The following is a 115091-nucleotide window of genomic DNA, read 5'->3' as shown; positions in this document are numbered from 1 at the left end:
AGTTAGTTACTAGACATTAATATGTGTAACTTAAAAATAATGTATTTATCTTAACAAAATAGATTGTAATTATTGTTTATAATCATTTTTACTGCGGAGTCGCTCATATTTTTGAGCGGCTTTTTTATTGTTGTTTAGGAAATTATACACTACAAATAATGTGGATAACTCTGAAACAGTATTGCTTTTATTGGCCTGAATTTGTAATTTGGACTGGAATGGAGTGAATAGCTGCATCTGAGTCTGGTAAGAAATGTTGAACCCGATCTTTGGCGCGATAGATTAGAAAAATAATGTATTGAAAACAGCTTTGCTCTCATACAGATTGGTTGTTTTTTTGAATAATTGTTAAAATAAAGCGAATAATCAATGAGATATTATGGTAACTATATCTTGTGAAAGCACGTCTAAGGGTAATGAGATAAGTGAAATGCACACTATGAATTCTAATAGGGCGAAAAATATGATAAAAAAGCTAACTCTAGTGCTCGTGCATCGGCTTTGCTAATATTCCCTGCGCTCTCTGCTCTGAGTTTTGTCGTTAATGAAGGAGAAATAGTGACCAGCGGTAAGCTGCTGAACAATCGGGTGTTGATTCCGTTGCGTGTCGTATCTCAGCATTTAGGAGCAAGTGTGGGATGGTTCCAGAATGATAAATTGGTGTCAATGGATCATGGTGATTCCAGGATATTTCTCGCTGCTAATTTCAAACGAGCGCTACTATTTCCTCTTCCCATTGATCAGAATACTGTTAAACACATTGAAATGGATGCTCCAGTTCAGGTGATTTAAGGAACGACCTATGTTCTGTTGAAATTTGTGAGTCAATCATTGGGTGCAGCAGTCGCATGAAATCAGCAGTCCAAGCAAGCAACGATTGCAGTGGATGGGAAGAGGATTGTGGTGAATATGGAGCCGTCGTCTATATCAGTTCCTTCGTCACAGCAAATCACGGACGCACGTCTGACACTATTGTCTCAAAAATTGAACGATGTAGTAATTCTATATTCCATTAAGAATTTAACAGCCCTCTTTAAACCTTATTTTACGGAATATTTAATTAGGTCGATAAGCCAAAATAATCTAGAGCACTCAACTAAGTATGAAGCACCTATTACTTCGTTAGAATATACGAGTAGAACGAAAGCGACGTTATCGCAATCTATCATTATAGGCAACGGTTTGGCTGCAGAAGACCAATATATTGAAGATCGGATAGCACAATTGGTATATACCGGTGGAGTTTGGAAAGTTGATCGTGTAGACTACGCTATAAGAGTTCTTCCTGCAGGGTTTGGAGTATATAATCCTGCTTAACTGAATCGCTGAGTTACAAACTATAGACATCAATAAACAAAGAAGCTCTGAACGAAAAGGGCTTCTTTGTTTTCTTTGTTTAGTTAAATGGTTTGAGTTAATATATTTAAAGTTGACATAAAACCGTCCAGACGGTATAGTAATATTCGAGGTGAGAAGTGTGAATAGTAATTCAAAACGTAAAAGTATTTTATTAGCAGCTTCCTTAGTTGTTAAGAATAACGGAGTCGAGAAGCTCACACTAGAGGCGGTAGCCAGAGAAGCAGGAGTTAGCAAAGGGGGGCTACTACACCATTTCCCTAACAAGGAAGCTTTAATTAAGAGCATGGTGGAAGAACTGACGAATGATTTTTTTATCAATGTTGAAGAAAAGGTAACGAGCGCATCGGTTGAAGCAGGGAAGTTTAGCCGTGCTTATATTGCATGCGTGGATAACGATACTAAGGGAGGAAAAGAGATGAGCACAGCACTTAATGCAGCCCTTTTTACAAATCCAACTATACTTAAGAAATTTCAAGAGGATTTTTCAGTATGGCAAAAAAACATAGAAAACGATGGAATAGATCCTGTACGTTCAACGATTATAAGATTGGCAGCGGATGGATTATGGTTTTCTGAAATGTACGGTCTAGGGGTATTAGATGATGAATTACGTACTAAAGTTATTCAGGAAATGATAAATATGACGAAGTAAGGGGGTTGCTATCTTTGGATTTTTCTTTTGTTCTGCTGGGTATAGCGATCATCAGTGAAGTATTTGGTAGTTCTATGCTTAAATTATCAAACGGGTTCAAAAGGGTATTCCCTTCAATTGGCGTAATTATTGGAATGGGTGTGGCTTTTTACAGTCTATCTTTAGCTCTTCGAACAATTCCACTAGGTACGGCGTATGCAATTTGGTCAGGGGTAGGTACAGCGTTGACAGCATTACTTGGTGTGGTTATTTATAAAGAGAATTTTAATTTCAAAAAATTCCTAGGTCTATTATTGATTATTGGTGGCGTAGTGATTATGAAACTCTCTGGTGGGTCTCACTAGGATTTGGGGATGATATTATGAAAGCTCATAAAGGATTTATTGCATTAGGTATAGCGATTTCTAGCGAGGTCGTGGGTACTACCATGTTAAAATTGTCGGAAGGGTTCACTAATGTATTCCCTTCTATAGGTTTTATTATCGGTTTTGGAATTGCATTTTATTACTTATCTTTAAGTCTCAAAGAACTACCCTTAAGTCTAGCTTATGCTATTTGGTCAGGTGTAGGTACAGTGTTAACAGCATTTATTGGTATAATAATATGGGGAGATCCATTTGGTATATTCACACCCGTTGGTATACTATTAATAGTAGGAGGGATAGTTCTATTGAACTCTCCGAATAAAGATGTAGATAAAGAAATAGAACTAACAAGCTAACGAAATAGTTATTATGACCAGGGGCCTGAGGAATCAGGCTTTTTTTGTTGTTTGGGAGGCTGGACCCGGTACCTCAATTTATAGTGGTCGAGTGCTCGTATGAGTTGGGGGACGGAAAATTCCCAGAGTTTTTCTGTCCAGCTGTTAATGGAACCTTGGTGAGAAAAGAAGAGCAGCAGACAAAGGACTGCTGGCTGGGCGCAAGTTCAAAATTCCCATGATTTTTTTGGAACGCATCAGCCAAGGCTGCCGCCCCGTCTATTGCCAGAGGTCCACCCATGCCAGCAGCTGGAGAGGCGCAATATCCAGCATCACCGACTAGCGCTACCCTGCCTTTTGTCCACGATGGCATTTTCATTTGGCACAGCTTGTCAAAGTAAAAAGTTGTCGAGTTCTTCACTTCTTCCAGCAATTCCGGCGTTCGCTAGCCTAGCTCAGAAAATTGATTCAAAATTATATTCCTCCGCTGTCCTTCGTTTCGGTAGTCGTCATAGGTTCGTTCCCCCAATGCTCGACAATATTTTTGTTAACATTGAACAGCATAAGATAGCTTTATAAACTGAATATAAATAGCTCGTGCAGAGCCGGAGCGGCTGTTGTTAAAAAGATAATAAAGTATTTATTCAAAAAGTTAATTCTATGCTTTAAAGCGACATAGTTTAAAAAACTAAAAATTCTCTAGTGATTAGTATAGATCTATTATGGATTAGACTAACGGGCAGTTTTGCATCAATACTAATTTTTCATTAATATATAAATATACCGATTTTTGTTCATATTTTCTAAAACTTCGGAAGGAGAGTTCGAATGATGAAAAGTGAGAGTGCATAAATATCATTAATCACTGGAGGCCATACCCATATGAAGATTAGATCAGTTTCCTTAGGGATCATTAGAAGAGAAGAGGACATTTTAGTTCAAGTAATTAATTATCCTGGGATAAGTACAACTTTCTACCGACCTATCGGTGGGACTATTGAGTTTGGTGAAAATAGCAAACAAGCATTGATAAGAGAAATTAGGGAAGAACTGAATCAAGAAATTGAAGAGCCTATATTAATTTCTGTCATAGAAAACATATTTGGTACTGAGGATGATAGGGGACATGAAGTGAATTTCATTTATGAAGCGAAATTGAAAGAAAAGACTTTATATGAACTTGATGAGATAGAGGGTATAGAAGGAGATATTAAATATAAAGCTCAATGGAAACCTTTGAACTTTTTCAAAACAGATTCAGAAGATATAAAGTTGGTTCCAGATGGACTATTGGATGTACTTTTAAAACAAGATAACCCAAATATAAGCATCATTAAGCATGTAAGAGCCAACTAAAATTAATATGAAATGAGATAGGAGAACAGAATTGAGTAGAGGGTTAAGAAATTTAATGGATATCTTCCTAATTGAAATTAAGAAATTAAATAAGAATAGTATGGTGAGATTCTTAATCCAATATCTCTTATGCATTTCGCCCACCATTATAGTGATATCATTATTAATTCATTTCTATCCAAATACAGGTTTAGGGAGGATTGTGGCATTACCAACGATTTATGTCATCAATACATCCATAATAGTAGTTGGAATGATCCTTCAAAAGAAATTTAAACCGTTTTTAAATTTTATGATATGGATCATGTTGATAGTGATAACGATATCAATAGCTTTAAATGTTTATCCTCAAGAATCAGGACCGCCGGTAATTGAATTGATTTTCAAAAAGTGAGTTAAAAACTTGAATAGAGTGGGGGAACTCATGAACGATAGTCAAATAGCTAGTTTAATTATCACTCTTCTAATAGGACTAATCACTTGTGTAACCGGACTCATTGTGAAGAAAAAACCTCCGAAAACGATAAATTCACTATATGGATACAGAACCAGGAGATCGATGAAAAGTCAGTTATTATGGGATGAAGCCAATAGATACAGTGCAGAATTAATGATCAGATATGGGCTGGCGTATGCATTAATTGGCTTAATATTAAGCCTTCTATTCGAAGGTACATATCTTTCACTTGTTGTTACTGGACTGATCTTTGTACCATTCACACTCTTGATTATAAAAACTGAAAAGCGATTACAAGAGCTTGATGATGAGCTAAGCAAGAAAGATTGATTTAGGCAGTAACCACTTAAAAGCGAACATCACAAGGAGGAACAGCATGAAAAACTATATAAATAACAATGAATATCAAATTAGTTTGCCGTACTTAGGGGCTAAATACGCAGCATTTTTTAGTATGATGGGTATTTTTTCAATATTAATTCATCAGATTTGGGATCTAGAGCAATGGAAAGAAATTTACATAGTAATATTAATAGCATTGATATGTGTCGCTGGAGTATCGATGATAAAAGAGATTAGGAAAAAACGCAGCATTGTTATAACAGATAGCAACGTGATAATTGATGGTGTGTCTCTTGAAGCTAATGAAATAAAATATACCAATATCAATAAATATTTCATAGAATTTGAAACCAGTAAGAAAAGCTGGTCTCAGCGTGTGATCAGGTTTGATTTTAAGGGCATAGAAAAAGAAACTCATAGAAATGACTTGAAGGCATGGCTAAGGCGGCAAAACATAACAATTAAATGAGAATTCTAGGCGAGCCAGCTTTGAAAGGAATTGCCGGATGCGGATTCAGCAAAGATAGGTTAGAAGATGACCTATATATTTTCGAGAAGAGGGTATAAGAATATGAGTTATCGAGCCTCTAATACCGGTAGTACAGCAATCCTTTTCGATTCAGGTAAGGTGTTAAATGGTCCTGTTACAGGGCATTGGTTTATTAGCCCCAACTTTTTAAACTTTATCGATGAGAAGATATTCCGATCAATAGACAAGCAGAGTAGAAATAAGGCATTCCATAAAGCAAATACATATATATCAAAGCAGAACTTGATTAGAAATGAAGATGAAGAATTCCATCATTTCATTGAGTTCTATAGAATTTTCGCAGCTGAATTGCCTCAGTTAGGATTAGATGAGGAACTGATCAAAGCTATCGCGTCTGATTTAGTTTTTAATTATGATAAGTACAAGTTCTATAGTGATGCCTTAGAATTAATACCAGAGTTGAGCAAAACTTATAAGCTGGCTGTTGTTTCGGATGCTTGGCCATCTTTGGATAATGTATTTACACAAGCCGGATTAAGGGATTACTTTTCATCCTTTATTATTTCCTCAATAAAAGGGGTCAGCAAACCACATGAGTTAATGTACAAGGCTGCTCTTGAAGAGCTGGAAGTCTCTCCATCTGAGGCTATATTTGTTGATGATAACATTAGAAACTGTGATGGAGCTGAGAAGCTTGGTGTTCACTCTATGGTATTGAGCCGGGAAATAAAGCAGTATTTATATAATAGGATTACTAGCCCCAGACATTCAATAGTACGAAACTTAAATGACGTGATGAACAAATTAAAGTAATCTCGATAGAGACAACAAACGACCCGGCTTAAGATAAGAGTTATCTGAGGCTGGGTTGTTTTGTGGAGATGAGGTGGCTAAATTATGAAGTCCCAAGAAAAGAAAATCTCAAAATAAAAATTGAGAAAGGTGAGAGGATTATTGTAATGACGACGAAAATAAAAATTCTAATAATCATAGTAGGCATTCTAGTAACCGCATTAGTAATAACACCTGTTGCTTACGTTCAGGTAAACAAAATCGTATATGCAAATAGAGTAACGAACTATCTGATAGAAGAAAAGAAATACAGTAGAGAAGAAATAGCGTCCGTAAAAGGAGTATGGGGAATAAAATTACCGCCATTTTATGCGGTAGTCATTTTTAAAGATGAACCAGATGTTGAATATGTATATTTTGCACATAATGAAGTTTTGCAGTTTAGTCATAGATTGACACAAGAAGGCAGAGGAAATGGTATTACTGAATCGGAATTGAAACATTATGTTCCATTAGAATAAACAGGGGTGGGTTTCATGAATGAAAAAATTAAAATTAGAGAATTCACTAAAGAGGATAGTCAAAAAATCTCAACCATTATTCGAGACAATCTAGCACACGTTAACAGTAAAGATTATCCCGAGAAGATCATTACTAATATGTATAGTATTTTTACGCCGGAGTATCTCGTCAGTTTATCAGAGCGTAGGAAAGTGTTTGTGGCTGTTATGAATAATACGATTATCGGAACTATTAGTTTGGATAGGGATACTATCTATACGCTTTTTGTTGATAAAGACCATCATCATTTAGGCATTGGACGGATACTTATTAATTTCATTGAAGGAATTGCCCGTAATACTGGAATCACATCGCTTAAACTACCTAGTAGTATAACGGCACAAAGTTTCTATGAGAAGCTTGGGTATCATAAAATCGATGTAGTTGAATCTGAAGAATACGGCAGAGATATTATTATGATGAAGAATATAAGTGAGTGAGTGAGCGGGAGGATGATATTTACGGATAAGCGACTTACATTTAATGAGGATGTGGAGAACTACGATAAGTGGAGACCCACCTATTGTGATAAGTTATTCCAAGATATTATGGCCTACGCTCAAATTGAACAAGATAACAAAGCAATTGAGATTGGTATTGGCACAGGTCAGGCTACAAGACCTTTCTTGGAAACAGGCTGTGAATTAACAGCAATTGAATTAGGAACAGGCCTCGCAGAATATTCAAGATTAAAGTTCCGAGAGTTTGAAAATTTTACGGTATGCAATACTACATTTGAAGAGTTTGAATGCCCCGATAACAGCATAGATTTAATTTATTCAGCTACTGCATTTCATTGGATTCCAGAAGAAGTGAGCTATCCTAAAGTCGCGAAGTTATTAAAGAACGATGGGACACTAGCATTATTTTGGAACCGGCCCTTTGTAGCACGAGAAAATGATGAATTACATCAGAATATTCAAGCCATCTATCAAAAATATAGACCCTCTAATACCAAGATTATAGAACATGACACTGCAAGATATAACAACATATCCAAAACTATTCAAGCTTATGGATTTAGAGATGTTGTGTTTAAGCTATATCATTTAACTAGAAGCTTTTCTTCGACTGACTACATCGCATTATTGAATACATACTCAGACCATAGAACTATGCCATCCATTACAAAAGAAAGGTTTGAAGATGAGATTAAAGAAGCCATTATAAAATTTGGTGATGTGTTAAATGTTTATGATACGATCGACTTGTATTTAGCCAGGAAATGATTTGTTCTCGTTAAACTATCCAGAGATTACGGACGAAAGTAACTTTACTTATATTGCAAGCATTGAGGTGATCGATCTTAAACCAGTCCCTTCCGGAATGATCCAAAGAACAATACTAAGCTCAAAGTATGCCGTTTTCACGCATAAGGGTTCACTAAATAATCTAAAACATACATACAACTATATATATGGAGTTTGGTTGCCGGACTGTGGTTATGAATTGGATGAACTTGATACGATGGAGTATTATGATTTGACTTATCCAGTTATGTAGCATATGATGAATACATCAAAAAAAATTGATGTATTGGATGGTGAGAATAACCATGGAGCATTCGCTACTGTTTGCTAACTATGAACGAAAGTTCAAAGCGTTGGCAGATCAGAAGCGCTTGTCGATTTTATATGAGATCAATAAGCGTTCTGAGGTATGTGTGTGTGATTTGGAAGCGATCGTGGATCTGCCGCAATCTAAGCTATCTTATCATCTCAAATTGTTGCTCGATGCAGATTTGTTGAAATGCCGCAAAGAGGGCCGCTGGAATTACTACAGAATTAATGAAGAGGCCATGCAGTATTTATTGTCTGACGACGTTTGTTGTATTTTTTACCCGCCGAAAGGATAAGCGGGTAAAATTTTTAAATAATACATCAAAAAAAATTGATGAATTGGAGGTCTTTTTTAAATGATCAAAATAGAAGTGTTCGAATCCGGTGGCTGCTGCTCAACAGGTGTCACTAACCCGGAAGAAAAACGGGCATCGATTCGCTTTGCGGTAGCCGTTAGCCAGTTATCTCAAGCAGGGTTCGATGTTAGTGGATATAACCTTCTGAGTGATACAACGAAGTTTGAAGAGAATGAGGCGGTTAAGGAAGCACTAGCAAGTGATCCCAGCAGCTTGCCTGTTACTTTGCTCAATGGCGTTGTTGTGAAGACACGTTCATTACCTACTAATGAGGAACTATCTGAGTGGACGACAATGTCCCTTGAACGACTTGAAGGCAAAGGAGAATCGATATGATAGCTTCATTTGATGTGAGCCAAATCCAAGTTACACCTTATTTATTTTTCACAGGAAAAGGGGGCGTAGGAAAAACTTCAACGGCATGTGCGACAGCAGTAGCCTTAGCGGATCAGGGAAAAAGAGTACTGTTAGTCAGCACCGATCCAGCCTCTAATTTACAGGATGTTTTTCAGACGGATTTGGATATGAACTATAAGTCGATCCCGGAAGTTCCTAATTTGTTCGTCACTAACCTGGACCCGGAGGAGGCTGCGTCCCGTTATCGTGAGGATGTTGTGGGACCCTATCGCGGTAAGCTACCTGAGGTAGTGATTAATCAGATGGAAGAACAGCTATCCGGATCTTGTACAGTTGAGATTGCTTCTTTTAATGAATTTTCTCATTTGCTAACCGATCAGGCGTTAACGGAATCGTTTGATCATATTATTTTTGATACAGCGCCAACAGGACATACCTTGCGTCTTCTGCAACTCCCCAATGCCTGGAATGAATTTCTGCACAACAGTAAGGAAGGTACAACTCAGGGGGGCTTGCTAGCCGGATTGGATAAGCGTAAAGAAGTGTATAAGCAAACAGTTGATGTGCTCAGCGATCCACGGCAAACGTCTCTTGTGCTTGTAACACGGCCGGATCACGCACCGCTGAAAGAAGCTGCACGTGCGTCCCAGGAATTGGCGGAGACAGGAATCAAGAATCAAATACTTATTGTCAACGGGCTATTAATGAAGCCACTAGCTGGTGATAACACAGCGGCAGCTTATACGAAGCGGCAACAAGACGCACTAGCTCAACAATCTACTTTACTGCAATCTCTGCCAACCTATGCCGTACCATTGGTGTCGTTTAATGTGGCCGGGGTCGCCAATGTTCGTCGTTTATTCGCTGATGAGCAAAATGTTCCTAATCCTGAAATGAATATGGCAGAATTAAAGGTTTCAGGGCTAGCCGCAATTTTAGACGACATTGAAGCTAAGGGTCAACGTGTTATTTTTACAATGGGAAAAGGTGGCGTCGGGAAAACCACGATTGCGAACGCTATCGCTGTTGGTTTGGCAGCACGCGGTCTAAAGGTACATCTTACGACGACAGATCCTGCAACACAGCTAGACCAAATCATGCACGACAACATTAAAGGCCTACTCAGCATGAGCAAAATTGATCAAAAAGTTGAAGTGGAGAAGTATCGTCAAGAAGTCCTGGATAAAGCGCGAGAAACTATGGACGAACACAGCATTGCTTATGCCGAGGAAGAATTAAATTCTCCGTGTACAGAAGAAATTGCAGTGTTTCGTGCGTTTGCTGATCTGGTGGATAGAGCAGATAACGAAATCGTAGTGATTGATACGGCGCCCTCCGGTCATACGCTGTTACTGCTCGATGCGACAGAATCGTATCATAAGGAAATTGCGAACGCTTCCGGGGAAGTACCGCCATCTGTGAAACAATTATTGCCACGCTTGAGAAACGAAGAGGAGACGGCAGTCATCATCGTCACCCATGCAGAAGTTACGCCGGTGTTCGAAGCGGAAAGACTCACGGCTGATCTAAGACGAGCGGGGATTTATCCCAAGTGGTGGTTGATTAACCAAAGCATGGCCCTTACCGGAACCAAAGATGCCATTCTACAGCAACGCGCAGCAAGTGAGCGAACTTGGATCCAGCGAGTGGAAGAAATCTCGGGTAGCCACTATGTTGTATTGCCTTGGCAATCCAACGAGGAGCACGGTGGTGAGCAGCAACATAAGATGAATAAAGACGGATTCTCGATACTGCCGGGATCACGCATCAATGAGGGCTGCTGTGGACCTAAGACTAGCTGTTGCTAACATTTTATTGAGGATTAGAGTTAAACAACATAACTTCTACTAGAGAGCTTTCTCTGGTAGGAGTTTTTTTAATACGATTTGAAGAGTGAAAAGAATAGAAAACAATCCCATCTTGACATTCTACCTTCTAGTAGGTAATATAAACGTGTACTTCGGTGATCCGCACATTGCTCGACATTGGGAATACGAAGTAGAGATAAGAATTAAGAAGTAAGAAAATGAATCAAAGACAAGGTCATTATATTCATTAACTACCTATTAGTAGGTAAAAAGGAGTGATGTCAACAAAATGAGTACGAACCGACAGCTCATTAACGGGATTGATGTAGATGCGCTCAAGCAATTTGCAGGAAGCGTTGCAGATGATCCGAGCAATGGCATGACACAATTTCAAGTAACCACCGATTGGTTGAAAGGAACCCAGTCCAGTTCTTCCATTAAGCAGCTTAAGCTTGGGGAACAAACGCTGGAGAGGGACTTTCAGATTTTAATTGACGAACCTGCTGAACTGCTGGGTGAGAATTTGGCAGCTAATCCGCAAGAGTATCTCATGGCTGCGCTAAATGCTTGTATGGTTGTTGGTTATGTGGCCGCAGCGTCGCTGGAGAATGTCCAACTGGAGCAATTGCGAATTCAAACAGAAGGCACGCTGGATCTTCGCGGCTTTCTAGGTCTGGATGAGAGTATTAAGCCCGGATATGAAGAATTGCAGTATAAAGTGACTGTGGCTGGGAATGGAACGCCTGAGCAATGGCAACGAATTCATGAGAACGTGACGCGCACATCGCCCAACCGTTGGAATGTAGCCAATGCGATTCGGCTGAACAGTGAATTGATCATTGAAGAATAGATGAAACACTAATTAACTAATCAACTTGAGGAGTGAATCCAATGAAATTTGAAAATAAAACAGTTATCGTTACAGGTGGAGGAACAGGCATCGGTAAGACTACAGCTAAGCGTTTTTTTGAAGAAGGAGCAAATGTTGTCATTAACGGCCGCCGCGAAGATGTTTTGAAGCAAACGGCCCTTGAAATCGATCCATCTGGTAAAAGAGTGCTGGCGGTATCCGGCGACATTAGCCTTCCTGAAACCTCAGCCAATCTTGTGAAAGCAGCCGTTGAAAACTTCGGCGGTATTGATGTGCTGGTCAACAACACCGGCAAATTTAATCCAACTCCATTCTTGGACCATACGCCAGACGATCTGCAATCTTATCTGGATACGATTGTTAAAGGAACGTTCTATCCTTCGCAAGCCGTAGTGCCTGAATTGAAGAAAAGAGGCGGCGGTGCCATCGTGAACACTGGCTCGATGTGGGCGATTCAAGCTGTAGAAGCTACGCCGTCTTCAGCGTACTCTGCTGCAATGGCAGGACGTCACGCTCTGACACGCAACCTGGCAATTGAATTGGCAGGGGATCAAATTCGGGTGAACGCGGTAGCACCAGCTGTGGTGGAAACTCCGATCTATAACACCTTTATGAGTGAAGAAGAGGTGGCAAAAGTACTGCCAAGCTTCAACGCGTTCCATCCGATCGGACGCAACGGAAGTCCGCTGGATGTAGCGGAAGCTATTTTGTTCTTGGCCAGTGATTCAGCGGCCTGGATTACGGGTGTCGTCATGCCACTCGACGGAGGGGTTACGGCTCGTCTGAGATAAATGTTATGTCAGGGTCAATCGCCATCGTGATTGGCCCTTCTTTTTTGGAGAGAAGAGGAAGGAAGTTGACAGCATACTTACTGAATGGTAGATTTTTTGTATGAATACGAAAAAAAACACACTGCAAAGTATTATGGATATTGGTCTGCAGCTGGTGCAGGAGCGCGGATATAACGGCTTCAGCTATGCGGATATTGCCGAGGCTGTTGGCATTCGCAAAGCGAGCATTCACTACCATTTTCCTTCTAAACAGGACTTAGTACAGGCTGTGCTACTCCAGTATCGCAAGGATTTTATGGACCGGCTACAGGCGGTAAAGGAGCAAGACCTTGATTCTCAAGGCAAGATTACCGGCTTTTTTGGATTGTACCGGGAGACACTGGAGGATAACGCCAAGTTATGTCTGTGTTCGATGATGGCTGCGGAGCTTCATTCTTTTCCTGAGGAGATACGTGCTGAGCTCAATCTTTTTTTCCGTGCGAATGAAAGCTGGGTTGAGGATGTGCTGGCACAAGGGCAAGAAGAGGGAGTCTTTAATTTCTCGACCAGTACTGAAGAGCAGGCGAAGATTTTGGTTGCCTTTGTGCAGGGGGCTCAATTAATGACCCGCTCGTTAGGCGATATTCATTATTTTGATACGCTGGTAGCGAGTTGTATGTCGAGTCTGAAATAAAGATCGTGTGCCTGTTAGCCAGGTGTCAGAAAGAGAGTCCATCTGAGGATGGGCTCTTTTCTATGTATATATTTGTATCGAAAAAAGATTACCCCTTGACGAAAAGTTTTCTTTTGTCTATAATTCAATTATTCAATTGAATATATTATATTCATATACACAAGGAGGCTATTCCTATGGGAGCAACTGCACTGACTAAACAATCTTTTCAAAACGAAATTCAATCTGGTGTTACTTTGGTTGATTTTTGGGCCCCTTGGTGTGGGCCATGTAAAATCCAGCTTCCAATCGTTGAAGAGCTGGCAGGCGAAATGTCCGGTCAAGCAACTCTTGCCACAGTGAATGTGGACAATGAACCAGAATTGGCTTCTCAATTCGGCGTGAGAAGTATTCCGACACTGTTGTTGTTCAAGGATGGACAACTGGTCGACACAATGGTCGGCGTCAATCCGAAGAATGTTTTGAAGGATAAAATCTTGAACCTGGTGTAATTGTCAGGGTTTAAAAATCCCGGCGGTGCTTAGTACAAGCGCTGTCGGGATTTTTGTACTATAGGGAAACTCTGTAGTAGTAATGAAAAGAACGCTCCACTTCTCAACATAGTTAACCGGAAATATGCAGCACAGGACGGAAGCGGGCTTCCGCGTTCATCACCCGGTCAAAGGCTTCGCCGGCACGTTCCAGAGGGAACGTCTCAATCATTGGCCTAACATCGGTCAGTACACTGAATTTAATGGCTTGTTCTACCTCTGGAGCATGTCCGGTAAATGAGCCGCGAACGATATGAGGGCCTTTCAAAAAGTCCATTGCTGACCATTCCAGTGGCTGTCCGGAGCCGGCTACAATAATGAGCTCACTGTCAGAAGACAGTCCGCCCAGAAGCGCGGAAATGGCCTTGGCGTTCGGTGCTGTGGCTAGAATGACTTTGGCTCCGCCTAATGCCTGTAGTGCTTGAGCGGGATTTTCTGTGTCCGAATCAATGTAGTGGTGTGCTCCAAGCCCACGCACTAAGGCCTCCTTATCGGTTCCGCGAGAGATAGCCACTGTGTTGAAGCCTGCTTTGTGAGCGTATTGAACAGCCAGGTGCCCCAGACCGCCGATCCCGAGTATTGCTACGAGATCGCCAGGTCTGGCTTTGCTATTTCTTAGAGCAGTGAATGTAGTTTCTCCTGCGCACATCAGCGGTGCCGCTTCTAACGCAGTTAACCCGTCTGGAATGCTGGATAAGCCGTCTTCGTAAGCAACCATATACTCAGCGTAGCCACCGTCCATGGTCAACCCTGTGACCTGTGCATGTCCGCCATGCCACCCGATGCCGACTCTTTGCCCAATTTTCCACTTCGCGACATCGGTACCAAGTGCCTCAACGATTCCGATCACCTCATGTCCGGGAATACGCGGATATTGTGAGGCAGCGCCTCTAATAGCTAATGCGTCACCGTTGCATACACCGCAGGCTTCGACACGTAGCAGCACTTGATCTGCTTCAGGTTGAGGGACCGGTACTTCGACACATTGCATCTTGTCACCTTTGGCCGGAATTTGCATGGCTTTCATCGTCTTCATGTATTTTCCTCCTTAGGGGTAATAATAAGTATGCATATCCGTGTTCATTAGGAACACTTGAAGTATAAATGAAAAAAAGTTATAATTCAATTATTCAATTGAATTAGGAAAGAAGGAATTTGTATGAATTCCATCAACAGTGATACATCTATCAAAGAGAGGGTCTATCAGCAATATGCTCGCATCGGTAAATGTTTATCCAGTGATAAAAGACTTGAGATTATGGATCTTCTCTCCAATGGGTCCAAAACCGTCGAGTGCTTGGCTGAGCAGACTGGCATGAGTGTGGCGAATGTATCGCGTCATCTGCAAATTTTATTGGAAGCAAGATTGGTGAAGTTCAGTAAAAAAGGGACCTATGCCATCTATTCGTTGGGCGATCCTGCAGTTATAGATTTTCTAATGTCTTTGTGGAACGTCTCTGAGAACCGGCTTTCTGATTTGCCGCGGATCAAAGAGGATCTGCTGAAGCAATATGAAGGGGTACAGACGATTTCAAAGCAGGAGCTGCTGCAAAAGATGGAGACGAATGCAGTAATTGTGCTGGATATTCGCCCAAGGGATGAATACGAAGCCGAGCATATTCAAGGGGCTCTATCTGTTCCTTTGGAGGAACTGGATGAGTATTTGCATACGGTACCATGTCATATTGAGCTGGCTGCTTATTGCAGAGGGCCTTATTGCTCTTATACAACACAGGCTGTAGAGCATATGCAGAATAGAGGCTTCACAGCCTATCGCATAGATGAAGGCGTACACGAATGGAATAGAGACTGATGAATTCCAGAGATGTGAGGTAGACAGCATTTATTGACCCTGTTGATTTATTATTGGAGGTTTATGAGGGTGAGAGTAGAGATAGAAGAGAAAAGTAATGATCCAGTGGTCATTGTCGGAGCAGGCTTAAGCGGACTGCGTGCGGCGTCTTTGCTTTTTTCACAAGGAATTCCTTGCGTGGTTCTGGAATCACGAGAGCGGTTCGGCGGTAGAGTCTTAAGCCAAGAAGCCCCGGATAAGCCTGAACTCGGCAAGTTTGACCTTGGACCAACATGGTTCTGGCCGCAATATGAGCCGATGATCGCTAGTCTGGTTCAAGAGCTAGATTTAGAAGTCTTTGCTCAGCATACCGAAGGAGCCATGTTATCCGAGCGATACAAGAATGAACCCGCGCAGCGTTTTATGCTGGCAGAAGGTGCAGTGGAACGTTCTATGCGCCTCACCGGAGGGGTGCGGTGTCTTATTGATGCTGTAGCAGCTACGCTTCCACCAGGTACGATTCAACTGAGCACGCGTGTAACCTCTATACGTGCTGACGAAGATCAGACCATTACCCTTGGAGCGGACTTTCCTGATGGTACACAGAAAAGCATAGCCGCAAGTGCAGTGATCCTGGCGTTACCACCTCGACTCGTGGCTCGTCATATTACATTTTCGCCGGCTCTTTCATCTGAACTTATGGCCAGTCTGATGGACAAACCGACTTGGATGTCGGGACAGGCCAAGGTGGTTGCAGTCTATGACACCCCCTTTTGGCGGCAAGATGGTCTTTCCGGTCTTGTTTCCAGTTGGGTTGGACCGCTGCAGGAGATTCATGATGCCTCACCAGCTACAGGCTCCGGTGCGCTCTTTGGCTTCTTCGGGATGAGGGCTGAGATGAGGCGGGAACTTGGGGAGGACAAAGTCCTGAGCCTCGTGGTTGAGCAACTGTCTCGCCTCTTTGGTCCATCTGCTGAAGCGATGAGCGGGCTCCTTTACAAAGATTGGTCGATGGACCCGGAGACAGCTGTGGAGGAGGATTCCACACCACTCGCCGACTTCCCTAATTATGGGCGTCTGAGCGGAGCGGGGGCTTGGAGCAAGAAAATCTTTTTTGCCGGAACCGAAACCTCGCTTGAACACGGCGGGCATCTGGAGGGTGCGCTTCAGTCAGCCGAACAGGCGGTTTCCGAAGTCATTCAGTTGTACCAAACACATGTATGAGTCTGTACGCTTATAGAGTTGTTTCGGGGCACGGCCGCTTAAGGCTGTGCTTTTGTTGTTGGTAAATGACGATTGAGAAGCCTATGAAGCTAAGAGGAAGCACTTTAATTTGTAATAGTAACTTGTGGCTTGACGAAGGAACCTATCAGGATTATAATTCAATTATTCAATTGAATAGTTATTTTCGAATTGTAAGTGATTATCAAATTTAAAATGAAATGTACCAGCATGATGATAAACATGGAGGGGTGCAAAATGTATAAATCCGTAATCGTAGGTACAGGTCCTGCCGGGCTGACCGCAGCGATCTATCTGGCTCGTGCCAATATGAATCCACTGGTGATTGAAGGACCCGAACCAGGAGGTCAGTTAACCACTACAACTGAAATCGAGAACTTTCCCGGTTTCCCAGAAGGCATTCTGGGGCCCGAGCTAATGGACAATATGCGTAAACAAGCGGAGCGCTTCGGCGCTGAATTTTTTACAGGCTGGGTGAACCAAGCAGATTTATCCGAACGTCCATTTAAGCTGCAAGTGGAGGGCAAAGGTGAGATTGTAACGGAAACATTGATTATCTCTACTGGGGCAAGCGCCAAGTATCTGGGCATTCCGGGCGAACAAGAAAATGTCGGACGTGGCGTAAGTACATGTGCCACCTGTGACGGATTCTTTTTCCGTGGCAAAGAGCTGATCGTAGTCGGCGGGGGAGATACTGCGCTGGAGGAAGCCAACTTCCTGACCCGTTTTGCTTCCAAAGTCACATTGGTTCACCGTCGTGAGGAATTGCGGGCTTCTAAAATTATGCAGGACCGTGCCCGCGCTAACGAAAAGATACAATGGGCGCTGAATAAAACACCTATAGAAGTCGCTGCTGGTGAGCGGGGAGTCTCGGGACTGAGAGTCATCAACAATACTACTGGGGAAGAAGAAGTGATACATGCGGACGGTGTATTCGTGGCTATTGGGCACAGACCTAACACAGGTTTCCTGAATGGACAGATCACAACGGATGATAACGGATATATTATAACGGTGCCAGGTACATCTGAGACGAATATTCCCGGGGTTTTCGCTTGTGGCGATGTGCAGGACAGCCGCTACCGGCAAGCGATTACTGCAGCAGGCAGTGGCAGTATGGCGGCCATTGACAGTGAGAAGTTTGTCGATGCGTTGGGACATTAAGCGATAGCCAAAGACATGATTGTTATATATACAACCCTCATTATTGCTCTAGTATGGATGGTGCTTCAGCTTTGGCCGGTTCCATCGTTATCGTGCTTGCGAATGAATTTACAGGACAGTTTGATGGTTGCGCCATCCTCTATTAAAGTACTCGATGTCAGGGATGCCGTTTTATACGACAAGGAACACATCCCTGACACGATTAACATATCGCTGGGCCGCTTGCCCTTTGTGTGGAATCAGAGTTTATCTTCCGGGGATGCAGTGATGATCCTGGCGGATAATTATTGTAAAAGCAAGAAGGCCGCTCGGATTCTGCACAGAAGGGGATTTCGCCGATTATATGCTGTTCGCGGCCCGGTTCTCAAACACTTGAGCAGTGTTCATGAACCTTTGAATGGAGATTCCGTATGAAAGAAATTACAGAAATAACTTCAATTGAAATGGCTCATGAGTTCCTTGAAAAGAATGAGCTGAGCTTTCTGTACGTGTCCAGACCGGAGTGCAGTGTATGCCATGCGATCCTGCCCAAGCTAAGAGAACTGCTGGATGCATACCCGCAAATTCACCTCGGACATATTGATGCTAATGTAGTGGAAGAGGTGGCGTCACAATTTTTGATTTTCACAGTGCCTGTGATGCTGCTAATGGCAGGTCAGAGGGAGTACATCAGAGCCGACCGGTTTGTAGTCTTCGACCGGCTTCAGGAGCAATTAGAGCAGATCTATACGTTACATCAGGAAAGGTATCTATAGATAACGGGCAGATGCAACCAGTAAGTTTATTGAAGGGCATCGGCTTGGATTGGTGATTGTTGCAAAGGTCTAGCATTCTATAATTGAATTATTTTCCTGTACTTGGTATTCTCTTTGAAAGAATCTCAATTTATTGAGTTGGGGGAGAGAGTCTATGTACATTAAGCAGACGATAGAGCAGCTAGCGCCTTATGTGCCGGGGATTCAGCCGCAGATGGACGGGCCAGTGATCAAGATTAACGCCAATGAGAATCCATATCCGCCGTCGCCACGGGTGAAGGAGATACTGAGTGAGTTCGATTATGGACAGCTTCGTTATTATCCGGACGCGACCAGCCAAAGATTAAGGACGTTAATCGGGACACATTTCAATCTTAGTTCCGGGCATGTGTTCTGCGGCAATGGTTCTGACGAGATTATTGCGTATCTGTTTCAAATCTGTCTGGAAGAAGGAGATTCTATCGCCACTCCTTATCCTACATACACCCTGTACAAGACGATCGCGGACATTCATCGAGTGCATACCGAATATGTGCCGACACGTGATGATTTCTCCATTGATATAGAAGCTCTCATTAATACAGGGGCTAAAGGCATCTTTATCGCTAACCCTAATGCACAGACGGGACTGCTGTTACCGTTTGCCGAGATTGAACGTCTGCTTCAGAGCTATGAGGGGCTAGTAGTTATCGACGAGGCATATATCGACTTTGCGCCAGCAACCACATCAGCTTATGAGTTAGTTGCACGTTATCCGAATCTCGTGGTGCTGCGGACCTTTTCCAAATCCTATTCACTGTGCGGTATTCGAGTAGGGTTCTGCTTAGCGGCCCCCATACTGGTGGATGCCTTGGATAAATGTCGGGATTCCTACAATGTCAGTCATCTCAGTCAGCTGATGGCCGCCGCGGCCTTTGAAGATCAGCTGTATTTGCAAAAGACCATTAAGCAGGTTGTTTCTACCCGCGAACGGGTCAGTGAGACGCTGATTCGTCTTGGTTTTGAAGTGCTGCCTTCGCAGGCAAACTTCCTTCTATGTAAGCCACAGCAACACGCAGCTAGTGATGTTTACGACTTTTTGAAGTCGAAGCATATTTATGTCCGTTATTTTGACGCCCCGCGGCTCTCGGATAAGCTGAGAATCAGCGTGGGGACGGATGAAGCGATGGATGCCCTACTAGAGCAGTTGAGAATTTTTATTGGCAATTAGATATACACCTAATATTGAAAAAGCCAGCGAGTCCCCGTGTTACTGGAGACCGGCTGGCTTTTGCTGTATCTGTGAATAATAGCCTCTGCTCTCGAGCAGATCATGGAGGAATTCAACCGTTCACTTAGGTGAAGGCCTGCCTCTCCCGTGCTCCTCGATTAATTGTTGCTCACCCGGAAAGCCTCCCATGCTCCGCCCACCGCAGTGCGGCTGGCAACTAGCTTGCCTCCGTTATTTAAATCACAAGTAACATACAAGTTATTGGCCAGTGCTTGCAGTGCAATCGTGCCATTCCCTAAATCCACACGATTAAACTTCTCCCACTGCTGGATGGTTGTAGCTTTGGCGATTAGTGCACCACCTGTATTGAGATCAGCGGTGACATACCTGCTATTGATTTTGGACTTGAGGGACACGGTGCCATCCGAGTTCGTGACTAATTCAAAAAGCTCCCAGTCTCCTGCGGCTGCTCTGTTGGCAACCAATTGCTCATTACCGTAGTTTTCAGCAGAGACGATTTGCTGATTGGCTTGGGCAACCAGATAGGAGTATCCTGTTGGATTGGGTGTCACATTACCAGTTACCTCGGAGTAAATGGCCTGAAGCAGTGCACCAGATCTGTCATTGCTGTACTCCCAGAACATTATGCCGCCCAGAGCATTATTCTTCACATATTGTACCTTCAGAGTGAGCGATTGCGGATCGTCATAAGAGATGAAGGTATTTCCATTAAACAAGTAAGGGGCTTGTGCACTGCTGTCCCAATACCGTGTATATCCGTTCTTATTCAAATACTGGCTGACAATCGTGTTGTAATCGGGTTCGAAGCCCCCGGAGCCAGGTCTGTCGAGGCCATTATTGCTATTCTGCACACCTGTCCAGGACCGGCCGTAAAAAGCTCCGCCAATGACCAGTTTGCTTGCGGGAACGCCACCATTTCGGAATAAATTGACCGCTGAGGTTACGCTAATATCTCTTCCGGACAAATTCGTATGGTGACCGGTGGTCGCATCCCAGCTTCCGTGGAAATCGTACGTCATCAGATTGATCCAGTCCAGCAGAGGCGTGATATTATTGATTTCTACGCCATTCAGATAGCTGCTGCTGGCTCCAGCGGCAATAGTCAGCAGGTACTGCTTGCCATTAATTTGTCCTTGCGCGTTTAGTTTGTCGCGAACCTTCGAGAGAAGCAAGGTGAAATTTTGTTTATCCTGCGGCCGTGCAGTTGTGCCTGCTGCAGGGTTAGTTGGATATTCCCAGTCCAGATCGACGCCATCCAAGTTATTGGCGGTCACCAGTTGCACAAGGCTGTCGGCAAAGGTTGTACGCGAGGCGTCTGTAAGTGCAGCATCAGAAAAACCGTTCGCACCCCAGCCCCCGACAGATAATAGAACCTTTAGATCCGGATTTCTGGATTTCAGTCCGACCATAGTTTGCAGATTCGTACGGTCATTATTTGTAATAGTGGCTCTGCCGTTGGAGATCAGGGCAAAGGAGTAATTGATATGAGACAATTGCTCTGCTTTGATATCATTCGCGGTCAAGTTGGCCCAGCCGGCTACATAAGCGATGATTTTCTTAGGAAGAGGAGCGGCATCGGCCTGCTGTGCTGGCCCCACGACAAGGCTCGAAGACACAAGAATGAAAGACAAGAAGAGGAGCATAACTATTTTACTGATAGATGGGGTAGTGCTAACTCGATTTTTGTTCATCACAAATTCTCCTTTTTGGTTTGAATTTTAAAATCTAGTAGCCTATCCATACCCTCCTCTCCAGGCGGACCACGCCCTTTCATTTGTATTTCTTTGTCCCTCATCCATTTTGCTGCGCGGCCATGCCTATTGACGCCCATCACTCTCATCCTTTCTGTTCTACACAGAATTACGACTATCGTGAGTGGTATATAACATAGTATGTAAGCGCTATCTATTGTTTTTAGAAGATCAACGAGTCTAGCAAAATGGACAGGGGTAGACAGCATAAATAGAGTTACACGCAAATAAGTGTGGGTAGGTTGTAGGTCTGGAAGAGGAAAGTGTAAGTCAACAGAGTACAGTGGCAATAATAATTGGAAGTTATAGAGTGCGTAGGATGGGGGAGGTACAGGGTAGATAACAGACGTTAATCTGCTACGGACGTGTGAGTTTTGTTGCAGCATCATTAAAAACTATGGTATCTATGTAAAAATAAGGATAATATATTAATGCGATATTTGTCAACTAGATTTGATAAATTGTCTTTAAATGGGGTATTAGAACGAAATTCAAAATCAGGGTAAATGAATAGAGTTTAGTTTATAACCATTTTTTCTAAATCAAATATAATCAATGACTGGTAGACTAAGGTTGATTGATTTTGTTCAGAAAAGAGGGTGGCATGTGCTGTGATCAGTGAGGCGGAGAACGTATAAATGCACTATTCGCTAGTTGAACCTATCATTGAATTCATTAGGCATAATGAGAATATTACCTTTAAAGTAACGGATAAAAAAGCTAACAGAAGCTATTTGCTACGTATCCATAAGCCAATATCTGAGGGTCTCTCAGGCGTTCAACATACATGGAATGGGCTACAGGCCGAAATGCGCTTGCTGCAGGAAATCGCTCACAACAACATTCTGAAAGTTCAGAAGCCGGTGGCAAATCGCGAAGGTGAGTGGGTCACTGACTATAACTCTGAGCAATTTGGGGCGACATTTGCAACTCTTCTTGAGTGGATCGAAGGGTCGACACTTACGCTAGAAGAAGATAATATCACGCAGATCGTATATAAATTAGGAGAAGATGTAGCCAGATTACATAAATTCTCTCAGACATTAGTTTCACAGGAGTCACATAGACCACTTTATGATGCTGCAAGGATTGAAGAAGAATTAACAGAGCTTCCGATATATCGAAGGACAAATATTCATGGATATTTTCATTAGCTATGCATTTTTCATTAATGATCCGGAGAAGAATGGGTGGATTAAAGAAGACGCTGCTAAAGTATGCAGTACGCATTGTCGAGATTTTCTGGATGGCAAAGAGGTGTACTACTTGTTGTGATGTTGGTTAAGGCTGCTTACGGGCAGTCTTCTTTTTTTAGCGGCCATACGTAAGTTTTTCTGGGGAGTGCTTGTCACAAAAGAACTAATAATTCAGTTATACAGCTAGAAAGGAGGACGCCATTCGTGAATGAAGAGATAAACGAAGTCCTTAACAAGGTGAAATTAGGTGATACGGAGTCATACGCTACGATTATTCGATGTTTTCAAAGGAAGCTATATTTGTACTGCTATTATCTTCTCTCCAGCAAAGAAGAAGCCGAAGATGCCACTCAAGATATATTTATTAAGGGATTTAATAATATTCATAATTTCACTCCAACGGTATCGTTCTCATCTTGGCTGTATAAAATTGCGTATAACCATTGTATGGACCTCTTGAAGAAGAGAAATAAGTTTTTGACTGTATTATTGAATTTTAAAAAAGAAAAACACCAGCCTATTGAACAATCTGACCGCTATACCGATTATATCCACGAGTTATTAGAGCGATTGAACCTTGAGGAGAGGAAAATTTTATTACTTCGTGCCTTAGAAGAATATTCATTTGAAGAAATTGCTTTGATTATGGATTTGAAGCCTGCCGGAGTCCGCAAAAAATATGAAAGACTTCGTAAAAAATTGCTTAAACAACAGGGAGGGGTTCAAAGTGAACAAGCCTATCGACATGGATGATCAAGAAATTCACCATATTAAAAAGTTGATTCGAGAGACTTCTGTTGAGGTTGATTTAACCGATCGAATCATGGCGTCATATGTTCAAAAAGAGGCTAAGGCCACAAGATATTCTCGTGTGCACCAAGGATGGCGTAGAGCAATGCTATCCATTGCTTCAGCTTTCGCGATCGTAATTATTGTTACCGGAACTGGATTTATATCGCCAACGTTGGCGGCATCCATAAAACAGATTCCAGGCATGGACAGTATTTTTAAATTGGCTGGTGACCTGGGGCTAAAGACTGCAGACGAAAAGGGGCTTGTGACGGCGCTTGATGCATGGGATACACATGATGGTTTGACATTACGAGCGACAGCTGTGGCTTTCGATGGGACACGTGTATCGATTGGACTAAAGCGTGAATTTCTAGATCATGTTCAGTCTGGAGAATCATTAACAGCGGCAGTCAAAGATGTGAAATTATCAATTGGCGATAAAAATATTCAAACTTACTCACCCAAGAATACTAATAGTGTTGGTATTTTCATTAATGCGGCTCAGGATCAGGATACGGCGATACTGCAATTTGCAGATCTGAAAAATCAGGGTGGGGAAGCATTCCCGGACACCTTTGTACTCTCTTTGGATTTTACAGTGTCAGGTGTTCAAGACCCATTTAAATTAACTATCCCTGTAGCAATAAATACGGAGAATAACCGTGTTCTTAATCCTGCCATACAGCGTAAATATGAGGACCTTAATTTAACGCTTGAGAAAATTGAGTTTACACCAATAACCACTAATCTGACCACAAGGATAGAATTGCCTGAGGGAATGAAGATAGTTGAGCTTCAAAGCTCTCAAGACTCAATCGGATACGATCTATTTGATGAGACAGGGAAGAAGATTAAGCTGATATCCGGTAATGGATGGAGCGCGGAGAATGGTAATGTTTTGATTACGGATACTCGATTTGAACCTTTTGAATTCATTCCTACATCGTTAACTTTAAAACCGTATAAATATATATATAAGGATAATGACTCAAACCTGTTTCAGTTAGATCCAGATGGGCATGTAAAAGTAGAATATATCCCTGAACTGGAGATTACGCTGCCTGTTGTGTCACAATAGAGGCGTATTACTGTCACAATAACTAGCCTTTAGACGGGAGTGAATGGCATGATCCCTATGCTTTTTCGTATCGATGGAGGTGGCTCTGAGCAAAGAGTTCCAACGCGTTCAAGCGAACTTTGCTTAGAGCCTTCGCCATACTGAAGAGCGGACTCTTTGCTTCTCTATATACCGAATTCTGCTATATAGATAGGAGCAAAATAATGAAATATCAAAATGCACAACGGATGCTACCGGAAGAATTACTTCATAGCATTCAAGAATATGTACAAGCAGGATATCTGTATATCCCAGCCCGGCAAGGGAAGAAAAAACAATGGGGCGAATGTTCCGGGTATAAGCAAATGCTGCAAGACCGTAATGAAGAGATCATGCGTAATTTTCGTTCAGGTCTAACCGTCAAGGAGCTTGCACACCATTACTATTTGAGTGAACGCAGCATTAGACGAATTATTCGCAGTCAATAAGGTGGACACCTTTGATTCTGTATCATCTATGTCCTTTCTAACGCTCGTGTCATGTTCTACACTTATTCTTAAAGGACATGAATTCAGGAGGTACGGATGAACCCTTATCAACTGCTCGACATTGAATTTGAATATAGTGGACAACTACAGATCATTACCCCGGTCTTGCTTCAAGATGAACGCGATACGATTCTTGTAGATTGCGGTTATCCAGACTTTGTGCCTCTCCTAGAAGCAGCAGTGAACAAACATGGGGTTACACTACGTTCCCTCACCAAGTTGATCATCACGCATCACGACATGGATCATGTCGGATCACTTGCTGCACTGAAACAGGCATATCCGCACGTCAGCATTATCGCCCATGAGGTTGAAACTCCGTCTATTGAGGGGAACATAAAGTCAAAGCGGTTGGAGCAGGCGGAATCGACATTTGATGCTTTGCCAGAGGAAGCCAAGCCGCAAGCGGAGCAATTTATTAAATTCTTGCAGTCCATTGAGCCGGCAGCAGTTGATCAGACGGTATCTGGTGGGGAATGGTTGCCATGGTGCGGAGGGATAGAAATCATTCATACGCCAGGGCATACGCCTGGCCATATGTCACTGTATCTTCCTGCCAACAAAACTTTAATTGCCGGAGATGCGGTCGTCATTGAGCAAGCCAGACTTGAAATTGCCAATCCACAATATACATTGCATTTGCCGGAGGCTGTTCATTCGGTTCAGCGATTACTGGAATATGACATTGAGCAGGTTGTTTGCTATCATGGGGGGCTTTTTCACGGCGATGTGAAGGAAGCCTTACAACAACTCGTACATGCGTATCATTCATAATGCAAAGCGAGAGGCGGGAATTTTTAAATATAGCAAAACTATAACTACTTTATGATGTGAACAAGCTGTATGATCAAGTCGATATGCAGAAGGGAGCGATCTAAAGTGGGGATGAGTATGCCAAAATATAGACTCGAGCTAGCAGATAAAGAAAAGTTTGCCGTCTACCAGGTGATCTATGCCGATACGGATATTGAGATGTGGTATGACTGGAATACACGTCTTCAAGATACGCAATTCAGCGACCGATGTTATTGGATTCTGCGTGACGAGGTGAGGATTGGCGGGGCAATAATCAATGATGGGACGGTAATGTACCCCTTTTTGATCGCACCTTTTGCTGACAGAACGGCTTTTTGGAAAGCGTTATTTAGTTGCAGTCATGATATTAAGCACATTAATGGAGTCTTACAACAAGATGTCAGTATTTTGCTTGCATTCGGGTATAAGCTGGGTGTGATTCGGCAGGTCATGTGCTGTCCGGCTGATGATAGCATAACAGCAGTGTTGCCGGATGGATTTTCTGTTCGTCCGCTAGATGAGACAACGGATATTGTCACGGTAGCCAAGATCCTTATGGAGGGATATGCAGGGGGGATTGACTATGAAACTTATGGTACTCCCGATGAAGCTAAGGCCATAGCAGATGTTCAGCATCTGATGAAGGTCTATGAGCACCGCAATCTTTCGATTTATGTATTTGATGAGCAAGAGCAAGCAATTGCCGGACTTTGTATAGCTGGTATCTATGAAAAAATGCCCCTCGGTTTTGCGGAAATAGGGGAATTGTGCGTGCTTCCCAAGTATAGAAACAAACGGCTTGCAGAAGCTATGCTCAACTATGTTAGAGCAACCGCTCATGAGCATTCACAGGTCGTTAAGCTTTGTGTGACCGTTGGCAATGAGGCAGAGAACCTCTATAGAAAAGTTGGCTTTTACCCGGGACCCCGATTTGCAAATATGAGCAGAAGTTAGGCTTTGTCGGTTGATCCGATCCTTCTTCGGCTCCTTCAATCAAATAGCTGCTGCCATGTTGCCATCCTGGGCAACATAGCAGCAGCTTCAGTTCCTTAGCCTGCAAGGAATGCTTTGCCTTACTTGTTGAGAATACTATCTTCAAGCATTGCATGTTTGTCGCCATATTGCTTGATAATATGCTGCTCTCCCCAATTGCACAACGAATCAAGGATATCCTTTAGACTCTCCCCATATTCACTCAACTCGTACTCCACCTTTGGCGGAACCTGGTTATAGCTAATCCGGTTAATGATACCGTCACTTTCCAGCTCCCGCAGCTGCTGGGTCAGCATTTTTTGCGTAATAGCAGGCATCAGTTGCTTGAGCTCGGTAGTGCGCTTCTTGCCATGGGTCAAATGGCAGAGGATGACACATTTCCATTTCCCGCCAATAACCTCCAGTGTGGCCTCCACCGAAATATTATATTTTTTCTTAACCAATGTCATGGTTATTCCTCCAGTTGTTAGGCTCTTGATATCCTCATGGGTACTTTTTAGTTACTATGGTACTTTGAAGTGCGTACTATTCATTTGGGATGTTTTAACCTATCATATCACTTGCAAGCATTGATGACTAGGGCTTGGCCGAATGGCATATTATAAGCTCAGCAATTAATCATAGATGGAGGAAGATAGAGAATGGCTAACAATCTGCAAGATACAACAACCCTGTCCAATGGGGTGAAAATGCCGTGGTTTGGTCTCGGAGTATTTCAAGTAGAGGAAGGCGCTGAACTGGAGAACGCGGTGAAAACAGCAATTGCCCACGGCTACCGTAGTGTGGATACCGCTGCGATCTATGGCAATGAAGAAGGAGTAGGCAACGGAATTCGCCAAGGGCTTGAAGCTGCTGGTATTTCCAGAGAAGACCTGTTCGTGACCTCCAAAGTGTGGAATGCGGATCTCGGTTATGAGTCCACCATTGCTGCATATGAACTGAGCCTGAAGAAGCTTGGTCTGGAATACCTCGATTTGTATCTGATCCATTGGCCTGTAAAAGGCAAATATAAGGAAGCCTGGAGAGCACTTGAGACTCTTTATAAAGAAGGGCGTGTCAAAGCGATCGGAGTCAGCAACTTCCTTGAGCACCAGTTAAAAGACCTGCTCGAAGATGCTGAAATCAAGCCAATGGTGAACCAGATGGAATATCATCCGCGCTTGACGCAAAAAGATCTGCAAGCCTTCTGCAAAGCGCAAGGCATTCAATACGAAGCCTGGTCTCCACTGATGCAGGGCCAACTGCTGGACAACCCTGAGCTGCAAGAAATTGCTGCTAAATACGGCAAATCTATTGCCCAAATCATTTTGCGTTGGGATCTTCAAAACGGTGTTGTTACGATTCCTAAGTCAACCAAAGAACACCGCATTGTGGAGAATGCTTCGGTCTTTGATTTCGAGCTGTCCGCTGAAGATATGAAACGAATTGACGGATTGGATCAACACCTGCGTGTCGGACCAGACCCGGACAACTTCGATTTTTAATAGTGCATGAACAAGATCACTCCCTCGTTCTATATGGAATGAGTGGAGTGATCTGTCTTGTATCAGGGTATGTGTATACAAAGGAGGAATGGGCATGAAGCTACATTTAGAGGGCAAAACCGCACTGGTGACTGGATCAACATCGGGAATCGGCAAAGCGATTGCGTTATCCCTAGTCAAGGAAGGAGCAATTGTCCTGATCAATGGACGGCATGAGGACAAGGTGAATCATACGATTCAAGAGATCAAGAAGGAGCATCCTGAAGCTGAGCTATACTCAGCGGTAGCGGATCTGGGAACAGAGGCGGGCTGCCAGAAGCTTGTGGAGGAATTCCCGAAAGTCGATATTCTTATTAACAATCTGGGGATCTTCGAGCCTGCTGAATATTTTGATATTCCAGATGAAGAATGGTTCAAATTCTTTGAGGTTAACATCATGAGCGGAGTTCGGCTTAGCCGCCATTACTTGAAGGACATGCTGGAGAGCAATGAGGGCAGAATTATCTTCATCGCCAGTGAAGCCGCAGTGATGCCTTCTCAGGAAATGGCTCATTACAGTGCAACCAAAACGATGCAGCTATCGCTTTCCCGCAGCTTGGCTGAGCTCACCAAAGGGACAAAGGTGACGGTGAATACCGTCATGCCGGGCTCTACCTTAACAGAAGGCGTAGAGACTATGCTGGGCACCTTGTATCCGGAGGAGAAGCTGACGATTGAGGAAGCAGAGACCAGATTCATGAAGGAGAATCGTCCAACCTCCATTATTCAACGGCTGATCCGGCCGGAAGAGATTGCGGATGTTGTCGTTTTTCTCAGCAGCCCGTTGGCTTCGGCGATTAATGGTTCTGCCATGCGAGTGGACGGCGGTTTGGTTCGCAGCGTGTTCTAAGTTTATTGATAAAGGATCACTTCATTGTTCCATTTCGGGACAGGGGTGATCCTTTTTTTGTGATGAGAGCCTGGAAAGTAAGTCATGCGGTAGAGCGAGAGGAGTACACCGGGAGGAATGTGGAAACTATGACTTGCGGTACGTTTGATATTGACAGTTACTAGATTGCAGAATATATTGGTATTGCGATTTCCAATCATTATTTAACAAATTAACCAATTTATTTATGTCATTTGCCTTTTAACGCGTTTGGCTTATGCCCCTGCTTGTTGATCACTATATCAGCATTTAGAAGAGGAGACGATCAAATGATGAAACGGATAGGAAAGCTTAGGTTCCATTGGAGAACGCTTATGATGATGTGTTTAGCTATCGTTATACTCCCGGCGGGATCAGCATTCGCAGCAGTAAATAAGCCATTTCCACAGCATGCGACCTATACTTCCGGTTCTATTAAGCCCAATAATGTCACTCAGACGAGTATGGATAATACAGTGAAAACCAAATGGGATGCGTGGAAAGCGGCTTACCTTAAGCCAGCTGGCACCGGTAAATATTATGTTAAATACAATTCAGCAGGGGAAACCGTATCCGAAGCGCATGGCTATGGCATGCTGTTCACCGTGCTAATGGCCGGGTATGACAGCAGTGCGCAGACGTATTATGACGGCCTCTATAATTATTACAAAGCACATCCGAGCGCGAATAACCCGTACCTGATGTCCTGGAAGCAGAACAGCAGTTTTCAAAATATTGACGGTCAGGATTCGGCCGCAGATGGGGATATGGACATCGCATTCTCGCTGCTGCTAGCAGATAAGCAGTGGGGAAGCAGCGGTACAATCAATTATTTACAAGCGGCTAAGAATGTCATTAATGCCATTATGGATAAAGAAATTAACCAGACCCAGTGGACCATCCGTCTCGGTGACTGGGCGAACAGTGGCGCCTATAATACAGCTACACGGCCTTCGGATTTCATGCTGAATCATTTGAAGGCTTTCCAAAGTGCTACTGGCGATGCCCGCTGGAAGAATGTTACGGACAAGACCTACACGATCATCAACAGCCTGTATAGCGGGTACAGCGCAAGCACCGGTCTGCTGCCTGATTTCGTGATTTACTCAGGTGGTGTGTACAAGCCCGCAGCGGCTAACTTCTTAGAAGATGCTAATGACGGTAATTACAACTATAACTCCTGTCGTACTCCATGGCGGATTGCTACGGACTACCTGATTACTGGCGATAACCGTGCCTTGTCGCAGCTTAATCAGATGAACAGTTGGATCCAAACTAAAGTAGGGGGTGCACCCGGAAGCATCAAGGATGGCTATAAGCTGAATGGAACTGTGTTCGGCAGCTACAACAGCGGTGCCTTCTATGCACCGTTCGGCGTTAGTGCGATGACCTCTCCGAGCTATCAAAGCTGGCTAAACTCGGTGTGGAGCCATACGGCAAGTAGTTCTGCCGAAGGCTACTACGAAGACAGCATCAAGTTGTTCTCGCTGATTGTGATGTCAGGCAACTGGTGGACATATTAATAAAGTTCCGTATTTTCTCATTTGATATCTCAGGGATCCGGCTCTTGCCGGATTCCTTTTTGTTTGTACATCGTCTGCGAGCTATTCTGGATCGGCGAGCAGATTTACTTTTTCAAGCGAGGGGATGAGGAATTTAGGATCAATAGGGGATGACATTACGATGAGAACAGTGTAGGTTCCATAGGGATCGCACTGCTTGCCGAATTCTTCAAGTGATTGGGTAGAGTCTGTCATTACCTTTAGGAGATAGTTGTGTTCTCCGCTGATGCGGTAGCATTCAACAACCTCGGGTGCAGAACGGCAAAAATCAAGGAAGGGATAACATTCTTTTGTCCTAAACAGTACATAGGCCACAGTACCTTTGCCGATTTTCTCCGGGGAGATCACTGTGCGGTACGCCTCAATGACCCCGCTCTCTTCCAGTCGGCGAACTCGCTCAGTAACCGCTGGTTGCGACAGGCTGACACTTTTCCCTAACTCGGTCATTGAAATTCTTGCGTGATTTTGCAAATGGAACAGAATCTGCTTATCTATATGGTCCATGAAAACGCCCTCCTTTAATTCCGAATAATTCCTTGCAAACTACCTCATTTTCCTTTGTAAAATGAAGCAACTAACTGGTTTGTCTTATGTAATCAAAGGGACTTGATTTATATAATAAACTCACCCCGGAAAAGTAAGCAACATGATATTGTTCAGAGAGGATGAGTATCATTGAATAAATTATATTGGAGCAAAGAGACGGATGACAATTTACAAGCACGTATAGATGAGGTCATCGATCATACACTTGCCGATAAAAGGTTAGCCGGCGCCGTTGTTAAAGTGGCAGTTGGTGGGGAGTTGGTGTATAACCGTGCTGCCGGTTTTGCTGATCGGGAGAACAATCGGCCCATGCATGAGGATGCGTTATTTCGGCTGGCTTCTGTGTCTAAGCCTATTGTTTCTACAGCTGCTTTAGTATTGGTATCCCAAGGCCGTCTGCAATTGGATGACCGTGTAGATCGCTGGCTGCCGGAATTTCGTCCAAGGCTGCAGAATGGTGAAGCTGCGACATTGACGATTCGTCACCTGTTAACACACACCGCTGGATTGACGTACCGTTTTTTTCAAGAAGAGAAGGGTTCCTATGAGCTTGCGGGTGTATCTGATGGGATGGATCTGGCGGATATCACATTGGACGAGAACCTGCGCCGGCTTGCTTCTGTGCCGCTTCTGTATGAACCGGGGACACAGTGGAAATATTCTATAGCTACAGATGTACTGGGCGCGGTGATTGAAAAGGCAGCCAATGCACCGCTTGGGGAAGCTGTTCGTTCACTGGTGACAGGCCCTCTGGGCATGAGCGATACCGGGTTTACTGCAGTGGATCCGCAGCGGCTGGCCGTTGCTTATGCTGATGATCCTGCTAAGCCACGCCGCTTGCGGGATTTTGACACCATCCCATTTGTAGAGGGGACGGCAGGTTTCCGGCTTGCTCCTGTCCGGGCAACGGATGCTACAGCGTATCTTTCGGGTGGAGCGGGTATGGTCGGCAGTGCCGGCGACTTTTTGAAGCTGCTGGAAACCTTGCGCAAGGGGGGAGAACCCCTAATGAAAGAGACAGTGGTTCGTGAGATGACTACCAATCAGATCGGCGATCTTCCGATGCTCTTTTGGCCAGGCAGAGGGTTCGGCTTAGGTTTTGTTCTGCTCAAAGACCCGGTTGCTGCAGCTACCCCAGAATCACCGGGTACTTGGCGTATGGGAGGAACCTATGGTCATTCGTGGTTTGTGGACCCTTCGAAGGAGCTCAGCGTGGTAGCGTTCACGAATACGGCACTGGAAGGTATGTCAGGCAAGTTCACTACGGATCTTACAGACGCCGTCTATGCCGGGATCAGGGAAAAATGAGAACGATTAATCCAGCTTAATACTAACCTAATTACCAGTTCATCACGTTAATTACGTGCTTGAGCTGGTTTTTTTAGTGTCCGGCCATCATGCACAGAAACTAATGTACATCTTCTATGGTCTAACTTAGCGATTATTTTATTCTTGTCAAATTTCGGGCTGGGAATTAGAATATAAGCATTGGCTTATATACAGGTGGAAGGAGGAGACAGATATGGAGCCACTAGCCGATATTGCTGACGATATGAAGCTGCTAGGGGATAAGACGCGTTTGGCGATGCTTTCGCTGTTGAAAGAGCGGGAGTGGTGCGTATGCGAATTTGTGGACATCTTTGATATTTCACAGCCGGCGGTCAGCCAGCATCTAAGAAAGCTAAAAACACAGGGCATCGTTAAGGAGAGTAAACGCGGACAATGGGTACATTATTCCCTGAACGTCGAAGATAAGCCGCATATCCAGGCTGTTCTGAGTCAAATGCCGGATTCCAAGACGATACTAACCCTTTTGAATAAAAAAGAAATTGTTGCTTCTTGTGAGTGATATGCGCCTGAAGTAACAAAGCTATGTTTTATATATAAGTATATAGTTATATGATTATTTGATGTGATGATGGCCGAGTCGGCGTTTGTGTCGTAGGTTCATCTAATTTGATCGGAACCAACTGGAGGTTGTAGCAGTGGCCGTTTGGGCAATCATTATTTTTATAGTCACATTAGTATTTGTAATCTGGCAACCTAAGAACCTGTCCATTGGCTGGTCTGCTTGTGGCGGGGCGGTCTTGGCGTTACTGGTAGGGGTAGTAAGTTTTAACGATGTGCTCGATGTCACCGGGATTGTGTGGAATGCGACATTAGCCTTCATTGCGATCATCCTGATTTCACTGATCCTGGACCATATCGGATTTTTCGAATGGGCCGCCCTACACATGGCACGCGCTGCCCGTGGGAATGGGATTCGGCTGTTCGTCTATGTGACCATTTTGGGAGCAGTGGTGGCGGCGTTTTTTGCCAATGATGGTGCAGCGCTGATCCTCACTCCGATTGTGCTTGCTATGGTGCGTGCCTTGAAATTCGATGAGAAAAAGGTGTTTCCGTTCATCATCGCCAGCGGGTTCATCGCTGATACAACTTCATTGCCTCTTATCGTCAGCAATCTGGTGAACATCGTGTCCGCCGATTTCTTCGGCATCACCTTCATGGAATATGCGGGCCGGATGATCATTCCAACCTTATTTTCGCTGGTGGCAAGTATTCTAATCTTGTTCGTCTTTTTCCGCAGAAGCATCCCGAGAAGGTTCGACAGCGCTCAGCTAAAGAACCCACAAGAGGCGATCAAAGACAAAGGGATGTTCAAGCTGTCCTGGGTCGTGCTGGCGATTCTGCTTATCGGGTATTTCGTCAGCGAATTTTTGAACATCCCTGTGTCGGCGGTAGCCGGAGTGATTGCGATTTTCTTCCTGCTGATGGCAAGGAATAGTTCGTCCGTCAACACGAAGGAAGTGATCAAGGGAGCGCCTTGGGCGATTGTGTTTTTCTCCATTGGGATGTATGTCGTGGTGTACGGGCTGCGGAATGCCGGTCTTACAGATTTGCTGGCAGAGGTGCTGCGGGCGGCAACAGAGCAGGGGTTATTCGTCGCCACGATGAGCATGGGCTTTATAGCCGCTATCCTCTCCTCAGTGATGAACAATATGCCTACTGTTCTAATTGACGCGCTCGCGATCGATGCTACACACACGACGGGAATCATGAAGGAAGCTTTGATTTACGCGAACGTTATCGGGTCAGATTTGGGGCCTAAGATTACACCGATCGGTTCGCTGGCGACTCTGCTTTGGCTACATGTACTTTCTACTAAAGGCGTGAAAATATCCTGGGGAACGTACTTTAAAACAGGCATCATCCTGACGGTTCCCACACTGTTTATTACCCTGTTAGGACTCTATATATGGATAATTATTCTGTAATGTAAAAGGAGATCGATGACAATGGATAAGAAGACTCTTTATTTTCTATGCACAGGCAACTCTTGCCGGAGCCAGATGGCCGAGGGGTGGGCGAAGCAATATTTGAGTAAGGGCTGGAATGTCTACAGCGCCGGGATTGAAGCTCATGGACTGAACCCAAAAGCGGTACAAGCCATGAGCGAAGCCGGTATTGATATCTCGGGCCAAACCTCCGACATTATTGATTCCCATCGTTTGAATAACGCAGATTTGGTGGTTACCTTGTGTGGCGATGCCGCAGATAAATGCCCGATTACCCCGCCGAAGGTAAGACGTGAACACTGGGGGTTTGATGATCCAGCTAAGGCTCAGGGGACGGATGAGGAGAAATGGGCAGTATTTCAAAATGTCCGTGACCAGATCGGCGCACGTATTAAGCAATTTGCGGAGACGGGAGAATAAGGATGGCGGGCTATCACGAACTTATTGAAGGTAAAGTGTATATCGGCGGGGAGAACGGTTTGCTGGAGGCGCTTCAGGAGCAGGAGATTTCGGATGTGTTTGATCTGAGGGACAACGGCACCAAAGCTGAGGGTTTTCCGGATAAGGTTAGCCGACATCATCATCCGATTGTGGAGCATGAAAGTGGACAAGACGCCTCTGTACAACAGGCAGTCCTAGCCATCAGCGAAGCTGTAAACAGTGGGAAAACCGTCTACTTCCATTGCGCGGGTGGCCGCAACCGTACAGGAACCGTAGCCACGGGTTTGCTGCTGGAACTTGGGGTAGTCTCTACGGTAGAAGAAGCTGAGAGCTTAGCCAAAGAAAAACGTCCGGATATCCAGATTAAAGGGGCAATGCGTGAAGTATTGAACCGATTGTATCCACCAGGAGTATAGGGAAGCAATCGAAGCAACCGTACTTTCCTTTTTGATCAGTCAAAATTATGGAGTTCACCTATAGATGATGTTTAGGCTTTGTAAGGTTCCTTTCACTTGTGTGAAGGGGACCTTTTGTTTTACGATTTATGTATTGAAAAAGGGGGAAACAAGCTCATGACAAGAATAGGCTGTTATCATGCGCATTATTCCAATATCGAGCACATCGAGAAAGCTTTGGCTGGCCATGAAGTGGAACTGGTACATTTTGTAGATCCAGGTCTGGATCGCATAAAAATGGACGCCGATTTTAATAATGAGATTGTTGAAGCCAAGGTGAAGGAGACCCTGAATTGGATTTCAGCCTGCCATGTGGATGCCATTCTGATCACTTGCACTTTTTTTACCGCAGCATATCGGGAAAATCTTCACCCATTGCCTATTCCCGTCATAAAGATAGATGACCCATTATTTCAGGATGCTTGCCGGTCTGATAAAACTGTTCGCTTCGTTTTCACCAATCCAAATACGGTTACAGGGACGATGGAACAGTTTCAACACTTTTGCCAGGCTGCAGGACGTAAGGTGCTTGTAGAATCCAGCGTGCTGGAGCATACGTTCAGTCTGATTATGCAGGGGAAAAAAGAGGAGTATACCGCGCTGGTGTCGTCCGGCTTAAAGCGTGCGGCTCAGGAGAATCCTGACGTCCGTATCGTAGCTGCCCAGCTTTCAATGGCTCCTGCAGCCCGCCAGGTAGAACAGGAAACAGGCGTCACCATTGGTAATCATCTGAATGCTCTGACCAGTTACATGATCGATAAGCTCTCTCTGCAGAAGAAGAAATAACTATAAGATGAACAAAAGAAGGGAACAACAAGCAGGGAGGAACGAAGGGGGAAGTTTGGAACTGTAGGAGCGAAGCGCTCGCCTGAAAGCTTTCCGCAGGAAAGCTCGCATCGGAAGCATAAGCCCGCCAGATTTCAACCGCTAGAAGCGGTTATTAAAGAAGAAATCTGGGAACAACAGCGACCGGAAGTCCAAACATTCCACCGTAGTGACGACCGAGCCCTACGTTCAGATCTTCAGTTCGTCTTATATAAATGAATTTAAAATGAAAAGATTTGAAATGAAAATCTATTTACATTTTACATGGAAGGGACTATAATTCAACTATAAAGTTGCATCGAGGAAACTTTCGTGTATATAGACAACTTTCCCGGGCAAGAGGAGGGATAGACATGTTAGAGCAACAAGTTGCGGAACAAAAACTGATCAAAGAAAAGAAAGTCAAGATATCTGCCCAAGCTGTATTGGACGGAGAAGTCAAAGGCCTGAAACGGCTGTTGCCATTTCTCGGACCTGCTTTTATAGCAGCGGTTGCCTATCTCGATCCCGGTAATTTTGCTACAAATATTACAGCGGGGTCCAAGTATGGATATCTGCTGCTATGGGTGATTGTCGCCTCTAATCTGATGGCGGTACTGATCCAATCGCTGTCGGCCAAATTGGGCATTGCTACCGGTAAGAATTTACCTGAAATTGCGCATGACCGATTCCCCAAAGGCGTCTCGATTTTTCTCTGGATTCAGAGTGAACTTGTAATTATTGCTACAGACTTGGCTGAGTTTATAGGAGCGGCTTTAGGATTATATTTACTATTCGGCATCCCCATGTTGCCAGCCGCTTTGATTACTGCCGTTGGGTCGTTTGCCATACTGGAGCTACAGCGGCGCGGGTACCGTTCATTGGAAGCGGGAATTGGCGCCATGGTATTAATCGTCGTGCTGGCGTTTACTTTCCAAGTGATTGTATCCAAGCCGGATATGGGCGCAGTAGCCGTGGGCATGTTTACTCCCAGATTCGATGGTGTGGACAGCATCCTTTTGGCCGCAGGTATTCTGGGCGCAACGGTAATGCCACATGCGATCTATCTGCATTCCTCGCTGACGCAAGACCGTGTGGTCGGCCGGAATGAAGCGGAGAAGAAGAAAATCTTCAAGCTGGAACTGGCGGATATTATCATCGCCATGATTATTGCCGGAGCCGTCAATATGGCGATGATCGTTGTCTCTGCTGCACTGTTCTTCAAGAACGGCATGGTTGTGGAAGACCTGGGCGTAGCCTTTCACCAGTTCCGCGAATTAGCTGGTCCTGTTACCGCCGTTTCTTTTGGACTTGGGCTGCTTATAGCCGGATTATCCAGCTCTTCAGTGGGCACCATGGCCGGGGATGTTGTTATGCAGGGCTTCATCAATAAAAGAATCAATCTGTACCTGCGCCGGGCGATCACTACAATTCCCCCACTTGCGATTATTATTGCCGGTGTGAACGCTACAGACGCGCTGATCATGAGTCAGGTGGTGCTATCGTTCGGGATTGCTTTTGCACTTATTCCTTTGATTATCTTCACAAGCAACCGTCAAATTATGGGCGGGCTGGTCAATCTGCGGATTACTTCCATCACAGGCTGGATTATCTCGGCTCTGGTGGTTCTGCTGAACTTGTTTTTAGTCTTTGAAATGTTGTATTAAAATGAAAAGATCAAAAAAGCCCAGGCCTCTTATCCTTGTAGATCGGATAAGAGGCCTGGGCTTTTGATATGCCATGGCGCGAATGCCTTAGCGCCTGAAATAATCGGCCAGCCCGTTGGCTATAGCCTGGGCGGCTTTTTTCTGATAGGAGGCTGTGCGGGCCACCGCCTCATCAGAGGGGGTGGAGAGAAAGCCCAGCTCCATCAGGGCTGACGGTATCGAGTTCTCCCTGAGGATGTGATAATCGCCGAAGGACACGCCGTTGCTCTTCAGGCCGATGCCTTGTCCTAGCCGGGCTTCAATTGCCCGAGCCAGCTTCAGGTCAGTGCTTTCGGAATAGAAGAAGGTCAACGTTCCGGATATCTTCTTCGGTGAGGAATTATAATGGATGCTTACAAAGGCATCCGCTCCGAGCGTCTTGCCGAGCTGGGCACGCTGAGCCAGCGAAGGCTTCACGTCTTTCGTTCGGGTCATCTCGACCCGGGCGCCGGCCGCCTTCAGGTAATCGCGGACATAGAAGGCTGTCTGCAGATTCAAATCTTTTTCGAGCGTGCCGTAGGTGGTGCCAAGCATGCCGGGATCACTCCCGCCATGGCCGGGGTCCACCACGATCAGCTTGCCCTTCAGGCCGCCGGAAGAAGGAGGCGGAGCGCTATTTGTTACCGTTGCTCCGCTGCGGATGTATTGGTCCGAGACCCAGCCGGTATCTCCGCTGGCTGTGCGGATTTTTAGCCATCCGTTCTGGCGCTGCAGGATGGTTACCGTATCCTGTGCTTTCAGTGAGCCCAGCGCGCTATAGCTGGTGCCTGGGCCACTCCTGATTCGCAGGGAGCTTGCGGTAACCGTGGCTTTGGCGTTCATGCTGTTTCCGGTGGATGTCTTAACCGCCGGCGTTGCCTTGACCGCTACGGTCGTTCCGGCAGTAGGCGTTCCGTTGGTCTTCAGAAGATAGTAGCCAGCAACCCAGCCGGAAGTTGAACCGGACTTGACCTTCAGCCAGCCATGTTGTTCGTCTGTGACACTTACCACCGTACCGTTCTTCAGTGACCCCGTGATGACTGCATTCTTGGCCGGCTCGCTGCGCACATTCAAGGAATCAGCATTTACTTTGGCAGTATAGCTGACCGCGGCAGCGGCTTTGGGAGGCTGCAGCCCTATGCTGAATATGCATAAGGCTAGCATAGCAATGCCTAATAGTTTCTTCATAGGTACCTCGCTTCCGGGAAATATTCTGGGGCTGAATCTGAAAGAATCAGCCTTAGGCTCATTACCCAATTCATGAACGAAAGAATTGGATAATGCCCGTGAAGCTTTAGATTATACCATGGAGACGCTACAAAAAAATCCGGCAGAAGACCCTTTTAAAGGGAGACTGCAGAGGTCTTTTTGGCAATTTCCCGTCGTACGACAGGGGCTACCTTGGTAGCTAGCAGTTCGATGGCTGATGCCACCTTAGCGTAAGGAAGTCCACCGATATCCAGCTGAGTCATAAAGCGGTTGTGTCCGAACAGCTCATGCTGGTAAAGGATTTTCTCAATAATTTGCTGAGGACTGCCTACAGCCAAGGTATTATCGAAGGCTGCAAACTGATCGAATTCGCTGCGCGATACTGTATAGCGCTGGTCTCGGCTCGGACTGATGGAATTGCGGTAGCTGTAATAGTAAGGATAAAATTCATCAAGCGCCTGCTGTGTAGTTTCCGCAATATAGCCATGACTTGTAATGGCAACCTTCAGGGACTCAAGGGAGTGACCGGCCTCCATGCCGGAGCGGCGATAGCTATCGGCAAGCTCCTTGAAAGGCGCTGGATTTCCGTTCAGGATGGCAATGGCTAACCCTGTACCCAGTGCGCCAGCTTTCTTTGCACTCTCGGGCGAGCCGCCGACGCCAACCCAGAGCGGGAGCTTATGCTGTACGGGCCTAGGAGCAATCTCCGCATTTCTGAGGGGGGAGCGGAACGAGCCTTCCCAGTTAATAATTTCATGCTGATTCAGCTCCTGAAGGAGCTGGATGTTCTCCGCGAACAAGCGATGATAGTCTTCAAGATCATAGCCGAACAGGGGGAAAGATTCCAGGAAAGCACCGCGTCCAGCAATGATCTCAGCCCGTCCATTGGATAAGAGGTCAAGTGTAGCAAAGTCCTCAAAGACCCGGACAGGATCAATGGTACTAAGCACAGTAGTAGCGCTGGTCAGCTTGATTCGGCGCGTGACCTGCGACACAGCTGCCAGGACGACAGGCACCGAGGAGATGACAAAATCCAGCCGGTGATGCTCACCGACACCAAAGACATCAAGTCCCGCCTCATCGGCTAACTTGGCAGCGGCAATCACCTCATCCAGCCGCTGCCGCGGGGTGATTGTTTTACCTGTTTTACAGTCGGCCACAATATCCCCAAGCGTATAAATGCCAAATTCAAATTCTGGTACTGCTTCTTGTTGTATAGGATTGCTCATTCTATTTAAACCCCTTGCTATTCATAGATTAATTGGTTAAAGCATGTCCGTATGGATGGAATACATGCATTATATCATATCCACTTACGAATTGTAAGTTTGTGAGTTATTGTTTTCCCTCGCATATCGATCTTTCGGGCCAACGATACATGAGAATGGGATCATTATCGTACATTTGGAGTGTAATCGCCAGCGTCTATTCTCAATAGATAAACTCCTCTATTCACATTGACTTTCATGCAGTTATACCAGATATTTATAGTAAAGAATTAAACTATTAAATAGCTTGCTTAATGCTAGCCTTACTCCACGAAACGGCGGTGGGACAGATGTTGGGGCATCAGTCGGATAAAGAAGATTCCCGGTTGAAGGATGTGCAAGACGGGGTAGGAGCAGCTGAAGCGTTTCTCTCCCCGGAAGAAACTTGGACAAGTGTTAATTCTGGTGTAACTGGATTGCTGGGTTATTCGGAAGAGCAACTACTGGGGCGGCCATTGAGCGAGTTTTTACAGAGAGACTACAAGGATCTTTACCATAAGCAGATGGGAGCGCTGGCAGCAAGCGAAATCCCTTTTTTTGAGTGTACGTTGATGCTGGTGCATCAGGCTATGATCCCTGTTCCATTAATCATTCGGATCACACGGATCAATGAACCGTCGACGGGGAAGCTGCTCTTTTATACAGTGCTGTTAAGAGGACGATCTGGGCCTGGGGACAAGAAGAATCCTCTCTCGGATAGTGCTGACTTGTTCCGGCTCATTGCGGATAATATCAGGGATATCGTATACGTGGCGACACCAGACAGCCTCTGCCGCTACTGCTCACCCTCAGTTCATGAAGTGCTGGGTTATGAGCCGGAACAACTGGTAGGGCAGAATGTCAGCAGCTATATTCATCCGGATGATCTCAATACCCTCCAGATGCCGGGCGCGTTAGCTTATAGCAGTGTTCAGTTGCGTACCCGGCACGCGGAGGGGCATTATTTGTGGATTGAGTATACACTGCGGGTGCTGGAGGAAGAAGGTGGCGGTCGGGGCATTGTTGCCGTAGGCCGCGACATTACCGAACGCAAGATGGTAGAGCGGAAGCTACAGGAATCCGTGGAGCGCTACACCTCCCTCAAGAAGTACAACCATGATGCGGTCATTTCTTTGGGGCTGGAAGGCGATATCATCAACGGAAATGACAAGGCTTGTGAATTGACGGGATATACGATCCCCGAGCTGACCGGTCTGAACGTATCGAGCATTGTTGGATCAGAGAATCTGAACTACATTCTGGACCATTCCTCCGGGAATCACTGGGGAGAGCGGAACATCGACAAGATCAGGCACAAGGATGGTCATATGGTCGAGGTGCTGACCAGTATTGCGCCCATTGTCATTAGTGGAAGCCGGGTAGGGTTCTACATTATCGTCAAAGATATTACTGAGCAGAAAAAGCTGATGATTGCCAAAGAGACGGCCGAGCATACGAACCGTGCCAAGAGTGATTTTCTGGCGATGATGAGTCATGAAATCCGCACCCCGATGAACGGAGTGCTTGGAATGACCGATCTGCTGCTGGAGATGAGCGAACCGCAATCGGTACAGCATGAATATCTGGAGATTATCCGCCAGAGCGGAGATACACTGTTGTCGATTATTAACGATATTCTGGACTTTTCCAAAATCGAAGCTGGTAAGACAGAGCTGCACGAGGATCGTTTCGATTTGCGGCTCTGCATTGCTTCTGTAATGAACGTGCTGAGTCATAAAGCGGAGGTTAAAGGACTGTACATCGAGACCCAGGTGAATGCTGAGGTGCCGACACATTTGCTGGGTGATGGGGAGCGCCTTAAGCAGGTGTTACTCAATCTGGTTGGCAATGCGGTCAAGTTCACCTATACCGGCGGTATCAAGCTGGAGGTAAGGGTTGCAGAGCAGAAAGAAGGCAGAATTATGCTGGAATTCTCCGTTTCCGATACCGGAATTGGTATCCCGGAAGAGCTGCAGGGCCGCTTGTTCGAGCCTTTTTACCAATTGGATCATTTTATGAACCGGCGGCATGAGGGAACGGGACTTGGGCTGGCCATCACGAAGAAGCTGGTGGAGCTTATGGGCGGACAAATTACCTTGCACAGGAGAGCGGAGCCAGGAACCACATTCGTGTTCACCGCGGTTTTTCTGGATGACACCAATGCCGCAATGGCCGAAGTAGGGCAGAATGACACACAATCTTTGACAGAATCGGAGGAGCGTCCCTTACGGATTCTGGTTGCTGAAGATAACGAGATTAACCAGATTGTTTTGAAAAAAATGCTGGAGAAGCGCGGGCACTCTGTGGAGTTGGCATCTGACGGAACCGTCGTCATGCAGCGAATAACCTGCGAATTTTTCGATCTGGTCTTTATGGATATACAGATGCCACGGACGAACGGTCTGGAGGCTACGAAATATATTAAAGAGACGCTCCCGCCGGAGAAGCAGCCGATTGTTGTTGCGGTAACGGCTAATGCACTAAAAGGCGACCGGGAGCTATGTCTTGCAACAGGTATGGATGAATATATTAGCAAGCCGGTCACCAGTGAGACCTTAACGGGAGTGATCCGAAAGTTTTTCTAAAAGTGAGCGCAGCGGGGGAAGGATAGGATAGGCCGAGGAATTGGCTTATCTTATCCTCCAGCGTTCCATAAGCCAAAAATATCATTGCCATTTGGAGTTAATTTGTTTATTATGGACAATAAAGATCTATAATAATGATGATATTGAGGAGGGAGGAGAGAGACTTGCAATTTTCAAAAAGTACAGATTACGCCTTACATGCCATAATTCATCTGGGACACTCGCAGCGTTGCAACAACGTTGGGATTAGGGAGTTATCTGGGACACTGGGTGTTTCCGAAAGCTATTTATCCAAAATCATGTCCAAGCTGAGACAGGATGGAATCGTACGTGCTGTGCCAGGGGTGAACGGTGGTTACGAGCTTGCCCGGCCAGCGGATCAGATTACGTTTCTTGATGTGATTCAAGTGATTGAAGGAAGACAGCAGCTATTCGAATGTTCGAATTCGGGTTCGCAGCAACACCAATTGTTAGCGGAAGATGGGGCTGTGCAGAGAGAACAGAAGCATCCGGGAAAAGAATGTTTGGTTGAAAAAGTTATGAACGGCGCGGAACAACAGCTGCACCAATATTTGCGGGAACATACGATTCAGTCAGTATTGGATGAGGCGTTCAAGCGATGCAGTCATGATGTAAACAAGAAGTGATGAGCTTCTTGTGTTTTAATTATGGATATTATAGATCTATGTAAATATATATATGAAATTACATGGAGTAGTATCGAGAAGTAGCACGTTTTTTTATTTTAATTATGGATATTATCGATCTATATAGGTTTGGTTTTGAAGGGGATATAAAGCTTTTCGATGTGGGAACTATTGGGGTGAATCAACAAGGTCAAGCTCCGTTAGTCTCGGTGTATTGCAAAGACTACAGAAACTTGGAGGAGAAACAAATGATAGAGATGCAAAATATTAAGCGCGGTCCGATCATGTTAGCACTGATCGTCGGTATGTTCGTTGCCGCTTTGAACGAGACACTAATGGGCAATGCCCTCCCCGAACTGATGAAGTCATTCGGCGTATCTGCGACGACGGTCCAGTGGCTTTCTGCTGCCTATTTGCTCATCGTCGGCGTGCTCGTTCCGGTGACAGCGGTATTGCAGCAATGGTTCACAACCCGGCAAATGTTTCTGTCGGCGATGAGTCTGTTCTTCGTCGGTACGCTCGTCTCGGCAGTGTCGCCGGGATTCAATGTACTGCTGATCGGGCGGATTATTCAGGCGATAGGAACCGGCTTGCTGCTGCCACTTACAATGAACGTAATTATGACCATTTATCCGCCGGAAAAACGGGGAGCCGCAATGGGGATGTTAGGACTCGTCGTCATGTTCGCGCCAGCCATCGGTCCGACCATTTCCGGTTTGATTGTTGACGGACTTTCATGGCGCTGGTTGTTCTATCTTGTACTGCCGTTTGCGCTCCTCTCAATTATCGTGGGAATTGCTGTCCTGAAAAACGTGTCGGAGCTCACAAAACCACGGGTTGACCTCTTATCCATCGTGCTGTCAACGATTGGCTTCGGCGGAATTGTCTACGGGTTCAGCAAGGCCGGTGAGCTCGGCTGGTCGGTGCCGGAGGTCATTTGGACAATTGCGGCAGGGGGTGTCGCTTTGGCACTGTTCGTTTGGCGGCAATTACTGCTTAAAGAACCGATCATGGATTTACGGGCGTTCCGGTATCCCATGTTCGCGCTTGTCGCGGTGCTGCTGTTCGTACTGTTGATGACGTTTTTCTCGTCGGCAATCATGCTTCCAATGTTTATGCAGGGCGTGCTGATGATGACGGCATTCAAGTCCGGCTTGATCCTGCTTCCCGGTGGGGTCGTGAACGGGATTATGGCTCCAGTCTCAGGCAAGCTGTTCGACAAGTTTGGGCCTCGCGTTCTTGTTATCCCAGGACTCCTCATTGCCGCCGCCTCATTGTGGCTGTTCACCCGATTCGACGAAACGACGACCACCGGCTTCCTCGTCGCTGTGCACATTGCGCTGATGGTTGGCGTCGCGCTAGTCATGATGCCTGCACAGACAGCTGGACTCAACCAACTGCCACGCCATCTGCACCCGCACGGGACGGCGATCTTGAACACGCTGCAGCAGGTGTCCGGTGCAATCGGTACTGCCCTGTACTTCAGTATTATGTCAGGCGGACAGAAACATTACTTGAACGGAGCGAGCGATCCGCATGCTCCGGCGGAAATAACCAAGGGGCTGCTGGCCGGTATCAATAACGCGTTCTGGATCGGTGTCTTCATCGCGCTCGTAGCTTTAGTACTTGGTCTCTTCCTTCGTAAAGAGAAATCGCCAGAACATGAACAGGCGGCGAGTTGAAAGTAGCTGTCCGTTTAGGAAAATCCATACTCAATAAAGAAATGTGAGGAATGATCATAAATTATTTTTTTGATGCAGCTAACTGGGAAAAAGCGTGGAAAGACGATTCTCTTTTAAAGAAAATGAAGAAGGCGGGAGTCGATCCCACGAGATCATTTGACCATAAGGCCAAGACTTTCAACGAACAATCGTTTAGCGAAGAGGGAAGAAAACGAACCAAACGGATCATGAACTGGCTTGAAGGGCAAGGGGTCCAATTCGAAAATGCCTCCGTTCTGGATATTGGCGCCGCATCTGGAGTGTTCTCGGTGCCGTTTGCGGAGAGAGGGGCTCATGTAACTGCCGTAGAGACCTCTCCCCCGCAGGTCGAATTGTTGAAAGAAAACATCTCGAAGTTCGCCGAAGATCAGGTAAAGATTGTGCCCGAGCCTTTTGAAAATATTGATGTGCAGACCAAAGGCTGGAGCGAGGCCTTCGATCTCGTCTTCGTCTCAATGTGCCCGGTCATTCACAATTGGGATAGTGTGGAAAAGATGCTCCAATGCGCTCGAAAGTTCTGTTATATCAGTATGCCGGCTAGTCCTCCAGATCACAGTCTAGTAAATGAAATCTGGCCGCTCGTCACCGGTCAGCCGTTTCATACGAAACATATGGAAATGGGATATTTGCTGCATCTGCTGTTTCTTAAAGGTCATGCATACGAATCGTTAATTACGCGGGAAATGAAAACGACGGAAGTCACCAGGGAAGCGGCGTTGCAGGAAGCACTGACTTGGCTCCGTAATCACCGCCTGCCTGTAGATGAACGGAATCGAAACATTATTGCTGACTATTTGGAGCAAGCCTATCCCTCCGGCAAAGTGGTCATCCATGAGGGTGGACGTTTTGGCAAAGTACTAATTCGATTGCAGGATCAGAACATGTATACGAAAGAGAATTGAGTGAAGCGACAAAGCGTTAAATGAACCACTTGCATCCGTCTTGATTTTTGATTAAGATTGCAGCAACCAGTATATAAATGTACTGATATACAGGCAAGGACAATGACGAAGAGAGTAAGCGCAAGAAGCGGATCTTAACAGGGAAGGTGTGCCGGAGACTGAGAGCACCCTCATGAGACGGCCTGCGCTGAAGTTCACTTCCGAGTCGGCCCCTGAAGTGTTTTGCCAATCGGCACAAGCATGAGTAGGGTGGCCCGCGCCCCGCGTTACCGGGTGAAAGACAGAATGTTCTTTCGCGGCAGAAGCAACCGCCAGGTTTCTTTGGAAATGCCGATTACCGGAGGTCATTCTAAATTAGGGTGGTACCACGGCTCCTCGTCCCTTGCGACGGGGGCCTTTTTTGCGTTCCAAATATATGATGAAGAAGAGGAGTGGAAGGTATGAGTAATGTGGAATTGGATGAGCTGAGAGAGCGTCTGGATGGAATTAACGGTCAATTGTTAGAGCTGATTTCCGATCGGGCAAAGATTGTTCAGGAGATTGGTACTTTGAAGGAAAAGCAGGGCGTGCCGAAGTTCGATCCCGAGCGGGAGAAACAAATGCTGGAGAAGCTGGTAGCGAGCAATAAGGGACCGTTTACCGACAGTACGATCCGCAGCTTGTTCAAGCAAATATTCTCAGCCTCCCTTGATCTGCAATCAGCAGAACATAAGAAGACCCTTCTGGTCAGCCGGAAAAGCCAGCAGGAGGATACAGTCATTACTCTTCCTGGAGGTGTAACTGTGGGCGGTTTGTCTTCCTTGATGGTGGCCGGACCTTGTTCGGTAGAAAGCGAGCTTCAGACCCGTACCGTAGCGGCAGCCTTACAAAAAGCCGGAATCCGCGTTATGCGCGGCGGAGCTTTCAAGCCTCGGACCTCTCCGTATGATTTCCAGGGCCTTGGCATGGATGGCTTGCGGATTCTGCGTGAAGCGGCAGACGAATACGGCCTGCTGACGATCAGCGAGATTGTAGACCCGGCCCATCTGGAGCCAGCGCTGGATTACGTGGATATTATTCAGATTGGTGCCCGCAATATGCAGAACTTCGAGCTGTTGAAGGCGGCAGGGGAGCTGAATAAGCCGGTGCTGCTGAAGCGTGGACTTGCAGCGACCATGGAAGAATTCCTGCATGCAGCCGAATACATCATGTCTCGTGGCAACACGCAGGTCATGCTGATTGAACGCGGCATCCGCACATACGAGAAATGGACCCGTAACACATTAGATATTTCAGCTGTGCCGATCTTGAAGCAGGAGAGCCATTTGCCGGTGCTGGTGGACGTCACCCACTCCACAGGACGTAAGGACATTCTGGTGCCTTGTGCCAAGGCCGCACTCGCTGCTGGTGCCGACGGCATTATGGTTGAGGTGCACCCCGACCCGGCCACAGCATTGTCCGATGCGGCGCAGCAGCTGAACATTGATGAGTTCAATACGTTCTTCGATCAAGTGAAGGCTTCGGGCCTGTACAAACAATAAATTATTTAGATCAATTTATGTAACGCCATTAAATATATTGAATTTGAAATAAATCGGCAGAATACGGGAGAAAAGGAGAGGTATAAGCGCTTACAAGGTAGCGATGACTTTTTGTGAAGGTGACGGGTAGTCGGGTACAATAAGCAGCATCAGCGTTGCACCGGACCCGGACTTATAGGATAAGTCCTAAATACCCTTAACATCATAGGAGGATCACAGAAACTTGAAGCAGCTTACATTGAATAATGGGTGGTTCTCCAACACCCGCAGCGATATTCTTTCCGGAATGACGGTAGCCGTTGCGCTCATTCCGGAAGCGATCGCTTTCTCCATTCTGGCGGGAGTCAGTCCGATGGTGGGACTGTACGCTTCCGTTTGCATTGCAATGATTACAGCATTTGCGGGAGGAAGACCCGGCATGATCTCGGCAGCCACGGGAGCGATGGCGCTTCTGGTTGGCACGTTGGTGGCACAGTACGGGATCGAGTACCTGTTCGCTGCCACCGTATTAACAGGTCTGATCCAGATTTTGATGGGTACCCTGAAGCTGGGGCGGTTCATTACTTTCGTGCCACAGCCGGTGATGACCGGATTTGTAAATGCTTTGGCGATTCTAGTTTTTATGGCCCAACTCACGCATTTCAAAGGACAAGGCTGGATCATGTACGGTCTGGTAGCTCTGACATTGGTTATTATCTATGTGGTACCAAAGTTCACCAAAGTCATTCCTTCCGCTTTATTTGCAATTATCGCCGTTTCGGTCCTCAGCATCTCACTGCATTTAGATGTGAAAACCGTAGGGGATATGGGCAATATTACGGCGGCACTGCCGTTATTTCATATTCCGCAGGCGCCTTTTACACTGGATACGTTGCTGATTATATTGCCCTACTCCCTTTCGCTCGCGGTTGTTGGCTTACTTGAATCGCTAATGACGGCAACGCTGATCGATGACATTACCGGCACTGGCAGCGACAAGAACCGGGAAGCGAAAGGCCAGGGGCTGGCGAATGTCGTAACCGGATTTTTCGGTGGTATGGCAGGCTGCGCGATGATCGGTCAATCCATGGTTAACATGAAGTCCGGCGGGCGCACTCGCCTGTCCACGTTCGTATCAGGTATCTTCTTATTGTTCCTGATTCTCGTTCTCGGGGATGTCGTCAAGCAGATTCCGATGGCTGCACTCGTCGGTGTAATGTTTATGGTCTCGATCAGCACGTTTGAGTGGGGTGCACTCAAGACATTGGCCCGCGTACCTGTAAGCGATGCGCTGGTGATGATTGTAACCGTGGTAACGGTTGTAGCTACGGACAATTTATCCATAGGCGTGTTGTTCGGTGTATTGCTTAGTGCCTTGTCATTTGCCTGGAAAATCGCCTCGATCCGTGTTACCGTTCAGGAAGCCTCTTCTTCCAGAACCTATAGGGTATCCGGTCAATTATTCTTTGGCACAACAAGTCATTTCGTTCAGCAGTTTCAATATGAAACCGACCCGGCGGAGATCATCATCGACTTCTCACATTCCCATGTCTGGGACCAGTCGGCAGTGAGTGCAATTGCGAAGATCATCGGCAAATATGCTCAGCATGACAAGAAGGTTATCATCACAGGACTGAATGAAGAAAGCTCACGCCTGCTTAAGCGGGTTGGCCTATCCTTATCCGGTGGTCATTAGACCTATATGAACAACCAGGTGTTGATATTTTCAGACCTGAATGAAACAGCTCTTTCCTTGGAGGAAAAGGCTGTTTTTGTTGAAATCCAATTTATTGAAACTGATCGGTTACGACCACCGTATAGAGGGTTAAGCCAGCAGCTGGGCTACCGGCTGCTCATGATAAGCAGGAGGAGATTAAATGAATGTGGAGTTGAACCCAAAGACAAAGCAGTTCCACCCTGGCAAACTAATTGGTGGTATTGTCGCTGTACTGGTTGTAGCTGTGCTTGGAACTAATGCATACGCTTCGGTGGAATATGGTCATGTCGGTTTGTACAAAACCTTCGGGAAGCTAAATGATAATACCTTGGCGCCGGGTATTCATTTTAAAATTCCGTTTATCCAAACTGTCATTCAGGTCAATACACAAGTCACCAAATCCGAGACCGATACCTCTGCGTCTTCCAAAGACCTGCAGCCGGTATCAACTCATGTGGCGGTCAACTATTCGGTGAACAAAGCTTCGGTCTTTCACCTGATGAACAATATCGGGGGTAATTATGATACGGTCATCATCAGTCCGGCCATTCAGGAGATTGTCAAAGAAGTCACTGCCAAATATCCTGCCGAGGATCTGATCACACGCCGTGATGTGGTGTCCGGGGAGGTTAGCGACCAGCTCAAGACCCGTTTGGCCAAATACGATCTGATCGTTAATGATATTAACATTGTTAACTTTAAATTCTCCGACGCTTTCAATCAGTCAATAGAAGCTAAGCAGGTCGCCCAGCAGCAGGCGCTCAAGGCCGAGAATGATCTGCGGCGGATCGAGATTGAGGCAAAGCAGAAAGTAGCTCAGGCACAGGCCGAAGCAGAATCGCTGCGGCTCAAGAAGCAGGAGGTTACTCCTGAACTGGTGCAGCTGAAGCAGATTGAGGTACAGGAGAAGGCGCTCGATAAATGGAATGGTGTCCTGCCTACCGTGACAGGAGGGGCTACCCCGTTCGTGGATGTTCAAGCTCTCACACAACAGAATCCGTAGAGCATCTGAATCCGATCGCGATAGATTAAATGGAAGGTTGTCCTGCATGCCTGGGAGGGGGCGGGGACAGCCTTTTCTGTTATCTATGAATTTAAGGGGGAAATCCTCCTCTAACATAAAGGTTGGACAAGCACTGCAGCCTGTTGTAACATGTATTCAACCTCTTTAGTAATTATCTGCCATACAGGCCCGAGGTTCTCCTGTCAGCAGGACTTCTATAACCGGTTCATGATAACGGTTTCTTTTAGGTGGAAATTTATATTTTGTCCACACGTTTATGCCTTTGGAAGGAATAAGGGGATATTATTATAAAATTCGATAATTCACACCGGAATAATAAGATTTTTTTCTTTTCAAATGACAAGGTTTGTGAGAAAATAAGTCCAACCAATTATTTGAATTCATTACTTTTTAAATTATAAGGAGGAAATACCTATGTCAGAAGAACGCAAGCAGTCCTTTGAAACGTTGGCCGTTCATGCCGGCCAAGAGATCGATCCAACTACTTTGTCCCGTGCCGTACCGCTCTACCAGACAACCTCTTACGGCTTTCGCGATACGGAGCATGCTGCGAACCTGTTCGCACTGAAAGAGTTCGGCAACATCTATACCCGTATCATGAACCCGACCACTGATGTATTTGAGCAGCGGATTGCGGCGCTTGAAGGCGGAGCAGGCGCGCTGGCGACAGCTTCTGGCTCGGCGGCTATTTCCTTCTCCATCTTGAACATTGCAGGCGCGGGAGATGAGATTGTCTCTTCTGCCAGTCTTTACGGCGGTACATATAATTTGTTCTCAACCACCCTTCCGAAGCTGGGCATTAAGGTGCATTTTGTGGATTCGGATAACCCGGAGAACTTCCGCAGTGCGATTAATGACAAGACTAAAGCTATCTTTGCGGAGACCATTGGTAATCCACAGGGGAATGTCCTGGATATCGAAGCGGTTGCGGCGATTGCCCATGAACACGGTCTTCCGCTGATCGTTGACAACACCTTCCCGAGCCCGTATCTGTTGCGCCCAATTGAACATGGTGCGGATATCGTGGTTCATTCCGCTACCAAGTTTATCGGTGGTCACGGTACATCTATCGGTGGCGTCATTGTAGATGGCGGTAAGTTCGATTGGAAGGCTAGCGGCAGATTCCCGGGCCTGACCGAGCCGGACCCAAGCTACCATGGTGTAGTCTATACGGAAGCCGTAGGTCCAATCGCTTATATCATCAAGGCGCGCGTTCAATTGCTGCGTGATTTGGGAGCATCGATCTCGCCGTTTAACTCTTGGTTGCTCTTGCAGGGTCTGGAGACTTTGCACCTGCGTCTGGAACGCCATAGTCAAAATGCACTGAAGGTGGCACAGTATCTGGAAGCCCATGATGCGGTAGAATGGGTCAGCTACGCTGGTCTGCCGAGCCATCCTTCCTACGAGCTGGCGCAGAAGTATCTGCCGAAGGGCCAAGGTGCCATTCTTACGTTTGGGATCAAGGGCGGCAGCGATGCTGGACGCAAAGTGATCGAGAACGTGAAGCTGTTCTCACACTTGGCGAATGTCGGTGATTCCAAGTCGCTGATTATCCATCCGGCCAGCACCACGCACCAGCAGTTGTCTGATGAGGAGCAAGCTTCGGCAGGAGTAACACCTGAACTGCTTCGTTTGTCGATTGGTACTGAATCTATTGACGATATTCTATATGATCTGGAACAGGCTATCGCTGCAAGTCAGCAGTAATCCTCTTCCATCAAGCATCCTGTGCTACTTGGTTATCAGCCTTTCTTCCAAGCAGCTGGCAGTCTTCGCCCCGGTTCCCGGAGTGAAGACTGCCAGCTCTTCTCGAAGAAGGAAGATTCTTCGTAGTCCGGATGCTTTTTTTGGTTTTGTCCGCTCCGGGTGGATTTGGCAACGCTTGCATATTTCCAGCTGCATTCCAGTATTTATAAGTGAAGCATGAAACTGCCGGTAATCCGGAAGTTGTCCCGTGAGGAGCCGGCAGGAATCAAAAGCTGAAAAGGTGGGTGCGGAAATGAAGGGTGAACGTCAGCAGCAGGATCAAATCCAAAAGAATGAGGAGCGCCCGTTAATGAATAGTGCAGATGAGCAGGTTCGAGAAGCGGACCTGACTCCAAAGGGTTCCGCAGTTCCATCACCTGCAGAACCTGAAGTAAGCAGTGTGCGCAGAGAAGCGGCGTTGCCGCTGAACCGCACGTATTTCAAGCGTACCGGCTTGCAGCCCTCTTTTCTGGTGCTGCGTGACGGTCGGAACGACCGCCCGGCCCCGCGTCCGGAGGGCGGGGCCATACCTGCAGGGCCTTGCCTGATCCGCAGCGAGGAATGGCTGCAGGGCCCGGAGCTGGCCAGCCTATATGACAGCTGGCTGGCTAGTGAGGATGGTCCTGCTGCGGATCGTGCGCTCCAGCGCATCTATTATCGGCTGCGGGCCGAAGCCGCCGAGCTGCTGGAGTCTCCGGACGGCGACTGGGCCGTCGTCACCCTGTTGTCCCCGCCGGAGCTTGCGGGACGGCGGTCCCGGCTGGCTGCGCTTCAGGATGCGCAGCTGGAAGCGCTGTTCGCTGCGGTGGCGGAGCGGCAGCGCCAGGGCGGCGAATGCCGCCTGGATCTGCTGGCGCCATCACCCGCCAGCGCGGCCGAATTCGCGGCACAGCGCGAATTCATCGAGGAAGTGGCCGATCAGACACTCGGCCACGCTTTTGCGGCGGCCTGCCGCATCGGGGCGCTAATCGCCCCCGATGCCGAGCGTGCCGCCGCCGGGGAAATCGCGCGTATCGCCGATTTCCTTGTGCTTGACGGCGCGGCGGGCGAAGCCGCGCCGGAAGAGGACGCCGCGCAAGACTTCGTCGCCGCGGCGGGCCAGGTCCTGGCCGCCGTGCGCCGCGTGCGGCCGGCGGCTGTGGTGTTCGCCGCCGGAGCTGCGGCGGCGCCGGCCTTGGCCGATCTGTATGAGATCGGCCTCAGCGGGATCTTTTGCAGCGCCGGTCAGCGGACCGAGGCGCTGCTGCGGGCGGCCTGCCTGACGTGGATCGCGCGGCAGGAGAACATGGATACAGCTGCCGGAGGCGGGCTGTAGCAGAGCAAGAGCAGGTCCGGGCACCGTGGACCTGCTTTTTTTGCGTTCAATAGTACAATAACGCCTACATAAAAATAGGCGCATCTAAAGTAGAACGCATTAAAAAAACAAACATAGCCAAGAAATAAGAGTGCCTACATAAGAAGAAGCATCGACGTGTAATTAACGGCATTTTTGTACCTTAAATCCTCCGCAGCTAAGGGTTATTGGAGATTAAGTGCAATATTGTACCTTAAATCTTCCACAATCCCCCATCCAGCGTGCTTTTTCGAAAAATAAGGTACAAAAATGCCCTTATTTAACTATTTTAGCTATATTAAAGAAAAATAAGGTACAAAAATGCCGTTAGTTGGGGAGATGCCCTCTCTTTTCACTATTAAGAGGACTTAAGACTACTTAAGACAACTGATGAAGGGGAGAATACTGCGTCTGGTGGTTGAAATCTGTCGATAGCCTATGACCCGGTGCTAGCTCTCCCATGGAAAGCTTCCAGGCGAGCGCTTTGCGCCTACAGCTACACTTCCACGTTTGCTCACGTTCGCTTACCTTCGCTTTTTGTGAATTTCTTTTGTTAGGCTTATCTAGCGCTTTACATATTGAGTGGAAAGGAGTATTATGACCTTAAGTTGCACCGAGGAAATATATTTGCACTTTTGCAACAATGATTATCGTTCTCAATGGTGCTCTCATCACGGCTTATGGCAGAATGACAACCTGAATACAATTTCATATTCTTTTTAACATGCTGTCCCGGCTAAGCCGGGGCAGCATGTGTCATTTTAGGGGTCATAAGAATGGCTCTCATTCTCAGTGAGAGGCAGGCGTAAGCTCCCGAAGCAAGTTTTGCTGCGAAGGGAAATCCAGAAGTACAGCTCCACAGAACTAAGCATACGCTCCCGAAGCGAGTTTTGCTGCGAAGGGAACACCAGGAAGTACAGCTCCACAAAACTAAGCATACGCTCCCGAAGCCAGTTTTGTTGCGAAGGAACACAGGAAGTACATCTCCACAAAACTAAGCATACGCTCCCGAAGCAAGTTTTGCTGCGAAGGGAACACCAGGAAGTACATCTCCACAAAACTAAGCATACGCTCCTGAAGCAAGTTTTGTTGTGAAGGGAACACCAGGAAGTACAGCTCCACAGAACTAAGCATACGCTCCCGAAGCGAGTATTGCTGCGAAGGGAAGTCCAAGAAGCACAGCTCCACAAAACTAAGCATATGCTCCCGAAGCAAGTTTTGCTGCGAAGGGAACACCAGAAAGTACAGCTCCACAAAACTAAGCATATGCTCCCGAAGCAAGTTTTGTTGCGAAGGGACACAGGAAGCTTATGCTTCACAAAACTTTACAGGAAGGTGATTACTATGCAAGCAACTAAACATTTACCCCGCGAAGGGGCTTTATCTCGAGGTGCAAAGCCACCCGGTGCACCACAGCCCCGGAGGTTCGATCCCCGGGCCATACTGAGCAACACAGAAATGCAAGCTGCGCTGGGCAGCGGGCTGATCATGCTGCTGGCTTGGGCAGTAGGCGGCTGGTCTCAGATTCTGTCCATTGTTCTTTACGTAATCTCATATACTCTCGGCGGCTGGATTAAGGCCAAGGAGGGCGTGGAGACACTGATCAAGGAACGCGACCTCGACGTCAACTTGCTGATGATTGCTGCGGCGCTGGGTGCTGCAACCATTGGATACTGGAATGAAGGGGCGATGCTGATCTTTATCTTCGCCCTAAGTGGCGCGCTGGAGAGCTATACGATGGAGCGCAGCAAAAAGGACATTTCCTCACTCATGGCCTTGAAGCCAGCCACTGCGGTACGGATTGAGCAGGGCGCTATGAACGAGGTGGATATTGAGCAGCTTTCCATTGGCGATCTGCTGCTGGTTCGCCCTGGTGAACTGATCCCTGCCGACGGTCTGGTCTGCCGGGGGGAATCGGCTGTCGATCAATCCTCTATTACAGGAGAGTCACTGCCTGTAGAGAAGTCTTCCGGACATGAAGTGTTTGCCGGTACGGTAAACGGGGAAGGCCCGCTGTATATTGAAGTGACCAAAGCTGCGGGGAACACTCTTTTTGCCAGAATCATCAAAATGGTAGAAGAAGCCGAGACCGAAGTGCCGGACTCGCAGCGTTTCATTAAACGTCTGGAGGCGGTGTATGCCCGGGTGGTTGTAGGAACAACCCTGGTTCTGATGCTGGCTCCTCCGTTTTTGCTTGATTGGAGCTGGAGCGATACTTTTTACAAGGCTATGGTGTTCCTGGTTGTGGCTTCACCATGTGCATTGGTATCCTCTATTATGCCTGCAATGCTGTCGGCCATTTCCAAAAGCGCACGCAAAGGTATCCTGTTCAAGGGCGGACTACATTTGGAGAATATGGCCCGGACCGCTGTTGTTGCTTTTGACAAGACGGGGACATTGACCGAAGGCGTGCCACAGGTGACGGATTTCATTGCTGCAGAGGGATATGACGAGCGAGAACTGCTGATGGTTAGTGCCTCGATCGAGAATATGTCCCGCCATCCGTTGGCGGAGGCGATTGTTCGCAAGGCGGAGGAAGCAGGATTGGTGCTGCGGAGTGTACAGGATAGTAAATCCTTGACGGGATGGGGCATTGAAGGGACAGTTGACGGAAAAAGCTGGCGAATCGGCAAGTCCAATCTGTTGGATGAGCTGTCTTCATCCCCGGCCAGCGCTGATATGGAAGCATGGATGTCTGCACGCCGCGGGCTAGAGGGCGAAGGCAAGACGGTGTCGCTAATTATGGACGGGGAGCAGATCGCGGGAATGATCGCATTGCAGGATTCCTTGCGTCCACAAGCGGAGGCAGCGGTTCAGAAGTTGCAACAGCTTGGGATCAAAGTGGCGATGCTCACTGGAGACCGGGCCGCTACGGCTGAGGCTATCGGGGCGAAGACGGGAGTGGACCTGATTTTTGCGGATCTGCTGCCAGAGGATAAAGTGGCTCATGTTAAGGCATTACGTGAACAATACGGACATGTGGTCATGGTCGGTGATGGTGTGAATGATGCGCCTGCACTGGCAACGGCAACGGTGGGTCTTGGGATGGGCATGAAGGGCAGCGGGGCTGCGCTGGAGATTGCCGATGTCGTTCTGATGAACGATAATATCGAAGAGATTGCATCGACAATTGCTTTGGCCCGGCGTTCACAGCGCATTGTGAAGCAGAACATGATTTTTGCTGTAACGGTAATCGCCACACTGGTTATCAGCAACTTGATTCAGGGCATCGCCCTTCCGCTCGGCGTCGTGGGCCATGAAGGCAGCACCATTCTGGTTATTCTGAACGGACTGCGGTTGCTGCGCTGATGGTGGCATTTGGCATTTGGCCCTAAATTGAACTTGTAAAAATAACATAGAAGCGCCTTGTTCAGCCTATTAATTTCTAGAAATTGAATTGTTCACAAAATAGTCCGCGAGGGAGGAGTCTGGCATATTGACAGATTCCTTTTCTTTTATCATAATAAGTACTACATTATAATTATTTTAAATAAGAACTGACGCTAATGCCGTCCGTCATAAGGAGGATATAGTCATGTATAAATCTATTATCGTGGGTACTGGACCTGCCGGATTGACTGCTGCAATTTATCTGGCCCGTGCCAACCTGAACCCACTGGTTATCGAAGGACCGCAACCGGGCGGACAATTAACTACAACTACTGAAGTAGAGAACTTCCCGGGATTCCCGGAAGGAATTATGGGTCCGGATCTTATGGACAATATGCGTAAGCAGGCTGAACGTTTCGGTGCAGAATTCCGCACTGGATGGGTGAACAGCGTGGAACTGGGCGAGCGTCCATTCAAGCTGAACGTGGAAGGTATGGGCGTTCTGGAGACGGATACCCTGATTCTGTCCACTGGTGCAACAGCCAAATACCTCGGCATTCCTGGAGAACAGGATAATGTTGGACGCGGCGTGAGCACATGCGCTACTTGCGACGGATTCTTTTTCCGTGGTAAAGAGATCGTGGTTGTCGGCGGCGGTGACTCCGCGCTGGAGGAAGCTGGCTTCCTGACCCGTTTTGCCTCGAAAGTAACTTTGGTGCATCGCCGGAATGAGCTGCGTGCCTCCAAAATCATGCAGGACCGTGTCCGCGCTAACGCTAAAGTAGAGTGGGCTTTGAACCGTAATCCGCTGGAAGTAACCTCTGGTGACAATGGCGTGAACGGATTGAAAGTTCTGAACAATGAGACCGGACAAGAAGAGATCATCGAAGCTAGCGGCGTGTTCGTGGCGATTGGCCACCACCCCAATACAGCATTCCTCGGCGGACAGATTACTACGGATAGCAACGGCTATATCGTGACTAATCCTGGTACTTCCGAAACAAACATCCCGGGCGTATTCGCTTGCGGCGATGTGCAGGATACTCGCTACAGACAAGCCATTACAGCAGCGGGCAGTGGTTGTATGGCAGCTATGGATGCTGAGAAATACATCGAGAGTCTGGAGCACAGCGCAGTAATTCTGTAACTTGGTACATTACGCACTGCGGTGCTACAATAGATGATGTTATATTTGCTACAAAAGAGGGCTGTCGCCCCATATTGAACAGGAGGAGATCATACGATGGAAAACGTAATTGTGTACACATCCACCAACTGTCCGCATTGCCGTCAGGTAAAAAGCTTCCTCGGCGAGAAAGGCATTTCCTATGAGGAGCGCAACATCGAGCAGAATGATGATTTTGCTCAGCAGGTCTGGGATATGGGGATGAGAGCCGTGCCTGTAACTGTAATTGGCGATTTCAAAATCGTAGGCATGAACAAGCTCCAATTTGACAAGGCCTTGGCAACTTTATAATAGATGGGCCATTTGGCCGGAGAAAAAGCCGCTTCCGTTATGGAGGCGGCTTTTTTGCGGGCAATGAAACGCTAGTTGATGGAGCAGACGCAGCATATTTCTTTACCCTATTAAAAGTTAATGGGCTTCATTAATTCTTCTAGTTGTTAGACCAAAACCATAATCATCTGAAAAACCACGTATACGGCAACACCGCTGCCGATCAGCATGAATCCGGATTTTTTTCTGGACTGGAACAGGCGCAACACACCGAGACTGACTAAAGGCGCGATAATGAGCAAAAATAGCAGTACAGTGATGAACATTTGTGCCGAGATATCAGACGTATCCACATAGGTCATAGACGCTCTCTCCATTTCAGAAAAAAGGGTGATGGTGATAAATATCACACCGCGTACCCTTCATTATATAGGATTGAAGTTGTTTTTACTGCACCTGAGACCAAAAAAAATAGGCGATTTTACGTCATTTTACAGCTGTGATTTTCGTTTCGGATGCCGTTCGCGCTTCTTGCCTGAAAAGGTAGCAAAGGATCTCCTACAGCGTTACACGTGTGTCTCCGAGAAAATGCATGACAGCGGCAAAAGCGGCGCCAATCATGGCTCCACGGCTGCCCAGCTCAGAGAATACAATCTGGAGCTGCTGCTTGTGATAAGGCAGTGTTCGCTCCGCTACTACACGTTGCAACGGCTCGATCAGCCAGTCACGGGCCACAGATAATGTTCCCCCGATAACAATAAGCTCCGGGTTGAAGCTGTTGATTACGTTGGTCAATCCAATGCCCAGCGCTTCGCCCATGACATTGAAATGGCGTAGCGCATCTTCCTGGCCGATCTCCGCGTACCGGACCAGCTCCGGTGTAGTTCGCGCCGGGAGGTGGAGATCAGGCTGATCATAGGTTTTCTCCGAAGCATATAATTCCCAGCAGCCGCGATTGCCGCAGCTGCACGGCTGACCGTCCGCCTCGATGGACATATGTCCAGTCTCCCCGGCATAGCCCCGTGCGCCCTTGTACAGCTCGCCGCCGATAATAATCCCGGACCCGATCCCCGCTCCGGCACTGATATAGAGCAGGTGCCGGATATCCCGTGCTACGCCGAAGTTCAGCTCTCCTTGTGCGCCTGCATTGGCTTCATTGTCGACAGTGACCGGAACGCCAAACTCCTCCTCCAGCAAATCCCGCAGCTCTACCATTTCCCAACCCAGGTTGGGTGCAAACAGGACTACGCCATTCTCGTCAACCATACCGGGGACTCCGGTGCCGATGCCTACGATCCCGTAAGGAGTGTCGGGCGCTTTGGCGATCAGGCTGGCGATCATCCCCTTCATCTCGCCAAGCACATGCGGCAGATGGTGGTTGTCCAAGGGGGTATGAATCTCTGCCAGGATTCCTCCACCCAGATCACAGAGCACCGCCGTGATCTGTTTGACACCCAGCTCAATACCAACAACGCTGCCAGCCATGCTGTTGAAGTGCAGGATCAGCGGCTTGCGGCCGCCGCTGGAAATCCCCGGTCCGGCTTCCGTAACTAGCTGCTCGTTGCACAGCTCTGCTACCAGATTGGATACGGTCGCTTTATTGAGCCCGGTCATTTCCGAGACCTTGGCCCGGGAGATGGGGGAATGCTTGCGAATGGTATGGAGTACAATCGATTTATTTATCTTTTTGACCAACGCCTGGTCACCGGTTACCTTCACGAATCACACTTCCTTCTTAAGAACGTTCCCACGAATAACATGCCATTTAGTCTAAAACGATAGTCAGCAAAATGCAACTTCCACCACTTACCCCCGGGTAAGGGAAGCGATAAATGTAGTTCGAAAGGTTAGCATAGGGTGGGAGAAGCAGCAAAATAAAAACTTTGTTTAACCAATATACAAAGTCTGAAAGGTGTGTTAATATGATGCTGTAAACGCTTGCGGGCGAGCATAATTGATGAGGAGGATTACACAATGGCCTATTTTGAAACCGTGAATAAGATCACCTATGAAGGCAGCCGTTCCACCAACCCTTATGCATTCAAATTCTATAATCCTGAGGAAATCGTAGCCGGCAAAACGATGGAGGAGCACCTGCGGTTTGCCATGGCATATTGGCACACATTGACTGCTGGAGGTTCCGATCCGTTCGGTGCAGAGACTGCTGTGCGGAGCTGGGACAAATTGAACGGTCTGGATAAAGCGAAGGCACGGGTAGAGGCAGCATTTGAATTTTTGGAGAAAATGAACCTGCCGTACTTCTGTTTCCACGATGTGGACATCGCACCGGAAGGGTCTTCCTTGCGGGAATTCTATAGCAATCTGGATATCATTGTAGAGCGGATCGAGCAGGGCATGAAGACTTCTGGCAAAAAGCTGCTCTGGAACACAGCCAATATGTTCACCAACCCGCGTTATATGCACGGCGCAGGTTCTACCTGCAACGCAGATGTTTTTGCACATGCAGCGGCCCAAGTGAAAAAGGGGCTTGAGATCGGCAAGCGGCTCGGGGCTGAGAACTATGTCTTCTGGGGCGGACGTGAAGGCTACGAGACGTTGCTAAATACAGACCTCGGTCTTGAATTGGATAATATTGCGCGCCTGTTCGGTCTGGCTGTCGATTATGCCAAAGAGATCGGCTTTGACGCCCAGTTCCTGATTGAACCTAAGCCGAAGGAGCCTACCAAGCATCAATATGATTACGATGCGGCGACGAGTATTTCTTTCTTGCAGAAATATGGCCTCGACAAGCATTTCAAACTCAACCTGGAAGCTAATCACGCTACACTGGCTGGACATACCTTCGAGCATGAGCTGCGCGTAGCCCGCGTCAATGGCATGTTGGGATCGCTGGACGCGAACCAAGGGGATACCTTGCTGGGCTGGGATACCGATGAATTCCCGGTTAATATTTATGACGCTACGCTGACTTTATATGAGGTATTGAAAAATGGTGGCTTGGGCCGTGGCGGTATTAATTTTGATGCGAAGGTCCGCCGTCCTTCCTTCGAGCCGGAGGATCTGTTCCTGGCACATATTGCCGGTATGGACACGTATGCCAAGGGGCTGAAGGTAGCCGCCAAGCTGATCGAGGACCGCGTGTTTGATGACTTTATCGACAAGCGTTATAGTAGCTTTAAGGAAGGCGTCGGCGCTGATATTATTTCGGGCAAAGCTACTTTGGCTTCGCTGGCGGAATACGCGCTGAACAATGAGAACCCGCGTCGCAACGAGTCGGGCCGTCAGGAACTGCTTAAGGCGACCCTGAACCAATATATTTTGGCGGAGTAGGCAGTACGGACAAAGCTGAGCTGGGGAGTCTTGAACTTGTCTTGTAAGGTAAATGGTGTCCTTCTGGTAGAAGGTAGCCATAAGCACGGATAAGTTTGGGTAAAAAGGTGCAGATGTAACCGGAGCTGCATTTCATGACACAGGTTGCACAAGCTAGATCGCAACGGAGGTTGCTGAAGAGGGCATTCTTCGGCAGCCTCTTTTTATACCGTACTCTGGAAGAATAGACTTGCCTAACAGCAAACTAGGGGGATTATGATGAGATATGTAATTGGTGTCGACCTCGGGACCAGCGCAGTCAAGACCGTTCTGGTCAACCCGCAGGGGACGGTGGTTTGTGAGCATTCGGAAGCTTACCCGCTAAGCCGGCCCGAACCCGGCTGGAGTGAGCAGAATCCCGAGGATTGGGTGCAGGGGACGTTTAGTAGTCTACGCCGGTTAATAGAGAAGTCGGGGATAGACCCTTCTGCGGTAGATGGGCTTAGCTTCTCGGGACAAATGCATGGCCTGGTTCTGGTGGATGCTACAGGTCAGGTACTACGTCCGGCCATTCTGTGGAATGATACCCGGACTACGGCCGAGTGCCGTAAGATTGAAGCAACGCTGGGCGCGAAGCTGACCGAGATTGCGAGAAACCGCGCGTTGGAAGGTTTTACTCTGCCGAAGCTGCTCTGGGTACAGAGCCATGAACCGGAGGTGCTGTCACAGGCCAGCCTATTCTTGCTGCCGAAGGACTATGTGCGGTACCGGCTGACGGGAAATTATGCGATGGACTATTCCGACGCCGCCGGAACGCTTCTGCTGGATGTGGGAGCTAAAGAATGGAGCGCCGACATCGCCGGAGCCTTCGGTCTGCCGTTGTCGCTTTGTCCTGAACTGGTCGAATCCTTCGACCTGACCGGCACTTTGCTGCCCGGGAGTGCTGCAGCCTGCGGACTTCTGCCCTCCACGAAAGTATTTGCCGGAGGCGCGGACAATGCCTGTGGTGCATTAGGGGCAGGCGTTCTGGGTGAGGGCAAGACCATGTGCAGCATCGGGACCTCCGGGGTTGTTCTCTCCTATGAGAGCAACAAGGATTTGAACTTGGAGGGCAAGGTACATTTCTTCAACCATGGGGAGAAGGATGCCTACTACATTATGGGCGTCACTCTTGCGGCGGGTCACAGCCTTACTTGGTTCAAGGAAACTTTTGCCGCGGACCAAAGCTTCGACGAATTGCTGCAAGGGATAGCCTCCATACCGGCAGGAAGCGGGGGGCTGCTGTTCACGCCTTACCTTGTCGGAGAACGGACTCCGCATCCTGATGCGACCATTCGAGGCAGCTTTATCGGAATGGATTCCGGTCATACGCTGGATCATTTTACGCGTGCAGTGCTTGAAGGTATTACCTTCTCGCTGCGCGAGTCCATTGAGATTGTCCGGGAGTCTGGTAAAGTAATTACCGAGGTTATTGCAATTGGCGGTGGAGCGAAGAATGAGACATGGCTGCAAATGCAGGCAGACATCTTCGGTGCCGATATCGTGAAGCTGGAGAGCGAGCAAGGTCCGGCGATGGGGGCAGCAATGCTGGCTGCTTACGGCAGCGGCTGGTTCGCTTCACTTGCTGAATGTGCTGATGCCTTCATCCGCCGGGCAGAGGTGTATACGCCACAGCCGCAGCAAGTCGAAACGTATGACGGGTTGTTCAGCCTCTATCAGGAAGTGTACGGGCAGACCCGCGAGCTAAACCGCAGCCTGGCTGCATATCGGAAATAATAAGATCTAACAGGTAAAATAAAACGGCTATAAAAAGGCCAATCAGTAAACAGTTACTAACTAGATTTTGAGTTAATAAGAATGACAGTTAGTATTTTAAGTAGTTTATGTCGCTCTAGTTGACCAAATAAAACGAAGAGAATGTCCTAGTAGCCACAGGCAGAGGGACATTCTCTTTTTGCATGATCCGCCCTAATGGGATGAACCGTGGTGGTTGATGATTGATGGTTGATGATTGATGATTGATGATTGATGGTTGGTGGGCGGTGATTGGTGGTTTGTGGTTGGTTGTTGGTGAGTTGATGATTAGGGTTGGTGGCTTCTACGTCGTGGCTGGTAACGCATCATTCGTAGCTCGAAATCGGCAGTTCGCAATTTAGATCTTATTTCCGAAGTGTAATTAACGGCATTTTTGTACCTTAAATTGTCAGTATTCAAAGGGAGGTGGAAAATAAGTGCAATATTGTACGTTAATTTTCCACAAATAACCTATCAGCGTACTTTTTACGAAAATAAGATACAATAATGCCGCTATTTCACTTATTTATCTCTATTTTAGAAATATAAGGTACAAAAATGCTCTTAATTGAGGAGGTAGAGGAAATAGAAGAGGTAGAGGGAAATAGAGGAGATAGAGGAGATAGAGCTATTTTTATTGACGGAATGGCACTTGGACCTACCCTTGCCTTGAAGTAGATGTATGTTAGCACTTGGCGCTGACGCTCCGCGAACAAACACCTTGGGATTTCGGTATTCTTGTTAAGCGGTATAGACAAGGTGACGCCCCTGATCGACTGGCTTTCGCTTGCAACAATCGACGGAAGCACTTTGTACTTAATAAAATGTTTCATCCATATGTTTTCCATGCAAATTTGAGGTCCCAATGAGCAGGAAAGTGCCTGCTTTTTTTTCATAAACATAATTCACATTAGGCTCATCCTTATATCGTACCTCTGCTTGATAATCACCTGATTTAAAGCTATATACGCCTCTGATCTCCTGAATATCCTCCGTGGAATAAGCTCTTGTATGAATGAGGTATGCCTTTACTTCATTAGCCGCCTCGCTTTTCTTTTGTGGAAGTCCGGTCAGTGAGACATAGACAGTAGCACAGATAAGAATCATTAACGTGAGGGAGAACACCTGAATCCATTTCCTTCTGCCCAAGAGACACCTCCAACTTATATAAGGAATTAGAATATTATAGTAACTATACCACGTACACAACGTTGCTGTTCATCTCCTGATCGACGGTGCAATCCATGCGATTGAGGACAAGACCAACTAGTCTAAAACTATCTGCTTGATCCTTTGAACGCTTAAGTTGATAATGAGAAGCAAGGGTTGAATAATCCTTTGTGCACATCGTGAAGATTGCAGTCGTGGAAACGGAGTTTCCGGCATTTAATATATAATCAGGCTATTGAATTGCGTACGTGCTCTATTTAAAATTAAAGGTATGCAAGTAATGAGGCGCGGGAGGCAGAAAAATAGTATGAGGAAGATTCGTTTTACATTGGGAAAGGCTGTTCTCGGCGGGATCATCATTGCTGCAGCCATACCTCCGGCGATTTATTGGGGCTGGGATTATGCCTACGCGGCTGACAAGCCTGCTGCGCTTGGGTCGATAGCTCAAATGGCCGAGAGACTAACGGGCGCAATGAACAATCGGAGAGAGACCATTACGTTTACTTACGAAGGCAAGACCTCTAATCTGAAAAATGGGATACAAACTGCGCTTGATCAGGCGATGGGCAGCGATCCTTACCTATATTATATTGTGGACAGCTACGGCTTTACCTACCGGGGAAGCAGCCATTCCGCTAATGTTACCGTACAGGTCAAATACCGTGAAACCTTGCAGCAGACCGCATATGTCAATAAACAGGTGGCAGCTGTGCTTAAGGAGATCATCAAACCGGGAATGAACAATCATGAGAAGGTGAAGGCGATCCATGACTGGGTGGTGCTGTACCTGAAATATGATACCTCCTACACCCGTTATACCGCCTATGAAGCGCTTCAGAACCGTAGTGCAGTTTGCCAGGGCTATTCGTTACTTACCTACAAGCTGCTAAAAGGGGCTGGTATCCCCAATAAAATTGTAGAGGGGACCGCTAAACCGGAGGGAGGATCCACCCTGTCGCATGCCTGGAATCTGGTCCAGCTTGATGGACATTGGTACCACCTGGACACCACCTGGGATGATCCGACACCCGATCAGGCCGGTGTGGCTAGCCACAACTATTATATGAGGACGGATGCACAGATGCGTCGCGACCATACCTGGACCAAGCCTTATCCGGCAGCAACTAAGGGATACCACAAGACGCTTGCGGAGCTGGTTAGTCAGGGCGGACCGAAAGTCGCTGTATACGAAAAACTGCAGCAAGAGCTTCACTATGAACTGTATGATGAAGGACGAATCATCCGTTCGGTATCCGATCTGAAGTCGCTGGCTGAGAAGGCAGTAGCAACCGGGGAGCAATCGTTGTTGTTCCGTTACCGGGGCAGTTCCAAGTCGCTTACAAATGATCTTCAAGTGCTGTATGCGTTGGGATTGAGCGATCCTTCTTACACTAGCAGCAAGTTCGACAATACCGGTGATCTTAGAGTGTATGTGGTTTGGAAGTAGCCTTGTATAAGAAATAGACCCTCGTCGGTATTGGTCACAGAATCATTTAGAAATGGACAGGGCCATGAAGAAGAGTGGGGTAGTTCTGAAGTATTTCGTCATTGTTAAAAGAAAAGTGCATATGTATTTAGCTACAAAAAAAAGGAAGAGGCGCTTGAGCCTCTTCCTTTTTAATATCTTCTTATTCCCTTATCTTCTTATTCCCTTATCTTCTTATTCCCTTATCTTCTTATTCTCTTATCTTCTTATTCCCTTATGTTCTTATCCCTTTATATTCTCAATCCCGTGCGCTGCTTGGGCTGACGCTTGGAATCTACTTGGCCTCTGTGCTGAGGTCGCATTGATCCAGCGGCACGATGGCACTCTTACGGAACCAGCGGTAGCCGACCCAGATCAACAGGAACAGCGGCAAGCTGATGTAAGAGACGAGAATGCCATACCAGTCGATATGTCCACCTGTGAAGGCGCCCATGTTCTGACCCAGAATTGCGATCATGCATAGTACAAAGGCGAAGAGTGGTCCGAATGGGAACCATTTTGCACGATAAGGCAGCTCATCGAGAGAATGCCCCTGAGCGACGAAGGCGCGCCGGAAACGATAATGGCAGACGGCAATGCCGAGCCAGTTGATGAATCCACACATCCCGGAGGCATTCAGCAGCCAGTTATAGACGGCACCATCACCGAAAAAGGAAGCAAGGAAGGCCAGCATCCCGACAGCAGTGGTTACCAACAGGGCACCTACAGGTACACCACGCCGATTGAGCTTGCCCAGCGCACGCGGGGCCATACCATCTTTAGCCATGGCGTACAAGACGCGGGTGGAAGCGTACATTCCCGAGTTCCCCGCCGATAATACGGAGCTGAGGATGACAGCATTCATGACCGAAGCGGCGATGGCGAGGCCTGCCTTATTGAAGACAATCGTGAACGGGCTGACGCCGATATCATCGATCCCGCCACGAAGCAGATCAGGATTCGTATACGGGATCAGCATCCCGATGACGAAGATGGCCAGGATATAGAAGATCAGGATACGCCAGAATACTTGACGGATCGCCAGCGGCACATTGCGGCGCGGATTTTCACTCTCACCTGCGGCAACGCCGACAAGCTCAGTCCCCTGAAAAGAGAATCCGGCTGCCATAAAGACTCCGACAAAGGCGAAGAATCCGCCATGGAAGGAGGTGCCTCCGAGCTGGAAGTTGCTGAAGCCGACCACGGTTCCGTCACCGCCCATGATGCCAAAAATCATGAGTACGCCAACAGCCAGAAAGACAACGACAGTAATAATTTTAATAATAGCGAACCAGTATTCTGATTCTCCGTAGCCCCGTGAAGACAGGAAGTTCAGGCCGAACATCAACAGCAGGAATACGAGGCTCCACAGCACGGACGGGCTGTCCGGGAACCAGTATTTAATGATAACGGTGGCGGCGGACAGCTCTGCGGCGATCGTCACCGCCCAGTTGTACCAGAAGTTCCAGCCGATAGCGAAACCGAAGGCAGGACTGATAAAACGGGTGCCATATGTGCTAAAGGATCCGGAAGTAGGCAGGTACGTAGCCAGCTCACCCAGGCTGGTCATTAGAAAATAAACCATGATCCCCACAGCACTATAGGCGAGCAGCGCACCCCCTGGACCCGAGGCGGCAATGGCACCGCCACTGGCGAGGAATAGTCCTGTTCCGATTGACCCGCCCAGCGCAATCATCGTGAGATGTCTGGCCTTGAATGACTTCTTCAGTTCGGTTGCAGGGCCGCTCCCAGTCTGAGGATGACTTGTTTCTTGCATGAAATAAACACTCCTTCTATTCTCATGTTTCTGTTCATGAACGGGGAGTGTGAAGGCCATGCACCGGGTAACGGGGCATCTGCGTCAAATTATGAACGCAAAGAAACCGCAGACGTTCGCTGCGGTTTCTGGATAGACAGCTTCCGCATCATACTCCCTGAGAAGATAGCGCAACACAGTGCATTCCCTATGCAATAGGAAAATGCCCCGTGACAGTTCCGTTCCTTTCGGAAACGGTCCCAGCCTGCGCCACAGTTAGAGCGGCAGCACAGGCTTCGGCGGATATTCCTTTCGGCGGCGTGTCATCGACGGCTCTTCAACGTCTCTACGTGCGTACTCTTCCTATCCGCGACCTCTACCTCATCCTAGGTATGATGAGGCTATCTTTACTACTTCATTCGTTTATAAACACAACAGCAATCAGTATAGATCATCTTCCAGCAGCGAGCAATGACAAAATACGGAAGCCTGGGCCTTAAGTGCGGCGGCGCTCCGACATTTGCTGCCAGACCGTTCCGGCCGCTTCCTCGCCGGAAGCGATGCGCTCCAGCGCCATGCGCGCTTGCAAGCCCACCTCAAACTCAGGGTCCTCTGCCGCCAGGATCAGCGCATCCTGCGCCTCTGCGGTTCCGACCTCATAGAGGAACCGGGCAGCACGCCAGCGGACCAGCTTGCTAGTGTCAGTCAGCGCGACTGTCATGACAGGCGTGGCGGCGGGGTCGCCGATGTCGGACAGAGTATCCCCTGCCGTACGCCGTACGGCAGGGGAGCTGTCCTTCATCGCTGCATAGAGCAGCTCCATCGCTTCTGGCGTGCGCAGGTCGCCTAAGTAGACAACCGCAAGCCTGCGAATATGCAGCTTGGGATCATGCAGTGCTGCGCCCAGCTCCGGAAGCAGCTCCGGCGTTGGCGCCAGGGCCTCCAGCGCGGCGTAGCGGACGCGCCAGTCTTCATTCTTCAGGTCTTGCAGCAGTTCCTCTCTGTCCTTGTCGGCCCGCTGCTCGACGAATTCGTCCGCAGTCCCGTGTGCGATGGCCTGCTGGATGAGGGAGTCCAGGCGTTCCTGCGGGTACGCTGCTTCCAGTTCCTGCTCCACCTCGCGCGCGATATCGGCGGGCTCACCGTAGCGGACGCCGTAATCCGTGAGCTTGCGCTCCTTGATCATCACGGCGCTGGCTACAGCGGTGACCGCTTCGGTGAAGCGGGAGGCCAAGCCAATGCGCTCTTCGTTCGCGCCGGTCTTGACGCGGATTTGTATCGGAATGCCGCGGAACATTTGCACGAATACTTGGGCTTCTCCGAAGTGGGCCCCGGCGTTCTCGTCGGTTAGACTCCAGTCGTCGGTCAAGCCTTCGCCGCTCCCGAAGCGGGACTGAACCTCCCGGAGAATCGCTGCCCAGTCGGCACTGCCCTTGCGCTCCAGCGCGGCAAAGTCTGCGGCATGATAGATGCTGGTCACACCGGGAATGGTCAGCATTTCCCGCGCCCAGGACGGGGCGGAACGCTGGCTTTCCGGCGTATAGGTTCTGCGGATGCCCGCTTCGAGACTTTCGTCCAAATGAAGCTTCATCGTATTTGGACTTGGCGTCGGTTCAATAAAAGTAATCTTCATACGTAGCTCCCCCTAAAATGGATTATGTCCTGTCCACATTTTACATCATTTCCGCCGCTGAACACAAAGCCTGTCAACCTTTCAGGGCAAGCTTAGTCTATAGCAGGAATGGGTAAAATGAATAGAATCAGGCCCGGGCCATGAAAAGTCCGACAAGCGATTCTTCCGATAAAAGGGCGCACGCTTGTGCGGCAAACTGGATATTTTGCAAATATGTCTGTCAAAACCTATAGTTAATATATATTCGCTTGCCACGGAGTTTGCCCGGCAAACCTGTGAAGGAGAGATTGAGATGGCTAAAAAAATTCGCTACAACAATATCGATAACGTCAGCACCGACAAGAAGCTTAAAGAATTTCGCCAATGGCGGGAAGAACGCCGCCGGAAAATCAAGGATTATTCTTATGTAGTGCCGAACGTTCCCCCCAGATTGTCCTATCTGGCGGAGAACCGCCTGGAGACCAGTATCACCTGGATTGGGCATTCTACCTTTTTTATACAATATGAAGGCATGAACATTATTACCGATCCGATCTGGGCCCGGCGTCTGGGCTTTGAGAAACGGCTGGGAGAACCCGGCATGAGTCTGCAGGATGTGCCTCCGATCGACATGATCCTCATCTCGCATTCTCATTATGATCATCTGCATATCGCTTCTATCCGCAAACTCTACGGCGTCGGAACGACTATTGTTGTGCCCGTGGGATTAAAGCGGAAGATGGTCCGTAAGGGATTCCGCAGCTGTGTGGAGATGCACTGGTGGCAGGAGCTCACCATTGGTAACATCAAGCTGTCCTTCGTGCCCACCCAGCACTGGACACGGCGTACTCCTTTTGACACGAATACCTCACATTGGGGAGGATTCATTCTGGAGCCAGCGCAGCCGGAGAAACATCCTTCTGAAGGCGGCACGAGACGTGAGCTGCCCCCCAATCTGTATTTTGCCGGGGATAGCGGTTATTTCCCGGGATTCAAGGAGATTGGCAGGCGCTTCAAGATCCATATTGCCCTTATGCCAATCGGTGCTTATGAGCCGGAGTGGTTCATGACCTCACAGCATGTCAATCCGGAGGAAGCGATGCAGGCCTTTTTGGATGTAGGTGCGGAGACGATGATTCCGATGCATTATGGCACCTTCCGGCTCGCCGACGATACGGCCAGAGAGGCGCTGGATCGGATGGAGGAAGCAAGAAAGGGTCATGGTATTTCGCAGGAACGGGTGCGGGTCCTCAGCTATGGAGAGACGCTTGTCGTGGAGGCGGAAGCACGGACAGTAGAGCAATGAGTGCGAAAGTGCATTTTTGGTGTAAACTTCCCGCTTGATACGCCACTTTGACGGGTTATTATAATGGGTTTTATGCTATAATGAGCCGGAAGCCTATGTGAAAAGGATGGTAATGCTTAATGATTAGTACAAGCGGCGTAACACTCCGCTACGGAAAACGCGCACTATTTGAAGATGTAAACATAAAATTCACTCCTGGTAACTGCTATGGTCTGATCGGTGCGAATGGCGCCGGCAAGTCTACCTTTCTGAAAATTCTGTCCGGCGAGATTGAAGCAAACACCGGGGATGTGCATATCACTCCCGGCGAGCGTCTGGCCGTCCTGAAACAGAACCATTTCGAGTACGATGAATTCCCGGTGCTTGAGACGGTAATTATGGGTCACACCCGCCTGTACGAGATTATGAAAGAGAAGGATGCCCTTTACGCGAAGTCCGATTTCTCGGAAGCTGACGGTCTGCGTGCCGGTGAGCTGGAAGGCGAATTTGCGGAGCTGAACGGCTGGGATGCTGAGCCGGATGCGGCAGCAATGCTGATCGGTCTGGGCATCATGCGTGAATTGCATGACAAGAACATGGCCGAACTTAGCGGCAATGAGAAGGTTCGCGTGCTCCTGGCGCAGGCCCTGTTCGGTCGTCCGAACAACCTGCTGCTCGATGAGCCTACCAACCACTTGGATCTGGAATCCATTGGCTGGTTAGAGAACTTCCTCATGGACTACGAAGGCACCGTAATCGTGGTATCTCACGACCGTCACTTCCTGAACAAGGTGTGTACGCATATCGCGGATATCGACTTCGGTAAAATCCAGATGTATGTCGGTAACTACGACTTCTGGTATGAGAGCAGTCAGTTGGCACAGACTTTGCAGCGTGATGCCAACAAGAAGAAGGAAGACAAGATCAAGGAGCTTCAAGCCTTTATTCAGCGTTTCTCGGCGAATGCTTCCAAGTCCAAGCAAGCAACCTCCCGGAAGAAGCAACTGGAAAAGATTACGTTGGATGACATCCGTCCTTCTAACCGTAAATATCCTTTCCTGAACTTCAAACCGGAACGTGAAGCTGGCAAGCAGCTGTTGACCATCAGCGGATTGTCTAAATCGCTTGACGGTGAGAAGCTGTTGGATGAGCTTAGCATTGTAGTTAACAAAGGCGACAAAATTGCCTTCGTAGGTCCATATTCCCAACCCAAATCGCTGCTGTTCGATGTAATTATGGGCGAGAAGGAAGTGGATGCCGGTGAATACACTTGGGGGGTTACCACCACTCAAGCGTATTTCCCGAAAGACAACTCCAATTATTTTGATGGTGTAGACATGAACCTTGTGGAATGGCTGCGCCAGTACTCCAAGGATCAGGATGAGACCTTCCTTCGCGGCTTCTTGGGCCGTATGCTGTTCTCGGGAGAGGAAGCGCTGAAGAAAGCGAGCGTGCTGTCCGGGGGAGAGAAGGTTCGCTGTATGCTGGCGAAAATGATGTTGAACGGGGCGAACGTGCTGGTCTTTGACGAGCCTACGAACCACTTGGATCTCGAATCCATCACAGCACTGAACAACGGGCTGATCGACTTTGACGGCACGATCCTGTTCACTTCGCATGACCATCAGTTCATTCAGACGATTGCTAACCGGATCATTGAGATTACACCGGCTGGCGTGATCGATCGCACCATGAGTTATGACGAGTATTTGGAGAGCGATGAAATCAAGGAACTGCGCAAGCGCATGTATCCTGTAGAAGTTTAATTATAAATGTGCTCCTCCTTGCGGGGAGTGTTAAAGACGAAGCAGCCTGTTCGATCCCTCGGGATTGAACAGGCTGCTTTTCTTGAAGTTCTGGAAACAGCAAAAACGGCTGCATGCTCCCGGCAGGGAGTACGCAGCCGTTTGGCTGTAACCTATGTGCCTGCCCCTGAATCAGGCCGGGCTGTTTGACATTGCCCGTGAACCGGGTAGGGGATCAGGATCCACTAGGACCCGCCAGTACGGCGGCGCTGATTGTTAGGCTTTTTGTTGTTCTGGCTTTTTAAGGGTTTGGCCGAACCTGCCTGGAATGAAGATCCCGGCTTGGCGGAAGATTGCTGCTTCTTCTGCTCAAGCTTTTTGCGGATCGCATCGGCAAGATTGATTTTTCCTTTTTCGGTGTTTTCGCTCATTGTGTTAACCTCCTTGGGAGCAAGTCCTTCACTTTATTCTAATGGTTTTTATTTGCTGCTACAAGGGCGAGAATCGTTGAAGGAATTCTCTACGTACGTTAATAGAACAGTAGGGGAGCAGCGGATTTGGGAGATATTTATGAAGATATTGTCTCATGGTGAATGTGGGGGGCTTGCAGGTCATTTGGAACCTAAAGCCTAGGTGAGAATTCTCTTTACCTAATACATTCCATCTTCCACCAAATCCAAGGAGGAATCGCGACTATAGACCTGTATCTTACCATAAAGTGGCATACTTATTTATGAAATTTGGGGCATGTTCTTAATCCCGGTCAAGCCTATAATGAGGGCAGAAAGCAACAAATGTAGCGCGCGCACTTGTTGGTTCTTACTTCAATTAACCGGAGGAACGGAATGATCAAGTCACACAAACAGCTTACATCTACATTATTGGTTTCTGCTGCACTTGCGTTGACGCTTGGGGTTGTCAGCCCTCAGCAGGCGTCCGCCCAATCCGAATCGCTTCATTCATCTATGGTTGTGGCTTCTGCCGGACAGTCTGCCAAAATTGAATCCAGTGTTCGTCTGCGTACCGCCCCATCTGTAAACAGCAATGTGCTGAAGTATTTGCAGAAGGGTGAAATCGTCTCCATTTTGGAAGTGACGAACAGTTATTTCTATAAAGTACAGTCTGCTAGTGGTGATGTCGGGTATGTCAGCTCGGGGAGTCAGTATATATCTCTGAACAACGCGGGCAGTACGCCAGCTAAGCCTGCACCGGCACCGACGCCAGCTCCTGTTGTTCCCAATCCGGGCAATGCAATAGAACGGGTAATTAGTGCAGGTATGGGATATTTGGGAACACCATACGAGTTTGGTTCCAGCCGCAGCAATACGAATACCTTCGATTGCTCCGATTTTATCCGCCAAATATTTATGGATGCAGGTGTTGTGAAGCTGCCCGCAGATTCCCGTCAGCAAGGGGATTGGGTGAAGCAGAATAGCACGGTGGTTAAGGATATCTCTGGATTAAAACGCGGGGATCTGATGTTCTTTATGAGTTACCGCGGGAATTCCGCATCGGCCTATGCCGGTGTTAATAAGTTGACTGAAAGAATTACACATGTTGCCATCTATCTGGGCGACAACAAAGTTCTGCACACCTACTCCGTTGCTTCCGGCGGGGTTAGAGTGGATAATTTAAGCGCTTCTTGGATGAATCGTTTCCTATACGGAGGATCGGTCATCCGCTGATATAGATAAGTAAATCAAGGCACAGGAGCGGCAGCAAGAGTATGTGACGGGTGAACGACAAGCGGGTACAGGGAAGAGGCTATTCCTTCAGTAGATGATCTACTGTGGGGATAGCCTCTTCTTTTGATGGATTTTGCCGGTACTTAGGCATCCTTCTGGAATAAAAACCATGGACAGGCACCATTTCCTGGGGCTATGGTAGAGTTATGGTGTAAATACATACGCAAAAAGCAGGGATTTGACCCCGGGCTTTACCCAGTCAGGTATTGGTTTGGAGTTTTTTCATTATCAATGATTGCTACTATCCTAGTAGACCAAAAGGAGGCCGGGGAATCACAAGCAATATTTAATTTAATCTTCAAAACAAGGACTCGGGAATAAGCAATGATTACATTGATCTTCCTCTGCGTCCGGTAAAGAGCGAGACGATGAAGAGAACAAGAAAGATATAGAACAGGACTTTGGCAATGCCGGCAGCCGCGGCTACCAGATTGAAGAAACCGAAGATTCCAGCAATCAAAGCAATCACTAGCAGGATTACAGACCATTTTAGCATGATAAGTTCACCCTTTCGTTTTGTCGATAGTCATTGTATAAACGGTGGAGCAGGGCATTGAAACAAGGGGGCTGAGAATAGTCTCCGGGACGCTTGACAAGCTGTTTAGGCTTTTTCAGGAAGGGGTAACTATGCAGTATTAAGGCAGGTTAGCCATCATTCATTTATGATTTTGGAAGGGGTTTTTGGATATGATTATTGAACTTAGCGTAGCCCTTGTGGCGGTCGCATTCGCTGTACTTGTCTTCTTTTTAATCAAAACCTTGCGTTCGGCAAAAGATTCTCTCGATAATGTCAGCCAAACGCTGCAGGAGGTCCAAAAGACCATTGATGAGCTTACGTACGAAGTGAAAACCACAGTCCGGCATGCGAACGATATTACTGTAGATGTACAGAATCAGCTTCAGAAGATCGATCCCATTATGGACTCGGTGAAGAACCTGGGTGAGGTCATGAATGAACTGACGCTAACCGCAAAGCAAGTATCTGTGACCGTCATTGAGAAATACCGCAAATCTCGTGAGCTGAAGGACAAGAGGAAAGAAGTATCCGTGGATGATACTCCGTTAACCCCATCTGAGGAACGTACGGTGAAGTCTTATGATGAGACTTATGCCAAAAAAGAAGGGGGTAAAGTCTCCGCCGTCCTGAAGGGTGTGGATGTGGCAGCGACCCTCTGGAAGAAGTTCCGGCCTTAGGCACGGTGTAGCGGACAAGACGGAAGCAGATCAGAAAGGCGGAACAACAAGATGAATATGATCATTTTATTGCTTAGTCTCCTTTCTCCGATGTTGGATGCAAGTCCGCAGAAACCGGACTCCGCAGCCGTCTTGGCGCCGCAGGCGCAGGTAGTTTCGTCGTTACTATACGCTACCCGTCCCACAAGTTACTTGGATAGCTTTGATTCGCTGGCAGGAGTTTCGCTGGATACCACACAGGAAGAATTGCTGCTGATCAAGGGGACACCGCTTCACATAGCCCGAGATCCCTGGCTTGATTGTCTGGAGTATCAATATGAAGACATGTCAGCAGGAGTGTATGCAGGACAAGTGATCTATGTTCATGTTGCCCCTCACCAGGCACGGCTGTATGGTCTGTTAATTAACGGGGTGAAGATTGAACCGGAGAAGGATGTTTTGCGTGAGGTGCTGGGAACCCCTTATTTTATGGCCGAAGATGGTGACGTATATATGAGAGGAAATATAGCGCTCAAGATTTATCGGAATCCGGCGACCGGAACATGGGACGGCATTGATTTGTTCGATGGCAATTCTTCCTAACCGTTTCAATTGGGGGAATTGAGGTTAATGAAAGATCAGTTGTCCTTTTGTCACAGTAGCTCTTAACCCTTAACTAAAGGAGAGTGAGATCATGGATTCAATCGGTACTGGGTCGTATGCTAAGGTGGTAGAGAACGGTGTTCAGGCGATAGAGGAAGTGAATCAACTACGGAGCAGCGGTTACAGCAAGGAAGACATTTATGTAATCAGTCATGACCAGGATCGTGAAGAACAAATTGCAGACATTGCTGACTCCAATGAAGTTGGCTTATCAGAAGAAGGACTTTTTGGTACAATGGCCAACCTGTTCCGCTCACGCGGGGACGAGCTTCGCTCCAAGATCACTTCGCTCGGATTCAATGACGCAGAAGCTGATTTCTATGAGAAGGAGCTGGACCGTGGGAAAGTTCTTGTCATCGCCCGGAGAGCCCGCTTGATATGAAGCTTGCCTTGTAAAGAACAAATAGTCCAATAACGTAACCTCCAGAACCACTAGGTGTAGTGGGGCTGGAGGTTACTTTGTTGAATTCCGGAGGCAGATCAGCTGCCCTGTATGTTAAGGTTGTGAATGGAACCGTCTTAGCAAGTATCGTATGATTATGAAGATACAGGTTGTACAGGATGTTACGGTCGATATACTACTCATGCGAGGTGACGATAATGAGAATTCTAATCGTGGACGATAATCCGACTAATGTGATCATTATCCGTGAGATCCTGAAAAAAGAAGACTACCGGAATTTCATCACGGCCTCTTCTGCCAAGGAGATGCTGGAGCTTCTGGGCATAGACCAGAATAAACCGGAAGAACGTCCCCGGCACTCGGACATTGATCTGATCCTGCTGGACATGATGATGCCGGAGATGGATGGAATTGAAGCTTGTCGTGTAGTTCAGCAGTACGAGCATCTCAAGGATATTCCAATTATTATGGTTACTGCTGTAGGTGATTCCAAAAAACTGGCCGAAGCGCTGGATGCAGGAGCTGTAGACTATGTCACGAAGCCGATCAACAAGGTGGAACTGATGGCAAGAATCCGCTTGGCGTTACGGCTAAAGCAGGAGAAGGATTGGCATAAAGAGCGGGATCAGCGCATACAGGATGAGCTGAAGCTTGCGGCACTTGTACAGAATGCAGTACTTAGCCTGCCGATTGAGGAAGAGGATTTTGCAGTCCATGCAATTTATCAGCCGTCCTTTGAACTGGCGGGGGATTTGTATGCCTGGTATGCCTTAGGGGACGGCCGCTACGGCGTCATTCTTCTGGATATGATGGGTCATGGAATCTCTTCATCCCTATTCTGTATGTTTATTGCCTCCGTGCTGAAGGACACGGTCACGACCTATGTTGAGCCGGAGAAAGTCGTGCAAGAACTGAACCGGCGTTTTAACCAGCTCTATATTGAGAAGTCACTTGTGCAGTATTATTTCACAGCAATTTATATGGTTGTGGACACACGCATGCGTCGTATTGATTATGTCAATGCTGGACATCCGCCGGCACTCTTCTTCGAAGGTGACAGCAAGGAACCGGTGCTGCTGAAGAGCAACTGTCATCCAGTCGGTCTGTTTGATCGTATGGAAGCCCAGCCGCAAAGCGTCAGCTTTGAGGAGGAAGGTCATCTGGTACTGTACACTGATGGGTTGCTGGAGATGGCAGAGGGTGAACAGGAGGACCAGCTGGACTTTATGATTAGCCATTTACGAGGTGGGCATGCGTGGCAGGAAGAAGCGATGCAGGCTGCATTCTTTAATGAAAAGCTGGACCGGGAACGTGATGATGACAAGTGCCTGGTCTGGATCTCACTGAAGAAGGAGACAGAGAAGGAATGAAGATCAAAGCCAAACTTCTTATCGGGTTCAGTGCACTGCTGGCGATTATGTTTGCCCTCACTCTTATTGGATATGACCGGTTAAATTATATGAACCATCAGCTAGACAGTTATCAGGACCGGTATCAGAAGGGGCGAAACTCTTCCGGCATGCGCGGAGAAGTAAACGATATGGCGCGTATATTGACAACTTCGATGTTGAATTCAGATTCTATGGCTATCGAGTCGCAAAAGAGCGAGATTAACGGGAAACTTGCCAAAGTAGATCAATATTTGGATAACATCAAGGAATCGATGACTAGTGCCGAAGAACTTCAGATTGTCAAAAGAATTGAGAACTCCTATTCCGCTTATAAGGATTATCAGGAACGGGCGATGGTGATGCTTGCCGCGGGCGACATCCAAAGCGCCAATGCCTACCGCAACGCTAAGGGTCAAGATGTACAGAATGAGGTGCTTGAGAGCCTGAACAGCTTGTCTGACTATAACTACTATAAGCAGAATGAACAAGCTGCCCAGGCGGAGCAGGCCTACCAGAGCTCCATCCAAATGGTTACCCTGATCATGATTACGGGTCTGCTGCTGGGGCTGGGAGTGATACTGTGGGTCATTCCCAGTATTACGCGCGGTCTGAATGTGATATCGATGATGATCAGTAGCTTCGGCAACGGCAGGCTCAGGGCTATTCGCCGGATCAAAGTCACTTCCAAGGATGAAATCGGCGAAGTGGCCCGGGTGTTCAAGGAAATGGCTGAGGATATCGAGCAGAAGCAGGAGATGGAAAAAGCCTACGCTCAGGCACAGAACGATCAGTCCTGGCTCAATGCCAATGTAGCCCAGGTTACGGAGCTGCTGCGTGGAGTTAGCTCGCTGGACGGCATCGCCCAGACCTTTATCAATGAATTCACCCCTATACTGAGTGCTCAGTACGGAGCGCTTTATTTGAAAGACCCTAATAATCCAGAGTCTCTGCGCAGTAGCGGTCGCTACGCCGCAGACGGTGAGAAGGAGCCGAAGGAAAGCTTCGCTATAGGTCAGGGGCTTGTCGGACAGTGCGCTCTGGACAAGAAGCCGATTAAGCTCGAGCAGGCACCGGATGATTACATCAAGGTGGCTTCCGGTTTTGGTCATGCTCAGCCCGATCATATTTCCATTCATCCTGTGCTGTTCGAGGATGAACTGCTTGGCGTGATGGAGTTTGCTTCATTTGAACCGTTTACCTCTCTGCAGACGGAACTGTTACACCAACTTGCGAACAACCTGGGTATTATTCTTAATAATGTTACACGTCGGATTGTTGTAGAGGAACTGCTTCGCGAATCGCAAGCGATGACAGAAGAGCTGCAATGTCAGTCGGAGGAATTGCAGACCCAGCAAGAGGAGCTGCGCCGCTCCAATGAGAACCTGGAAGAGCAGACGGACGCGCTTAAACGCTCCGAAGAACTGCTGCAGCGCCAGCAGGAAGAGCTGGAACATTACAATACGGAACTGATTGCCAAGACCCGCGCCTTAGAGGAGCAGGTGCAGGAAGTCGAGGAGAAGAAGGACGAGATTGAGCATGCCCGTGGTCAACTGGAGAAGCAGGCGATGCAGCTGGCGGTGACCAGTAAATACAAGTCGGAATTCCTGGCGAATATGTCCCATGAGCTGCGGACACCACTGAACAGCCTGCTGATTCTCTCACAGCTGCTCACGGAGAACAAAGAAGGCAATCTTAACGATAAGCAAGTGGAATTTGCGCACACCATCTATATGTCAGGCGCCGATCTGCTGAAGATGATCGATGAGATTCTTGATTTGTCCAAGGTCGATGCTGGCAAAATGGAACTGAACCACGAAGAGATTCGGCTGGCTGATTTGAACAGCTTCGTGAAGCAGAATTTCGGTCCGCAGGCACTCAAGAAAGGTTTGTCTCTGCGTACAAACTTCGACCAGCCGCTGCCGGAGATCATTATTGCCGACAGCCACCGCTTGAAGCAGATTCTGCGGAATCTGCTCTCCAATGCCTTCAAATTCACAAGTGAAGGATTTGTCGAGTTCTCTGTAAGCCCGGTAACGGGAAATATACCTGTCTATTTGCCTTCTGAGGCCGAATATATCGCTTTGGCTGTGAAGGACAGCGGCATTGGCATTCCGGCGGACAAGACGGACCTCGTGTTCGAAGCGTTCCAGCAGGTGGACGGAACGACCAGCCGCAAATATGGCGGCACAGGCCTCGGCCTGTCTATCAGCCGCGAACTGGCCCGCTTAATGGGTGGGGCGATCGTACTGGATTCCCGGGAAGGGCAGGGCAGCACCTTCACCCTGTACCTGCCGGTTCAAGTGAATTACAGTCAGCTACTGGGAACCGCAGAGGCTGCCGCCACGAGTGAAGCGGTGAATCTGGCCGGCTATGTTGAAGAGCTGCTGCCAGTCAAAACTACCAACGCCTTTACCGTTACAGAGATTCAAGAGCTGGTCGTTGTAGAGGATGACCGCGAGGATCTCAGTACCAGCGATAAGGTGCTGCTGATCATTGAAGATGATGAGAGCTTCGCGAAGATTCTGCTCGGTATGGCCCGTGGCCGCGGCTTTAAAGGGCTTGTGGCTCTGCAGGGAGACACCGGGATGCAAATGGCCAAGTCCTATTTGCCGGATGCCATTATTCTCGATATTCAGCTGCCGGTCATGGACGGCTGGTCCATCCTGCGGGAGCTGAAGGGTTCTTCGCAGACCCGGCATATCCCTGTTCATGTCATCTCTGTCAGCGACGAGGTGAAGCAGGGACTCATGATGGGCGCGATGGCTTACTTGCGCAAGCCCTCTTCCCGCGAAGCGCTGGAGCGGGCGTTCTCGCAAATCGAGAACTATACGTCCAGCACGCTTAAGCATCTCCTGATTGTGGAGGATGATGAGATTCAGCGTCTTTCCATCATGGAGCTGATAGGACACGATGATGTCGCCATCACTGCGGTATCCAGCGGCGGCGAAGCGCTGGCTGAGCTGCGCAAGCAGAAATATGACTGCATGGTACTGGATCTCATGCTTGAGGATATGAACGGGTTTGAACTGCTGGATCAGATTCGCGATGATGAGGAACTGAACGATCTGCCTATCATCATCTACACTGGCAAGGATCTCGACACCAAGGAAGAGATGCGGCTGCGCAAATACGCGGAGTCAATCATCATCAAGGATGTTCGTTCCCCGGAGCGGCTACTGGATGAAACCACGCTGTTCCTGCATCGGGTGGAGGCCAATTTACCGGAAGACAAGCGTATGATCCTACAGAAGCTTCATAATAAAGAGGAACTGTTCGACGGCAAAAAAATACTGCTCGTCGATGACGATATACGGAATGTATTTGCTCTGTCCAGTGTCCTGGAAGGCTACAATATGGAAGTGAAGTTCGCCGAGAACGGCCGTGAAGCACTGGACCTGCTCGTGGAGCAGGAGGATTTTGACCTGGTGCTGATGGATATGATGATGCCGGAGATGGACGGATATGAGGCGATGCGCCGGATTCGTGAGATGCCGCAGTACCAGAAGCTGCCGATTATCGCGCTTACAGCGAAGGCAATGAAAGAGGATCGAGCTAAATGCATAGAGGCTGGAGCCTCAGATTATATGAAGAAACCGATCGAGACCGATCAGCTTCTTTCATTAATGCGGGTGTGGTTGTATTCGTAACCATGATTTTGGGGTAATAGTCTTAAAGATTAATAAACAGACCATCTCTGGGATGGTGTAGTAGCAAGGAGTCAGGATAACCATGACAGCAATGGATCACGGATATGAAAGTCAGCCTGTATTGTCCGGGGGCAAGAACGAATTAGAGCAAATCGAGATTGAACTGCTCCTGGACGGGGTACATCGTTTATACGGATATGATTTTCGCAATTATGCGCTACCTTCCTTGAAGCGAAGAATTTGGCATCATGTCCATGCAGAGAATCTATCCAGCATATCCGCATTGCAGGAGAAAGTGCTGCATGACCGGTCCTGTTTTGAACGTTTTGTCTACAGCCTTTCTATTCCTGTAACGGAAATGTTCAGGGATCCAGGGCTGTTCCTGACCTTCCGCCAGAAGGTCATTCCGCTGCTGCGGACGTATCCTTACATCCGCATTTGGCATGCTGGCTGCTCTACAGGCGAAGAAGTATACTCCATGGCGATTTTACTGCATGAAGAAGGGCTGTATGACAAGGCGCGTATCTACGCGACGGACATGAATGACCGGTCTTTGCAGCAGGCCAAGGAAGGCGTATACGAGATCAGCAAAATGCAGCAGTATACTAAGAATTATCTGGAGGCGGGCGGGACCCGCGCATTCTCAGAGTACTATACAGCGAAATACAATTCAGTGATTTTGCAGCCTTATTTGCGCAAAAATATTATTTTTGCCGAGCATAACCTGGCTACAGACACCTCGTTCAACGAATTCAATGTTATTTTCTGCCGAAATGTAATGATCTACTTCAATGATGACCTGCGAGATCATGTGCACGGGTTGTTTAATGAAAGCCTTGGCCGGTTCGGCGTGCTCGTGCTTGGCTCGAAGGAATCCATTCATTTTACCAGGTACAGCGATAGTTACGAACCCCTGGACAGAGTAGAGAAAATCTATCGGAAGATCAAATAGTGTGCTTAGGAGGGTCCCATGGGGTTTCAAGAGCCGATTCATATACTGTTGGTAGACGACCGTCCTGAAAATTTGCTGGCGCTGGAGGCAGTGCTTGAGAGTCAGCAATATAAGCTTGTCAAAGCCACCTCCGGCGAGGAAGCGCTGCGGTGTTTGTTGAAGTATGAATTCGCAGTTATTGTACTGGACGTACAGATGCCGGGTATGGATGGCATTGAGACCGCCAAGTTGATCAAGGCCAGAGATAAGACCAAGGATATCCCGATTATTTTCATTTCAGCGAACAGCAGAGAGGCGGAGCATCTGTTCGCCGGATACTCCGCCGGGGCCATTGATTATATGGTGAAGCCGTTCATTCCGCAGATTTTGAAATCCAAAATTGAGGGCTTTGTCGATATGTATTTGACGAGCAAGAAGCATCAGACCCAGACGATGCTGCTGCAGCAGAAAACGCAGGAGCTGGAGCGGATCAATGGGGAACTGATCAAGGCCAAGGAAGAGGCAGAGATCGCGGCCAAAGCCAAGACGGAATTTCTGGCGATGATGAGTCATGAGATCCGTACCCCGATGAACGGGGTCGTGGGTATGATCGATTTGCTGATGGAGACCGAGCTTGAGCCGGAGCAGAAGGAATATACCGAGATTATCCGCAAAAGTGCTGACACATTGATTACCGTTATTAACGATATTCTGGATTTCACGAAGATGGAGTCCGGCAAAATGGAGATGGAGGAGCAGCTCTTTGAGCTGCGAACCTGTATCCAGGAGGTCTTCAACCTCTTTGCTATGGAAGCCGGGAAAAAGAACCTGGAGCTGGCTTATTTCATTGACCACAAGCTCCCGAGATTGCTGTACGGCGATATGGCGCGCTTGCGCCAGGTACTGATTAATTTGGTCGCGAATGCCGTCAAATTCACCAATCAGGGTGGAGTATACCTGGTTGCGTCTGCTGTGCAAAGCAAGGATAATAAAATCGTAGTAGAGTTTACGGTTAAGGACACAGGCATCGGGATTTCCCCGGAGAAATGCGACCGGCTATTCCAGCCGTTCTCACAGCTTGATTCCTCTATGACACGTAAATATGGGGGAACCGGTCTTGGGCTCGCCATCTGCAAATCCCTTGTAGGGATGATGGGCGGGGATATCCGGGTCGAATCGATGGAGGAGAAGGGTGCTACGTTTGTCTTTACCATCCAGGCAACACTGCCCGAAGGGGAACTGGTGGGCAGTGGAGAGAAGGAAGAAGCAGCCCATACCTTCCCAAGTGAAGAGGAACGTAGCCGGGTGCTTATTGTGGATGACCATCCTATCAATCAGAGGCTGATGGTCAGTATGCTGCACAAGCTGGGCTATGAGGCGGATGTCGCCGAAGACGGAAGACAGGCTGTAGCTTTGGCGCTGAAGCATGCTTATGAATTTATCTTTATGGACCTGCAAATGCCGGTGATGGACGGCCTGGAGGCTACTGCCGAGATCCGGCGTGGAAGCGGACCGTCTGCCGGAACAGCTATTATCATTGCGATGACGGCCAATGTCATGGAAGGCATCCAGAACCGCTGCCTGGCTTCAGGGATGAATGATTACATCAGTAAGCCGCTCAAGATGGGCAGCATCAAGCAGATCATTTCACGATATTCCCGAAAGGATACCCTGATCAATGAGCGTGGGACGTCCATTCATCATGCGTAATTCAGCAAATACCAGAGTCTGAATAACCGTTTTTTGTTTCAAAAGTATGCCTTTAGGGTTATTGGTAAAGAAAACATATATCAGGAGAGATTGTCTATGAATACACATAAAAGCGAAAAGTTTCATGCAAAGACTAAGACCGAAGGCAGTGTATGTACAGTTTTCCTAAGCGGGGAACTCGATTTGTCGGTTGCTCCTGATTTTCGTCTTGTCATGGAGCCGCTTGTGGGTGAAGCTGGGCTGGACCTCGTCATTAATCTTAAAGAATTAAGATACATCGACAGCACAGGCATCGGAATTCTGCTCTCGATCCTGAAAGCCAGACATGGTATGGATGTTAAATTCATTGTGGAAGAAGTGCCTCCGCAAATTCAGAAGCTGTTTGATATGACCGGTATTGCCAAGTTTTTTGCCCCCCAAGAGAATTCCCACTAGGAAAGGACCGAACAAAGAATGAGTGATGATGTGCAAAGAGTAGTTCTCCAGTTGCCGGCCAGCGCGGAATATGTCGATATCGTCAGATTAAATCTATATGGTATTGCTTCAAAAATGGGCTTTACGTACGAGGACATTGAAGATATGAAGGTTGCCGTATCGGAAGCCTGTAACAACTCTGTACTGTATGCTTACGGGCAGGATGATGGATTGGTGGATGTGATCTTTGAGGTTGGCCCAGATGCATTGTCCATTATTGTCAAAGATGAGGGGGAGAGCTTTGACGGCGTGGACTCGGCTGCTGAGCGTACGACGCTGCACGACAAAGAGCTGAGTGACGTTCAGGTCGGAGGCCTGGGATTCTACCTGATGCAGGCACTGATGGACGATGTTAGCGTAGTAAGCGAGGCGGGGAGAGGGACGGTGGTTACCTTGACCAAGCGGCTTCATTATAGTGAGGAGAAAGTATGAACGAAAAAGCGACTCCCCCCGAGTCCATGAATGAAGCAGTGAGCCTGATCTGGGAATACCAGCAAAGTAAAGATAATGAAATAGCCACCACCTTAATTCAGAAATACGAGCCAATGGTCAAAATGGCTGCCGGCAAAATCGCCCGCAATCGTCCCGACCTCTATGAGGACCTGTACCAGGTTGGTCAAATGGCGCTAATCCGGTTGCTGCAGCAATATGATATCAGCTTGGGAATCCCTTTTGAACCTTATGCCATGAAAAGCATGATCGGGCATATGAAGAATTTCCTGCGCGATAAATCCTGGTACATACAAGTTCCGAGACGGATCAAGGAGAAGGGGGCTCTCGTTCAGCAGGCGATCGACGAACTGACGATCCGGCTGGAGCGTTCGCCCGCAGTGGATGAAATAGCCCACTATCTTGACCTATCTGTGGAGGAAACAGTAGAAGTACTGGCGGGCAGGGAATGTTATCACTATGTGTCACTGGATTCACCTCTCTCTCAAGAGGAGACCGGCGCAACACTTGGCGAACTGATCAGTTCGGAAGCCAATGATTTTGAAACGGTAGAGAAGCGCATGGACTTGCAGCAGGCGCTCGGTCAATTGAAGGAGCAAGAGCAGCAGGTGCTGCTACTAGCCTTCCAGGACGGGCAATCTCAGCGGGCCATCGCCCAGAAGCTGGGCGTTTCACAGATGAGTGTCTCGCGGATTCAGAAGCGGGCCACCGAAAAGCTGAAGCAAATCATGTCTAATTCTTCCTATTGAATGACGATCGGATATTACGAATGATGAACAGAATCGATGATGCCGTCTGCACGCTATTGCCTAAAGAACGATAGGGTATGCTATTCTCCGGAGCGGAGAGAAGCATACCCTTTGTTGTGTCAACGAGCGAAAGCCCCTTGCATACGCCGGGCTTCGTAATAATCATTTGACGGAAGTCCTGGTGCAGGCAGCAGGGCGTGTTAATTGTTGGCATCAATATAGTTTTTAATCTCACCCAGGTATTCGCCGATCACTGGCACATTGATGAACAGACTGGCTACATAACCGAGCAGCCCAAGGATGATGAACGTCCCTAGTGAAAGCCCGAGTCCCCGGGAAATGCCAGCCATCAGGTTGGTGACGATCCGTTTTTTCGGATTAGAATAATTTTCGAGAATATCTTTGAATTCTGATTTTTCAAGCGAATTAGCAATTTGGTCGAGCCGCGCATTGAGCCGTTTGACCTCATGCCGCAGCTCAAAGGGATGCTCCTCCAATTCATAGGTTTTGCTTCTGTTCATTGAATCTCCCATACCGCTCCCCGCTTTCTTTAGCGACTCAAAACCAAAATCAGTGGTTGACGCTAAATAAGGACGCTACGGGTTCAGAGGGTTCTTCCGATCGCTGATAAAGTCCGATTTTTTGGATGGTAAAGGAGTTATAGGTTAAAATCGGTCTTTAAAGGCGAACACTGACGTTTCCTCCAGAATCTCTCTGACCCTCCGCACTAACGCCGCTTATAGTCAACCTCTGATTTTGCGACTGATCCTCTTTAGCCGCAATATTTTAAATCAATTTACCTTTAAGACATGGCAATAGCCAGCTACGGTGAGCTGGCTATTGAATAAATGGAGCATAGCTGGTTGTCACCGTCGATCCATTAGGAGGATTTATAGGTAGACTCGACGTCTTCTTTGGCGCTCTTGGCTTCGTCTGCAACATCTTTAGATGCGTCTTTCACATCTGAGGCCACGCTGGCTGAAGCTTCGCTGACTGTATCTCCGATCTTTTTCCCGGTGTCTTGCAGGGTGGCTGCGATTTGCTGTTTACTGTCGCTGACGGTAGTATAAATGTCGGAGGCTTTGGTGGAGACCGTGCTAGCAAGGTCGGAGGCCTTTTCGCCTACGGTAGTTGCCAGAGCTTTGGTCTTATCCGTCACGGCCCCAGCGACCTCCTTGGTCTTGTCTGTGGCAAGCGATAGCTTGTCCGACAAGTCGCTGCGGATCTCGCGGCCGGGTTTGGGTGCGAACAGCAGGGCAGCTGCCGCACCGATCAATCCACCGATAAAGACACCTTTTAGGAAGTTGCTGCCGTGTTCTGTTTCATGCTCTACGTTACTCATCACCGATCACTCCTTATCAGAATAGGGTATTCCAGATCGGGAAGCGGGAATACCGCCCCCTTCACGGGATATCATGGGGATCTGAAGCTATCTTACTTGGTATATAAACGTTAGTGTATAGGCTGAAACAGCAAATGAGCAAGGGAACGATTAAAGGAGAAATCTACAGATTGGGCGCAACAGAGCGGCTTGTAAGCACATAAACGGCTGTTTTTGCGGCTTTACAAACAACCCCGGATAGCCGAAAGATTATATAGTTTCTTGGAATTAAACCTGAATTTATTTATAGACGTTTTTAGAAAAGAGGAGAGACATCATGGAAACAGTGTTGGTGCGAGAATACCGGTCGGATTTGCTGGAGTGTGTCCACAGTGGACATATCGCCATCGTCGGGGAGGGGGGGCAATTAAAGGGATACGCTGGGGATCCCGGCTTTGTTTCCTTTACCCGTTCAGCAGCAAAACCTATGCAGGCCATTCCTGGTATTCGTGGTGGAATCGCTGAGCATTATGGCCTCACACCACCGGAAATTGCGCTCATGACTGCTTCCCACCGGGGCGAAAGCTATCATGTGTCCACACTGGAGAGCATCTCAGCTAAGATCGGCATTGAGGAATCGGCTATGATTTGCGCGACTAGCTACCCGCTGGACCGCAGCAGTCGGGAAGAAGCCATCCGCGGCTACAACAAACGAAAAATTTATCACAACTGTTCCGGCAAGCATATGGGTATTCTGTCCTATAGCAAGCTGAAGGGCTTGCCGCTGGATGAATATGATCAGCCGAGTCATCCGGTTCAACGTGAAATTATAGATACGATTGCAGACTTGGCGAACATAGCTCCGGAGAGCATCGGGCTCGGAACGGATGGCTGCGGTTTGCCCGTATTTGCCCTCCCTTTGACAGCACTCGCTAATGCTTATCTGAAGATGGCTTGTCCCGATCTTATTGACGATGGACCAACCCGTGAAGCGGTTAAGGTCATTACTTCAGCCATGAATGCTCATCCAGAGATGGTGGCTGGTCATGGACGACTGGATTCAATTCTGCTGGCGGATGATAACATCATTGCCAAAGGCGGTTTCAAAGGGGTCTATTGCTTTGCACTACGCCGGGAGCGGCTGGGAATCTCATTCAAGATTCTCGACGGCTCTGAGGAAGAGTGGGGCCTGATTGTCTACAGCATTCTGGAACAACTAGGCTACAGTGAGCAGACTACGATGGAAAAGCTACGTGAAGCCTTCACAGGTGTTATCTATAATGACGGCGGAACGAGAGTAGGGCATGCAGAGACGGTGTTCAAACTACAGTCTAATCTCGACTAATGTATGATTGACAGCGGATGAGTGAGGGTAAGAAATATATAATTAAAGCGCCTATTTACCAGTATGGTTCCAAGATATCAACATCTATGGAGGTGCAACAATTATGATCAAAGTCATCACATCCGCAGAGAGGCATACATCGAATAGAGACTGGATACACAGTGAGTTCAGCTTTTCCTTTGCCGATTACGACGATCCCAGCAATGCGCATTTCGGTGCGCTACTGGCCCATAACGACAACGAGTTGAAGCCGCAGCAGGGTATGCATGAGCATCCGCATCACAATCTCGAGATTATAACGTATGTGGTTTCAGGGGTACTGAGCCATGAGGATGACCTGGGCAATCAGATCGATCTTCATGCCGGTACTGTCCAAATTATGAGTGCGGGAACAGGCATTAATCACTCGGAAAAGAATCAATCGCAGAGCAGCAATGTACGTTTCCTGCAGATTTGGCTACTTCCAAACCAGCGCGGGCTATCCCCCAGATGGGATGCAAAATTCTATCCCCGTGAGCAACGTCTCAACAAACTGCTGCCGGTGGCGTCTGGAACCGGTGAGGACGGTGCACTGAGATTCAACGAGAATGCGACTATTTTTTTGTCGGTGCTGGAGACGAACCGGGAGCTGCAATATCCACAGCAGGAGCACAGGAGAACTCATATCTTCGTGATTTCAGGAAATGTGGAGATATCTTGTTCGGATGGCAGTTTTGACCTGAGCACAGGAGATGCTGCGCGCATCCGCAAGAGCTGTGAGATGACCATTAGAGGGACCGGCAGTGATGGTGCAGCGGAGCTGATTTTGATTGATCTTCCTTAAGAGGGGATTCCCCTACAGGACAATCAACCTTGCTATTTTTTAATTAAAAAAAGCCCCTTGTCTTCATGGCTCATTCGCGGAATGGACCAAGACAAGGGGCTTTATTGTGTGCTGTTACTTGCGGCGAAGACGACCAAGCTCGGATACCAGCGCCTCTACTTGGGAAATGCTGAGTCTGTCGCTTCCCATAGCGACTTCATAGACATCGAGAATATCCTCATAATTATCTACCGAGAATGCAGAAGCTTGCATGGCGGCCGCACTAGCCATTTTCAGCTTATCTTTGATGGCTTCAATCATATATTCAACATTTTCCTGGCTTGGTTGTGTCAAATCCATTGGTTTTATTACATCCTCTCTGACCATTGATCCATGTATTTTACCATGTTTCCAGGCGAGACCACCATTTTTTTGTCGGAGAGAATGAAATCGTGTAGAATGATAAAAGAATTTTGGAATACCGGAGCAGGAGAACAAGGAGGTGGAGCAGATGGGAATCCGGGAGCAGGGGCATGAACGTCGATATAAGAAGGACACAGAAGGACTGACGGCGTTCTTCCGGGAAATTGCAGCTCTGCATACTATCGAACAGGTAACCTTTCTTTGTATTGGGACGGACCGCTCCACTGGAGATGCGCTTGGCCCGTTAACAGGGAGCAGGCTGATAGACTACGGCTTTCCGCATGTAGTTGGCACATTGCCGAACCCCTGTGATGCAGATAATTTGGCTGCACGTGTGGCATCGATCCCGCCAGGACAGATTATTATTGCTGTAGATGCCTGTCTGGGGACGCTGCTCACACGGGAGAGTTATCTCACTGCGGCGGGGCCGTTGCAGCCTGCACAGTCAGTCGGTCTGAAGTTTCCGGCTATTGGACATTACAGTATAGCGGCTATTGTGGATGTGAACGGACCCAAGCCTTATCATACTTTGCAGACAACGCCACTGCATCGGGTGATGGTCATGTCAGAGCAGATTGCCGGAGCGGCCGCCACAGGTTTCGGTTTGGAAGCTTATGGGCGTTTCAAGGGAAGCAGTTTGGCTTAAATATATATATCTAACGTGCTTCATAATCTTCTACATAGAAAGAAGGAGCAGCCATGGAAAAAGTTCGTTGTGAAGGAAGCACGATCTGCTACAGTGATCAGGGTAAGGGCGAAGCCATTGTATTGCTGCACGGATTTTGCGGCAGCGCTGAATATTGGGAGAAGGTGATCCCCCGTCTTAGCAGCAGCTATCGTGTCATCGCGCCTGACCTGCGTGGACATGGTGAATCGGATGCTCCGCTTGGGGCGTACACAATTGAGAGTATGGCCGACGATGTGCTTGGGCTGTTGGACGCTCTGGAATTATCCAAGGTGACGCTGCTTGGCCATTCGCTCGGCGGCTATGTTGCGCTGTCCTTTGTCCAGCGTTATGCATCCCGTTTGACTGGTTTTGGACTGATCCATTCGACAGCCTACCCGGATACCGATGAGGCGAAGGAGAAACGGCTGAAGAGTGTCAGCACCATTCAAAATGAAGGAATTCATGTGTTTGTAGATGGACTTGTACCAGGTCTATTCGCACCAGGTACAGTAGAGTCTTCACCGCATCTGCTGGAGCGGGCGAAGGAAATCGGCTACAGAACACCTCCGCAAGGAGCCGCGGGAGTCGCTCTCGCGATGCGCGAGCGGCCGGACCGCCGGGATGTACTCTCGGCCAGCGAGCTGCCTGTTCTACTGGTGGCCGGTGCGGAAGATAAGTTGGTTCCTGCGGAGCGAACCTTCACATCGGACAAGGCGAACGTCACTCAGGCTACCATTGCAGGTGTGGGCCATATGAGTATGATGGAAGACCCCGAAAGGTTGGCGGAGATCATCGGGGACTTTGTGGACAAGGCTGTAGCTACAAATTAATGTCTGATCTCCAAGAGAGTAAAGAGGCAGCACTCCCAGGTTTGCGGGATGCTGCCTCTTTGCCGTTCTTGCGGAGCAGCCGTTTGGCTCAGCGTTTTTTGTCAAGCCGCTTTCCATCGTTTAAGATGGAAGCAGAAGCACACAGCTGGACAGGAAGAGGAAGTCGCAGCAGGGAGTTTTTATCCGCAGCCGCGGCAATAGAAAGGAGTGCAGGATATGTTCCGGAGAGATTATATTGTCCGCATGATTGAGGATATGACAGCGATGGTAGCAAAGGTCCTTACGCTGAAGCAGGAACGAAAGACGACGGAAGCCTTATGGGAAGTCGATGAATTACTGAACAGGCATTTCCGGCTCAACTCCCGCCTTTTAAATTCATTGTCTGTGGAGGACGTCATTGAGATGTTCCGGTTGGGCGGTATCATTGAATCCGATAAACTTCAGGGGGTAGCCAGGCTGCTCAAAGAGGAGGGCGGCATCTACACGGCAGCAGGCAACAAGGAAGAAGCACTGTTCCGGTCGATGCGGGCATTGCATCTGTACTTATACGCCGATCTGAATGGGGCCGACCGGAGTCTTCTGTCTATGACGGAGGAAATCGATGAGCTGCTGCAGGAGGTTCAGGGATACCGGGTTCCGGCCAAAACAGAGCGGTTGTTGCTCCCCTATCTGGAATCACAGGGCCGTTATAGCAAAGCGGAGGACAGTCTGTACCGGCTGCGGGAGCAGGGGGAGGATGTAGCCGTTGAAGGGAAGGCATTGTATGAACGGCTGCTGCTAAAGGCCCCCGAAGAACTGGAGAAGGGACAACTGCCCCTTGATGAAGTCAAGCAAGGGCTACAGGAGTGGAACCAACTGGTTGCCCGGGAAAAGGAATGGGAACTGCAATGAGCCTGCCTTTGCCCTGCTGGCTGGACTTGCTGCAAGGGCTGTTTCGGTAACAGCTGAGAGGAACGAAGAAGGTATCGATTTCGTCTCGCGTTTCTTTGCACCTAAAGTCGGGGTGAACGAAGATCCTGTAACCGGCTCTGCACATACCGCACTCGGTCCTTATTGGGACGCTAGATTGAACCGTCCCCTCTTAAGTGCCTATCAGGCCTCTCCGCGTGGCGGTCATCTGCTGCTAGATGTCGGCACAGAAACGATAACCCTAACAGGTCATGCCATCACAATACTCAAAGGCCAGCTGCAAGTGGAGACGGTTTGTTTATAACCAGTATTGTTATGACATGCTATAATAGATGAACTGTCAGGAGAACATAGTTCTCCATTTTTAATTCCGAAAGTGAGATGTGCCCTGTGGAATCTTTAAAAGCTCTTATTGACCAAGTGATCAGTGACCGCACATTAATTACGGCGACGCTGAGTCAACTGCGAAGCAAAGGCGAAGTCGCCTACAACAAGGTGGTAATCAAGCCTGTTGAGTTAAAAGGCAAGCTGCATTATCAGTTCGCCTACTATATTGGACCAAAGGTGGAGCATCGCAACATTCCGGCCGAAGAGGCTGCCGAAGAGATGACTCTACTACTTAGAGACACCTTCCGCCAAGGGCTGATCTGCACCATTGAAGCCGATTATCAAGTACTGATCAGCAAGAAATACAAAGTCTCCATTCTGACGAAGTCCCCAACCAAGAAGGAGACGCCTGATCTGGCCCACAACCGCCGCAAGCGATACGTCCTGGAGGACGGGAAGCCGGTACCATTTCTGGTGGAGCTGGGGATCATGAACAGTGAAGGCAAGGTTTTGGCGAAAAAATATGACAAGTTCCGGCAGATCAATCGCTTCCTGGAGATGGTGGAGGATGTACTCGCTGATCTGCCAACCGGACGCCCGCTAACGATCGTGGATTTTGGCTGCGGCAAATCATATTTGACCTTCGCACTATATCATTATTTGAAGGTGCGCGAGAAGCGGGAGCTGAACATTGTCGGACTGGACCTGAAGGTCGATGTTATCGCACATTGTAGCGAGCTTGCCGCAAAACTTGGATACGATCAGCTTCGTTTCCTGGTGGGCGATATCGCCAAGTACGACGAGCTGGAACAAGTTGATATGGTTGTTACACTCCATGCCTGTGATACCGCTACAGATGCTGCGCTTGAAAAAGCGGTTCGCTGGGGCGCTTCAGTCATCCTTTCTGTACCTTGCTGCCAGCATGAATTATTCGCACAGGTCGAGAATGAAGTGCTGAATCCGTTGCTGTCGCACGGTATTCTGAAGGAACGCTTCTCCGCACTGGCGACAGATGCCATTCGTGCCAAGCTGCTGGACCTTCTCGGCTACCGGAGCCAGCTTTTGGAGTTTATCGATCTGGAGCATACGCCGAAGAACATCCTGATCCGTGCTGTCCGCAGCGCTGGAGGCGATAACGCCGCCAAATGGCGTGAGTATACCGCCTTCCGTGATTTTCTGGGCGCCAAGCCCTATCTGGAACGCGCTTGTGCAGATCTGCTGCCGACGGAGGCATAGGGAAATAGTGGCCTCAAAAGTCCACACTGTTCTGCAATGACGGACTTTCCGTATGCTCAAACCATAAGTTCCAACGATATCGCGCTGAAAATGGACGATTCCAAATGTATCGCAGTTGTTGGGACTAACTTGAAAATGAAATGACCTCCGAATCCACACTTAAGTGGAGGAAGAGGTCATTTTTTTGTAGCCAATTTCCGGCTGAACGTTGTAATCATTACTTGCCGAAAGAACCTCATGAAACAGATTCATGAAAACAACTTCACCAGAACAACTGCATCAAAACAACTGAATCAAACTACTTCATGGAATTAACCATTCATTTGGTTAAGGCTAATGAATGGGGGCTAACGGACCGTATAGCCGTTATTTGCCGCTATAAAGTTGTTTTGGAGATGTAGTGGACTCAGAAGACGCTATTTCCTTCCAAACAGCGGTATTCGGACAATATTTCTTGCCATAGCGCCTTTGGAGTCCGTTAGCTTCCTGAATCGATGGATATATAGACAATAAGGTCTCTGGAGTCCGTTCCTTGACGAAGCAAGCACTGATTATGAGAAGAATCCCAGATTCCATCCCAAAAATCTATCGAATATAAAATTTATATCGAAAGGATTGCGATATCCCTTTTGTATAAAAGCCAGGCTGGGAATACTGGTTAGCATCATGAAGTACAGGGGATTATCCAAGTGATTAATCATCAACACAAAAATTCAGTGCAAACCACTTTCTACTATTTGTGCGCGGGAATGGTCTTGGTGGCCGGGACAGCAGCATGTTTGCTGCGAGGATTTTTTTTCACACGAGAAATCCATCTCTTTCTGACAATATGGTTTGTGTTATGCGGCTTGCTTCTTTCACTGAAGTTAGTGCTGCTAAGGAGTGTGGGGAGCAGAGCCAATAATGAGGCAATGATCTACATTGTGCTTCTCGCGCCTATTGTTATCCTTTGCCTGTACGGCATTCATTGGCTGCGAGGTCCGCTGTCGGCACAGGCCAACTTTGATGAAATGTGGCGCTGGGCGCTATACGGTAGTTTTGCCCTGATTGCCTATAGCAGCGCGGGCAGCAAGGGTGCTGCCCGGCTTCTGCGTGCAAGCTGGCATGGACTTGGCGTGACTCTGTGTCTTAGTGCGTTGCTCCCACTTTGTACTGGTTTGACGCTCGCCTTTAATGTAGCTTACACCAGTGCCCCGGATGTCAGTGTGACAGGCGCACGGCTCGCCGGACTGCTGCAATATCCCAACACGTTCGGCGCGGTCATGGCGGTTTTTCTGCTGGAGCGGCTATTTGCAGTCGCGGGTGGTTATGGCAGTGCAGGGAGCGGAGCCGCGCTGCAGCGTGGGTCGCGGCTATTTTCTCATGCGGTCAAGCTGCTGCGTCAGCAGCGGCTATTTTCGTATGCTTCCAAGTTGCGGTGTCAGCTGCCGCTATTCCTGCATGCCACCAGGCTATTGCGCAAGTTGCCGCTATTTCCTCACGCGGCCAAGCTGCAGTGTCAGCAGCGGCTATTCTCGTATGCCGCCAAGTTGCAGCGCCAACTGTCGCTATTCCCATATGCAGCCAGGCTGCTGCGCCAGCTGCCGCTATTTCCGTACGCCGCCGCGCTGCTGCTCAGCGAGTCGCGCGGCGCATGGCTGGCGGCGGCTTGCGCCTGCGCCGCCGTTCTGGCATTGAAGCGGCGGCTGATCGCGCCGCTTCTGCTTACAGGCGCCGCGCCCGTGGCCTGTGCGGCGCTGTTCTACCGCCAACTGGCCGCTGCCGGCCTGGCGGTAAAGCCCTTGCCCGGCCTGCTGTTGCTGGCCGGGTGCTGGGCCGGCGCTGTGCTAGCCGGCCTGTGGCTGGAGCGCCGCTGGCACAGCACGGCGCAGCGCTCCCGGGCCGCGCTGCTGGCACTCGCGGCCGCGGGCTGGACGGCGGGGGGCACCGCCGTCCTGACGTACATGATCGCGCGTATCACCACCGGACCGTCGTCCACGGTCGCCGCGCGCGGCCTGTTGTACCGCGATGCCCTGCGACTCGCGGGGGAAGCGCCCTGGCTGGGGCGCGGAGGCGGAACCTGGCGCAATATGTATCTCGCCATTCAGTCCCGTCCCTATGTTGGCAGCCAGACCCATAACGGCTACCTTGATCTGCTGCTGAATCTGGGCGGGGTCGGTCTGGCAGTAGTTCTGGTCCTGCTGCTGGCAACGGCATGTTCTTTAAGAGCGACACCGCATCTGTTGGCACCGTTCCTGGTCCTTGTTCTGCATAGTGCCGTTGATTTTGACTGGAGCTATGGCATGGTCTGGCTGCTGCTGTTCTGGTTGCCGGCGTTGGCTGTTTCCTCAAGAGAAGAACCGGTAGCTTCGCTGCGCCCAACATTATACAGCCCGATCCGAAGGCATTCCGGCTGGATAGCAGGAGGATTAGTATGTAGTCTGTTCTTGATGCTAGGGCTCAGTTCATTCCGTGCAGACCGGGGAGCATTATTATATCGTGCAGCGTTTTACGCTCCTAGCCCTGCGGAGAAGGTAAGGTTGTTGGAACAATCCATGAACTGGAATCCGCGCTCTACCGAGACACGGCTTGAGCTTTCAAGGCTGGTGCCAGACCGGCAGCGCGAAGCGCTATTGCGGACCGGCCTTCGGGAATCGCCATACCACGCTGGTCTGAACTGGGAAATGGCAGAGCTATATATGGAGAAAAACCAGCCAGAAGCTGCGGTCTATTGGATTCGCAAAGCCCTGCGGAGTGATACTTATAACTACTTCAAATGGACTAAGGCTATGGAAGGAATATGGGAGTTGGGCCGTAACAAATTTCAGACCGGGGATAAAGAAGACGCTGTGCGGATCGCTGCCATCGGTATGGAATTACTGCAACAATACAGGTTTCTTGAATTGCACAGTGAGGGAAAGGGGAATGACCGACATTTCCGAATGACTGAACGAGCTGAAGTGGCAGGTCAGAAGCTGCAATGGCTGGCGACAAAAAGGCAGCAGGTCGCTCGGAAGAACCCTCCGAACCCGTAGCCGCCGCCCAGTTTAGCACGAACGCTCTGATTTTTTTTGATACAAAAAAAGCAGCAACAATCCCTAAAGGGTAGGCGTATAATGCCACACCCTAGACTGCTGCTGCTTTGAACTATTACCCTGAGATACGACGATCTAATGACTGAACGTAAGGCCCGGTCGTTACTAGGATGAACGCCTGAACTTCTAGCCGCCTATTGTCTCCAGCGTCCATGAGATTATACCGCACATGTGGATAGAATTCAGAGAGCGCTGGGTCGAATTCGCGCGCAATCTCAATCCAATACTAGACCTTTAACCGCTGTGCTATCATCCACGAATAAGCGACCGGAATGAGGGTAGTCAACACCAAAGCTGTCACAATCACTACCGTGTTCCATATTCCCCCTGTAAATATAGCTCCAATCATCAGCAGTCCGCCAATTACCCAGAGACCGCCTGCCAAACGATGCGTTTTGCGCCACACCTCGGGATTATGCAGGGTCCATGGGGTACGTAGGCCAATGAAGTAGTTGTCTTTGACCTGAGGCATATAATTTCCAATAATGATAAACAGAATTCCAATTGCACCAATAGCAATTTTGCCTACAGGAAGATTGATGTTGAGCCCATACATGATGACCAGGACAAAAATAAAGTCGAACAGCAGGGCCATGGCCAGACGTGTCATGGCATAGGCATTTTCGAATTTTGCATAGTTTTCTCTTCGCGGATCAATGCTTCGTGTCAAATGCATTAGCAGTGGCATAAGCAAACCAAGCAACCCGAGGCAGGCAATCGCCGAATCCTTACTCCAATACCGGTTAACCTCTCCCGTAACCCCGAATTGGGCCGGAAGCTGGTCCGGCAGAGCATTGTAATTGAATAACGCAAAACCAAGTGAGGCTAGACCCAACACTACAATAAGCGTATCCTGCCATTTCCATTTGATCTTTCTCATCTTTCATCCTCCTTAGTTGCATGGTTACTTTCGCTTGCTTTCTGGAGTGTGCCTGAAGTTTGTGTACTATCCTGCTTGCCCGTCCCCGTCATCTCCAGCAGCCAGCCGACAACCTCATCGAGAACAGTGGTGTTCAGCGTGTATAGAATGAACTGGCCCTGGCGCTCATCCTGCACAAGCCCGGCATGTTTAAGGGCGTTCAGATGATGCGAGATACTTGGCTTCGAGACGTTAAAATAATCGGCTATCTCACCGGCGGTCCTGTTCTTCTCCCGCAACAGACGGATAATTTGGCGGCGGGTAGGATCGGCCAGTGCTTTAAAAGATTCATTCATGTCTATCCGACCCTTCGATATTTAAATAATTATCTAAATATATAATAGCGATATTTTTCCTGTTTTGTCAATGACCCTGTCGTCTATTTTGCGAGATGCACTGGGGAGGTCCACAATGTGTTCTGGAGATTCATTTTCCTGTAAGTAGAAGTTGTATCCTTCCATATGCTAGAATAGGCTAAGAGAAGACTGGCTACATAGAGCATAGCGATGCAGTGAGCCCTGCCGCCTATGCAAATAAAGGGAGGAGGAGCGCCAACATGCATGTTATCTCTGATCTGATCTCGAATCTTTTTGAATGGATTCAGAGCCTTGGCTACTTCGGGATTATGATCGGATTAATGATGGAAGTAATTCCAAGTGAAATTGTTCTGGCTTATGGAGGCTATCTGGTTTGGACGGGAGATATTAATTACTTTGGTGCAGTAGTATTCGGAACCATCGGCGGCGTTATTGCCCAGATTTTCGTATACTGGATCGGCCGTTACGGCGGCAGACCTGTACTGGAGAAGTACGGAAAGTACATTTTTATCTCCAAAAAGCACATTGATCACTCCGAGGAGTGGTTCAACAAATATGGGACAGGCGTTATTTTCACAGCCCGGTTCATTCCGGTTGTACGCCATGCCATATCCGTACCTGCCGGAATCACCCGGATGCCACTGGGCAAGTTCACATTTCTGACCACACTGGCCGTTATCCCATGGAGTGCATTATTTGTATACTTGGGTATGACGCTAGGCGATAAGTGGAAGAACATTGATGAAGTCGCTGCGAAGTATACTCATGAAATTATTCTAGGTGCTATTGCCCTTATTGTTATTTATTTTGTATTCAAGTGGTACCAATCCAAGAAGAAGAGAGGGAATGCAGCATGAAGCAAAATGTAGCTCCTAAATTTGGTCAGGGACTCACGCCCCGTCAATTCGTAGAGGGTATGACCCGCAATCAGCAGGATTTCGAAGCCTGGTATGAGAAGTTTGCCTGGGAAGACGAGAGCGACCGGGAATTTTTCGAGAGCCTGAATCACCGCGATGATTTGCGTGTAATCATTCTGGCAGCGGATTGGTGCGGCGATGTTGTGCGCAATGTTCCTGCCGTGTTCCGTATTCTTGAAACCGCGGGAATCAAGACCGAAGTACTCATTTTAGAGGAAAATCAGGACTTGATGGACAACTTCCTGACCATGGGCGGTCGTTCGGTGCCAATCGTTATCTTCGCTGATACAGGCGGCTATGTACTTGGTCATTGGGGACCTCGTCCTGAGCATGTACAACGTCTGATGAGAGAGTTCAAACAGGAAAATCCTGACCGAGAAGCTGCTGACTATGACAGCAAAATCGGGGACGTTCGCAAGGCAATGGGTCAAGCCTACGGGGAAGGAACGGAATCCCACGCGATTATCGCCAAAGAGCTGCGTGGCCTGATTTCCGGCTTCTAAAAGTTATGCTTAATATTCGTTCATTTACACTTGGCCCGCTTCAGACCAACGCATATCTGCTCACAGGAGCTGATCCAGCACGGGGTATCATTATCGATCCCGGCATGAATCCTGCAGCACTGGTACGAAGCATCGAGGGGATAGAGATTGAGGCGATCTTGCTGACACATGCCCATTTTGACCATATGGGCGGTGTGGATGAAATCCGCAAGCTGAAGAACTGTCCTGTCTATCTGCACCCGCTGGAGAGTCAGTGGCTGGAGAATCCCAAGCTGAATGGTTCCTTGATGTGGCCGAATCTGTCCGCTCCTTTAACCACAGCTCCGGCAGAATATGATCTTGGTGAAGGTCAGGTTCTGGACTTAATTGGACATACCTTCCGAGTCTTCCATACCCCAGGCCATTCTCCCGGCAGCGTAAGCTTCCTGTGTGGAGATGATCTGTTCTCCGGTGATGTGCTGTTCAAGCTTGGAGTAGGGCGTACCGATCTAACTGGTGGCCGGGAACGTGATTTGTTTGATTCCATTCGGGGCAAGCTGTACCGGCTGGATGGAGAGGTCAAGGTATATCCGGGTCACGGCTCAAGGACAACAATCGGGTTTGAGCGCGAGAACAATCCCTACGTATCTTTATAAGTCTATCGGTCCAGAAGTACCGACAAAAATCGGGGAAATACAGATGGACAAGAGAATACAAATTTGCTACAATATTGTTAATTAAATGTAATATTTACCTCGCGAAGCACGCAGACTGTGGAATAATCCCGGTTTGCGTGCTTTTTTTGTCTACATATGGGTTTGAATTTGAGTTACATGGTAGGGAGGACTTGAATTGAAGGATGATATTTCGGGGCACTTGGACTACGGATCCCCCAGATCTCAAGGTACATACGAGCACTTTTGCAGCAAGAACTGCCGCTTTTTTTCGGAGTGTCCGGAGAAAGGCGGCTTTTGTTCATTCATGGAGTACAGACAGAATGTAGGGGGAGAAGAGGCTGCTGTTACGCCGGGGAATTTGGTCAGGGAGGTCTGTTTGAGCAGGAGCTACGAAAGCGCCCAAGGGGGAAACATAACGGATCGTCGTCGAGGGAGAGAAACGTTATTTTGGTGTTTTCCTGCCGGGAAAGGCTCGATCCAGCCTTGGCGCCGCAGGCTTTGGGAGTACCAGAATAAATTATGAGTCGCTGATTGAACGATCTATCCTCGATAATCGTATTATATTTGCTAACAACTTTTATGGAGGAGGGGACCATGGACGATCTAATGAAGGAAAGGGTACGGCAGGCTCAGCAGGGTGATGTTTCATCACTAGCGGGGCTTCTCCGTGAACATTATACCTTTCTGTACAAATATTTGATCAAAGTGACCATGGACCCTTCGCAGGCGGAGGAGATTTCCCAGGATACCATGGTCAGATGCATGGAAAAAATCCGGACCTACAATGGCTCCTCATCTTTTTCCTCCTGGCTGATTACTATTGCGACCCGGCTTTATATTGACCGGAAACGACGCTGGAAGCGTGAGGAGCGATGGAAGCGGCAGGAACAGGGTATCCGCTCCATCCGCTGGCAGTTTGAGAGCAAGGATGAGGAATGGAGCGACGTACTGGATGCGTTATCAAGGCTACCTTCCGCTCAGAGGATAGCGGTTCTGCTGAAGCATTATTACGGTTACAGCTATGAGGAGATCGGAGAGATTTTGCAGATTCCTGCTGGCACAGCCAAATCACGGGTAGCTTATGGCCTGAATCAATTACGAAAGGAGCTGAGAGAAGACAATGAATAAGAATGACGAGCAGGAGGCGTTATTGCACAAACTTACTAGGGAGATGGATCGTCTGGATGCGCAGTATGATATTCCCCCTCCATCCCTTAGAGCGCTGGAATCTTTAATTGTGGCAGAGGAGCAGTCTAGACGAAAGAAGGCTCGCAAGGAGAGGCTGTTATTCTGTATCGTCTCAGTGATTCTGCTCAGCTCTACATTAGCTTTACTTGGTTACGTGCCAGTAATCTATCTGACCCTTCAAGGAATTATACCGTTAGCCGCATTAGTAGGTCTGACGGTATCACGCTTCCGGCGGTGCAAAGAAGGTGCCAGGGAATGAACGAGCTGCAGGATGTGCCGCTATGGATATGGATCGTTGTGGCCGTTTGTTTATTTTTGCAAGGGAACTTGTTGTTTCGGGATGCAAAGCGAAGAGGCAAGAAGGCCTGGTTCTGGGGATTATGGGGGATTACCGGGATTCCCACGCCCACGGTTGTTTATCTGCTGTTCGTTATTTTGCCTGAATCCAGAAGACGAGGAGCCAATAGAGAGTAACCATGCAGGAGGGTGAGGTTATGGAGAAAGTGAATTGGGGGCTTATACTACCGCTTGTGGTGCTGCAAGTCCTGCTTGCGGTCATCGGTTTAATTTCACTTTGGAAGGCAGAGAGTGTGCGGGGACCCAAATGGCTCTGGATCATCATTATTGTAGCCGGGAATTTATTGGGAAGTGTAGCTTATTTCACGGTCGGTAGGAGGGATGTGTGATGCAGCCGTTGCTTCAAGTCTCGAATTTGCGCAAAAGCTACGGCAGCCACCTCTCTGTGGGTGGGATCAGCTTTGAGATTACCCAAGGAAGCTGTGTTGCACTGCTCGGACCCAATGGTGCCGGGAAAACAACGACGCTGCGCATGATAGCCGGACTGCTCCCGCCATCAGCGGGAAGCATCGCCTTCACAGGGAGTTACCAAGGAGGAGATTTTCGGCGGGAACTGGGATATCTGCCCCAGTCACCAGCTTTTTATGGCTGGATGAGCGGTCAGGAATACGTTGCTTTTGCCGCCAAGCTCAGTGGAATGAACGGGAAGGAAGCTGTAGGCAAGGCTAAGACCGCTTTGGAACGGGTGGGGCTGAAAGCTGCCGCACGCCGCCGCATCGCCGGGTACTCTGGCGGGATGAAGCAGCGTTTGGGATTGGCACAGGCGCTTGTGCACCGGCCCCGTCTACTGCTGCTAGACGAGCCGGTATCGGCGCTTGACCCCATTGGTCGACGGGAGGTCATGGAATTGCTGCGTGAGATTCGGAAAGAGACAACCATCGTTTTTTCCACGCATGTGCTTCACGACGCAGAAGAAGTATGCGATGAGATTATAGTGATGAAGGATGGATTGATTGCAGAGCAGGGAGCATTGTCCGTGCTGCGTTCCAAGTACAGTCAGCCAGTGATTACGGTTCGTACGGAGAAGAATGCAGAGGCTATCCAGTGGTTAAACTCCGTTGGCGCCAAGCCCTTTATATTGGAGGCACGGCTTAATGGAGAACATGCTGTGTTCAATGTGGACAATTTGGAGCAAGCACGTCATACCATTCTGAAGGAAGCCGCCGCTTCTAACATCCCTCTTCTGCAATTCGAAGCAGGTTCTTCCACGCTTGAGGATATGTTCATGAAGGTGGTCGGGGGATGAGAAATACATGGATTGTTTATCAAAAAGAAATGCTGGAAGCAGCCCGGACTTATAAACTAATCTGGATACCTGTGGTCTTTATTCTGCTGGGAGCTATGCAGCCTATAATAACCTACTATATGCCGGAAATTTTGCAGGCAGCGAACAATGTTCCTCAAGGAATACTTGAAGGGTATATCATGCCAAATGCAGCAGCGGTGATGTCCCAGGCGCTGGGGCAATACAGCTCAATCGGAATCCTGGTGCTGGTACTGGCGGCAATGAACAGCTTGTCCGGAGAGCGTTACAACGGTAGCGCTGAACTTGTGTTATCCAGACCTTTGTCACCTGCTGGATTTGTAATTGCTAAGTGGGCGGGGTTGTTTACGATACTGTTTCTTGCATTAGGCTTGGGTGTAGCTAGTGCACTCTATTATACGGAGCAATTGATAGGTTCTCTTCCCTGGATGGATGTCGTAGCTGCAGCCGCACTCTATGGAATATGGCTGTTGTGCGCTCTTTCGCTCACTTTGCTATTCAGTGCTTTTTTGCGTGCGCCTGCCGCTGCATTCCTGTCACTTCTGTCGTCCGCGGGAATGGCACTTGCCGACAGCCTGATGCCGTCATGGTTCCATTGGACACCAGCAGCCCTCCCCGGATTGTCTGCCAGGCTTCTTTCCGAAGGGAGAGAAGCTGCCGGGGTGAACTTAAGCCCTTGTCTGTCGGCAGCGCTGCTCATTCTCTTTTGCTTGGCCGGGGCTTCTACGCTAATGGGCAGGAATAAATTACCGTAATGAGAGGGATGATACTGCAGCCGCGACTTTTTGCCAATCCCGAAGCATATTATGGAAAAAAGCTTGTGTGCTTCCTCCTTCCGCTAGACAGCTCTATTATTTTTTAGTAGACTGTTGAAATAAGCAAAATCATCATAGATTTTGAGCCAGGAGGTAGGGCGATGCTGCGTTTAGGAGAGAAGATTGTCATTGTCGCGGACGCTTTCGAGCAGGGTCTTCCTATCGGGGACTACGGCTACCTGATTGCTTACGATCGCAATCCCGATAATGCGTTTGATTATGTCATTCGAGTTCCCCAGGCGAACCGGAATTTTTATGTTCCGGCAGAAGATATTGAAGCAGAGGAAGTTTTGCTGACCGTCGAAGCCGAGCGGGCAACGCATGAAGCGTTGATCGATTATGCCTTGTCCACGCATAATGAGAAGCTGTTCCATTATTTAATGAACGGCGATGCAACCGATGCGGAAGAGATAGAGACCACAACCAAAGAGAGTCTGTCCCAGGCGGAATTCATTAAGCAAGTGAATCTCCGGGCTTGGATTTAAGAAGGGCCGGCGCAAGCCGGCTTTTTTAACATGCCTGAGGCATAGTACAAGCACATTGAATTGTCCAAGCTTCTACAATATAATTAAAAACGTTATCCGGGCGCTTTAGCCCTTTAATCAGGAGGGATGTTTATTATGAGCATTACTGTCAAAGATGTGCAGCATGTGGCCAAGCTGGCTCGCCTGCAGTTAAGCCCGGAAGAAGAGGCAACCTTTACCGAACAAATGAATGCCATTTTACAATATGCAGAGAAACTGAATGAGCTTAACACAGAAAATGTAAAGCCAACCACTCACGTGCTTCAGGTAAGCAATGTCATGCGCGACGATGTTGTGAAGGACAGCTTGTCTCAGGAAGAGGCGCTGCTTAACGCGCCAGATCAGGAAGACGGACAATTCAAGGTACCAGCGGTACTGGAATAACTACACCTATTTAAGAAGGAGGAAGAATCTTGAGCCTGTTTCAATATCGATTGCCAGAAGTACATAACATGCTTAACAACAAGGAGATTTCTGTCAGTGAGTTGACTGAAGAATCGTTGTCCGCCATCGCTGAGCGGGATGCGCGCGTGCATGCTTTTTTGACGTTAAATGAAGAGGGCGCACGTGCTGCGGCACGCTCTCTGGATGACAAACTTGCCTCGGGGGCGGCACGCGGTCTGCTGTTCGGCCTTCCTGCAGGAATTAAGGACAACATTTCTACCAAGGGATTGCGTACGACTTGTGCCAGCCAATTCCTGACCAATTTCCAACCGGTCTATGATGCTACGGTAGCTGACAAACTGCGTCAGGCTGACGCTGTAACCATCGGCAAGCTGAATATGGACGAGTTCGCTATGGGCGGCTCCAATGAGAACTCAAGCTTTGGTCCCGTGCGCAATCCGTGGGATCTTGAGCGTGTTCCCGGCGGCTCCAGTGGCGGTTCCGCTGCTGCTGTGGCAGCTGGCGAAGTTTTCTTCGCGCTGGGCTCCGACACTGGTGGTTCCATCCGCCAACCCGCTTCTTATTGCGGTGTAGTGGGTCTTAAGCCGACCTATGGCCTCGTATCCCGGTACGGCTTGGTGGCTTTCGCTTCCTCGCTGGATCAGATTGGCCCTATTACTCGCAATGTGGAGGATTCCGCATATGTACTGCAAGCTATCGCTGGCTATGATGCCAAGGATTCCACATCCGCTAAAGTGGATATTCCTGATTATTTGAGCTCGCTTACTGGCGATGTATCCGGACTGCGTATTGCAGTACCGAAGGAGTATCTGGGTGAAGGCGTTGATGCTTCTGTTCGCGAGCCGGTTTTGGCAGCACTTAAAGTGCTGGAAAGCCTGGGAGCTACTTGGGATGAAGTATCCTTGCCGCATACCGAATATGCGGTTGCTACCTATTATTTGCTGGCTTCGTCGGAGGCATCCTCCAACCTGGCCCGCTTTGACGGTGTCCGTTATGGCGTTCGTGCGGATGATGGCAGCGGCCTGCTAGATCTGTATCACAACTCCCGCAGTCTTGGCTTTGGGCCAGAAGTGAAGCGCCGGATCATGCTGGGCACCTATGCGCTCAGTTCAGGTTACTACGATGCTTATTATCTGAAAGCTCAGAAGGTAAGAACTCTGATTAAGCAGGACTTTGATGAAATCTTCCAGAAATACGATGTTGTGATCGGGCCGACTGCCCCTACAACAGCATTTAAACTGGGTTCGCAGACCGAAGATCCGCTGACTATGTACCTGAATGATATTTTGACTATTCCTGTAAGTCTGGCCGGTATTCCGGCTGTCAGCGTTCCTTGCGGTTTTGCTGAAGGACTCCCGGTAGGTCTGCAAATTATCGGTAAGGAATTTGACGAAAGCACTGTACTGCGTGTTGCTCACGCATTTGAACAGAATACAGATCATCACAAGCAACGTCCACAGCTCTAATACGGACTTTGAAGCTTACGCTCTGAAGCAAGTTTTGCACAAGATATCTATATAAATTGGACTTAAAAATATACAAGAAGGGAAAAGTGGCGTAGGGGAATTTTGGAACTGTAGGAGCGAGAGCGTCCGCCTTTGTCTGCGGATTTCTACCGCTAATAGCGGTTAAAATCAAGAAATCTGCAGACAACAGCGGCCGAAAGTCCAAACATTCTCTGGAGTCACGGCTCATCCCATAGTAGAAAAATCACAAGTTCAATCTATATAGTGAAGAATAGGCTCACAAAACTTTTAAGGGAATGAGATAACTTATGTCTAAATATGAAACGGTTATCGGACTGGAAGTCCATGTGGAGCTTCATACAAAGTCCAAAATCTTTTGCGGCTGCTCCACCGAATTCGGCGCTCCGCCTAACACGCACACATGTCCAGTCTGCCTGGGCCATCCCGGCGTCCTGCCGGTACTGAACCGCCAAGCGGTGGAATATGCAATGAAGGCCGCAATGGCGCTGAATTGCACCATTGGCGACGTTAGTAAATTTGACCGCAAAAACTATTTTTATCCCGATTCTCCGAAAGCTTATCAGATTTCCCAGTTCGATCAGCCGATCGGTCTGAACGGTTGGATTGATATTGAAGTGAACGGGGAGACCAAGCGGATTGGCATTACCCGACTGCATCTGGAGGAAGACGCCGGTAAGCTGACACACGTGGACGGCGGCTATGCTTCACTCGTCGATTTCAACCGGGTGGGTACGCCACTGATTGAAATTGTCTCTGAGCCGGAATTGAGATCACCGGAAGAAGCACGGGCTTATCTGGAAAAAATCCGGGCGATCATGCAATATTGCGATGTATCTGACGTGAAGATGGAAGAAGGCTCGATGCGTTGTGATGCGAATATCAGCTTGCGTCCGTACGGACAAGCTGAGTTTGGCATCCGGGCCGAGCTTAAGAACATGAACTCCTTCCGTGGTGTATTGCGCGGATTGGAGTACGAGGAATACCGTCAGGCGGAGATTCTCGACGACGGTGGTGTTGTTGTACAGGAGACGCGCCGCTGGGATGAAGCTCAAGGCAAAACTTTGTCCATGCGCGGTAAGGAAGAGGCGCATGATTACCGCTACTTCCCGGACCCGGATCTAATTGTTCTGCATATTGACGAGGAATGGAGAGAATCCATCCGTGTCGGTATTCCGGAGCTTCCCGATGCACGGAAAGCCCGTTACAGCGAGGAATTTGGACTCCCGGCTTATGATGCTGGTGTAATCACCTCATCCAAGCTGCTGGCTGATTTCTTCGAGGGAAGTTTGGCCTATACCCAGGATGCCAAGGCTGTAGCCAACTGGATCATGGGTGACTTGCTGGGTTATTTGAACAGCAACAATCTGGAGCTGTCTCAAGTGAAGATCACCCCTCAGGGTCTCGGCGAGATGATCGGCCTTATTGCGGGTGGAACCATCAGCAACAAGATTGCCAAGACCGTCTTTAAGGAAATGCTGGAATCCGGTAAACTGCCTGGAGCTATCGTTGAGGAGAAGGGTCTTGTGCAGATCAGCGATGAGGGAGCCATTAAAGGAATCGTTGAAGCCGTTGTTGCGGCCAATCCGCAGTCCGTGGAGGACTATAAAGCAGGCAAGCAAAAAGCGATCGGCTTCCTGGTTGGACAGGTAATGAAAGAAAGTAAAGGCAAAGCAAACCCGGGCCTTGTTAACAAATTGCTGGCTGAGGTTTTAGATAACTGATTTTCTGGTTGTGGGTAATATACTTGTAGCGATATATAACTTGGGGCTTGTCGGCAACGGCAGGCCCTTCGCGGCATATAAGGGGACGGCGGGAATGAATATAACAAGAATTGATCTTCAGGATGAGATGACCGTTGGTGATTTGTGGAGCCTTCAACACAAGGCATACCGTTTGGAGGCGGAGCTCATTGGATTTAATGAGATTCCTCCACTAATGGAGACGAGGGATATGCTTAGACAATCCCCGGAGATTTTTTACGGTTGTCATGACCACGCCAGTGAGTTGATGGGTGCAGTTGCTGTTGAAGAAGAATCACCCGGGAAGCTGACGATTACCCGGATGATGGTGAACCCGGGGCACTTTCGTAAGGGAGTTGCCGGTGCGCTCTTGGAATACGTATTTGAAAAATACAGTGAGATGGAGCAGTTCATCGTCTCCACTGGCAAACTGAACCTTCCTGCCGTTGCCTTGTACACCAAACATGGATTTGTTCAAGTGGGCGTGGAAGAAGTTGTGCCTGGTGTTGAACTGGTCGAGTTCTACCGGAGGGGTCACCTTTGAAGCAGGACAAGGCAATCTTGGAGAGAGGAGGAGCCAGGAATGACAGATAAGCCGGAGTTCGTTCCCGAAGAAGAGCAGAGCGAAATGGATGTGCAAGAGTCACTTCAGGATGAAGGTCAGCCTAAACGTATTCCGCCCCGGCCCAAACGGCGCAGACGCAAACGTAAATTTATTGCCGGCTTGCTGGCGGCGCTTATTCCCGGGTCCGGGCATATCTACTTTGGGCTGCTTCGCAAAGGGATATCTTTTATCTTTGCAATTCTTTTAGATATTTCTGCACTAATATATTTCTCATCAATAGGAATGCAGATTAATGTGCCGCTGCTGATCCTGCTGGGGTTATTGATCCCTGTGCTTTATTTCTATAATGTATACGACGTGCTGCAATCTGCAGATCGGATTTTGCGATTTCCAGTGGAACAAGACCCCGGAATTGCTCCTGTACCCTCCAAACGCCGGACCTTTGTTACTGAACCTGGCCTATCGTTTGGCCTGATGCTGTTATTCGGCGGGACGCTGCTCTTTCTTTTCCGGCAAAAGCCACCATGGATGCAGTATTTCATCGAGCATTACGTGGAGGTTGCAATCGCAATAGCTTTGTTAGGAGCTGGTTTGTTACTGGGGACTAGGGAGATTGCGAATGGAGCTGCTCTGCGGAGACGGAAGGAGCGCCGCAAGCGTCGCGTCGGAAGATATACAGCTGTTGTTCTGCTAATCAGTGTCGGCATCCTTCTTTTCCTAGACTGGAAAGAAGGGACCGACAGGATGCTGCTCCTGCTGAAGTGGTGGCCATTGATCCCTGTGCTTTGGGGAGTGGAGTACTTGCTGATATACGTTTTTGCCCGTCGTGTGAACGCAGACCATGCTGCAAGAGCGAAGCTTGATCTTAGAGGCCTGTTGTCTTCTATTGTACTGGCGGCGAGTGTCTTTCTTGTTGCGGAGCAGGAACATTATCTGCATTTATGGAACCGTGTGAGCCTCAATTTAACCGCAGCCGCCGTTGATTACGGGGAGGCTGAAGGGCGCAAATTTGAGAAGCCCACGCTAATTGTCCCGGTTGAACTTAGTACCGCGAAAATCTCAATAGACGGGATCAACGGAGATATCCTGCTGCACCGTGCCCCAGTGCAGAATATTGAGATCAATACTACCGTCTGGGTAGATCAATTAGAAGGTGCGGTGGCTGAAGCAATCTCCGAGCAGTCCTTTGTGGATGTGGTTGAAGGTCCCAATATCAAAATCACCCCCAAAGGCAAAGCTTACGGTGATTCAGGCAAACGTCAACCGCGAATGAATCTGGATATTTCGTTACCAGAGGACCGGCGGTTTGACGTCGAGGTCCGCACTATGAACGGTGGCATAACACTCCAGAATGTAGAAGCGATCAAGGACATTTCCCTGGAGACAGGTAACGGCCAATTGATTCTTCACCGAATCTACGGCGATGTTAAAGGGAAGACGCTGAATGGTGCGGTCCGTGCCAGAGCGGTGCAGGGTAGCGTGGATTTGACGACGAACGGTGGAGATATGAACGCCTGGGATGTGAACGGTGCCTTGAAGCTGTCGACAGTAGTTGGCAATGTCAGCGCCATGAACAGCAATGACAGCATTGATCTTTCCAGCAAGAACGGCAATCTGGAGATTGATGGTGCGCCTCTGAAGCTGCATGCCGAATCCCTGAATGGTGGTATTATTGTTCGTTCACCTTCCGTTGGTGGGGACTGGGATATTTACAGCGCAGTGGGTGACATCAGCTTATACCTCCCCGAGACAGGAGATTACAAACTGAGTGGTTCCAGTGGATACGGAGATATCATCTCGGATTTGCCGGGAATGGTTATAGACAAAAAAACAGTCTCTGGAGAATCGGGAATGGCAGAATTTAAGCTGCATGTAGAAGGAAACAGCAATCTAAATGTGAGGAAATATTGAATAAAGTAATTTTTCTTATATAATAATAAATATAATGTACAGACCACATTGACAATATTGAAAGAGCGGTCTTACAATTGTAAATATACTTTTACTGAAGTTTTAATTTAAAGGCGGTGGCAATTATGGGTAGTGGCGTACAACATGCATTGGAACAATTAAAGACAACCGGTGTCCGTATTACACCCCAGCGACATGCAATACTTACGTATTTGATGGAAGCGATGAATCATCCGACGGCGGACGATATTTATCGGGCGCTGGAGCCTAAGTTTCCAAGCATGAGCGTGGCAACCGTATATAATAATCTCAAAATGTTCATGGAAGCCGGTATGGTTCGTGAATTGACTTACGGCGATAATTCCAGCAGGTTCGACGCCAATGTCTCGGATCATTATCATGTGATCTGCCAGACATGCGGCAAGATAGAGGATTTCAGTTATCCGCCGCTTCATGATGTGGAACATCGTGCAGCAGAGGAGACGGGATTCAGAATTACGGGACTCCGTATGGAGCTTTATGGAGTATGTGAAGAGTGCAATGACAAGAAGATCCAGCAGTAGAATTACAAGCAGCTGAATAGTAAAAGGCGGGAAAGCATGGCACTTCGGATGATCCGGGAGACCTATGGCCTGTCTGTCCATGACGTGCGGAATCCGGTCAACGGAAGCTGCACGTTTTATTTTTTATAATTTTTTAAAAATATAAGGATATATATGTTTTCGCTATAAATCATCCTTAATATTTCTTTCTCCTGAAACGGATACCGTCCCTTAGAGGAAGGCAAACTGTTTCTACTTGCAGAATCAGGGATTTATTCCAGCGATTTTCGAAACAAAACAGGCATTTAGCGCGTATACTTAAAGTCGGTGTTAGCCGTATTTAACCTTAATTCAAAAATGTTATAGTTGGAGGATGCATCTTGGACAGAAGACATGGACAAAGACATGTTAAAAAACGCGGAAGCTTTTTTCGCCGCCTACTTGGGCTTTTAGTTATCGCAGCTGCAGCTTACTGGGTGGTCTTTTATATAATGCCGAACCGGCAGCATGTGGACCCGGACTGGAAGGGGCTGGAGAGACCTGTATTCGTCAAAGGAGAGCTGACCGGCTACTCCGCCACTGGAACGGGAGATGGCCTTCTTTTACCGCTGCCGCTGCTTCAGGAGTATGTAGATCCGTCTATCCGCTATGAAGCGGCTACGAAATCGGTGATCCTGTCTACAGGTAATGAACTTCTTTATATGCAGGAGAACACAACGGATGCCAGTCTCAATAACAAGCCCTTGCAGCTTCGGCTCGCGCCGGAAGTGAAGGGTGGTGTGACTTATCTGCCAACAGCAACGCTTGAGGATCTGTACGGGTTTGAAGTCCAGGAGGACAAGGATACCGGTGCGGTCTTGTTAATGAGTGCAGGAGAATCGGTTCCGCTTGGAAAAGTGAAGGGGGATGCCGGAGGCAAAACAGTTGCCTTGCGTACGGAAGCCTCGGTTCATGCGCCAATAGTAGCAGACATGCCTCCCGGAGCTCCAGTGAAAATCTGGAAAGAAGCCGAAGAGGGCTGGTTGTATGTGCAGCTGGACAGTGGCTATACGGGATATACCAAGACGGGCGACATTATCCCTGACGGTGATAAAACCGTAGAGGTGAAGCCAGTGACGCCTTCAAGGGCTGATCGTAGCTGGAAGGGCAAGCCTGTTAACCTCATCTGGGAAGCTGTCTACGAACGCAAGCCAGACCCGAACGCAATCGGCAAGCTGCCGGGTGTTAATGTAGTCAGTCCAACCTGGTTCCGGATTGTGGATACCGATGGGAATGTTCGCAGCCAGGCTGACAGCGCTTATGTGCAGTGGGCTCATGCTCAGGGAATGGAAGTATGGGGACTGCTTAGTAACAGCTTTGAGGCTGATCTGACAACACAAGCTTTGTCCACTTATGAGAAGCGGATGAGGACGATCGTGCAGATGCTGGAATATGCAGATCTGTACAATCTTGACGGGATTAACATTGACTTTGAGAATGTGTATACAAAGGACGGGGAGAACGTTACCCAGTTTATGCGCGAACTGAAGCCGATGGCGCAAGCCAAAAACCTCATCGTATCCATAGACGTCACCCCAAAATCGAACAGTGAAATGTGGTCGTTGTTCCTCGATCGTCGTTCCCTGGGTCCGCTTACGGATTTTCTGATCGTTATGGCGTATGATGAACATTGGGCAGCTAGTCCCAAAGCGGGATCTGTAGCTTCACTGCCATGGGTCAAGAAAGCGATGAATCGCATTATCGATGAAGATGAGGTACCTCCAGAGAAACTGATCCTTGGTGTGCCTCTGTATACACGGATCTGGACCGAGACTCCAGTGGATGGCAAGACGAAGGTCAGCTCCAAGGCAGTGAGCATGAATGCAGTGGACAAGATCATCAATGAGAAGAAGTTGAAGCCAACTTTTGATGAGAGTGCAGGGCAGAATTATGTAGAGTACAAGGAAGAAGGCGTTCTTCGCAAAATATGGATCGAGGATAAGACGTCGTTGAAGGCTAGAGTGGAGCTTGCCCAGTCCCTCGGACTTGGAGGCATTGGTTCTTGGAACCGTAGCTTTGCTAATCCGACGGCATGGGAAGCTTTACAGGGCATTCATAAGTAATGTTTTATAAAAATAATCTAAAAAGGGACTCCGGCTCAACGGAAGTCCCTTTTTCTATGCATATCTAGTTGGGAGTAACATTCAGATGGGGTTGCAAGCATTTCTAATTCTGGTTAAGCTGCTGTTGCTTAAGCTGTTCAGCAGTAATATTCGCCTGGTTTGGGTCCAGTGTGAGAATGGTGTGACAGAACATGCAGCGGTCGGTTTTGCCGAGCATTTTGGTGAACTTATGACATTCTGGGCATTCTACCTGCACAGCGCTTGTAGAGAGCATGCCAGCCCAGAAATAGATGGCCATACTGGCGACCATCGCAATTAAACCGATTACAAGTCCAATTCCGGCAAATACTTTACCGGCCGGGCCCCAGAATACAATACCAGCAGTCCCCAAAATCATTAGTCCCATTCCAAGCATTGTGAGCAGAAGTCCCCATGTACGGAAAGCGTTGATCTTGGCCGATTTGAATTTCATGAGTATTAACTCCTAACTAAATATAGTTCGGTTGACCAGAAGGAACTAACAGCGATATGTAGAATTACATTACTAAGTAAATTATACCTGAATTATAACTGAATTGACGCAAAATCGCCAAATTTGATGGAGGGAAGTATGGAACTGTCCAATTTGACTTTGTTAAGTGGAGAAACGTTTGATGATAGTGTTCTCGGCGCCGTGGCAATGCGGCGGAAGGGGAACGCTCCTTTTCAGAGTGCGCTGCTTCACGATTTTGATATGGTCGTGCTGATGCTGCATGAAGGGCAGGAGAAGGAACGTCTAATTAGCCAGACGATTGCGGGTGAGCGGCACACCCATTCTCTCCACGTAAGCTTGTCTGCTCTCGAACGGGCAGTTATGGCGGGGGATAACAATGAACTTCTTACTAGTTTGATGTCGGGAGAGGTAATCTGGGATCCGAAGGGCATTCTTGAGGACATGCGCAGGGAGATCGCTCAATTTACAGGGTCGCTAAAGGAACGGGTATTGTTTATGGAATTCGCCCGTTTTTTGCATATGTACGTGAAGGCCAAACGCTACCTGGAGGCCTCGTGTATTATGGATGCTTACAATTGTATATTGATGGCACTGTATCATTGGGCACGCATAGAAGTGAGCGAAAGTGGTTGTTTTCCCGAGCCGGCTGTATGGGATCAAGTTAAAAAGATGAACACACCGGTCCATAAGCTGTATGAAGAACTCACTGTAAGCACGGAGACGCTGGAACAAAGAGTGGAGCTGATCTTGTTAGCCTGTGATTTCTCAATCATGTCGAAGATGGTTGATTGTTGTAGTTTACTTCTCTCCATTCTGAAGAGCCGTAAAGAGCCATGGAGCATCGCAGAACTCCTTCAGCATTCAGGTCTAAAACCGCTGGAAGCCGAACTTCCGCTTGTTCTTCGTAAACTTGCCTCCCGTTCACTACTTCGAGAAATTACTTCCTGGGGTGAAGCTAATCCGGGGGAAGGTCATGCTGTTCGCTATACTGTATAGAGATAAGAAGAAACACGCTGGAACGATATACTATAGATAAAAGCTGTGGGTAGGGAGAGGCGGAGCACTCTCTTTTTTTGATTGTTGTAGCTTAGGAATGGGGATTGTGAAATAAATATAAATTTATAGTTGACTCATCGCATGAAGATGTGATAAATTATAACTCGTCCCTCTGAGACAGCGATTTGTTGGAAAACAATCGATGAACAACCTGAAAAAAGAAATTTAAAAAAAGGTTGACGAAAACGAGGACAACATGTTATAGTATAAGAGTTGCTGCTGAGACATTGAGCGGACAACGAGAACAGCTTGATCTTTGAAAACTGAACAACGAGTGAGTATCGAATTCACGAAAGTGAATTCAAAATGAGAATTTTTAATTCTCGTCAGATGTTTCAAAATGAGCAATCGCTCTTTCTAAATACCAATTTGGAGAGTTTGATCCTGGCTCAGGACGA

General features: G+C 48.1%; 119 protein-coding genes and 1 riboswitch. Of the genes, 98 read left to right on the top strand and 21 right to left on the bottom strand.

Features of this window, described 5'->3' with window-relative positions; all coding sequences use genetic code 11:
- The first annotated feature begins 558 nt into the window (after positions 1 to 558).
- The 5 genes from ACFVU8_RS28590 to ACFVU8_RS28570 all read left to right on the top strand — a co-directional run bounded on the left by ACFVU8_RS28590 (position 559) and on the right by ACFVU8_RS28570 (position 2732).
- The gene (locus ACFVU8_RS28590) at positions 559 to 792 is read left to right on the top strand and encodes a stalk domain-containing protein (RefSeq protein WP_387431994.1); all 234 of its coding nucleotides are present in this window, start codon (positions 559 to 561) and stop codon (positions 790 to 792) included.
- A 111-nt stretch (positions 793 to 903) separates the two neighbouring features.
- Positions 904 to 1317: a hypothetical protein gene (locus tag ACFVU8_RS28585; protein ID WP_387431991.1), complete on the top strand. Its 414-nt coding sequence runs from the start codon at positions 904 to 906 to the stop codon at positions 1315 to 1317.
- Positions 1318 to 1477: 160 nt separating this feature from the next.
- Entirely contained in the window at positions 1478 to 2011 is a 534-nt protein-coding gene (locus tag ACFVU8_RS28580; RefSeq protein ID WP_387431990.1) for a TetR/AcrR family transcriptional regulator, read from the top strand.
- Positions 2012 to 2025: 14 nt separating this feature from the next.
- Entirely contained in the window at positions 2026 to 2355 is a 330-nt protein-coding gene (locus tag ACFVU8_RS28575) for a DMT family transporter (protein ID WP_387431987.1), read from the top strand.
- A gap of 17 nt (positions 2356 to 2372) precedes the next feature.
- Positions 2373 to 2732, top strand: a complete 360-nt coding sequence (locus ACFVU8_RS28570; RefSeq protein WP_387431984.1) for a DMT family transporter — start codon at positions 2373 to 2375, stop codon at positions 2730 to 2732.
- A 73-nt stretch (positions 2733 to 2805) separates the two neighbouring features.
- Here the strand turns inward: ACFVU8_RS28570 and ACFVU8_RS28565 are convergent, their stop codons facing one another.
- Positions 2806 to 3084 carry an FAD-dependent oxidoreductase gene (locus ACFVU8_RS28565; protein WP_387432023.1) on the bottom strand — a complete coding sequence of 93 codons (279 nt, stop codon included), beginning with the start codon at positions 3082 to 3084 and terminating at the stop codon, positions 2806 to 2808.
- Between the two features lie 509 nt (positions 3085 to 3593).
- On the opposite strand from ACFVU8_RS28565, the gene ACFVU8_RS28560 reads away from it, so the two are divergent.
- The 15 genes from ACFVU8_RS28560 to trxA all read left to right on the top strand — a co-directional run bounded on the left by ACFVU8_RS28560 (position 3594) and on the right by trxA (position 13615).
- Complete coding sequence (locus ACFVU8_RS28560) at positions 3594 to 4067, top strand: NUDIX hydrolase (RefSeq protein ID WP_387431982.1); 474 nt, start codon at positions 3594 to 3596, stop codon at positions 4065 to 4067.
- Positions 4068 to 4491: 424 nt separating this feature from the next.
- Positions 4492 to 4854, top strand: coding sequence for an SdpI family protein (locus ACFVU8_RS28555; RefSeq protein ID WP_387431979.1), 363 nt, complete (start codon positions 4492 to 4494; stop codon positions 4852 to 4854).
- Between the two features lie 46 nt (positions 4855 to 4900).
- The gene (locus ACFVU8_RS28550) at positions 4901 to 5335 is read left to right on the top strand and encodes a hypothetical protein (RefSeq protein WP_387431978.1); all 435 of its coding nucleotides are present in this window, start codon (positions 4901 to 4903) and stop codon (positions 5333 to 5335) included.
- Positions 5336 to 5437: 102 nt separating this feature from the next.
- Positions 5438 to 6169, top strand: a complete 732-nt coding sequence (locus ACFVU8_RS28545; protein WP_387431975.1) for an HAD-IA family hydrolase — start codon at positions 5438 to 5440, stop codon at positions 6167 to 6169.
- A gap of 146 nt (positions 6170 to 6315) precedes the next feature.
- The gene (locus ACFVU8_RS28540; RefSeq protein ID WP_387431973.1) at positions 6316 to 6669 is read left to right on the top strand and encodes a DUF3139 domain-containing protein; all 354 of its coding nucleotides are present in this window, start codon (positions 6316 to 6318) and stop codon (positions 6667 to 6669) included.
- A 15-nt stretch (positions 6670 to 6684) separates the two neighbouring features.
- Positions 6685 to 7149 (top strand): GNAT family N-acetyltransferase, encoded by a 465-nt coding sequence (locus ACFVU8_RS28535; protein ID WP_387431970.1) that lies wholly within the window; start codon positions 6685 to 6687, stop codon positions 7147 to 7149.
- 12 nt (positions 7150 to 7161) lie between these two features.
- On the top strand, positions 7162 to 7938 hold the full coding sequence (locus ACFVU8_RS28530; RefSeq protein WP_387431969.1) for a class I SAM-dependent methyltransferase: 777 nt from the start codon (positions 7162 to 7164) through the stop codon (positions 7936 to 7938).
- 1 nt (position 7939) lies between these two features.
- Positions 7940 to 8212, top strand: coding sequence for a GyrI-like domain-containing protein (locus ACFVU8_RS28525; protein ID WP_387431966.1), 273 nt, complete (start codon positions 7940 to 7942; stop codon positions 8210 to 8212).
- A gap of 52 nt (positions 8213 to 8264) precedes the next feature.
- Entirely contained in the window at positions 8265 to 8564 is a 300-nt protein-coding gene (locus tag ACFVU8_RS28520) for an ArsR/SmtB family transcription factor (RefSeq protein ID WP_246317058.1), read from the top strand.
- Positions 8565 to 8624: 60 nt separating this feature from the next.
- Entirely contained in the window at positions 8625 to 8960 is a 336-nt protein-coding gene (locus ACFVU8_RS28515; RefSeq protein ID WP_379468984.1) for an arsenic metallochaperone ArsD family protein, read from the top strand.
- Positions 8957 to 10789 carry an arsenical pump-driving ATPase gene (gene arsA, locus ACFVU8_RS28510; protein ID WP_387431964.1) on the top strand — a complete coding sequence of 611 codons (1833 nt, stop codon included), beginning with the start codon at positions 8957 to 8959 and terminating at the stop codon, positions 10787 to 10789. The genes ACFVU8_RS28515 and arsA overlap by 4 nt, the downstream gene beginning before the upstream one ends.
- Positions 10790 to 11078: 289 nt before the next feature.
- The gene (locus ACFVU8_RS28505) at positions 11079 to 11639 is read left to right on the top strand and encodes an OsmC family protein (protein ID WP_387431961.1); all 561 of its coding nucleotides are present in this window, start codon (positions 11079 to 11081) and stop codon (positions 11637 to 11639) included.
- 41 nt (positions 11640 to 11680) lie between these two features.
- Entirely contained in the window at positions 11681 to 12451 is a 771-nt protein-coding gene (locus ACFVU8_RS28500; RefSeq protein ID WP_387431959.1) for an SDR family NAD(P)-dependent oxidoreductase, read from the top strand.
- A gap of 100 nt (positions 12452 to 12551) precedes the next feature.
- The gene (locus ACFVU8_RS28495; RefSeq protein ID WP_387431957.1) at positions 12552 to 13124 is read left to right on the top strand and encodes a TetR/AcrR family transcriptional regulator; all 573 of its coding nucleotides are present in this window, start codon (positions 12552 to 12554) and stop codon (positions 13122 to 13124) included.
- 176 nt (positions 13125 to 13300) lie between these two features.
- Positions 13301 to 13615, top strand: a complete 315-nt coding sequence (trxA, locus tag ACFVU8_RS28490; RefSeq protein WP_175371780.1) for a thioredoxin — start codon at positions 13301 to 13303, stop codon at positions 13613 to 13615.
- Between the two features lie 112 nt (positions 13616 to 13727).
- Here trxA and ACFVU8_RS28485 read toward each other — a convergent pair whose 3' ends face one another.
- The gene (locus ACFVU8_RS28485; protein ID WP_387431955.1) at positions 13728 to 14690 is read right to left on the bottom strand and encodes an alcohol dehydrogenase catalytic domain-containing protein; all 963 of its coding nucleotides are present in this window, start codon (positions 14688 to 14690) and stop codon (positions 13728 to 13730) included.
- Positions 14691 to 14813: 123 nt separating this feature from the next.
- Between ACFVU8_RS28485 and ACFVU8_RS28480 the strand changes: the two genes are divergently transcribed.
- The 6 genes from ACFVU8_RS28480 to hisC all read left to right on the top strand — a co-directional run bounded on the left by ACFVU8_RS28480 (position 14814) and on the right by hisC (position 19817).
- Positions 14814 to 15467, top strand: coding sequence for a metalloregulator ArsR/SmtB family transcription factor (locus tag ACFVU8_RS28480; protein WP_379468992.1), 654 nt, complete (start codon positions 14814 to 14816; stop codon positions 15465 to 15467).
- 69 nt (positions 15468 to 15536) lie between these two features.
- On the top strand, positions 15537 to 16670 hold the full coding sequence (locus tag ACFVU8_RS28475) for a flavin monoamine oxidase family protein (RefSeq protein ID WP_387431952.1): 1134 nt from the start codon (positions 15537 to 15539) through the stop codon (positions 16668 to 16670).
- A 255-nt stretch (positions 16671 to 16925) separates the two neighbouring features.
- Positions 16926 to 17852, top strand: coding sequence for a thioredoxin-disulfide reductase (gene trxB / locus ACFVU8_RS28470; RefSeq protein ID WP_387431950.1), 927 nt, complete (start codon positions 16926 to 16928; stop codon positions 17850 to 17852).
- Between the two features lie 15 nt (positions 17853 to 17867).
- Positions 17868 to 18266, top strand: coding sequence for a rhodanese-like domain-containing protein (locus ACFVU8_RS28465; RefSeq protein WP_387431948.1), 399 nt, complete (start codon positions 17868 to 17870; stop codon positions 18264 to 18266).
- A complete protein-coding gene (locus ACFVU8_RS28460; protein ID WP_175371775.1) occupies positions 18263 to 18607 on the top strand; it encodes a thioredoxin family protein in 345 nt (114 codons plus the stop codon). Before ACFVU8_RS28465 ends, ACFVU8_RS28460 begins: the two co-directional genes overlap by 4 nt.
- 154 nt (positions 18608 to 18761) lie before the next feature.
- Complete coding sequence (hisC, locus tag ACFVU8_RS28455) at positions 18762 to 19817, top strand: histidinol-phosphate transaminase (protein ID WP_387431945.1); 1056 nt, start codon at positions 18762 to 18764, stop codon at positions 19815 to 19817.
- Between the two features lie 158 nt (positions 19818 to 19975).
- Here the strand turns inward: hisC and ACFVU8_RS28450 are convergent, their stop codons facing one another.
- A complete protein-coding gene (locus ACFVU8_RS28450; protein WP_246317057.1) occupies positions 19976 to 21529 on the bottom strand; it encodes a glycosyl hydrolase family 18 protein in 1554 nt (517 codons plus the stop codon).
- Positions 21530 to 22227: 698 nt separating this feature from the next.
- Here ACFVU8_RS28450 and ACFVU8_RS28445 point away from each other — a divergent pair.
- From ACFVU8_RS28445 to ACFVU8_RS28415, 7 genes are all read left to right on the top strand, one after another.
- Positions 22228 to 22743, top strand: coding sequence for a phosphotransferase (locus tag ACFVU8_RS28445; RefSeq protein ID WP_387431942.1), 516 nt, complete (start codon positions 22228 to 22230; stop codon positions 22741 to 22743).
- A complete protein-coding gene (locus ACFVU8_RS28440) occupies positions 22727 to 22864 on the top strand; it encodes a hypothetical protein (RefSeq protein WP_387431940.1) in 138 nt (45 codons plus the stop codon). Before ACFVU8_RS28445 ends, ACFVU8_RS28440 begins: the two co-directional genes overlap by 17 nt.
- 125 nt (positions 22865 to 22989) lie before the next feature.
- Positions 22990 to 23538, top strand: coding sequence for an RNA polymerase sigma factor (locus ACFVU8_RS28435; protein WP_387431937.1), 549 nt, complete (start codon positions 22990 to 22992; stop codon positions 23536 to 23538).
- Positions 23513 to 24655: a DUF4179 domain-containing protein gene (locus ACFVU8_RS28430; protein WP_387431934.1), complete on the top strand. Its 1143-nt coding sequence runs from the start codon at positions 23513 to 23515 to the stop codon at positions 24653 to 24655. The genes ACFVU8_RS28435 and ACFVU8_RS28430 overlap by 26 nt, the downstream gene beginning before the upstream one ends.
- A gap of 203 nt (positions 24656 to 24858) precedes the next feature.
- Positions 24859 to 25122 carry a CD3324 family protein gene (locus ACFVU8_RS28425; protein ID WP_379469002.1) on the top strand — a complete coding sequence of 88 codons (264 nt, stop codon included), beginning with the start codon at positions 24859 to 24861 and terminating at the stop codon, positions 25120 to 25122.
- A gap of 96 nt (positions 25123 to 25218) precedes the next feature.
- Positions 25219 to 25956 carry an MBL fold metallo-hydrolase gene (locus ACFVU8_RS28420; protein WP_387431931.1) on the top strand — a complete coding sequence of 246 codons (738 nt, stop codon included), beginning with the start codon at positions 25219 to 25221 and terminating at the stop codon, positions 25954 to 25956.
- Positions 25957 to 26073: 117 nt separating this feature from the next.
- Positions 26074 to 26931, top strand: a complete 858-nt coding sequence (locus ACFVU8_RS28415) for a GNAT family N-acetyltransferase (protein ID WP_387431929.1) — start codon at positions 26074 to 26076, stop codon at positions 26929 to 26931.
- Between the two features lie 119 nt (positions 26932 to 27050).
- Here ACFVU8_RS28415 and ACFVU8_RS28410 read toward each other — a convergent pair whose 3' ends face one another.
- On the bottom strand, positions 27051 to 27413 hold the full coding sequence (locus ACFVU8_RS28410; protein ID WP_281364491.1) for a winged helix-turn-helix transcriptional regulator: 363 nt from the start codon (positions 27411 to 27413) through the stop codon (positions 27051 to 27053).
- 198 nt (positions 27414 to 27611) lie between these two features.
- Between ACFVU8_RS28410 and ACFVU8_RS28405 the strand changes: the two genes are divergently transcribed.
- The 3 genes from ACFVU8_RS28405 (at position 27612) to ACFVU8_RS28395 (ending at position 30884) form a co-directional block, all read left to right on the top strand.
- The gene (locus tag ACFVU8_RS28405) at positions 27612 to 28454 is read left to right on the top strand and encodes an aldo/keto reductase (RefSeq protein WP_175371769.1); all 843 of its coding nucleotides are present in this window, start codon (positions 27612 to 27614) and stop codon (positions 28452 to 28454) included.
- 94 nt (positions 28455 to 28548) lie between these two features.
- Positions 28549 to 29343: an SDR family NAD(P)-dependent oxidoreductase gene (locus ACFVU8_RS28400; RefSeq protein ID WP_387431927.1), complete on the top strand. Its 795-nt coding sequence runs from the start codon at positions 28549 to 28551 to the stop codon at positions 29341 to 29343.
- Between the two features lie 308 nt (positions 29344 to 29651).
- Complete coding sequence (locus ACFVU8_RS28395; RefSeq protein ID WP_387431926.1) at positions 29652 to 30884, top strand: family 8 glycosyl hydrolase; 1233 nt, start codon at positions 29652 to 29654, stop codon at positions 30882 to 30884.
- 81 nt (positions 30885 to 30965) lie between these two features.
- Here ACFVU8_RS28395 and ACFVU8_RS28390 read toward each other — a convergent pair whose 3' ends face one another.
- Positions 30966 to 31427, bottom strand: a complete 462-nt coding sequence (locus ACFVU8_RS28390; RefSeq protein WP_387431924.1) for an Lrp/AsnC family transcriptional regulator — start codon at positions 31425 to 31427, stop codon at positions 30966 to 30968.
- Between the two features lie 171 nt (positions 31428 to 31598).
- On the opposite strand from ACFVU8_RS28390, the gene ACFVU8_RS28385 reads away from it, so the two are divergent.
- The 7 genes from ACFVU8_RS28385 (at position 31599) to ACFVU8_RS28355 (ending at position 38132) form a co-directional block, all read left to right on the top strand.
- The gene (locus tag ACFVU8_RS28385; RefSeq protein WP_387431922.1) at positions 31599 to 32777 is read left to right on the top strand and encodes a serine hydrolase domain-containing protein; all 1179 of its coding nucleotides are present in this window, start codon (positions 31599 to 31601) and stop codon (positions 32775 to 32777) included.
- A gap of 214 nt (positions 32778 to 32991) precedes the next feature.
- On the top strand, positions 32992 to 33318 hold the full coding sequence (locus ACFVU8_RS28380) for an ArsR/SmtB family transcription factor (protein ID WP_066366021.1): 327 nt from the start codon (positions 32992 to 32994) through the stop codon (positions 33316 to 33318).
- 136 nt (positions 33319 to 33454) lie between these two features.
- Complete coding sequence (locus ACFVU8_RS28375) at positions 33455 to 34744, top strand: arsenic transporter (protein WP_387431919.1); 1290 nt, start codon at positions 33455 to 33457, stop codon at positions 34742 to 34744.
- A gap of 21 nt (positions 34745 to 34765) precedes the next feature.
- Positions 34766 to 35185: an arsenate reductase (thioredoxin) gene (gene arsC / locus ACFVU8_RS28370; protein WP_387431916.1), complete on the top strand. Its 420-nt coding sequence runs from the start codon at positions 34766 to 34768 to the stop codon at positions 35183 to 35185.
- Between the two features lie 2 nt (positions 35186 to 35187).
- Positions 35188 to 35622 carry a protein-tyrosine phosphatase family protein gene (locus ACFVU8_RS28365; RefSeq protein ID WP_387431913.1) on the top strand — a complete coding sequence of 145 codons (435 nt, stop codon included), beginning with the start codon at positions 35188 to 35190 and terminating at the stop codon, positions 35620 to 35622.
- A gap of 156 nt (positions 35623 to 35778) precedes the next feature.
- Complete coding sequence (locus ACFVU8_RS28360; protein ID WP_387431910.1) at positions 35779 to 36447, top strand: aspartate/glutamate racemase family protein; 669 nt, start codon at positions 35779 to 35781, stop codon at positions 36445 to 36447.
- 392 nt (positions 36448 to 36839) lie between these two features.
- Positions 36840 to 38132 (top strand): Nramp family divalent metal transporter, encoded by a 1293-nt coding sequence (locus tag ACFVU8_RS28355; protein WP_066365999.1) that lies wholly within the window; start codon positions 36840 to 36842, stop codon positions 38130 to 38132.
- A gap of 87 nt (positions 38133 to 38219) precedes the next feature.
- On the opposite strand, the gene ACFVU8_RS28350 is transcribed toward ACFVU8_RS28355, so the two are convergent.
- Entirely contained in the window at positions 38220 to 39338 is a 1119-nt protein-coding gene (locus tag ACFVU8_RS28350) for an N-acetylmuramoyl-L-alanine amidase family protein (RefSeq protein ID WP_387431908.1), read from the bottom strand.
- 155 nt (positions 39339 to 39493) lie between these two features.
- On the bottom strand, positions 39494 to 40588 hold the full coding sequence (locus ACFVU8_RS28345) for an LLM class flavin-dependent oxidoreductase (protein WP_387431906.1): 1095 nt from the start codon (positions 40586 to 40588) through the stop codon (positions 39494 to 39496).
- A gap of 329 nt (positions 40589 to 40917) precedes the next feature.
- On the opposite strand from ACFVU8_RS28345, the gene ACFVU8_RS28340 reads away from it, so the two are divergent.
- The 9 genes from ACFVU8_RS28340 (at position 40918) to ACFVU8_RS28300 (ending at position 53762) form a co-directional block, all read left to right on the top strand.
- Positions 40918 to 43191, top strand: a complete 2274-nt coding sequence (locus ACFVU8_RS28340) for a PAS domain S-box protein (RefSeq protein WP_387431903.1) — start codon at positions 40918 to 40920, stop codon at positions 43189 to 43191.
- Positions 43192 to 43355: 164 nt separating this feature from the next.
- Positions 43356 to 43838, top strand: coding sequence for an RrF2 family transcriptional regulator (locus ACFVU8_RS28335; protein WP_387431901.1), 483 nt, complete (start codon positions 43356 to 43358; stop codon positions 43836 to 43838).
- Between the two features lie 248 nt (positions 43839 to 44086).
- The gene (locus ACFVU8_RS28330; protein WP_387431898.1) at positions 44087 to 45520 is read left to right on the top strand and encodes an MDR family MFS transporter; all 1434 of its coding nucleotides are present in this window, start codon (positions 44087 to 44089) and stop codon (positions 45518 to 45520) included.
- Between the two features lie 50 nt (positions 45521 to 45570).
- Positions 45571 to 46461: a methyltransferase domain-containing protein gene (locus ACFVU8_RS28325; RefSeq protein WP_387431895.1), complete on the top strand. Its 891-nt coding sequence runs from the start codon at positions 45571 to 45573 to the stop codon at positions 46459 to 46461.
- Between the two features lie 440 nt (positions 46462 to 46901).
- Positions 46902 to 47981 carry a bifunctional 3-deoxy-7-phosphoheptulonate synthase/chorismate mutase gene (locus tag ACFVU8_RS28320; RefSeq protein ID WP_387431893.1) on the top strand — a complete coding sequence of 360 codons (1080 nt, stop codon included), beginning with the start codon at positions 46902 to 46904 and terminating at the stop codon, positions 47979 to 47981.
- A gap of 223 nt (positions 47982 to 48204) precedes the next feature.
- Positions 48205 to 49656: a SulP family inorganic anion transporter gene (locus tag ACFVU8_RS28315; protein WP_387431891.1), complete on the top strand. Its 1452-nt coding sequence runs from the start codon at positions 48205 to 48207 to the stop codon at positions 49654 to 49656.
- Between the two features lie 181 nt (positions 49657 to 49837).
- Positions 49838 to 50680, top strand: coding sequence for a prohibitin family protein (locus tag ACFVU8_RS28310; protein WP_379469043.1), 843 nt, complete (start codon positions 49838 to 49840; stop codon positions 50678 to 50680).
- Positions 50681 to 51115: 435 nt separating this feature from the next.
- A complete protein-coding gene (locus tag ACFVU8_RS28305) occupies positions 51116 to 52408 on the top strand; it encodes a homocysteine synthase (protein WP_379469045.1) in 1293 nt (430 codons plus the stop codon).
- 292 nt (positions 52409 to 52700) lie between these two features.
- Positions 52701 to 53762: a hypothetical protein gene (locus tag ACFVU8_RS28300; protein ID WP_387431889.1), complete on the top strand. Its 1062-nt coding sequence runs from the start codon at positions 52701 to 52703 to the stop codon at positions 53760 to 53762.
- Positions 53763 to 54710: 948 nt separating this feature from the next.
- On the opposite strand, the gene ACFVU8_RS28295 is transcribed toward ACFVU8_RS28300, so the two are convergent.
- Positions 54711 to 55046, bottom strand: a complete 336-nt coding sequence (locus ACFVU8_RS28295; protein ID WP_387431887.1) for a hypothetical protein — start codon at positions 55044 to 55046, stop codon at positions 54711 to 54713.
- A 78-nt stretch (positions 55047 to 55124) separates the two neighbouring features.
- Here ACFVU8_RS28295 and ACFVU8_RS28290 point away from each other — a divergent pair, with 78 nt between their 5' ends.
- The 3 genes from ACFVU8_RS28290 (at position 55125) to ACFVU8_RS28280 (ending at position 58587) form a co-directional block, all read left to right on the top strand.
- Entirely contained in the window at positions 55125 to 57089 is a 1965-nt protein-coding gene (locus tag ACFVU8_RS28290; protein WP_387431885.1) for a heavy metal translocating P-type ATPase, read from the top strand.
- Positions 57090 to 57315: 226 nt separating this feature from the next.
- Positions 57316 to 58257 (top strand): thioredoxin-disulfide reductase, encoded by a 942-nt coding sequence (gene trxB / locus ACFVU8_RS28285; RefSeq protein WP_387431883.1) that lies wholly within the window; start codon positions 57316 to 57318, stop codon positions 58255 to 58257.
- A gap of 96 nt (positions 58258 to 58353) precedes the next feature.
- Positions 58354 to 58587: a glutaredoxin family protein gene (locus tag ACFVU8_RS28280; protein WP_066365963.1), complete on the top strand. Its 234-nt coding sequence runs from the start codon at positions 58354 to 58356 to the stop codon at positions 58585 to 58587.
- Between the two features lie 146 nt (positions 58588 to 58733).
- Here ACFVU8_RS28280 and ACFVU8_RS28275 read toward each other — a convergent pair whose 3' ends face one another.
- Positions 58734 to 58928: a hypothetical protein gene (locus ACFVU8_RS28275; protein WP_066365961.1), complete on the bottom strand. Its 195-nt coding sequence runs from the start codon at positions 58926 to 58928 to the stop codon at positions 58734 to 58736.
- A gap of 196 nt (positions 58929 to 59124) precedes the next feature.
- The gene (locus ACFVU8_RS28270; protein ID WP_387431880.1) at positions 59125 to 60285 is read right to left on the bottom strand and encodes an ROK family protein; all 1161 of its coding nucleotides are present in this window, start codon (positions 60283 to 60285) and stop codon (positions 59125 to 59127) included.
- Between the two features lie 255 nt (positions 60286 to 60540).
- On the opposite strand from ACFVU8_RS28270, the gene xylA reads away from it, so the two are divergent.
- Together xylA and xylB are read left to right on the top strand one after the other, a co-directional pair.
- The gene (gene xylA, locus ACFVU8_RS28265; RefSeq protein WP_387431878.1) at positions 60541 to 61857 is read left to right on the top strand and encodes a xylose isomerase; all 1317 of its coding nucleotides are present in this window, start codon (positions 60541 to 60543) and stop codon (positions 61855 to 61857) included.
- 258 nt (positions 61858 to 62115) lie between these two features.
- Complete coding sequence (xylB, locus tag ACFVU8_RS28260) at positions 62116 to 63612, top strand: xylulokinase (RefSeq protein WP_387432022.1); 1497 nt, start codon at positions 62116 to 62118, stop codon at positions 63610 to 63612.
- Between the two features lie 834 nt (positions 63613 to 64446).
- Here the strand turns inward: xylB and ACFVU8_RS28255 are convergent.
- Positions 64447 to 64779 (bottom strand): DUF3139 domain-containing protein, encoded by a 333-nt coding sequence (locus ACFVU8_RS28255; RefSeq protein ID WP_387431875.1) that lies wholly within the window; start codon positions 64777 to 64779, stop codon positions 64447 to 64449.
- A gap of 328 nt (positions 64780 to 65107) precedes the next feature.
- Here ACFVU8_RS28255 and ACFVU8_RS28250 point away from each other — a divergent pair, with 328 nt between their 5' ends.
- On the top strand, positions 65108 to 66247 hold the full coding sequence (locus ACFVU8_RS28250; RefSeq protein WP_387431873.1) for a transglutaminase domain-containing protein: 1140 nt from the start codon (positions 65108 to 65110) through the stop codon (positions 66245 to 66247).
- Between the two features lie 313 nt (positions 66248 to 66560).
- Here the strand turns inward: ACFVU8_RS28250 and ACFVU8_RS28245 are convergent, their stop codons facing one another.
- Positions 66561 to 68042, bottom strand: coding sequence for an amino acid permease (locus ACFVU8_RS28245; protein WP_387431870.1), 1482 nt, complete (start codon positions 68040 to 68042; stop codon positions 66561 to 66563).
- A 158-nt stretch (positions 68043 to 68200) separates the two neighbouring features.
- A riboswitch (Lysine riboswitch) is annotated at positions 68201 to 68408 on the bottom strand.
- A gap of 109 nt (positions 68409 to 68517) precedes the next feature.
- Positions 68518 to 69654 carry a virulence factor gene (locus tag ACFVU8_RS28240; protein WP_379469062.1) on the bottom strand — a complete coding sequence of 379 codons (1137 nt, stop codon included), beginning with the start codon at positions 69652 to 69654 and terminating at the stop codon, positions 68518 to 68520.
- 292 nt (positions 69655 to 69946) lie between these two features.
- Here ACFVU8_RS28240 and ACFVU8_RS28235 point away from each other — a divergent pair, with 292 nt between their 5' ends.
- The 3 genes from ACFVU8_RS28235 (at position 69947) to ACFVU8_RS28225 (ending at position 72873) form a co-directional block, all read left to right on the top strand.
- Complete coding sequence (locus ACFVU8_RS28235; protein WP_387431868.1) at positions 69947 to 70939, top strand: MBL fold metallo-hydrolase; 993 nt, start codon at positions 69947 to 69949, stop codon at positions 70937 to 70939.
- 119 nt (positions 70940 to 71058) lie between these two features.
- A complete protein-coding gene (locus ACFVU8_RS28230; RefSeq protein ID WP_379469066.1) occupies positions 71059 to 72684 on the top strand; it encodes an ABC-F family ATP-binding cassette domain-containing protein in 1626 nt (541 codons plus the stop codon).
- Between the two features lie 27 nt (positions 72685 to 72711).
- A complete protein-coding gene (locus ACFVU8_RS28225; protein ID WP_387431865.1) occupies positions 72712 to 72873 on the top strand; it encodes a hypothetical protein in 162 nt (53 codons plus the stop codon).
- 35 nt (positions 72874 to 72908) lie between these two features.
- On the opposite strand, the gene ACFVU8_RS28220 is transcribed toward ACFVU8_RS28225, so the two are convergent.
- A complete protein-coding gene (locus ACFVU8_RS28220; protein ID WP_175371737.1) occupies positions 72909 to 73094 on the bottom strand; it encodes a hypothetical protein in 186 nt (61 codons plus the stop codon).
- A gap of 414 nt (positions 73095 to 73508) precedes the next feature.
- On the opposite strand from ACFVU8_RS28220, the gene ACFVU8_RS28215 reads away from it, so the two are divergent.
- Positions 73509 to 74348 (top strand): C40 family peptidase, encoded by an 840-nt coding sequence (locus ACFVU8_RS28215; protein WP_387431863.1) that lies wholly within the window; start codon positions 73509 to 73511, stop codon positions 74346 to 74348.
- 388 nt (positions 74349 to 74736) lie between these two features.
- On the opposite strand, the gene ACFVU8_RS28210 is transcribed toward ACFVU8_RS28215, so the two are convergent.
- Positions 74737 to 74904 (bottom strand): DUF1328 domain-containing protein, encoded by a 168-nt coding sequence (locus ACFVU8_RS28210; protein ID WP_083205100.1) that lies wholly within the window; start codon positions 74902 to 74904, stop codon positions 74737 to 74739.
- A 191-nt stretch (positions 74905 to 75095) separates the two neighbouring features.
- Between ACFVU8_RS28210 and ACFVU8_RS28205 the strand changes: the two genes are divergently transcribed.
- The 10 genes from ACFVU8_RS28205 to ACFVU8_RS28160 all read left to right on the top strand — a co-directional run bounded on the left by ACFVU8_RS28205 (position 75096) and on the right by ACFVU8_RS28160 (position 85999).
- Positions 75096 to 75602 (top strand): DUF948 domain-containing protein, encoded by a 507-nt coding sequence (locus ACFVU8_RS28205; protein ID WP_379469072.1) that lies wholly within the window; start codon positions 75096 to 75098, stop codon positions 75600 to 75602.
- Between the two features lie 51 nt (positions 75603 to 75653).
- Positions 75654 to 76184: a hypothetical protein gene (locus ACFVU8_RS28200; RefSeq protein WP_387431860.1), complete on the top strand. Its 531-nt coding sequence runs from the start codon at positions 75654 to 75656 to the stop codon at positions 76182 to 76184.
- A gap of 91 nt (positions 76185 to 76275) precedes the next feature.
- A complete protein-coding gene (locus ACFVU8_RS28195) occupies positions 76276 to 76626 on the top strand; it encodes a YflT domain-containing protein (protein WP_387431859.1) in 351 nt (116 codons plus the stop codon).
- A 218-nt stretch (positions 76627 to 76844) separates the two neighbouring features.
- Complete coding sequence (locus tag ACFVU8_RS28190; RefSeq protein WP_387431856.1) at positions 76845 to 78017, top strand: SpoIIE family protein phosphatase; 1173 nt, start codon at positions 76845 to 76847, stop codon at positions 78015 to 78017.
- A complete protein-coding gene (locus ACFVU8_RS28185) occupies positions 78014 to 81685 on the top strand; it encodes a response regulator (protein WP_387431853.1) in 3672 nt (1223 codons plus the stop codon). The genes ACFVU8_RS28190 and ACFVU8_RS28185 overlap by 4 nt, the downstream gene beginning before the upstream one ends.
- An 82-nt stretch (positions 81686 to 81767) precedes the next feature.
- Entirely contained in the window at positions 81768 to 82637 is an 870-nt protein-coding gene (locus tag ACFVU8_RS28180; protein ID WP_387431850.1) for a CheR family methyltransferase, read from the top strand.
- 18 nt (positions 82638 to 82655) lie between these two features.
- Positions 82656 to 84326, top strand: coding sequence for a response regulator (locus ACFVU8_RS28175; RefSeq protein WP_387431848.1), 1671 nt, complete (start codon positions 82656 to 82658; stop codon positions 84324 to 84326).
- Between the two features lie 96 nt (positions 84327 to 84422).
- Positions 84423 to 84761, top strand: coding sequence for an STAS domain-containing protein (locus tag ACFVU8_RS28170; RefSeq protein WP_066365894.1), 339 nt, complete (start codon positions 84423 to 84425; stop codon positions 84759 to 84761).
- 18 nt (positions 84762 to 84779) lie between these two features.
- Positions 84780 to 85232: an anti-sigma B factor RsbW gene (gene rsbW, locus ACFVU8_RS28165; RefSeq protein WP_175371728.1), complete on the top strand. Its 453-nt coding sequence runs from the start codon at positions 84780 to 84782 to the stop codon at positions 85230 to 85232.
- A complete protein-coding gene (locus ACFVU8_RS28160) occupies positions 85229 to 85999 on the top strand; it encodes a sigma-70 family RNA polymerase sigma factor (protein ID WP_175371727.1) in 771 nt (256 codons plus the stop codon). The genes rsbW and ACFVU8_RS28160 overlap by 4 nt, the downstream gene beginning before the upstream one ends.
- A gap of 200 nt (positions 86000 to 86199) precedes the next feature.
- Here ACFVU8_RS28160 and ACFVU8_RS28155 read toward each other — a convergent pair whose 3' ends face one another.
- Both ACFVU8_RS28155 and ACFVU8_RS28150 read right to left on the bottom strand, forming a co-directional pair.
- On the bottom strand, positions 86200 to 86520 hold the full coding sequence (locus ACFVU8_RS28155; protein WP_387431845.1) for a DUF5665 domain-containing protein: 321 nt from the start codon (positions 86518 to 86520) through the stop codon (positions 86200 to 86202).
- A 359-nt stretch (positions 86521 to 86879) separates the two neighbouring features.
- A complete protein-coding gene (locus ACFVU8_RS28150) occupies positions 86880 to 87341 on the bottom strand; it encodes a YtxH domain-containing protein (RefSeq protein WP_387431843.1) in 462 nt (153 codons plus the stop codon).
- 316 nt (positions 87342 to 87657) lie between these two features.
- Here ACFVU8_RS28150 and ACFVU8_RS28145 point away from each other — a divergent pair, with 316 nt between their 5' ends.
- On the top strand, positions 87658 to 88665 hold the full coding sequence (locus ACFVU8_RS28145; protein ID WP_387431840.1) for an asparaginase: 1008 nt from the start codon (positions 87658 to 87660) through the stop codon (positions 88663 to 88665).
- Between the two features lie 103 nt (positions 88666 to 88768).
- Entirely contained in the window at positions 88769 to 89488 is a 720-nt protein-coding gene (locus ACFVU8_RS28140; protein WP_387431838.1) for a pirin family protein, read from the top strand.
- Between the two features lie 114 nt (positions 89489 to 89602).
- On the opposite strand, the gene ACFVU8_RS28135 is transcribed toward ACFVU8_RS28140, so the two are convergent.
- Positions 89603 to 89827, bottom strand: coding sequence for a DUF1128 family protein (locus tag ACFVU8_RS28135; protein ID WP_066365864.1), 225 nt, complete (start codon positions 89825 to 89827; stop codon positions 89603 to 89605).
- A gap of 151 nt (positions 89828 to 89978) precedes the next feature.
- On the opposite strand from ACFVU8_RS28135, the gene yyaC reads away from it, so the two are divergent.
- The 6 genes from yyaC (at position 89979) to ACFVU8_RS28105 (ending at position 96873) form a co-directional block, all read left to right on the top strand.
- Entirely contained in the window at positions 89979 to 90536 is a 558-nt protein-coding gene (yyaC, locus tag ACFVU8_RS28130) for a spore protease YyaC (protein WP_379469098.1), read from the top strand.
- Positions 90537 to 90589: 53 nt separating this feature from the next.
- Complete coding sequence (locus ACFVU8_RS28125; protein WP_387431836.1) at positions 90590 to 91387, top strand: alpha/beta fold hydrolase; 798 nt, start codon at positions 90590 to 90592, stop codon at positions 91385 to 91387.
- A gap of 216 nt (positions 91388 to 91603) precedes the next feature.
- On the top strand, positions 91604 to 92278 hold the full coding sequence (locus ACFVU8_RS28120; protein ID WP_379469103.1) for a DUF6483 family protein: 675 nt from the start codon (positions 91604 to 91606) through the stop codon (positions 92276 to 92278).
- Positions 92247 to 92600 (top strand): PhzF family phenazine biosynthesis protein, encoded by a 354-nt coding sequence (locus ACFVU8_RS28115; protein WP_387431834.1) that lies wholly within the window; start codon positions 92247 to 92249, stop codon positions 92598 to 92600. The genes ACFVU8_RS28120 and ACFVU8_RS28115 overlap by 32 nt, the downstream gene beginning before the upstream one ends.
- A gap of 77 nt (positions 92601 to 92677) precedes the next feature.
- Positions 92678 to 93859, top strand: a complete 1182-nt coding sequence (locus tag ACFVU8_RS28110; protein ID WP_387431832.1) for a class I SAM-dependent methyltransferase — start codon at positions 92678 to 92680, stop codon at positions 93857 to 93859.
- Between the two features lie 884 nt (positions 93860 to 94743).
- Positions 94744 to 96873, top strand: coding sequence for an O-antigen ligase family protein (locus tag ACFVU8_RS28105; RefSeq protein WP_387431831.1), 2130 nt, complete (start codon positions 94744 to 94746; stop codon positions 96871 to 96873).
- A 286-nt stretch (positions 96874 to 97159) separates the two neighbouring features.
- Here the strand turns inward: ACFVU8_RS28105 and ACFVU8_RS28100 are convergent, their stop codons facing one another.
- Both ACFVU8_RS28100 and ACFVU8_RS28095 read right to left on the bottom strand, forming a co-directional pair.
- A complete protein-coding gene (locus tag ACFVU8_RS28100; RefSeq protein ID WP_387431828.1) occupies positions 97160 to 97813 on the bottom strand; it encodes an SdpI family protein in 654 nt (217 codons plus the stop codon).
- On the bottom strand, positions 97810 to 98148 hold the full coding sequence (locus ACFVU8_RS28095) for an autorepressor SdpR family transcription factor (RefSeq protein ID WP_066365830.1): 339 nt from the start codon (positions 98146 to 98148) through the stop codon (positions 97810 to 97812). The genes ACFVU8_RS28100 and ACFVU8_RS28095 overlap by 4 nt, the downstream gene beginning before the upstream one ends.
- Positions 98149 to 98408: 260 nt before the next feature.
- On the opposite strand from ACFVU8_RS28095, the gene uptA reads away from it, so the two are divergent.
- The 17 genes from uptA (at position 98409) to ACFVU8_RS28010 (ending at position 113144) form a co-directional block, all read left to right on the top strand.
- Positions 98409 to 99026, top strand: a complete 618-nt coding sequence (gene uptA, locus ACFVU8_RS28090; protein WP_175371715.1) for an undecaprenyl phosphate transporter UptA — start codon at positions 98409 to 98411, stop codon at positions 99024 to 99026.
- A complete protein-coding gene (locus ACFVU8_RS28085) occupies positions 99023 to 99589 on the top strand; it encodes a thioredoxin family protein (protein WP_379469116.1) in 567 nt (188 codons plus the stop codon). Before uptA ends, ACFVU8_RS28085 begins: the two co-directional genes overlap by 4 nt.
- 5 nt (positions 99590 to 99594) lie before the next feature.
- Positions 99595 to 100224, top strand: a complete 630-nt coding sequence (locus ACFVU8_RS28080) for an MBL fold metallo-hydrolase (RefSeq protein ID WP_379469119.1) — start codon at positions 99595 to 99597, stop codon at positions 100222 to 100224.
- A gap of 615 nt (positions 100225 to 100839) precedes the next feature.
- Positions 100840 to 101373: an RNA polymerase sigma factor SigY gene (gene sigY, locus ACFVU8_RS28075; protein WP_379469121.1), complete on the top strand. Its 534-nt coding sequence runs from the start codon at positions 100840 to 100842 to the stop codon at positions 101371 to 101373.
- Positions 101366 to 101692, top strand: a complete 327-nt coding sequence (locus tag ACFVU8_RS28070; protein ID WP_387431826.1) for a YxlC family protein — start codon at positions 101366 to 101368, stop codon at positions 101690 to 101692. Before sigY ends, ACFVU8_RS28070 begins: the two co-directional genes overlap by 8 nt.
- Positions 101689 to 101907, top strand: coding sequence for a hypothetical protein (locus tag ACFVU8_RS28065; protein WP_379469125.1), 219 nt, complete (start codon positions 101689 to 101691; stop codon positions 101905 to 101907). Before ACFVU8_RS28070 ends, ACFVU8_RS28065 begins: the two co-directional genes overlap by 4 nt.
- A 20-nt stretch (positions 101908 to 101927) precedes the next feature.
- Positions 101928 to 102119, top strand: a complete 192-nt coding sequence (locus ACFVU8_RS28060; protein WP_379469127.1) for a PLD nuclease N-terminal domain-containing protein — start codon at positions 101928 to 101930, stop codon at positions 102117 to 102119.
- Entirely contained in the window at positions 102119 to 103036 is a 918-nt protein-coding gene (locus ACFVU8_RS28055; RefSeq protein WP_387431823.1) for an ABC transporter ATP-binding protein, read from the top strand. Before ACFVU8_RS28060 ends, ACFVU8_RS28055 begins: the two co-directional genes overlap by 1 nt.
- Positions 103033 to 103809 carry an ABC transporter permease gene (locus ACFVU8_RS28050; RefSeq protein ID WP_387431821.1) on the top strand — a complete coding sequence of 259 codons (777 nt, stop codon included), beginning with the start codon at positions 103033 to 103035 and terminating at the stop codon, positions 103807 to 103809. The genes ACFVU8_RS28055 and ACFVU8_RS28050 overlap by 4 nt, the downstream gene beginning before the upstream one ends.
- Before the next feature lie 161 nt (positions 103810 to 103970).
- Entirely contained in the window at positions 103971 to 104354 is a 384-nt protein-coding gene (locus ACFVU8_RS28045) for an ATPase (protein ID WP_175371706.1), read from the top strand.
- A 135-nt stretch (positions 104355 to 104489) separates the two neighbouring features.
- The gene (gene gatC, locus ACFVU8_RS28040) at positions 104490 to 104777 is read left to right on the top strand and encodes an Asp-tRNA(Asn)/Glu-tRNA(Gln) amidotransferase subunit GatC (protein WP_379469133.1); all 288 of its coding nucleotides are present in this window, start codon (positions 104490 to 104492) and stop codon (positions 104775 to 104777) included.
- Positions 104778 to 104806: 29 nt separating this feature from the next.
- Complete coding sequence (gene gatA / locus ACFVU8_RS28035) at positions 104807 to 106264, top strand: Asp-tRNA(Asn)/Glu-tRNA(Gln) amidotransferase subunit GatA (protein WP_066365774.1); 1458 nt, start codon at positions 104807 to 104809, stop codon at positions 106262 to 106264.
- 308 nt (positions 106265 to 106572) lie between these two features.
- Positions 106573 to 108006 (top strand): Asp-tRNA(Asn)/Glu-tRNA(Gln) amidotransferase subunit GatB, encoded by a 1434-nt coding sequence (gene gatB / locus ACFVU8_RS28030; protein WP_379469136.1) that lies wholly within the window; start codon positions 106573 to 106575, stop codon positions 108004 to 108006.
- Between the two features lie 94 nt (positions 108007 to 108100).
- The gene (locus ACFVU8_RS28025) at positions 108101 to 108568 is read left to right on the top strand and encodes a GNAT family N-acetyltransferase (RefSeq protein WP_387431819.1); all 468 of its coding nucleotides are present in this window, start codon (positions 108101 to 108103) and stop codon (positions 108566 to 108568) included.
- Between the two features lie 39 nt (positions 108569 to 108607).
- A complete protein-coding gene (locus ACFVU8_RS28020) occupies positions 108608 to 110500 on the top strand; it encodes a DUF4097 family beta strand repeat-containing protein (protein ID WP_387431817.1) in 1893 nt (630 codons plus the stop codon).
- 125 nt (positions 110501 to 110625) lie between these two features.
- The gene (gene perR, locus ACFVU8_RS28015; RefSeq protein ID WP_066365765.1) at positions 110626 to 111063 is read left to right on the top strand and encodes a peroxide-responsive transcriptional repressor PerR; all 438 of its coding nucleotides are present in this window, start codon (positions 110626 to 110628) and stop codon (positions 111061 to 111063) included.
- A 359-nt stretch (positions 111064 to 111422) separates the two neighbouring features.
- Complete coding sequence (locus tag ACFVU8_RS28010; RefSeq protein WP_387431814.1) at positions 111423 to 113144, top strand: glycosyl hydrolase family 18 protein; 1722 nt, start codon at positions 111423 to 111425, stop codon at positions 113142 to 113144.
- 103 nt (positions 113145 to 113247) lie between these two features.
- Here the strand turns inward: ACFVU8_RS28010 and ACFVU8_RS28005 are convergent, their stop codons facing one another.
- A complete protein-coding gene (locus tag ACFVU8_RS28005; RefSeq protein WP_175371701.1) occupies positions 113248 to 113616 on the bottom strand; it encodes a DUF2614 family zinc ribbon-containing protein in 369 nt (122 codons plus the stop codon).
- Between the two features lie 138 nt (positions 113617 to 113754).
- Here ACFVU8_RS28005 and ACFVU8_RS28000 point away from each other — a divergent pair, with 138 nt between their 5' ends.
- Complete coding sequence (locus tag ACFVU8_RS28000; RefSeq protein ID WP_379469192.1) at positions 113755 to 114633, top strand: nucleotidyltransferase-like protein; 879 nt, start codon at positions 113755 to 113757, stop codon at positions 114631 to 114633.
- Positions 114634 to 115091 lie beyond the last annotated feature (458 nt).

The sequence above is a fragment of the Paenibacillus sp. NPDC058177 genome (assembly GCF_042883835.1).
GTDB classification, from domain to species: Bacteria; Bacillota; Bacilli; order Paenibacillales; family Paenibacillaceae; genus Paenibacillus_AQ; species Paenibacillus_AQ agri.
This window is presented reverse-complemented; position numbering and strand designations above follow the sequence as displayed.

Bases quoted from the DNA above. Each gene is read 5' to 3' on its own strand.
- ACFVU8_RS28570 (WP_387431984.1), top strand. From the start codon at position 2,373: ATGAAAGCTCATAAAGGATTTATTGCATTAGGTATAGCGATTTCTAGC.
- ACFVU8_RS28565 (WP_387432023.1), bottom strand. From the start codon at position 3,084: ATGCCATCGTGGACAAAAGGCAGGGTAGCGCTAGTCGGTGATGCTGGA.
- ACFVU8_RS28560 (WP_387431982.1), top strand. From the start codon at position 3,594: ATGAAGATTAGATCAGTTTCCTTAGGGATCATTAGAAGAGAAGAGGAC.
- ACFVU8_RS28555 (WP_387431979.1), top strand. From the start codon at position 4,492: ATGAACGATAGTCAAATAGCTAGTTTAATTATCACTCTTCTAATAGGA.
- ACFVU8_RS28550 (WP_387431978.1), top strand. From the start codon at position 4,901: ATGAAAAACTATATAAATAACAATGAATATCAAATTAGTTTGCCGTAC.
- ACFVU8_RS28545 (WP_387431975.1), top strand. From the start codon at position 5,438: ATGAGTTATCGAGCCTCTAATACCGGTAGTACAGCAATCCTTTTCGAT.
- ACFVU8_RS28540 (WP_387431973.1), top strand. From the start codon at position 6,316: ATGACGACGAAAATAAAAATTCTAATAATCATAGTAGGCATTCTAGTA.
- ACFVU8_RS28535 (WP_387431970.1), top strand. From the start codon at position 6,685: ATGAATGAAAAAATTAAAATTAGAGAATTCACTAAAGAGGATAGTCAA.
- ACFVU8_RS28530 (WP_387431969.1), top strand. From the start codon at position 7,162: ATGATATTTACGGATAAGCGACTTACATTTAATGAGGATGTGGAGAAC.
- ACFVU8_RS28520 (WP_246317058.1), top strand. From the start codon at position 8,265: ATGGAGCATTCGCTACTGTTTGCTAACTATGAACGAAAGTTCAAAGCG.
- ACFVU8_RS28515 (WP_379468984.1), top strand. From the start codon at position 8,625: ATGATCAAAATAGAAGTGTTCGAATCCGGTGGCTGCTGCTCAACAGGT.
- arsA (WP_387431964.1), top strand. From the start codon at position 8,957: ATGATAGCTTCATTTGATGTGAGCCAAATCCAAGTTACACCTTATTTA.
- ACFVU8_RS28505 (WP_387431961.1), top strand. From the start codon at position 11,079: ATGAGTACGAACCGACAGCTCATTAACGGGATTGATGTAGATGCGCTC.
- ACFVU8_RS28500 (WP_387431959.1), top strand. From the start codon at position 11,681: ATGAAATTTGAAAATAAAACAGTTATCGTTACAGGTGGAGGAACAGGC.
- ACFVU8_RS28495 (WP_387431957.1), top strand. From the start codon at position 12,552: ATGAATACGAAAAAAAACACACTGCAAAGTATTATGGATATTGGTCTG.
- trxA (WP_175371780.1), top strand. From the start codon at position 13,301: ATGGGAGCAACTGCACTGACTAAACAATCTTTTCAAAACGAAATTCAA.
- ACFVU8_RS28485 (WP_387431955.1), bottom strand. From the start codon at position 14,690: ATGAAGACGATGAAAGCCATGCAAATTCCGGCCAAAGGTGACAAGATG.
- ACFVU8_RS28480 (WP_379468992.1), top strand. From the start codon at position 14,814: ATGAATTCCATCAACAGTGATACATCTATCAAAGAGAGGGTCTATCAG.
- trxB (WP_387431950.1), top strand. From the start codon at position 16,926: ATGTATAAATCCGTAATCGTAGGTACAGGTCCTGCCGGGCTGACCGCA.
- ACFVU8_RS28465 (WP_387431948.1), top strand. From the start codon at position 17,868: ATGATTGTTATATATACAACCCTCATTATTGCTCTAGTATGGATGGTG.
- ACFVU8_RS28460 (WP_175371775.1), top strand. From the start codon at position 18,263: ATGAAAGAAATTACAGAAATAACTTCAATTGAAATGGCTCATGAGTTC.
- hisC (WP_387431945.1), top strand. From the start codon at position 18,762: ATGTACATTAAGCAGACGATAGAGCAGCTAGCGCCTTATGTGCCGGGG.
- ACFVU8_RS28450 (WP_246317057.1), bottom strand. From the start codon at position 21,529: ATGAACAAAAATCGAGTTAGCACTACCCCATCTATCAGTAAAATAGTT.
- ACFVU8_RS28445 (WP_387431942.1), top strand. From the start codon at position 22,228: ATGCACTATTCGCTAGTTGAACCTATCATTGAATTCATTAGGCATAAT.
- ACFVU8_RS28440 (WP_387431940.1), top strand. From the start codon at position 22,727: ATGGATATTTTCATTAGCTATGCATTTTTCATTAATGATCCGGAGAAG.
- ACFVU8_RS28425 (WP_379469002.1), top strand. From the start codon at position 24,859: ATGAAATATCAAAATGCACAACGGATGCTACCGGAAGAATTACTTCAT.
- ACFVU8_RS28420 (WP_387431931.1), top strand. From the start codon at position 25,219: ATGAACCCTTATCAACTGCTCGACATTGAATTTGAATATAGTGGACAA.
- ACFVU8_RS28415 (WP_387431929.1), top strand. From the start codon at position 26,074: ATGCCAAAATATAGACTCGAGCTAGCAGATAAAGAAAAGTTTGCCGTC.
- ACFVU8_RS28405 (WP_175371769.1), top strand. From the start codon at position 27,612: ATGGCTAACAATCTGCAAGATACAACAACCCTGTCCAATGGGGTGAAA.
- ACFVU8_RS28400 (WP_387431927.1), top strand. From the start codon at position 28,549: ATGAAGCTACATTTAGAGGGCAAAACCGCACTGGTGACTGGATCAACA.
- ACFVU8_RS28395 (WP_387431926.1), top strand. From the start codon at position 29,652: ATGATGAAACGGATAGGAAAGCTTAGGTTCCATTGGAGAACGCTTATG.
- ACFVU8_RS28390 (WP_387431924.1), bottom strand. From the start codon at position 31,427: ATGGACCATATAGATAAGCAGATTCTGTTCCATTTGCAAAATCACGCA.
- ACFVU8_RS28380 (WP_066366021.1), top strand. From the start codon at position 32,992: ATGGAGCCACTAGCCGATATTGCTGACGATATGAAGCTGCTAGGGGAT.
- arsC (WP_387431916.1), top strand. From the start codon at position 34,766: ATGGATAAGAAGACTCTTTATTTTCTATGCACAGGCAACTCTTGCCGG.
- ACFVU8_RS28365 (WP_387431913.1), top strand. From the start codon at position 35,188: ATGGCGGGCTATCACGAACTTATTGAAGGTAAAGTGTATATCGGCGGG.
- ACFVU8_RS28360 (WP_387431910.1), top strand. From the start codon at position 35,779: ATGACAAGAATAGGCTGTTATCATGCGCATTATTCCAATATCGAGCAC.
- ACFVU8_RS28355 (WP_066365999.1), top strand. From the start codon at position 36,840: ATGTTAGAGCAACAAGTTGCGGAACAAAAACTGATCAAAGAAAAGAAA.
- ACFVU8_RS28350 (WP_387431908.1), bottom strand. From the start codon at position 39,338: ATGAAGAAACTATTAGGCATTGCTATGCTAGCCTTATGCATATTCAGC.
- ACFVU8_RS28345 (WP_387431906.1), bottom strand. From the start codon at position 40,588: ATGAGCAATCCTATACAACAAGAAGCAGTACCAGAATTTGAATTTGGC.
- ACFVU8_RS28340 (WP_387431903.1), top strand. From the start codon at position 40,918: ATGTTGGGGCATCAGTCGGATAAAGAAGATTCCCGGTTGAAGGATGTG.
- ACFVU8_RS28330 (WP_387431898.1), top strand. From the start codon at position 44,087: ATGATAGAGATGCAAAATATTAAGCGCGGTCCGATCATGTTAGCACTG.
- ACFVU8_RS28325 (WP_387431895.1), top strand. From the start codon at position 45,571: ATGATCATAAATTATTTTTTTGATGCAGCTAACTGGGAAAAAGCGTGG.
- ACFVU8_RS28320 (WP_387431893.1), top strand. From the start codon at position 46,902: ATGAGTAATGTGGAATTGGATGAGCTGAGAGAGCGTCTGGATGGAATT.
- ACFVU8_RS28310 (WP_379469043.1), top strand. From the start codon at position 49,838: ATGAATGTGGAGTTGAACCCAAAGACAAAGCAGTTCCACCCTGGCAAA.
- ACFVU8_RS28305 (WP_379469045.1), top strand. From the start codon at position 51,116: ATGTCAGAAGAACGCAAGCAGTCCTTTGAAACGTTGGCCGTTCATGCC.
- ACFVU8_RS28300 (WP_387431889.1), top strand. From the start codon at position 52,701: ATGAAGGGTGAACGTCAGCAGCAGGATCAAATCCAAAAGAATGAGGAG.
- ACFVU8_RS28295 (WP_387431887.1), bottom strand. From the start codon at position 55,046: ATGCTTAGTTTTGTGGAGCTGTACTTTCTGGTGTTCCCTTCGCAGCAA.
- ACFVU8_RS28290 (WP_387431885.1), top strand. From the start codon at position 55,125: ATGCAAGCAACTAAACATTTACCCCGCGAAGGGGCTTTATCTCGAGGT.
- trxB (WP_387431883.1), top strand. From the start codon at position 57,316: ATGTATAAATCTATTATCGTGGGTACTGGACCTGCCGGATTGACTGCT.
- ACFVU8_RS28280 (WP_066365963.1), top strand. From the start codon at position 58,354: ATGGAAAACGTAATTGTGTACACATCCACCAACTGTCCGCATTGCCGT.
- ACFVU8_RS28275 (WP_066365961.1), bottom strand. From the start codon at position 58,928: ATGACCTATGTGGATACGTCTGATATCTCGGCACAAATGTTCATCACT.
- xylA (WP_387431878.1), top strand. From the start codon at position 60,541: ATGGCCTATTTTGAAACCGTGAATAAGATCACCTATGAAGGCAGCCGT.
- xylB (WP_387432022.1), top strand. From the start codon at position 62,116: ATGAGATATGTAATTGGTGTCGACCTCGGGACCAGCGCAGTCAAGACC.
- ACFVU8_RS28250 (WP_387431873.1), top strand. From the start codon at position 65,108: ATGAGGAAGATTCGTTTTACATTGGGAAAGGCTGTTCTCGGCGGGATC.
- ACFVU8_RS28245 (WP_387431870.1), bottom strand. From the start codon at position 68,042: ATGCAAGAAACAAGTCATCCTCAGACTGGGAGCGGCCCTGCAACCGAA.
- ACFVU8_RS28240 (WP_379469062.1), bottom strand. From the start codon at position 69,654: ATGAAGATTACTTTTATTGAACCGACGCCAAGTCCAAATACGATGAAG.
- ACFVU8_RS28235 (WP_387431868.1), top strand. From the start codon at position 69,947: ATGGCTAAAAAAATTCGCTACAACAATATCGATAACGTCAGCACCGAC.
- ACFVU8_RS28230 (WP_379469066.1), top strand. From the start codon at position 71,059: ATGATTAGTACAAGCGGCGTAACACTCCGCTACGGAAAACGCGCACTA.
- ACFVU8_RS28220 (WP_175371737.1), bottom strand. From the start codon at position 73,094: ATGAGCGAAAACACCGAAAAAGGAAAAATCAATCTTGCCGATGCGATC.
- ACFVU8_RS28215 (WP_387431863.1), top strand. From the start codon at position 73,509: ATGATCAAGTCACACAAACAGCTTACATCTACATTATTGGTTTCTGCT.
- ACFVU8_RS28210 (WP_083205100.1), bottom strand. From the start codon at position 74,904: ATGCTAAAATGGTCTGTAATCCTGCTAGTGATTGCTTTGATTGCTGGA.
- ACFVU8_RS28205 (WP_379469072.1), top strand. From the start codon at position 75,096: ATGATTATTGAACTTAGCGTAGCCCTTGTGGCGGTCGCATTCGCTGTA.
- ACFVU8_RS28200 (WP_387431860.1), top strand. From the start codon at position 75,654: ATGAATATGATCATTTTATTGCTTAGTCTCCTTTCTCCGATGTTGGAT.
- ACFVU8_RS28195 (WP_387431859.1), top strand. From the start codon at position 76,276: ATGGATTCAATCGGTACTGGGTCGTATGCTAAGGTGGTAGAGAACGGT.
- ACFVU8_RS28190 (WP_387431856.1), top strand. From the start codon at position 76,845: ATGAGAATTCTAATCGTGGACGATAATCCGACTAATGTGATCATTATC.
- ACFVU8_RS28185 (WP_387431853.1), top strand. From the start codon at position 78,014: ATGAAGATCAAAGCCAAACTTCTTATCGGGTTCAGTGCACTGCTGGCG.
- ACFVU8_RS28180 (WP_387431850.1), top strand. From the start codon at position 81,768: ATGACAGCAATGGATCACGGATATGAAAGTCAGCCTGTATTGTCCGGG.
- ACFVU8_RS28175 (WP_387431848.1), top strand. From the start codon at position 82,656: ATGGGGTTTCAAGAGCCGATTCATATACTGTTGGTAGACGACCGTCCT.
- ACFVU8_RS28170 (WP_066365894.1), top strand. From the start codon at position 84,423: ATGAATACACATAAAAGCGAAAAGTTTCATGCAAAGACTAAGACCGAA.
- rsbW (WP_175371728.1), top strand. From the start codon at position 84,780: ATGAGTGATGATGTGCAAAGAGTAGTTCTCCAGTTGCCGGCCAGCGCG.
- ACFVU8_RS28160 (WP_175371727.1), top strand. From the start codon at position 85,229: ATGAACGAAAAAGCGACTCCCCCCGAGTCCATGAATGAAGCAGTGAGC.
- ACFVU8_RS28155 (WP_387431845.1), bottom strand. From the start codon at position 86,520: ATGAACAGAAGCAAAACCTATGAATTGGAGGAGCATCCCTTTGAGCTG.
- ACFVU8_RS28150 (WP_387431843.1), bottom strand. From the start codon at position 87,341: ATGAGTAACGTAGAGCATGAAACAGAACACGGCAGCAACTTCCTAAAA.
- ACFVU8_RS28145 (WP_387431840.1), top strand. From the start codon at position 87,658: ATGGAAACAGTGTTGGTGCGAGAATACCGGTCGGATTTGCTGGAGTGT.
- ACFVU8_RS28140 (WP_387431838.1), top strand. From the start codon at position 88,769: ATGATCAAAGTCATCACATCCGCAGAGAGGCATACATCGAATAGAGAC.
- ACFVU8_RS28135 (WP_066365864.1), bottom strand. From the start codon at position 89,827: ATGGATTTGACACAACCAAGCCAGGAAAATGTTGAATATATGATTGAA.
- yyaC (WP_379469098.1), top strand. From the start codon at position 89,979: ATGGGAATCCGGGAGCAGGGGCATGAACGTCGATATAAGAAGGACACA.
- ACFVU8_RS28125 (WP_387431836.1), top strand. From the start codon at position 90,590: ATGGAAAAAGTTCGTTGTGAAGGAAGCACGATCTGCTACAGTGATCAG.
- ACFVU8_RS28120 (WP_379469103.1), top strand. From the start codon at position 91,604: ATGTTCCGGAGAGATTATATTGTCCGCATGATTGAGGATATGACAGCG.
- ACFVU8_RS28110 (WP_387431832.1), top strand. From the start codon at position 92,678: ATGTGCCCTGTGGAATCTTTAAAAGCTCTTATTGACCAAGTGATCAGT.
- ACFVU8_RS28100 (WP_387431828.1), bottom strand. From the start codon at position 97,813: ATGAGAAAGATCAAATGGAAATGGCAGGATACGCTTATTGTAGTGTTG.
- ACFVU8_RS28095 (WP_066365830.1), bottom strand. From the start codon at position 98,148: ATGAATGAATCTTTTAAAGCACTGGCCGATCCTACCCGCCGCCAAATT.
- uptA (WP_175371715.1), top strand. From the start codon at position 98,409: ATGCATGTTATCTCTGATCTGATCTCGAATCTTTTTGAATGGATTCAG.
- ACFVU8_RS28085 (WP_379469116.1), top strand. From the start codon at position 99,023: ATGAAGCAAAATGTAGCTCCTAAATTTGGTCAGGGACTCACGCCCCGT.
- ACFVU8_RS28080 (WP_379469119.1), top strand. From the start codon at position 99,595: ATGCTTAATATTCGTTCATTTACACTTGGCCCGCTTCAGACCAACGCA.
- sigY (WP_379469121.1), top strand. From the start codon at position 100,840: ATGGACGATCTAATGAAGGAAAGGGTACGGCAGGCTCAGCAGGGTGAT.
- ACFVU8_RS28070 (WP_387431826.1), top strand. From the start codon at position 101,366: ATGAATAAGAATGACGAGCAGGAGGCGTTATTGCACAAACTTACTAGG.
- ACFVU8_RS28065 (WP_379469125.1), top strand. From the start codon at position 101,689: ATGAACGAGCTGCAGGATGTGCCGCTATGGATATGGATCGTTGTGGCC.
- ACFVU8_RS28060 (WP_379469127.1), top strand. From the start codon at position 101,928: ATGGAGAAAGTGAATTGGGGGCTTATACTACCGCTTGTGGTGCTGCAA.
- ACFVU8_RS28055 (WP_387431823.1), top strand. From the start codon at position 102,119: ATGCAGCCGTTGCTTCAAGTCTCGAATTTGCGCAAAAGCTACGGCAGC.
- ACFVU8_RS28050 (WP_387431821.1), top strand. From the start codon at position 103,033: ATGAGAAATACATGGATTGTTTATCAAAAAGAAATGCTGGAAGCAGCC.
- ACFVU8_RS28045 (WP_175371706.1), top strand. From the start codon at position 103,971: ATGCTGCGTTTAGGAGAGAAGATTGTCATTGTCGCGGACGCTTTCGAG.
- gatC (WP_379469133.1), top strand. From the start codon at position 104,490: ATGAGCATTACTGTCAAAGATGTGCAGCATGTGGCCAAGCTGGCTCGC.
- gatB (WP_379469136.1), top strand. From the start codon at position 106,573: ATGTCTAAATATGAAACGGTTATCGGACTGGAAGTCCATGTGGAGCTT.
- ACFVU8_RS28025 (WP_387431819.1), top strand. From the start codon at position 108,101: ATGAATATAACAAGAATTGATCTTCAGGATGAGATGACCGTTGGTGAT.
- ACFVU8_RS28020 (WP_387431817.1), top strand. From the start codon at position 108,608: ATGACAGATAAGCCGGAGTTCGTTCCCGAAGAAGAGCAGAGCGAAATG.
- perR (WP_066365765.1), top strand. From the start codon at position 110,626: ATGGGTAGTGGCGTACAACATGCATTGGAACAATTAAAGACAACCGGT.
- ACFVU8_RS28005 (WP_175371701.1), bottom strand. From the start codon at position 113,616: ATGAAATTCAAATCGGCCAAGATCAACGCTTTCCGTACATGGGGACTT.
- ACFVU8_RS28000 (WP_379469192.1), top strand. From the start codon at position 113,755: ATGGAACTGTCCAATTTGACTTTGTTAAGTGGAGAAACGTTTGATGAT.